General features: G+C 65.5%; 114 protein-coding genes, 1 tRNA gene, 1 other RNA gene and 1 other annotated feature (2 of these 117 cut by a window edge). Of the genes, 59 read left to right on the forward strand and 57 right to left on the reverse strand.

Going from position 1 to position 109,384, the window contains the following annotated elements; genetic code table 11:
- On the reverse strand, positions 1-475 hold the 5' portion of the coding sequence (locus tag ACT2BZ_RS22340) for a FadR/GntR family transcriptional regulator (RefSeq protein ID WP_457937858.1). It extends 203 nt beyond the left edge of the window; 475 of the gene's 678 nt are visible here — the first part of the coding sequence; it begins with the start codon at positions 473-475; its stop codon lies beyond the left edge, outside the window.
- A gap of 195 nt (positions 476-670) precedes the next feature.
- On the opposite strand from ACT2BZ_RS22340, the gene ACT2BZ_RS22345 reads away from it, so the two are divergent.
- The 12 genes from ACT2BZ_RS22345 (at position 671) to ACT2BZ_RS22400 (ending at position 12,749) form a co-directional block, all read left to right on the forward strand.
- On the forward strand, positions 671-2,308 hold the full coding sequence (locus ACT2BZ_RS22345) for a GMC family oxidoreductase (RefSeq protein ID WP_457937860.1): 1,638 nt from the start codon (positions 671-673) through the stop codon (positions 2,306-2,308).
- A gap of 271 nt (positions 2,309-2,579) precedes the next feature.
- Complete coding sequence (locus ACT2BZ_RS22350) at positions 2,580-3,731, forward strand: cupin domain-containing protein (RefSeq protein ID WP_457937861.1); 1,152 nt, start codon at positions 2,580-2,582, stop codon at positions 3,729-3,731.
- A 59-nt stretch (positions 3,732-3,790) separates the two neighbouring features.
- A complete protein-coding gene (locus ACT2BZ_RS22355) occupies positions 3,791-4,669 on the forward strand; it encodes an LVIVD repeat-containing protein (protein WP_457937862.1) in 879 nt (292 codons plus the stop codon).
- Positions 4,666-4,917, forward strand: a complete 252-nt coding sequence (locus ACT2BZ_RS22360; RefSeq protein WP_457937863.1) for a hypothetical protein — start codon at positions 4,666-4,668, stop codon at positions 4,915-4,917. The genes ACT2BZ_RS22355 and ACT2BZ_RS22360 overlap by 4 nt, the downstream gene beginning before the upstream one ends.
- A 97-nt stretch (positions 4,918-5,014) precedes the next feature.
- Entirely contained in the window at positions 5,015-5,962 is a 948-nt protein-coding gene (locus ACT2BZ_RS22365) for a TAXI family TRAP transporter solute-binding subunit (protein ID WP_457937865.1), read from the forward strand.
- Between the two features lie 30 nt (positions 5,963-5,992).
- The gene (locus ACT2BZ_RS22370; RefSeq protein ID WP_457937866.1) at positions 5,993-7,939 is read left to right on the forward strand and encodes a TRAP transporter permease; all 1,947 of its coding nucleotides are present in this window, start codon (positions 5,993-5,995) and stop codon (positions 7,937-7,939) included.
- Positions 7,936-8,343 (forward strand): RidA family protein, encoded by a 408-nt coding sequence (locus tag ACT2BZ_RS22375; RefSeq protein ID WP_457937868.1) that lies wholly within the window; start codon positions 7,936-7,938, stop codon positions 8,341-8,343. Before ACT2BZ_RS22370 ends, ACT2BZ_RS22375 begins: the two co-directional genes overlap by 4 nt.
- A gap of 28 nt (positions 8,344-8,371) precedes the next feature.
- Positions 8,372-8,977, forward strand: coding sequence for a glutathione S-transferase family protein (locus ACT2BZ_RS22380; protein ID WP_457937869.1), 606 nt, complete (start codon positions 8,372-8,374; stop codon positions 8,975-8,977).
- Positions 8,977-9,906, forward strand: a complete 930-nt coding sequence (fhmpcd1, locus tag ACT2BZ_RS22385) for a 5-formyl-3-hydroxy-2-methylpyridine 4-carboxylate 5-dehydrogenase (protein WP_457937871.1) — start codon at positions 8,977-8,979, stop codon at positions 9,904-9,906. Before ACT2BZ_RS22380 ends, fhmpcd1 begins: the two co-directional genes overlap by 1 nt.
- Positions 9,907-9,909: 3 nt before the next feature.
- Positions 9,910-10,455, forward strand: a complete 546-nt coding sequence (locus ACT2BZ_RS22390) for a TRAP transporter small permease (protein ID WP_457937873.1) — start codon at positions 9,910-9,912, stop codon at positions 10,453-10,455.
- Positions 10,456-10,460: 5 nt separating this feature from the next.
- Positions 10,461-11,723, forward strand: coding sequence for a TRAP transporter large permease (locus ACT2BZ_RS22395; protein ID WP_457937875.1), 1,263 nt, complete (start codon positions 10,461-10,463; stop codon positions 11,721-11,723).
- Positions 11,724-11,738: 15 nt separating this feature from the next.
- On the forward strand, positions 11,739-12,749 hold the full coding sequence (locus tag ACT2BZ_RS22400; RefSeq protein WP_457937877.1) for a TRAP transporter substrate-binding protein: 1,011 nt from the start codon (positions 11,739-11,741) through the stop codon (positions 12,747-12,749).
- Between the two features lie 16 nt (positions 12,750-12,765).
- Here the strand turns inward: ACT2BZ_RS22400 and ACT2BZ_RS22405 are convergent, their stop codons facing one another.
- Complete coding sequence (locus ACT2BZ_RS22405) at positions 12,766-13,185, reverse strand: hypothetical protein (protein ID WP_457937878.1); 420 nt, start codon at positions 13,183-13,185, stop codon at positions 12,766-12,768.
- 98 nt (positions 13,186-13,283) lie between these two features.
- Between ACT2BZ_RS22405 and ACT2BZ_RS22410 the strand changes: the two genes are divergently transcribed.
- The 9 genes from ACT2BZ_RS22410 (at position 13,284) to ACT2BZ_RS22450 (ending at position 23,379) form a co-directional block, all read left to right on the forward strand.
- Positions 13,284-14,312 (forward strand): putative B6 ABC transporter substrate-binding protein, encoded by a 1,029-nt coding sequence (locus ACT2BZ_RS22410; RefSeq protein ID WP_457937880.1) that lies wholly within the window; start codon positions 13,284-13,286, stop codon positions 14,310-14,312.
- A gap of 67 nt (positions 14,313-14,379) precedes the next feature.
- Complete coding sequence (locus ACT2BZ_RS22415) at positions 14,380-15,951, forward strand: putative B6 ABC transporter ATP-binding protein (protein ID WP_457937882.1); 1,572 nt, start codon at positions 14,380-14,382, stop codon at positions 15,949-15,951.
- Positions 15,948-17,042 carry a putative B6 ABC transporter permease subunit 2 gene (locus tag ACT2BZ_RS22420; RefSeq protein ID WP_457937884.1) on the forward strand — a complete coding sequence of 365 codons (1,095 nt, stop codon included), beginning with the start codon at positions 15,948-15,950 and terminating at the stop codon, positions 17,040-17,042. The genes ACT2BZ_RS22415 and ACT2BZ_RS22420 overlap by 4 nt, the downstream gene beginning before the upstream one ends.
- A 3-nt stretch (positions 17,043-17,045) precedes the next feature.
- Positions 17,046-17,981, forward strand: a complete 936-nt coding sequence (locus ACT2BZ_RS22425; RefSeq protein WP_457937886.1) for a putative B6 ABC transporter permease subunit 1 — start codon at positions 17,046-17,048, stop codon at positions 17,979-17,981.
- A 51-nt stretch (positions 17,982-18,032) separates the two neighbouring features.
- Positions 18,033-18,839 (forward strand): 4-pyridoxolactonase, encoded by an 807-nt coding sequence (gene pldA / locus ACT2BZ_RS22430; protein ID WP_457937887.1) that lies wholly within the window; start codon positions 18,033-18,035, stop codon positions 18,837-18,839.
- Positions 18,840-18,864: 25 nt separating this feature from the next.
- The gene (gene ppaT, locus ACT2BZ_RS22435) at positions 18,865-20,043 is read left to right on the forward strand and encodes a pyridoxamine--pyruvate transaminase (protein ID WP_457937889.1); all 1,179 of its coding nucleotides are present in this window, start codon (positions 18,865-18,867) and stop codon (positions 20,041-20,043) included.
- A 43-nt stretch (positions 20,044-20,086) separates the two neighbouring features.
- On the forward strand, positions 20,087-20,830 hold the full coding sequence (gene pldH, locus ACT2BZ_RS22440; protein ID WP_457937891.1) for a pyridoxal 4-dehydrogenase, SDR-type: 744 nt from the start codon (positions 20,087-20,089) through the stop codon (positions 20,828-20,830).
- 75 nt (positions 20,831-20,905) lie between these two features.
- Entirely contained in the window at positions 20,906-22,396 is a 1,491-nt protein-coding gene (locus ACT2BZ_RS22445; RefSeq protein WP_457941415.1) for an acyl--CoA ligase, read from the forward strand.
- Positions 22,396-23,379 carry a 2-dehydropantoate 2-reductase gene (locus ACT2BZ_RS22450; RefSeq protein ID WP_457937893.1) on the forward strand — a complete coding sequence of 328 codons (984 nt, stop codon included), beginning with the start codon at positions 22,396-22,398 and terminating at the stop codon, positions 23,377-23,379. Before ACT2BZ_RS22445 ends, ACT2BZ_RS22450 begins: the two co-directional genes overlap by 1 nt.
- A 36-nt stretch (positions 23,380-23,415) precedes the next feature.
- On the opposite strand, the gene ACT2BZ_RS22455 is transcribed toward ACT2BZ_RS22450, so the two are convergent.
- The 9 genes from ACT2BZ_RS22455 to ACT2BZ_RS22495 form a co-directional block, all read right to left on the reverse strand.
- Positions 23,416-24,546 (reverse strand): c-type cytochrome, encoded by a 1,131-nt coding sequence (locus tag ACT2BZ_RS22455; protein WP_457937895.1) that lies wholly within the window; start codon positions 24,544-24,546, stop codon positions 23,416-23,418.
- Positions 24,530-25,807 (reverse strand): sulfite dehydrogenase, encoded by a 1,278-nt coding sequence (gene soxC / locus ACT2BZ_RS22460; protein ID WP_457937896.1) that lies wholly within the window; start codon positions 25,805-25,807, stop codon positions 24,530-24,532. Before soxC ends, ACT2BZ_RS22455 begins: the two co-directional genes overlap by 17 nt.
- A gap of 94 nt (positions 25,808-25,901) precedes the next feature.
- Positions 25,902-27,593: a thiosulfohydrolase SoxB gene (gene soxB / locus ACT2BZ_RS22465; RefSeq protein WP_457937897.1), complete on the reverse strand. Its 1,692-nt coding sequence runs from the start codon at positions 27,591-27,593 to the stop codon at positions 25,902-25,904.
- Between the two features lie 100 nt (positions 27,594-27,693).
- Positions 27,694-28,548, reverse strand: coding sequence for a sulfur oxidation c-type cytochrome SoxA (soxA, locus tag ACT2BZ_RS22470; protein ID WP_457937899.1), 855 nt, complete (start codon positions 28,546-28,548; stop codon positions 27,694-27,696).
- Between the two features lie 62 nt (positions 28,549-28,610).
- Positions 28,611-28,937, reverse strand: coding sequence for a thiosulfate oxidation carrier complex protein SoxZ (gene soxZ / locus ACT2BZ_RS22475; protein ID WP_457937901.1), 327 nt, complete (start codon positions 28,935-28,937; stop codon positions 28,611-28,613).
- A 23-nt stretch (positions 28,938-28,960) separates the two neighbouring features.
- A complete protein-coding gene (gene soxY, locus ACT2BZ_RS22480) occupies positions 28,961-29,416 on the reverse strand; it encodes a thiosulfate oxidation carrier protein SoxY (protein ID WP_457937903.1) in 456 nt (151 codons plus the stop codon).
- 23 nt (positions 29,417-29,439) lie between these two features.
- Complete coding sequence (gene soxX / locus ACT2BZ_RS22485) at positions 29,440-29,901, reverse strand: sulfur oxidation c-type cytochrome SoxX (RefSeq protein WP_457937905.1); 462 nt, start codon at positions 29,899-29,901, stop codon at positions 29,440-29,442.
- Positions 29,902-30,043: 142 nt separating this feature from the next.
- Positions 30,044-30,628 (reverse strand): thioredoxin family protein, encoded by a 585-nt coding sequence (locus tag ACT2BZ_RS22490; RefSeq protein ID WP_457941416.1) that lies wholly within the window; start codon positions 30,626-30,628, stop codon positions 30,044-30,046.
- Positions 30,629-30,638: 10 nt separating this feature from the next.
- Positions 30,639-31,373 (reverse strand): cytochrome c biogenesis CcdA family protein, encoded by a 735-nt coding sequence (locus tag ACT2BZ_RS22495; protein ID WP_457937907.1) that lies wholly within the window; start codon positions 31,371-31,373, stop codon positions 30,639-30,641.
- 115 nt (positions 31,374-31,488) lie between these two features.
- Here ACT2BZ_RS22495 and ACT2BZ_RS22500 point away from each other — a divergent pair, with 115 nt between their 5' ends.
- From ACT2BZ_RS22500 to ACT2BZ_RS22510, 3 genes are all read left to right on the forward strand, one after another.
- Positions 31,489-31,863 carry a transcriptional regulator gene (locus ACT2BZ_RS22500; RefSeq protein ID WP_457937909.1) on the forward strand — a complete coding sequence of 125 codons (375 nt, stop codon included), beginning with the start codon at positions 31,489-31,491 and terminating at the stop codon, positions 31,861-31,863.
- 66 nt (positions 31,864-31,929) lie between these two features.
- Positions 31,930-32,277 carry an ArsR/SmtB family transcription factor gene (locus tag ACT2BZ_RS22505; RefSeq protein WP_457937911.1) on the forward strand — a complete coding sequence of 116 codons (348 nt, stop codon included), beginning with the start codon at positions 31,930-31,932 and terminating at the stop codon, positions 32,275-32,277.
- 57 nt (positions 32,278-32,334) lie between these two features.
- Positions 32,335-33,432: a YeeE/YedE family protein gene (locus tag ACT2BZ_RS22510; RefSeq protein ID WP_457937913.1), complete on the forward strand. Its 1,098-nt coding sequence runs from the start codon at positions 32,335-32,337 to the stop codon at positions 33,430-33,432.
- Between the two features lie 6 nt (positions 33,433-33,438).
- Here the strand turns inward: ACT2BZ_RS22510 and ACT2BZ_RS22515 are convergent, their stop codons facing one another.
- Complete coding sequence (locus tag ACT2BZ_RS22515) at positions 33,439-34,380, reverse strand: MBL fold metallo-hydrolase (RefSeq protein ID WP_457937915.1); 942 nt, start codon at positions 34,378-34,380, stop codon at positions 33,439-33,441.
- Positions 34,381-34,571: 191 nt separating this feature from the next.
- Here ACT2BZ_RS22515 and ACT2BZ_RS22520 point away from each other — a divergent pair, with 191 nt between their 5' ends.
- Positions 34,572-35,012, forward strand: a complete 441-nt coding sequence (locus ACT2BZ_RS22520) for a DsrE family protein (RefSeq protein WP_457937917.1) — start codon at positions 34,572-34,574, stop codon at positions 35,010-35,012.
- 69 nt (positions 35,013-35,081) lie between these two features.
- A complete protein-coding gene (locus tag ACT2BZ_RS22525; protein WP_457937918.1) occupies positions 35,082-35,540 on the forward strand; it encodes a DUF302 domain-containing protein in 459 nt (152 codons plus the stop codon).
- A 262-nt stretch (positions 35,541-35,802) separates the two neighbouring features.
- Here the strand turns inward: ACT2BZ_RS22525 and ACT2BZ_RS22530 are convergent, their stop codons facing one another.
- The 3 genes from ACT2BZ_RS22530 to ACT2BZ_RS22540 form a co-directional block, all read right to left on the reverse strand.
- Positions 35,803-35,982, reverse strand: a complete 180-nt coding sequence (locus ACT2BZ_RS22530; RefSeq protein WP_457937919.1) for an invasion associated locus B family protein — start codon at positions 35,980-35,982, stop codon at positions 35,803-35,805.
- Positions 35,983-36,022: 40 nt separating this feature from the next.
- Positions 36,023-36,098 (reverse strand) — tRNA-Lys (locus tag ACT2BZ_RS22535).
- Between the two features lie 177 nt (positions 36,099-36,275).
- Positions 36,276-37,187, reverse strand: a complete 912-nt coding sequence (locus ACT2BZ_RS22540) for a PhzF family phenazine biosynthesis protein (RefSeq protein WP_457937921.1) — start codon at positions 37,185-37,187, stop codon at positions 36,276-36,278.
- 130 nt (positions 37,188-37,317) lie between these two features.
- Here ACT2BZ_RS22540 and ACT2BZ_RS22545 point away from each other — a divergent pair, with 130 nt between their 5' ends.
- From ACT2BZ_RS22545 to ACT2BZ_RS22555, 3 genes are read left to right on the forward strand one after another with little or no spacing between them, the layout of a single operon-like run.
- Entirely contained in the window at positions 37,318-38,640 is a 1,323-nt protein-coding gene (locus tag ACT2BZ_RS22545; protein ID WP_457937923.1) for an efflux RND transporter periplasmic adaptor subunit, read from the forward strand.
- A 5-nt stretch (positions 38,641-38,645) separates the two neighbouring features.
- Positions 38,646-39,350, forward strand: coding sequence for an ABC transporter ATP-binding protein (locus ACT2BZ_RS22550; RefSeq protein WP_457937925.1), 705 nt, complete (start codon positions 38,646-38,648; stop codon positions 39,348-39,350).
- A complete protein-coding gene (locus tag ACT2BZ_RS22555) occupies positions 39,350-40,558 on the forward strand; it encodes an ABC transporter permease (RefSeq protein WP_457937926.1) in 1,209 nt (402 codons plus the stop codon). The genes ACT2BZ_RS22550 and ACT2BZ_RS22555 overlap by 1 nt, the downstream gene beginning before the upstream one ends.
- A gap of 5 nt (positions 40,559-40,563) precedes the next feature.
- Here the strand turns inward: ACT2BZ_RS22555 and ACT2BZ_RS22560 are convergent, their stop codons facing one another.
- Together ACT2BZ_RS22560 and ACT2BZ_RS22565 are read right to left on the reverse strand one after the other, a co-directional pair.
- On the reverse strand, positions 40,564-41,280 hold the full coding sequence (locus tag ACT2BZ_RS22560; RefSeq protein ID WP_457937927.1) for a hypothetical protein: 717 nt from the start codon (positions 41,278-41,280) through the stop codon (positions 40,564-40,566).
- 12 nt (positions 41,281-41,292) lie between these two features.
- A complete protein-coding gene (locus tag ACT2BZ_RS22565) occupies positions 41,293-42,405 on the reverse strand; it encodes an endonuclease/exonuclease/phosphatase family protein (RefSeq protein WP_457937929.1) in 1,113 nt (370 codons plus the stop codon).
- 165 nt (positions 42,406-42,570) lie between these two features.
- Between ACT2BZ_RS22565 and ACT2BZ_RS22570 the strand changes: the two genes are divergently transcribed.
- Both ACT2BZ_RS22570 and ACT2BZ_RS22575 read left to right on the forward strand, forming a co-directional pair.
- Complete coding sequence (locus tag ACT2BZ_RS22570; protein ID WP_457937931.1) at positions 42,571-43,026, forward strand: BA14K family protein; 456 nt, start codon at positions 42,571-42,573, stop codon at positions 43,024-43,026.
- Between the two features lie 159 nt (positions 43,027-43,185).
- Positions 43,186-43,470 (forward strand): PilZ domain-containing protein, encoded by a 285-nt coding sequence (locus ACT2BZ_RS22575; protein WP_457937933.1) that lies wholly within the window; start codon positions 43,186-43,188, stop codon positions 43,468-43,470.
- 90 nt (positions 43,471-43,560) lie between these two features.
- Here ACT2BZ_RS22575 and ilvC read toward each other — a convergent pair whose 3' ends face one another.
- From ilvC to ACT2BZ_RS22605, 6 genes are all read right to left on the reverse strand, one after another.
- Positions 43,561-44,580 (reverse strand): ketol-acid reductoisomerase, encoded by a 1,020-nt coding sequence (ilvC, locus tag ACT2BZ_RS22580; protein ID WP_457937935.1) that lies wholly within the window; start codon positions 44,578-44,580, stop codon positions 43,561-43,563.
- 25 nt (positions 44,581-44,605) lie between these two features.
- On the reverse strand, positions 44,606-45,259 hold the full coding sequence (locus tag ACT2BZ_RS22585; RefSeq protein WP_457941417.1) for a TetR/AcrR family transcriptional regulator: 654 nt from the start codon (positions 45,257-45,259) through the stop codon (positions 44,606-44,608).
- A gap of 96 nt (positions 45,260-45,355) precedes the next feature.
- Complete coding sequence (locus ACT2BZ_RS22590; RefSeq protein WP_457937937.1) at positions 45,356-46,594, reverse strand: FAD-dependent oxidoreductase; 1,239 nt, start codon at positions 46,592-46,594, stop codon at positions 45,356-45,358.
- Positions 46,595-46,612: 18 nt separating this feature from the next.
- Positions 46,613-48,541 carry a potassium transporter Kup gene (locus ACT2BZ_RS22595; RefSeq protein ID WP_457937939.1) on the reverse strand — a complete coding sequence of 643 codons (1,929 nt, stop codon included), beginning with the start codon at positions 48,539-48,541 and terminating at the stop codon, positions 46,613-46,615.
- Between the two features lie 138 nt (positions 48,542-48,679).
- Positions 48,680-50,512, reverse strand: a complete 1,833-nt coding sequence (locus ACT2BZ_RS22600) for a potassium transporter Kup (RefSeq protein ID WP_457941418.1) — start codon at positions 50,510-50,512, stop codon at positions 48,680-48,682.
- Between the two features lie 202 nt (positions 50,513-50,714).
- Positions 50,715-51,455: a pyridoxine 5'-phosphate synthase gene (locus ACT2BZ_RS22605; protein ID WP_457937940.1), complete on the reverse strand. Its 741-nt coding sequence runs from the start codon at positions 51,453-51,455 to the stop codon at positions 50,715-50,717.
- A gap of 116 nt (positions 51,456-51,571) precedes the next feature.
- Between ACT2BZ_RS22605 and ACT2BZ_RS22610 the strand changes: the two genes are divergently transcribed.
- Together ACT2BZ_RS22610 and ACT2BZ_RS22615 are read left to right on the forward strand one after the other, a co-directional pair.
- On the forward strand, positions 51,572-51,973 hold the full coding sequence (locus ACT2BZ_RS22610) for an STAS/SEC14 domain-containing protein (protein WP_457937941.1): 402 nt from the start codon (positions 51,572-51,574) through the stop codon (positions 51,971-51,973).
- 108 nt (positions 51,974-52,081) lie between these two features.
- Positions 52,082-52,963 (forward strand): hypothetical protein, encoded by an 882-nt coding sequence (locus tag ACT2BZ_RS22615; protein ID WP_457937943.1) that lies wholly within the window; start codon positions 52,082-52,084, stop codon positions 52,961-52,963.
- A gap of 15 nt (positions 52,964-52,978) precedes the next feature.
- Here ACT2BZ_RS22615 and ACT2BZ_RS22620 read toward each other — a convergent pair whose 3' ends face one another.
- A complete protein-coding gene (locus ACT2BZ_RS22620) occupies positions 52,979-54,106 on the reverse strand; it encodes an ATP-dependent DNA helicase (RefSeq protein ID WP_457937944.1) in 1,128 nt (375 codons plus the stop codon).
- Positions 54,107-54,313: 207 nt separating this feature from the next.
- Positions 54,314-54,369: a sequence feature (sul1 is cis-regulatory element that is thought to sense ions involved in sulfur or methionine metabolism; They are found in Alphaproteobacteria), on the forward strand.
- Between the two features lie 62 nt (positions 54,370-54,431).
- On the opposite strand from ACT2BZ_RS22620, the gene ACT2BZ_RS22625 reads away from it, so the two are divergent.
- From ACT2BZ_RS22625 to ACT2BZ_RS22640, 4 genes are all read left to right on the forward strand, one after another.
- Complete coding sequence (locus ACT2BZ_RS22625; RefSeq protein WP_457937946.1) at positions 54,432-55,916, forward strand: SulP family inorganic anion transporter; 1,485 nt, start codon at positions 54,432-54,434, stop codon at positions 55,914-55,916.
- A 107-nt stretch (positions 55,917-56,023) separates the two neighbouring features.
- Positions 56,024-56,878 carry a universal stress protein gene (locus tag ACT2BZ_RS22630; RefSeq protein ID WP_457937948.1) on the forward strand — a complete coding sequence of 285 codons (855 nt, stop codon included), beginning with the start codon at positions 56,024-56,026 and terminating at the stop codon, positions 56,876-56,878.
- Positions 56,879-56,971: 93 nt separating this feature from the next.
- Positions 56,972-57,583 carry a TetR/AcrR family transcriptional regulator gene (locus tag ACT2BZ_RS22635; RefSeq protein WP_457937950.1) on the forward strand — a complete coding sequence of 204 codons (612 nt, stop codon included), beginning with the start codon at positions 56,972-56,974 and terminating at the stop codon, positions 57,581-57,583.
- A gap of 19 nt (positions 57,584-57,602) precedes the next feature.
- A complete protein-coding gene (locus ACT2BZ_RS22640; RefSeq protein WP_457937952.1) occupies positions 57,603-58,079 on the forward strand; it encodes a cupin domain-containing protein in 477 nt (158 codons plus the stop codon).
- A 25-nt stretch (positions 58,080-58,104) separates the two neighbouring features.
- Here ACT2BZ_RS22640 and ACT2BZ_RS22645 read toward each other — a convergent pair whose 3' ends face one another.
- From ACT2BZ_RS22645 to ACT2BZ_RS22675, 7 genes are all read right to left on the reverse strand, one after another.
- Positions 58,105-58,443 (reverse strand): nitrile hydratase accessory protein, encoded by a 339-nt coding sequence (locus tag ACT2BZ_RS22645; RefSeq protein ID WP_457937954.1) that lies wholly within the window; start codon positions 58,441-58,443, stop codon positions 58,105-58,107.
- On the reverse strand, positions 58,430-59,089 hold the full coding sequence (nthB, locus tag ACT2BZ_RS22650) for a nitrile hydratase subunit beta (protein ID WP_457937956.1): 660 nt from the start codon (positions 59,087-59,089) through the stop codon (positions 58,430-58,432). The genes ACT2BZ_RS22645 and nthB overlap by 14 nt, the downstream gene beginning before the upstream one ends.
- Positions 59,086-59,709 (reverse strand): nitrile hydratase subunit alpha, encoded by a 624-nt coding sequence (nthA, locus tag ACT2BZ_RS22655; protein WP_457937958.1) that lies wholly within the window; start codon positions 59,707-59,709, stop codon positions 59,086-59,088. The genes nthB and nthA overlap by 4 nt, the downstream gene beginning before the upstream one ends.
- Before the next feature lie 46 nt (positions 59,710-59,755).
- The gene (locus ACT2BZ_RS22660) at positions 59,756-60,352 is read right to left on the reverse strand and encodes a LysE family translocator (RefSeq protein ID WP_457937960.1); all 597 of its coding nucleotides are present in this window, start codon (positions 60,350-60,352) and stop codon (positions 59,756-59,758) included.
- Between the two features lie 127 nt (positions 60,353-60,479).
- The gene (locus tag ACT2BZ_RS22665) at positions 60,480-60,893 is read right to left on the reverse strand and encodes a cupin domain-containing protein (protein WP_457937962.1); all 414 of its coding nucleotides are present in this window, start codon (positions 60,891-60,893) and stop codon (positions 60,480-60,482) included.
- Positions 60,894-61,026: 133 nt separating this feature from the next.
- Complete coding sequence (gene ilvN / locus ACT2BZ_RS22670) at positions 61,027-61,596, reverse strand: acetolactate synthase small subunit (protein ID WP_457937964.1); 570 nt, start codon at positions 61,594-61,596, stop codon at positions 61,027-61,029.
- A gap of 63 nt (positions 61,597-61,659) precedes the next feature.
- A complete protein-coding gene (locus tag ACT2BZ_RS22675) occupies positions 61,660-63,441 on the reverse strand; it encodes an acetolactate synthase 3 large subunit (protein ID WP_457937966.1) in 1,782 nt (593 codons plus the stop codon).
- A gap of 395 nt (positions 63,442-63,836) precedes the next feature.
- Here ACT2BZ_RS22675 and ACT2BZ_RS22680 point away from each other — a divergent pair, with 395 nt between their 5' ends.
- Positions 63,837-65,669 carry an ATP-binding protein gene (locus tag ACT2BZ_RS22680; RefSeq protein WP_457937968.1) on the forward strand — a complete coding sequence of 611 codons (1,833 nt, stop codon included), beginning with the start codon at positions 63,837-63,839 and terminating at the stop codon, positions 65,667-65,669.
- Between the two features lie 57 nt (positions 65,670-65,726).
- Here the strand turns inward: ACT2BZ_RS22680 and ACT2BZ_RS22685 are convergent, their stop codons facing one another.
- The 3 genes from ACT2BZ_RS22685 to miaA all read right to left on the reverse strand — a co-directional run bounded on the left by ACT2BZ_RS22685 (position 65,727) and on the right by miaA (position 68,022).
- Positions 65,727-65,990, reverse strand: a complete 264-nt coding sequence (locus ACT2BZ_RS22685; RefSeq protein ID WP_457937970.1) for a sunset domain-containing protein — start codon at positions 65,988-65,990, stop codon at positions 65,727-65,729.
- 182 nt (positions 65,991-66,172) lie between these two features.
- On the reverse strand, positions 66,173-66,964 hold the full coding sequence (locus ACT2BZ_RS22690; RefSeq protein ID WP_457937972.1) for a GGDEF domain-containing protein: 792 nt from the start codon (positions 66,962-66,964) through the stop codon (positions 66,173-66,175).
- 110 nt (positions 66,965-67,074) lie between these two features.
- Positions 67,075-68,022 (reverse strand): tRNA (adenosine(37)-N6)-dimethylallyltransferase MiaA, encoded by a 948-nt coding sequence (miaA, locus tag ACT2BZ_RS22695; protein WP_457941419.1) that lies wholly within the window; start codon positions 68,020-68,022, stop codon positions 67,075-67,077.
- Between miaA and serB the strand changes: the two genes are divergently transcribed.
- A complete protein-coding gene (gene serB / locus ACT2BZ_RS22700) occupies positions 68,021-68,908 on the forward strand; it encodes a phosphoserine phosphatase SerB (protein ID WP_457937974.1) in 888 nt (295 codons plus the stop codon). The genes miaA and serB overlap by 2 nt on opposite strands.
- A complete protein-coding gene (locus ACT2BZ_RS22705) occupies positions 68,905-69,474 on the forward strand; it encodes a GNAT family N-acetyltransferase (protein WP_457937976.1) in 570 nt (189 codons plus the stop codon). The genes serB and ACT2BZ_RS22705 overlap by 4 nt, the downstream gene beginning before the upstream one ends.
- Before the next feature lie 46 nt (positions 69,475-69,520).
- Here the strand turns inward: ACT2BZ_RS22705 and ACT2BZ_RS22710 are convergent, their stop codons facing one another.
- From ACT2BZ_RS22710 to ACT2BZ_RS22735, 6 genes are all read right to left on the reverse strand, one after another.
- Entirely contained in the window at positions 69,521-71,038 is a 1,518-nt protein-coding gene (locus ACT2BZ_RS22710) for a DegQ family serine endoprotease (RefSeq protein ID WP_457937978.1), read from the reverse strand.
- 116 nt (positions 71,039-71,154) lie between these two features.
- Complete coding sequence (locus ACT2BZ_RS22715) at positions 71,155-71,340, reverse strand: DUF2065 domain-containing protein (protein WP_457937980.1); 186 nt, start codon at positions 71,338-71,340, stop codon at positions 71,155-71,157.
- 10 nt (positions 71,341-71,350) lie between these two features.
- Positions 71,351-72,307 carry a protease modulator HflC gene (gene hflC, locus ACT2BZ_RS22720; RefSeq protein WP_457937982.1) on the reverse strand — a complete coding sequence of 319 codons (957 nt, stop codon included), beginning with the start codon at positions 72,305-72,307 and terminating at the stop codon, positions 71,351-71,353.
- Positions 72,307-73,398 (reverse strand): FtsH protease activity modulator HflK, encoded by a 1,092-nt coding sequence (hflK, locus tag ACT2BZ_RS22725; protein ID WP_457937984.1) that lies wholly within the window; start codon positions 73,396-73,398, stop codon positions 72,307-72,309. Before hflK ends, hflC begins: the two co-directional genes overlap by 1 nt.
- A gap of 152 nt (positions 73,399-73,550) precedes the next feature.
- The gene (locus ACT2BZ_RS22730; RefSeq protein WP_457937986.1) at positions 73,551-74,069 is read right to left on the reverse strand and encodes a dihydrofolate reductase; all 519 of its coding nucleotides are present in this window, start codon (positions 74,067-74,069) and stop codon (positions 73,551-73,553) included.
- 27 nt (positions 74,070-74,096) lie between these two features.
- Positions 74,097-74,894: a thymidylate synthase gene (locus tag ACT2BZ_RS22735; RefSeq protein WP_457937988.1), complete on the reverse strand. Its 798-nt coding sequence runs from the start codon at positions 74,892-74,894 to the stop codon at positions 74,097-74,099.
- Between the two features lie 113 nt (positions 74,895-75,007).
- Between ACT2BZ_RS22735 and ssrA the strand changes: the two genes are divergently transcribed.
- Positions 75,008-75,363: a transfer-messenger RNA gene (gene ssrA / locus ACT2BZ_RS22740) on the forward strand.
- A gap of 42 nt (positions 75,364-75,405) precedes the next feature.
- On the opposite strand, the gene ACT2BZ_RS22745 is transcribed toward ssrA, so the two are convergent.
- Positions 75,406-76,614, reverse strand: coding sequence for a multidrug effflux MFS transporter (locus ACT2BZ_RS22745; RefSeq protein ID WP_457937990.1), 1,209 nt, complete (start codon positions 76,612-76,614; stop codon positions 75,406-75,408).
- Positions 76,615-76,771: 157 nt separating this feature from the next.
- On the opposite strand from ACT2BZ_RS22745, the gene ACT2BZ_RS22750 reads away from it, so the two are divergent.
- The 4 genes from ACT2BZ_RS22750 to ACT2BZ_RS22765 all read left to right on the forward strand — a co-directional run bounded on the left by ACT2BZ_RS22750 (position 76,772) and on the right by ACT2BZ_RS22765 (position 78,518).
- On the forward strand, positions 76,772-77,407 hold the full coding sequence (locus ACT2BZ_RS22750) for a TetR/AcrR family transcriptional regulator (RefSeq protein WP_457937991.1): 636 nt from the start codon (positions 76,772-76,774) through the stop codon (positions 77,405-77,407).
- 135 nt (positions 77,408-77,542) lie between these two features.
- Positions 77,543-78,097 carry an SspB family protein gene (locus ACT2BZ_RS22755; protein WP_457937993.1) on the forward strand — a complete coding sequence of 185 codons (555 nt, stop codon included), beginning with the start codon at positions 77,543-77,545 and terminating at the stop codon, positions 78,095-78,097.
- 2 nt (positions 78,098-78,099) lie between these two features.
- Positions 78,100-78,297 (forward strand): DUF4169 family protein, encoded by a 198-nt coding sequence (locus ACT2BZ_RS22760; protein ID WP_457937995.1) that lies wholly within the window; start codon positions 78,100-78,102, stop codon positions 78,295-78,297.
- Positions 78,294-78,518 (forward strand): ribbon-helix-helix domain-containing protein, encoded by a 225-nt coding sequence (locus ACT2BZ_RS22765; protein WP_457937997.1) that lies wholly within the window; start codon positions 78,294-78,296, stop codon positions 78,516-78,518. The genes ACT2BZ_RS22760 and ACT2BZ_RS22765 overlap by 4 nt, the downstream gene beginning before the upstream one ends.
- Before the next feature lie 3 nt (positions 78,519-78,521).
- Here the strand turns inward: ACT2BZ_RS22765 and ACT2BZ_RS22770 are convergent, their stop codons facing one another.
- Both ACT2BZ_RS22770 and ACT2BZ_RS22775 read right to left on the reverse strand, forming a co-directional pair.
- Positions 78,522-82,295, reverse strand: a complete 3,774-nt coding sequence (locus ACT2BZ_RS22770; protein WP_457941420.1) for an AsmA family protein — start codon at positions 82,293-82,295, stop codon at positions 78,522-78,524.
- A 103-nt stretch (positions 82,296-82,398) separates the two neighbouring features.
- Positions 82,399-83,811 carry an FAD-binding oxidoreductase gene (locus ACT2BZ_RS22775; protein WP_457937999.1) on the reverse strand — a complete coding sequence of 471 codons (1,413 nt, stop codon included), beginning with the start codon at positions 83,809-83,811 and terminating at the stop codon, positions 82,399-82,401.
- 151 nt (positions 83,812-83,962) lie between these two features.
- Between ACT2BZ_RS22775 and ACT2BZ_RS22780 the strand changes: the two genes are divergently transcribed.
- From ACT2BZ_RS22780 to ACT2BZ_RS22790, 3 genes are all read left to right on the forward strand, one after another.
- Positions 83,963-84,445, forward strand: coding sequence for a thioesterase family protein (locus tag ACT2BZ_RS22780; protein WP_457938001.1), 483 nt, complete (start codon positions 83,963-83,965; stop codon positions 84,443-84,445).
- 167 nt (positions 84,446-84,612) lie between these two features.
- Positions 84,613-84,810: a hypothetical protein gene (locus ACT2BZ_RS22785; RefSeq protein ID WP_457938002.1), complete on the forward strand. Its 198-nt coding sequence runs from the start codon at positions 84,613-84,615 to the stop codon at positions 84,808-84,810.
- Positions 84,811-84,898: 88 nt separating this feature from the next.
- A complete protein-coding gene (locus ACT2BZ_RS22790) occupies positions 84,899-85,702 on the forward strand; it encodes a class I SAM-dependent methyltransferase (protein ID WP_457938004.1) in 804 nt (267 codons plus the stop codon).
- A gap of 15 nt (positions 85,703-85,717) precedes the next feature.
- Here the strand turns inward: ACT2BZ_RS22790 and ACT2BZ_RS22795 are convergent, their stop codons facing one another.
- Both ACT2BZ_RS22795 and ACT2BZ_RS22800 read right to left on the reverse strand, forming a co-directional pair.
- Positions 85,718-86,179 carry a GFA family protein gene (locus tag ACT2BZ_RS22795; protein WP_457938005.1) on the reverse strand — a complete coding sequence of 154 codons (462 nt, stop codon included), beginning with the start codon at positions 86,177-86,179 and terminating at the stop codon, positions 85,718-85,720.
- Between the two features lie 96 nt (positions 86,180-86,275).
- Positions 86,276-87,151: a dienelactone hydrolase family protein gene (locus ACT2BZ_RS22800; RefSeq protein ID WP_457938007.1), complete on the reverse strand. Its 876-nt coding sequence runs from the start codon at positions 87,149-87,151 to the stop codon at positions 86,276-86,278.
- A gap of 200 nt (positions 87,152-87,351) precedes the next feature.
- On the opposite strand from ACT2BZ_RS22800, the gene ACT2BZ_RS22805 reads away from it, so the two are divergent.
- The 5 genes from ACT2BZ_RS22805 (at position 87,352) to ACT2BZ_RS22825 (ending at position 93,265) form a co-directional block, all read left to right on the forward strand.
- Positions 87,352-87,993: a L,D-transpeptidase gene (locus ACT2BZ_RS22805; protein WP_457938009.1), complete on the forward strand. Its 642-nt coding sequence runs from the start codon at positions 87,352-87,354 to the stop codon at positions 87,991-87,993.
- Positions 87,990-88,532 (forward strand): OmpA family protein, encoded by a 543-nt coding sequence (locus ACT2BZ_RS22810; protein ID WP_457938011.1) that lies wholly within the window; start codon positions 87,990-87,992, stop codon positions 88,530-88,532. The genes ACT2BZ_RS22805 and ACT2BZ_RS22810 overlap by 4 nt, the downstream gene beginning before the upstream one ends.
- A 152-nt stretch (positions 88,533-88,684) precedes the next feature.
- On the forward strand, positions 88,685-91,333 hold the full coding sequence (locus tag ACT2BZ_RS22815; RefSeq protein WP_457938013.1) for an ATP-dependent helicase: 2,649 nt from the start codon (positions 88,685-88,687) through the stop codon (positions 91,331-91,333).
- 317 nt (positions 91,334-91,650) lie between these two features.
- On the forward strand, positions 91,651-92,991 hold the full coding sequence (locus ACT2BZ_RS22820; protein ID WP_457938015.1) for a tlde1 domain-containing protein: 1,341 nt from the start codon (positions 91,651-91,653) through the stop codon (positions 92,989-92,991).
- Positions 92,992-93,052: 61 nt separating this feature from the next.
- A complete protein-coding gene (locus ACT2BZ_RS22825; RefSeq protein ID WP_457938016.1) occupies positions 93,053-93,265 on the forward strand; it encodes an alkylphosphonate utilization protein in 213 nt (70 codons plus the stop codon).
- A 129-nt stretch (positions 93,266-93,394) separates the two neighbouring features.
- Here the strand turns inward: ACT2BZ_RS22825 and ACT2BZ_RS22830 are convergent, their stop codons facing one another.
- Positions 93,395-94,630: a bifunctional alpha/beta hydrolase/OsmC family protein gene (locus ACT2BZ_RS22830; RefSeq protein WP_457938017.1), complete on the reverse strand. Its 1,236-nt coding sequence runs from the start codon at positions 94,628-94,630 to the stop codon at positions 93,395-93,397.
- A gap of 108 nt (positions 94,631-94,738) precedes the next feature.
- The gene (locus ACT2BZ_RS22835; protein ID WP_457938019.1) at positions 94,739-95,020 is read right to left on the reverse strand and encodes a hypothetical protein; all 282 of its coding nucleotides are present in this window, start codon (positions 95,018-95,020) and stop codon (positions 94,739-94,741) included.
- 662 nt (positions 95,021-95,682) lie between these two features.
- Between ACT2BZ_RS22835 and ACT2BZ_RS22840 the strand changes: the two genes are divergently transcribed.
- Positions 95,683-96,546 carry an SDR family NAD(P)-dependent oxidoreductase gene (locus ACT2BZ_RS22840; RefSeq protein ID WP_457938020.1) on the forward strand — a complete coding sequence of 288 codons (864 nt, stop codon included), beginning with the start codon at positions 95,683-95,685 and terminating at the stop codon, positions 96,544-96,546.
- A gap of 4 nt (positions 96,547-96,550) precedes the next feature.
- On the opposite strand, the gene ACT2BZ_RS22845 is transcribed toward ACT2BZ_RS22840, so the two are convergent.
- The 3 genes from ACT2BZ_RS22845 to ACT2BZ_RS22855 form a co-directional block, all read right to left on the reverse strand.
- Positions 96,551-97,111, reverse strand: coding sequence for a DUF421 domain-containing protein (locus tag ACT2BZ_RS22845; protein ID WP_457938022.1), 561 nt, complete (start codon positions 97,109-97,111; stop codon positions 96,551-96,553).
- Between the two features lie 84 nt (positions 97,112-97,195).
- A complete protein-coding gene (locus tag ACT2BZ_RS22850) occupies positions 97,196-97,825 on the reverse strand; it encodes a DapH/DapD/GlmU-related protein (RefSeq protein WP_457938024.1) in 630 nt (209 codons plus the stop codon).
- Between the two features lie 42 nt (positions 97,826-97,867).
- Complete coding sequence (locus ACT2BZ_RS22855; RefSeq protein ID WP_457938026.1) at positions 97,868-98,356, reverse strand: CreA family protein; 489 nt, start codon at positions 98,354-98,356, stop codon at positions 97,868-97,870.
- A gap of 112 nt (positions 98,357-98,468) precedes the next feature.
- Here ACT2BZ_RS22855 and ACT2BZ_RS22860 point away from each other — a divergent pair, with 112 nt between their 5' ends.
- The 3 genes from ACT2BZ_RS22860 to ACT2BZ_RS22870 are packed head-to-tail and all read left to right on the forward strand — an operon-like array spanning position 98,469 to position 100,149.
- A complete protein-coding gene (locus ACT2BZ_RS22860) occupies positions 98,469-98,630 on the forward strand; it encodes a hypothetical protein (protein ID WP_457938028.1) in 162 nt (53 codons plus the stop codon).
- A gap of 39 nt (positions 98,631-98,669) precedes the next feature.
- Entirely contained in the window at positions 98,670-99,248 is a 579-nt protein-coding gene (locus tag ACT2BZ_RS22865; protein ID WP_457938030.1) for an SCO family protein, read from the forward strand.
- 28 nt (positions 99,249-99,276) lie between these two features.
- The gene (locus tag ACT2BZ_RS22870; RefSeq protein ID WP_457938032.1) at positions 99,277-100,149 is read left to right on the forward strand and encodes a 50S ribosomal protein L11 methyltransferase; all 873 of its coding nucleotides are present in this window, start codon (positions 99,277-99,279) and stop codon (positions 100,147-100,149) included.
- A 15-nt stretch (positions 100,150-100,164) separates the two neighbouring features.
- On the opposite strand, the gene ACT2BZ_RS22875 is transcribed toward ACT2BZ_RS22870, so the two are convergent.
- On the reverse strand, positions 100,165-100,347 hold the full coding sequence (locus ACT2BZ_RS22875) for a hypothetical protein (protein ID WP_457938033.1): 183 nt from the start codon (positions 100,345-100,347) through the stop codon (positions 100,165-100,167).
- Positions 100,348-100,583: 236 nt separating this feature from the next.
- Here ACT2BZ_RS22875 and ACT2BZ_RS22880 point away from each other — a divergent pair, with 236 nt between their 5' ends.
- Entirely contained in the window at positions 100,584-102,428 is a 1,845-nt protein-coding gene (locus ACT2BZ_RS22880) for an aminopeptidase P family protein (RefSeq protein ID WP_457938035.1), read from the forward strand.
- Positions 102,429-102,461: 33 nt separating this feature from the next.
- Here ACT2BZ_RS22880 and ACT2BZ_RS22885 read toward each other — a convergent pair whose 3' ends face one another.
- Positions 102,462-102,758 carry an AzlD family protein gene (locus ACT2BZ_RS22885; RefSeq protein WP_457938037.1) on the reverse strand — a complete coding sequence of 99 codons (297 nt, stop codon included), beginning with the start codon at positions 102,756-102,758 and terminating at the stop codon, positions 102,462-102,464.
- Positions 102,755-103,480, reverse strand: coding sequence for an AzlC family ABC transporter permease (locus ACT2BZ_RS22890; RefSeq protein WP_457938039.1), 726 nt, complete (start codon positions 103,478-103,480; stop codon positions 102,755-102,757). The genes ACT2BZ_RS22885 and ACT2BZ_RS22890 overlap by 4 nt, the downstream gene beginning before the upstream one ends.
- Positions 103,481-103,686: 206 nt before the next feature.
- On the opposite strand from ACT2BZ_RS22890, the gene ACT2BZ_RS22895 reads away from it, so the two are divergent.
- The gene (locus ACT2BZ_RS22895; RefSeq protein WP_457938041.1) at positions 103,687-104,532 is read left to right on the forward strand and encodes a VOC family protein; all 846 of its coding nucleotides are present in this window, start codon (positions 103,687-103,689) and stop codon (positions 104,530-104,532) included.
- Here ACT2BZ_RS22895 and ligA read toward each other — a convergent pair.
- The 4 genes from ligA to ACT2BZ_RS22915 form a co-directional block, all read right to left on the reverse strand.
- Positions 104,529-106,709 carry an NAD-dependent DNA ligase LigA gene (gene ligA / locus ACT2BZ_RS22900; RefSeq protein ID WP_457938043.1) on the reverse strand — a complete coding sequence of 727 codons (2,181 nt, stop codon included), beginning with the start codon at positions 106,707-106,709 and terminating at the stop codon, positions 104,529-104,531. The genes ACT2BZ_RS22895 and ligA overlap by 4 nt on opposite strands.
- A gap of 200 nt (positions 106,710-106,909) precedes the next feature.
- Positions 106,910-107,812, reverse strand: coding sequence for a UTP--glucose-1-phosphate uridylyltransferase GalU (gene galU / locus ACT2BZ_RS22905; protein WP_457938045.1), 903 nt, complete (start codon positions 107,810-107,812; stop codon positions 106,910-106,912).
- A 133-nt stretch (positions 107,813-107,945) separates the two neighbouring features.
- Positions 107,946-109,301 (reverse strand): UDP-glucose dehydrogenase family protein, encoded by a 1,356-nt coding sequence (locus ACT2BZ_RS22910; protein WP_457938047.1) that lies wholly within the window; start codon positions 109,299-109,301, stop codon positions 107,946-107,948.
- A gap of 82 nt (positions 109,302-109,383) precedes the next feature.
- Position 109,384 carries a 1-nt sliver of a metallophosphoesterase gene (locus ACT2BZ_RS22915; RefSeq protein WP_457938049.1) on the reverse strand. 830 nt of this gene lie beyond the right edge of the window, so a 1-nt sliver of its 831-nt coding sequence is all that appears in the window; the start codon falls outside the window, past its right edge; its stop codon straddles the right edge of the window (only 1 of its three bases is visible, at position 109,384).

The raw sequence follows: 109,384 nt of genomic DNA on the forward strand, positions 1-109,384 counted from the left end.
CGCCGACCTGGCGCAGCATGCGATAGATTTCGGCAGCGAGATGGTTGCGCGCAGCCCCTGCGATGGCCAGGTGGAAGGCCAGGTCGGCCTCCCCGGACTCGGCATTTTCCGGCGTGGTCGCGGCCTCGAGGATGCGCGCCGTCTCGAAGGACGAGGCGCGCAGCGAGGCCAGGCGCGCCAGGCCGGGCTCGATCAGCAGGCGCAGTTCCAGCACTTCGATCGGATTGGTCACCCGCACCAGCTCTTCGCCGTAGCGCGGCCAGGCCGTTGGTGCGCGTCGCGTGCGCGCCGGCTTCAGGTCGCCGGCACGGCGCATCGCCTCGAGCGCCTTGCGCAACTGGTGCCGCTTGACGTTGAGCTGCTCGGCAAGGTCGCGCTCCGAAGGCAGCGGCCTGCCCTCCTTCTGGATCTGGCGGATGGAGCCGATGATGTCGTCGACGTCCGACAATACGAGTTTGGGTTCGAATGCAGCCAATGCAATGTCTCCTGCCGATCCTGCGCTGAGGCGCATGACGCCTGCCGGGGGCGCCGATTCTGTCGCAAACTCACACAACCAACTCAACCATCTGTACAGTTAAGCGCATTGGTTGACAATATCAGTTGAGCGGTGGTTGAGTGGTTTACCGGTCGAGCCGCCGTCATGGCGTTGGCCCCATCTTGAGGAAACTAGATGCCAGTTGGCGAAACCTTCGACTATGTCATCGTCGGCGCGGGCTCCGCGGGTTGCGTCATGGCAAACCGCCTGAGCGCGGATCCGGGCGTCAGGGTCCTGCTGCTCGAGGCCGGCGACTGGGACCGCGACCCGATGATCCACATCCCGCTGGGCTGGGGCAAGATTCTCACCGAGCGTCGTCACGACTGGATGTATTTCTGCGAGCCGGAAGCCAATGTCGGTGGCCGCAAGGTGGAGTGCGCCCGTGGCAAGGTGATCGGCGGCTCGTCCTCGACAAACGCCATGGCCTATGTGCGCGGCAACCGCGGCGACTACGACCGCTGGGCGGCAAGCGGCCTGACCGAGTGGTCCTACGAGAAGGTTCTGCCCTACTTCAAACGCCAGGAGCGCTGGGAGAAGGGCGAGAGCGAGTATCGCGGCGGGAGCGGCCCGCTCAACACGCAGTTCTGCCGCTACAAGGACGAACTGATCGAGGCCTATGCGGAGGCTAGCCGCAGCGCCGGCTATCCGCAGACCGACGACTACAACGGCGCCGTCCAGGAAGGCTTCGGCCGCCTGCAGATGACGATCGACAAGGGGCGCCGCTCCTCGGCGGCGACTGCCTATCTGCGACCGGCCATGCGTCGCAGCAACCTGAAGGTCGTCACCGGCGCAATGGCGACCAGGATCCTGCTCGCCGACGGCAGGGCCACCAGTATCGCCTACCGCCATGGCGGCGTTGACAGCCGGGCCTTCGCCCGTCGCGAGGTGGTGCTGTCGGGCGGCGTCATCAACACGCCGCAACTCCTTATGCTGTCTGGCATTGGCGGCCACGATGAGCTCTCCGCACACGGCATCGAGACGGCGCTCGACCTGCCCGGAGTCGGCAAGAACCTGCAGGACCACGTCTCGGTGATCCTGATGTACCGCCGCAAGACGCCTGGGCCTTTCCACCGGATGATGCGGGCCGACCGGATCGGCCTCGATTTCGCAAAGACCTACCTGACCGGCTCCGGCTTTTCTGGTGACGTGCCCGGCGGTGTCGTGGCCTTCCTGAAGAGCGACGAGACGCGCGCCCTGCCCGACGTGCAACTGCTGTTCACAGCCGCCCCGCTTGCCGCCTGGCCCTACATGCCGCCCTTCAAGGCCCCCTTCGCCGACGGTTTCGCCAGCCGCATTGTCGCGGTTCAGCCGGAGAGCCGCGGCCACGTCGCGCTGGCATCCGCCGATCCGCTGGCCGCCCCGCTGATCCACCAGAACTTTCTGTCCGCCGACCGTGACTGGCAGTCGCTGCGCGCCGGCTTCCGCGTCGCCCGCAACCTCGCGGCGCAGCCCTCGATGGCGCCCTTCGTCGCCGCCGAATTCTTTCCGGGCCCGCAATGCGAGAGCGATGAGGAGATCGACGAGCACATCCGCAAGACGTCGATCACCGTCCACCACCCCGCCGGCACCTGCCGCATGGGCGTTGACGAAGGTTCGGTGGTAGATCCAGAGTTGCGCCTGCGCGGCCTCGCCGGTCTGCGCATCGTCGACGCCTCGGTGATGCCGGACCTGCCCTGCGGCAACATCAATGCGGCTGTCATCATGATTGCCGAGAAGGCCGCCGACCTCATCCGCGCCGATGCATCGGAAGGCCTCCAGCCCGCTGCCGCCTGACAGCGGCGGCAGCTTCAACCATTTTTTGGTTGGTTGAGTTCTCATTTGCATGCGTCAGCATCGCTACGGGTTCGCCTTCCGGCCGCTTGTGGCCGCTTTTAGCGAATGATTTCATTAGGATAGTATCGAAGAAAGCGCGCTGTCCGCCCATTATGAATGCCCGGTCAAAAACTTTTCGAATTCGCCAATTTTGCCATTGTCGGTCATAACCAATGCGGATACGGTTGAGTTGGTTAAACGCATTTGCCTTTGAACCTGAAAGGTGGCCCCCATGTCCGCGTCGCAAGCAGCAAACGACGTCATCAGCAACAAGAAGGCGGCCCTCAAGGGGCTCTATGACGATCTCTACGGGAAAAACATGTTCCCCTTCTGGGCGACGTCCGAAGGCGTCGACCATGACGAGATCAAGCAGCTCATGGCGACCAACAAGGCGGTCCCCTTCGTCTGGTCCTATTCCGACATCGAGCCGCTGCTGCAGCGCGCCGCCCAGCTGGTGACGATGGACGACAGCGAGCGACGCTCGCTGATCCTCGTCAACCCGGGCCTGGCGCCCAAGCGCGCTTCGGTCAGCACCATGTACACCGCATACCGGCTGAACGATCCCGACGAGATCATGCCGCCGCACAAGCATTCGCCGAGCGCGATCCGCTTCGGCCTGACGGGCGAAGGCAACTTCACCGGCGTCGAGGGCGAGGATGTCGTCTTCGGTCCCGGCGACATGGTGCTTACCCCGAATGATGCCTGGCACAACCACGGCACGGTCGGCGGCGAGCAGGCGGTCAACCTTTCGGTCCTCGACCTGCCGCTGGTCGAGACTCTCCACGCCGTCCATTTCGACCACAAGTACACCGAGATGGTCGACGGCAAGGAAGTCGAGAAGAAGGTTCAGACCGCACGCTTCCCGAGCGACTACTCGCAGCGCATCTATGGCGAAGGCGGCATGATGCCCCGCTTCGTCGACCACAAGCGCGGCGGCGGCCTGTCCTCCCCCATGTATGTCTACCGCTGGGAAAAGATGGAAGCGCTGCTCGACGCCCACAAGGACTGGGACGGAGACCCGCATGAGGGCATCGTCATCGACTATGTCGACCCCACGACCGGCGGCCCGGTGTTCCACACCATCAACTTCTATGTCCAGATGCTGCGCCCGGGCGAAAAGACCCTGCCGCAGCGCGAGACCGCAAGCCTGCTGCTCGCGCCCTTCCGCGGCAGCGGCCATTCGATCATCGACGGCAAGCGCTACGACTGGAACCAGTTCGACACGATCGCCATTCCGGGCGGCTCCTGGGTCGAGCATGTCAACGGCTCGTCGACCGAGCCGGTGATCTTCTTCGGCGCCACCGACGCACCGACCCAGAAGGCGCTGCTTCTTTACAAGCGCTGGGGCCGCAACCAGGCGGGCGACCTGCTTCGCATCGTCTGATCATTCAACGCTGCGCCCGCCAGGTGGCGCCGCGACCGTACGTGTAGGGGGCGTCAGTTTTGGTTTCAGCGTTCAACACCAAGCAGATCGGCCACGTCGACTGCCCCGGCGGCGGCCAGGTCTGGGTCGACGGCAACATCCTCTACATCGGCCACATGCGTCCGCCGAGCGGCACCACGCTGGTCGACATTTCCGACCCCCGCAATCCTAAGAAGATCGCCACCATCGACGTTCCGCCCGGCTGGCACTCTCACAAGGTGCGCGCCCAGGACGGGCTGATGATCATCAACCATGAGCGTTTCGGCAGCGAAGGGCCTGCCGATTTCGGCGGCGGGCTGGCGATCTACGACACCACGCGACCGGCCGAGCCGAAGCTGATCTCCAAGTGGATGACCGGCGGCAAGGGCGTTCACCGCTACGACTATGACGGCCGCTACGCCTACATCTCGCCGACCGCCGACGGCTATGTCGGCAACATCGTCATGATCCTCGACCTGATCGACCCAGCCAACCCGGTCGAGGTCGGGCGCTGGTGGATTCCTGGCCAGCACACCGGCGGCGGCGAGGAATATCCGTGGCACGACTATGTCACGCCGCGCTGTCACCACCCGCTGCGCATGGGCGACCGCCTCTATGTCAGCTACTGGCACCACGGCCTTTTCATTCTCGACATCTCCGACATAACCAGGCCGCGCGCCATCGCGCATATGAATTCGAGCCCGAGCTTCCCGCACCCGACGCATACCTGCCTGCCGATCCCGCAGGACCTCAAGGGCCGCCGCATCATGGTGGTTGCCGACGAGGACGTCGCGAAACTGCACCCCTCCCCCCCGCTTTCGCCTGGATCTACGACATTACCGACGAGACCAACCCGCTGCCAATCTCGACCTTCCAGGTTCCCGGCATCGACCTCGACGGCGCGCCGCAGCCGCCCATGACCGGCTGCCACCAGCCGTCCGAGCGGTTCAAGGGCTCGATCATCCCCTTCGCCTGGTTCGCGCAGGGCCTGCGTCTCGTCGACATCGCCGACCCCTTCGCGCCCAAGGAAGTCGGGCATTACGTGCCCGATGCCCCGGCCGGCGCCGAGCGGTCTTCGTCCAACGACGTCACCATCGACGATCGCGGCATCGTCTACCTGATCGACCGCGTGCGCGGCGTCGACATCATCGAAACATCGGTTCTCTAGGAGGCCCGCAGCCCGGCGAAGATCGGGGCAAGATCGACCAATAGCAACAATTCCTCACCCGGCACCAAAAAGTCGGGACATGATAATGGAGCGGAACATGCGTATTCACACGGTGACGGTCGGTCTTGCGATCGGACTAATGGCACTGACGTTTTCGGCTCATGCCGATACAATCCGCTTCGGCGCAGGACAGCAAGGCTCACAGAATTATGGCGTCAATGCTGCCCTGGCACAGGCGATAGGCTCATCGACGGACGCCGAAGTGTCTGTCCAGTCTTACGGTGGACCGACCGCTTATCTGCCGCTCTTGGATAACGGCGAGCTAGATATGGCGGCTGTGGTGATGCCCGATCTTGGCGATGCCGTGCGCGGGGCCGGCCCATTCAAGGACATGCCGCTCAAGTCGTTGCGTCTTGTAGTGGCGCTGATGCCAAGTCCTGTCGGTCTGATGGTGCGCGCCGATGCCGGGATCAACACCATTGCCGACCTCAAGGGCAAGCGAATTGCCTGGGGTATGCCTGCCCAGGCTAGTCTCCAGCCCTATGTTGAGGGCGCGCTCGCCAATGGCGGACTTTCTGCCGCCGACATCACGCCGGTGCCAGTGGCAAGCGTTGCAAACGGAGTCGCGGCCTTGATCAGTGGCAACGTCGATGCTGCCTTGTTCGCGCTTCGAGGCGGCAAGGTGGTGGAAGCTGATGCGGCAGTCGGCGGCATCAAATGGCTCCCCTTTGACAGCAGTTCGGAGGCCGTCGCCCGCATGCAGGCTGTCGCCCCCGAAGCTTATGTTCTGAATATCGCGGCCGATGCGGGCGTTACCGGTGTGACGGAGCCTCTTGAGACCATGGCCTATGATTACGCATTGGTGACGCGAGAGGGCTTCAATCCCGAAACTGTGGCTGCCGTCGCCAAATTGCTGATCGACAAGCACGCCGATGTCGCGGCTTCGAACTCGATCCTTGGGGCGCTCTCGGATGAAGCGATCAAGCGCACCTATTCGGGAATTCCGTATCATCCTGCGGCGGCGAACGCCCTAGGACAGAATTGAGCGCGGCAAGGACGTAACCAAAGAGCAACGATGAGCGCTTCTCCCGCCCTGAACAGCGCCGGCTCGGCAAAGCCGGACGCTTCCAGCCAGGATTTTCTGAGCACGACTCTAGCCGTGTTGCTGGTGGGTGTTTCCATAGGCTGGATCCTCGATCTGGCGGGATATGCGGGCGTGGCGCTGTTCGACGAGCAGCCGTTGGCGCTTGCATTGGGGCTGGCGCTTGCTTTGACGGCAATCGTGCTCACCGGGCATGCTGGCCGTTTTGGGAGGTATGTCGGTGTTGCTGCCGCATGTGTCCTTCTCGCGCTGCTTGTGATGATCGCGTGGCGCTATCCCAACCTGGTCGTAACGGCAATGATGCGCCCGGCCTGGCTGATCGCAACAAGTGTCGTTGTGATAGGCGGTCTCCTCTTGCTGGTCTGGCGCACCACGGGCTTGCCAATCGCGCTGATTGTTGTTGCTCTGATGGCCACGGCCGTGTTCGGATCAGTTTTTCATATGCCCGAAACCGGACCGGACCGTCTGGCGATCTATCTGCTTGTTGACCCGAACAGTGTATTGGGCCTGCCGCTTCGCGTTGCAGTCGATATCGTGATCCCGTTCGTGCTCTTCGGCGAGTTGCTGCGACAGTCAGGCGGAAGCGAATATCTCACCCGTCTGTCGCTTGCAGCCTTTGGCCGCTACCGCGGCGGAAGTGCCAAGGCTGCCTGTGCGGCGTCGGCGGCATTTGGTTCGATCTCGGGCAACGCAGTCTCGAATGTCGTCGGCACAGGCATCGTCACGATCCCTTTGATGAAGAGGACCGGCCTGACGAGCGAGGAGGCGGCAGCTGTCGAGGCCGCAGCGTCCACCGGGGGCCAGTTGTTGCCGCCAGTGATGGGCGCAGCCGCCTTCGTCATGGCGGACTATCTGCAGGTGCCATATACGGATGTCGCCATTGCCGCAGCGTTGCCAGCAGCGCTCTATTTCACCGCAATCTTCCTCCAGATTGATCGCGCTGCTGCGCGCAAGGGCCTCAAGGGCATGGCGGAACAGGAACGCATCAGCTTCCGCGGGACGTTCCTGTCGGGCGCCCATCTCCTGATTCCGTTTTTTGTCTTGTTCTACGTGCTTTTCATGGACCAGACGCGGCCGGGCCTGGCTGCGCTGTCAGCCGCAGGAAGCCTGATCGTTGTTTCGCTGCTGCGGCCCTTCGAAGGCAACAGGCTGACACCGTCGCGAATTGGTCGAGCCGTCATCAACGCCGGTCTGACAGTTGCGCCACTCATCCTGGTGACAGCGGCAGCCGGCGCCATCGTCGGGCTGATCAGCTTAACTGGATTGGGGTTCTCGATCGCGTCAGACGTCGTCGCCCTCAGCGGCGGGAATGCCGTTCTTCTTCTGGTATTGGTCGCAGTGATCGCCATTGTTTTTGGCATGGGCATGCCCACCGTCGCCGTCTACGTGGTGCTGGCAACAGTACTTGCTCCGGCACTGACAGATGTCGGACTAGGACGTATGCAGGCGCACCTGTTCATCCTCTATTTCGGGATGATGTCGATGCTGACACCGCCGGTCGCACTGGCCTCGATCGCGGCTGCCAAGATAGGTAACGCGGACATGTGGCGGACAAGTTTCGCAGCCGTGAAACTAGCTTGGGTAGCATATATTATCCCGTTCCTGTTCGTATTCTCGCCGGAGTTGCTGCTGGGAGGCACGCCGTTCGGAGCCGTTCTGGCCACCGTTACCGCATTTCTTGGCATTGCCGCGATCTCCTTCGCGGCAGCGGGCTTTGCCCGCGGCCCGCTCTCTGAAACCAGGCGACTCGTCTATGTGGTCGTCGGACTGGCATTGCTGTTTCCGCCAACACTTGGCTTATCGAGCATGATTGCCAATGCTGCAGGCGCGATTGTCTTTCTCGGCCTGTTTGTGCGGCCCCAGGCGGATCGCGCCGATAGCGGACTCCTGAACCCTCTTTCCCCTCGGAGCAAAAATTGAGCGACAGCACGCGAAAATCAGCCACCCACTATGCCATCGGCAACAAGAACCCCAACCTGCCCTTTCATCCGGCGGTCCGGGCCGGTGACTTCATCTTCGTCTCCGGCCAAGTGCCCAAGGACGAGAACAACAACATGATCAGCGGCACCATCGAGGAAGAGACGCTGGCCACGCTGAAGACCATCGAGCGCGTCATCGCGCACGAGGGCGCGACACTGTCGGACGTGGTACGCATCACCACCTACCTGGAGGACACGCGCGACTTCGGCCGCTACAACCGGGCCTTCCTCGAAGGCATCGGCGACGCCGTCCTGGCGCGCACGACCGTGGAGGCCAAGGCCGTCATCAACACCAAGATCGAGATGGACGCCATCGTCTACAAACCGCTGCCGGCTGTGAAATAGCCGGCGCAATCGAGATGAGGATTTAGAAATGTACAGACTGTTGGGACGCCAGACATCGGGCAACGTCCAGAAGGTTCTCTTCATGCTGGAAGAGATCGGCGCCAAGTATGAGCGCGAGGACTACGGCCGCCTGTTCGAGAACACGCAGACGGCGGAATACAAGGCGATGAACCCGACCTCGAAAGTGCCGACGCTGATCGATGGCGATACCGTCATCTGGGAATCCAACACCATCCTGCGCTATCTCTCGGCCTCCAACGGCAACGCGCTGAACGGCTCGACGCCAGCCGAGAAGACCGAGATCGAGCGCTGGATGGACTTCCTGCTCGCAGCCGTCAATCCCGGCTACATGACCGCCTTCAAAGGCGCCAAGCTGACGCCTGAGGAGCAGACGCCCGAGTACAAGGATGGCGTCAAGGATCTCGCCGCGCAGCTGCAGATCATCGATATCCATCTCGCCGGCAAGGACTACCTGGCGCTCGGCAAGCTCACCATCGCCGACATTGCCTGCGCACCGATCCTCAAGCGCTGCGTCGACTTCAAGATCGGCCGTCCGGCCATGCCCAACCTCGAGCGCTGGGTTGCCGCGATGGCTGCACGTCCGGCCTTTCAGGCAGCCACGAAAGCCGCCTGATGATCAAGCGGGTCGCCCTCATCGGACTTGGGACGATGGGTCCCGGCATCGCAGCGCGCCTGGCGCGCGGCGGGCTGGACGTTGCGGCCCATGATGTTGCGCCCGCCGCGGTCGAGAAGGCCAAGGCCATGCTCGGCATCGCCGGCGGCGTGCTCGACCGGCTGGGCATCGAAGCGCCTTCGGACGGCGCCGGCAGCGTACGCTTCGCGGAATCGCTCGCCGAGGCGGTCGAGGGCGCCGACCTCGTCATCGAGAATGTGCCCGAAAACATCGACATCAAGGCCGAGACCTACCGCGCCATCGACAGACTGGTCGGCGCATCCGTGATCGTGGCCTCGGACACCTCGGGCATTCCGATCACCAAGTTGCAGGCGCATATCTCGCATCCCGAACGCATGGTCGGCATGCACTGGTCGAACCCGCCGCACATCGTGCCGATGATCGAGGTGATCGCGGGCGAAAAGACCGCACCCGAGACGGTGGCGACCATTCGCGACCTGATCCGCTCGATCGGCCTGCTGCCCGTCGTCGTCAAGAAGGACGTGCCGGGCTTCGTCGAGAACCGCGTCCTCTACGCCCTGCTGCGCGAGGCGGTCGACCTCGTCGAGCGCGGCGTCATCGAACCCGAGGACCTCGACACCTGCGTTTCCTGGGGCATCGGCTACAAGATTGCCGTCATCGGACCGATGGCGCTGCTCGATATGGCCGGTCTCGACATCTACAAGTCCGTCTCCTCCTTCCTCAACGCCGACCTCGCCAACCGCTCGGACGTCGCGCCGATGGTGGAAGAGATGACGGCTGCCTCGCGCCTCGGCATCAAGTCGGGCGGCGGCATCTATTCCTACACGCCCGAAGAGGCCGGAGCCCTGCAGGCCGAGCGCGCCCGCAAGCTCGTTGCCATCCGCCGCATTCTCGAAGACCGGGAGTGAGCGATGCACGGTTCGGCTGAGCAGGTTCGGGACCGGGGCAATCTGATGCAAGGCCTGCTCGCCGCCGCGAACGCCGTCGCCGGTGCCGTCCACTGGGTGCTCGGCCTCGCCATGCTGACCATCGTCGCGATCAATGTCGCCAATGCCACCGGGCGCTATTTGCTCGGCGTCTCGATGACCGGCGCCGACGAGGTCATGGTCTACACCATGGTCTGGATGGTGATGGCCGGCGCCGTCCTGTCGCTCGCCTCGCGCGACCATATCAGCATCAATCTCGTTCCCTCCTACGCGACGGGCCGCACCCGTCATCTGCTCAACGGCATCCACGACCTCGCGGCTTTATTCTCCTGCGCGCTGGCCACCTATGCCTCCTGGGGCTTCGTCACCCGCATCGCCGCCATCGGCCCGCGCAGCATGGGCCTCGGCCTGCCGATGGTCATTCCGCACGCCGCCCTCCTCGTCGGCTTCGCCGCCCTGACGCTGACCGCGCTGGCCCTGCTTCTGCGCGATGCCGATGCCTGGTCGCGCAACGCGGGGGCGGACCGGTGAGCGCCGTGCTGACCGCCCTCCCCGTCGGCCTGCTCGTGCTCGGCACGCCGATCTTCGTCGTCTTCCTGGCCGCGGTCGCCTTCGCGGTCTTCTTCGTGCTGCCGACGCCGCCGATCGCGCTACACCAGGTGCTGTTCGGCGGCCTCGACAACTATGCGCTGCTCGCCATTCCCTTCTTCATCTTCGCCGGCGAACTGATGGGTACGAGCGGCATCGCCGCGCGCCTGATCGCCTGGGTGCTGGCGTTGGTCGGACGGGTGCCGGGCAGCCTCGGCGTCGCCACCGTCGGCGCCTCGACCGTCATGGGCGCCATCTCGGGCTCCAGCGTTGCCGCCGTCGCAGCCCTCAGCAAGACGCTCTACCCCGACCTCGAGCGATCGGGTTACGGCAGGGAGCGCTCGGCAGGGCTGCTGGCCTCGAGCGGCGCCATCGATATCGTCGTGCCGCCCAGCATCGCCATGATCCTCTACGGGCTGGCCGCCGAGCAATCGATCCCCCGCCTTTTCATGGCGGGCGTCCTGCCCGGCCTGCTGATCGCCCTCATGATGTGCGCCTTCGTCGTCGCCGTCGCGATCGTCCTGCGCATCCCGGTCGTCGGCCATTTCGACGCTGCCGTGGCGCTGCGCGCCACGCGCCATGCGGCCGCGGCACTGTTCATGCCCGTCTTCGTTCTCGGCGGCATCTACAATGGCTGGTTCTCTCCCACCGAGGCGGGCGGCTTTGCCTGCCTCTACGCCATCATCGTCGCCCGCTTCGTCTACCGCACCATGGGCTGGGCCGACATTATCCGCGCCGCCGGCAATGCCGCCATGCTGTCGGCCCGCATACTGATCATCGTCGCCGTTGCCGGCGTCGTCACCTGGCTGTTGACCACGCAGGGCGTGCCGCAGGCGGCGGTCGGCTGGATCCAGTCGATGCAGCTCGACGCCTTCGCCTTCCTGCTCTCGGTCAACCTGCTGCTGCTCGTCGTCGGCTGCTTCCTCGATCCCACATCGGCGATCCTGGTGCTTGCGCCGCTGCTGGTGCCGATCGCCGTCTCGGTCGGCGTCGACCCGATCCACTTCGGCATCGTCATGACCGTCAACCTGGCCATCGGCATGTTTACGCCGCCCTTCGGGCTCAACCTCTTCGTCGTCCAGTCGGCGACCGGACTGCCCGCGCACACCATCTACAAGGGCGTGCTGCCTTTCGTCGGCGTGCAGATCGCGGCCCTGCTGATCATCACCTACGTGCCGGCGCTGTCGCTGGCGCTCGGGCAATCGCTCTAAGGAAAAGGGAACACGATGATTTCAAAGATCCTCAAGGCCGCCGCACTCTCGACCGCTCTGGCAATGCTGCCGATGTCGGTCCTTCCCGCTGCCGCCCAGTCGACCATGAAGCTCGCTACGGCGACCATCAACGACGTGCAGCACGAATGGCAGAAAGTGTTTGCCGAGGAGCTGAAGAACCGCGTCGGCGATGCCGTGACCACCGAAATCTACCCGGCAAGCCAGCTCGGTGCCATTCCGCGCATGGCGGAGGGCGTGCTGCTCGGCACCATCGAGGCCTTCACCACGCCGACCTCCTTCATGACCAATGTCGATCCGCGCTTCCAGGCCTTTGACGTACCGGGCCTCTTCAAGTCGCCGCAGGATGTCGACAACGTCATCCACGACCCCGAATACCGCGACCACATGGAGGAGATGTTCCTCGACAAGGGCCTGCGCATCATCGGCGCCATCTACAACAGCCCGACCGTCGTCTTCACCATGAAGCCGGTGACCACTTTGGACGAACTGAAGGGCATGAAGATCCGCACCTTCGCCTCGCCGATGCAGGTCAAGCCGATGGAACTCGTCGGCGCCTCGCCGCTGCCGCTCGCTCTCTCCGAGGTCGTGCCGGCGTTGGAATCGGGCGGCCTCGACGGCATGCTGGTCGGCATGCCCATCCTCACCGCGTTCAAGTACTATGACGTCGGCAAGAACATCACCGATCTGCGCTTCGCCGAGATCGTCTCGGTCACCGTGGTCAACGAGATGTGGTTCCAGTCGCAGACCGACGAGGTCAGGAAGGCGATCATCGAGGCCGGCCGCGCCGCCGAACAGTCGGTGTTCCCCTGGGGCGTCGAGAACGTCGCCAGGACTTACAAGATCTGGACCGACAATGGCGGCGTCATCAACACGCTGTCGGATGCCGACCAGCAGAAGATGGACAGCGAGTTCCAGGCGCTTGCCGCCGAGCTGGTCGACGCCGATCCGGCCGTCAAGGAAGAGTATGAGCGCATGAAGGCGCTCGTGGCTGCCAAGGCAAAGTAATGGAAGCGCGCGCCGCCTATCCGCAGTTCAGGCGATCGGCCGTGCCGGCACAGCTGACCGGCCGTTCGGCCGGCAGCGCCGCGCGCTCGAGCACGATCTGCGCGCGGGTGGCGTATGCGCGGCCTTCGAAGCCGCACCACAGCCGCTCGACCGGCAGGTTCTCGCGCTTGTCGTTGAGCACGGAGTACGTCCCTGTCTCCGGGTCGAACCAGAGCTCGATGCGGATGTCGGCCCCGGGTGCTGCCGTTGCCAGTTCGACGGAGTACCAGTGGGCAATGTCGGCGCTGCAGGCAATCGCCTCGCCGGCGGCATTGTTCAGCGCCAGCGACACCGGCGAAAGGCCGTCGGTTCCGGTGCGCACCTCGACATGGTGCAACTCGACCGCATGCACCGTCGACGCGGAGAGAACCAGAGCAGAAACCAGATATCGGAGCATTTGTGTAAGCCTCTTTTCTTATGGCTTACAATATACCTCGCGTAATGCGCAATAATAAAAAGAAGAATAAATCAATTCAAAACAATGGAGAGGCTTCTATGTTGAAACATCTTAAAAGCAGTGTCAGCGCCGTGCTGCTCGGCACCTTCGTCCTGGGCAGCGCCTATGCCGCCGAGGTGAAGTCCATCGCCATCCTGACGCCCGAAGAAGGCACCGACTACGGCTGGAACCAGCAGGGCGTCGATGCCGCCAAGGCTGCTGCAGAGGCAGCCGGCGTCGAGGTCATCATCGCCCAGGGCCTCGGCTACGGCGACGTTCGCCCGACGCTGCGCGAACTGGCCGGCGACGGCGCCAGCCTGATGATCGCCCACGCTTCCGGCTACAACACCGCGGCGCCGGAAATCGCCAAGGAAATGAAGGTCCCGGTCGCCATCGTCGATACCCCTGCCGGTCTCGAGAAGGGTCTCGTTGCCGACTACACGCTGAGCGGCCATGAGGGCGCCTATCTTGCCGGCCGTCTAGCTGCCAAGATGTCGCGTTCCGGGCAGGTCGGCATCGTCGTCTCGGGTGAGCCGCCCTCGTGGAACTCGCAGTCGGCTGCCTTCGCCGAAGGCGTCAAGGCCGAAAACCCGGAGGTGAAGGTCACCTACGCCGTGATCGGACCCGCAGCCTACAGCGACGCGGCCGGCGGCAAGCGCGTCACCGAAAGCCTGATCGCTTCCGGCGCCGACATCATCTTCGGCCAGGGCAACGGTTCGAGCTTCGGCATGCTGCAGGCGGTCGAGACGACCAAGGCCGGCGACGGCGGCAAGGTCTATTTCATCGACGTGATCGGCGACAAGACGCCGATCGACAAGGGCTTCCTGCTCTCATCGGTGGTGTGGAACATCACCCCCGTCTACTCGGCGATGATCGCCGACCTGAAGGCCGACACCTTCGGCTCGCACGGCTATTCGATCGGCCTCAAGGACGATTCCGTCAAGCTCTTGAAGACCGACGCCATCCCGGCCGAGACCTGGACCGAGATCATGGCCCTGCGCGACGACGTCATCTCCGGCAAGATCAAGGTCGAGCCGATCTATGATGCCGCCGCTGTGCGCGCGCTGATGACCAGCGTCAGCGAATAGTCCATCAAGACGGACCGGCGCGGCTTGCCCGCGCCGGTCCGAACGATTGCGCTTACCCGGATATTGCATGACCAGACCTTCTCAATCGTCGACGACCGAGCCACACGACATCGTGGTGCTCGAAGGCGTGACCAAACGCTTTCCCGGCGTCGTCGCCAATGACAGCGTCGACCTGAGAATCCGCTCCGGCGAGGTCCATGTCCTGCTCGGCGAGAACGGCGCCGGAAAATCGACGCTGATCGGCATGCTGTCGGGGCTGCAGCAGCCCGACGAGGGCCGCATCCTGGTCGACGGCAAGCCCACCCCCATCACCTCGCCGCGCCACGCCCTGTCGCTCGGCATCGGCACGGTGTTCCAGCACATGATGCTGGTGCCGACCCTGACGGTCGCGGAAAACCTGCTGCTTGGCGGTCCGTGGTGGCAGCGCCCCCGCATCGGCCAGCTCGAGGCGCGCGTCGCCGAGATCACCAAATCGCTCAACATCACGGTCCGCCTGCATGCCAAGGTTTCCGAGCTGTCGCTCGGCGAGCAGCAGCAGGTCGAGATCCTGCGCGCCATGGTGCGCAACAGCCGCCTGCTTATCCTCGACGAATCCACCTCCATGCTGACCCCGCAGGGCATCGAGGAACTCGGCGCACTGATGCGCCGCCTCGTCGAGCAGGGGCTGGCCATCGTCTTCATTACCCACAAGCTCAAGGAGGCAGCCGCCTTCGGCGACCGCATCTCGGTGCTGAAGCTCGGCCGCAAGGTCGGCGAGATCACCCCGCCGCGGCTGAAATTCCTCGGCGAGAAGGCCGCCATCACAGAGATCGTCGAGATGATGTTCGGCAAGCAGACCGACGACCCGGAAGCCGAACGCCATGCCGGCTCCTTTGCAAAGCTGGACGCCGCGCCGCTGCTCCAGGTACGCGACCTCTCGGTTGCGCCCATGGCGGACTCGCCCGGCCTGTCCTCGGTTTCCTTCGACATCCGGCCGGGCGAAATCCTCGGCATCGCCGGCATCGACGGCAACGGCCAGAAGCAGCTGGCCGAGGCGCTGTCTGGGCAGCTTGCAACCACGGGCGGCTCGGTCGAACTCGACGGGCGCTCCATGGATGCCATGGATGTCGGCCAGCGCCGCGCGGCGGGACTGCGCTACCTGACCGATGACCGGCTGGGCGAAGGCACCGTCGGCACCTTCCCCGTCTCGATCAACTTCTTCCTCAAGCAGGTCGGCGAGGAACCGTTCTGGCGCCGCGGCTTCGAACAGCGCGGCGAGATTGACAGCCGTGCCGGCGAGCTGGTGCGCGAATACGACGTGCGCACGCCCAGCCTGAAGACGCCGGTCGGCCGCCTGTCGGGTGGCAACATCCAGAAGGTGCTGCTGGCGCGCGAACTGGCCGACGGCGCAAGGGTGGTGATCTTCAACAAGCCGACCTACGGCCTCGACCTGGCCAACACGCTGGCCTCGCGCCAGCGCATCCGCGACACCGCGGCGCGCGGCCTGGCGATCCTGCTGATCTCGACCGACCTCGAGGAACTCTTGAGCATGTGCGACCGCATTGCGGTGATTGCCAATGGCCGTCTGGTCGGCGATGTGCAGAACGAAGACGATGTCCGCACCACGGTCGGCCGCATGATGGTCGGGGTGGCGGCATGAGCGTCGAAGCCACCGGACCCGCCGAGGCGACGGCCGTCGATTCCACCCCTGCACCCGCCGGCGGCGGCTTCGTGCATCGCCTGATGATGGCGATCGGTCCGATCCTCGCCGCCCTCGTGCTAGCTGGCGCCATCCTGCTTGCCGTCGGCGTCGATCCCCTCACCTATTACGGCACCGTGCTGCAGCGCGGCCTGCTGTCGCCGCTCGGGATTCAGCAGACGCTGACGCGCATGGCGCCGCTGCTCTTCGTCGCGGCCGGGCTGATCGTCGCCTTTCGCGCCGGCATGTGGAATCTCGGCGGCGACGGCCAGTTCCTGCTCGGCGCGGTCACCGCAGCGGCCAGCGCTCCCCTGCTGGTAGAGGTGTTGCCGGGCTGGATGGCGCTCCCCATAGCCTTCGTCCTGGCTACGGCGGTCGCCATGATCTGGTCCCTCGTGCCGGCACTGCTGCGCGCCTACCAGGGCGTCAACGAGATCATCACCACGCTGATGATGACCTTTCTCGGCACCTCGCTTGCCAATGTGCTGGTCAAGCTCGTCTTCCTCGACCCGGCGACGACCGTGCCGCAGACCCGCACGCTGCCCGTCGAGGACCGGCTGCCGCGGCTCTTCGATACCACCATCACCAGCGGGCTTATCTTCGGTCTCGTCGCCATCATCGCCGTCCACCTGATGATGACCCGCACCGCCTTTGGCCTGAAGCTGCGCATCGTCGGCGCCAATCCGCGCGCCGCCATCCATGCCGGCCTCGGCGTGCCGAAGCTGACCGTCGCGGTCTTCGCGCTCTCGGCCGGCCTCGTCGGCCTCGGCGGCGCCGTCGACATTGTCGGCGTTCAGGGAAATGTGCGCGCCGACTGGAACCCTGCTTACGGCATGGCGGTCATTCCGGCCGTCTTCCTGGCACGCATGAACGGCTTTGCCGCGATCGGCTTCGTCTTCCTGCTGTCGGTGCTGTCCATCGGCGGCGAGAGCGCCGCGCGCCGCGTCGGCGTGCCCAACACCTTCACGCTGGTATTGGTCGCCATCGTCCTCGTCATGCTGGCGCTGGCCGAATATTTCGACCACCGCCACAACCAGTCGCGAAAGGCCTGAGCGATGGCCAGCCTGTTCAGCGAAGTCTTCCTCGGCGCGCTTCTCTTCGGTGCTGTCACGGCCGCGATCCCGCTGCTGCTTGCCGGCCTCGGCGAGCAGATGTCGGAGAAGGCCGGCGTCCTCAACATCGGCATCGAGGGCATGATGATCTGCGGCGCCTATTGCGGCTTCGTCGGCGCCTTCTACTCCAGCTCGCTGTGGCTCGGCTTCCTGACCGGCGCGCTCGGCGGCATGGCCGTGGCGCTCGTCATGGCGCTGCTCTGCGTACGGCTCGGCCTCAACCAGATCGTCATCGGCATCGCTCTGACGCTCGGCCTCGAAGGGCTGACGGCGCTGCTGCATCACTTCCAGTTCTCGCGCAGCTATCCGCGCCTGCCCGCCGCCGACGCGACCGTCATTCCCGTGCTGTCCGACATCCCGGTGCTCGGCCCGGCGCTGTTCAAGCACCATCTTCTGGTCTACCTCGCCGTCGCGCTGGTCGTCGTGATGAGCATCATCTACCGGCGCACCCAGCTCGGGCTGAACCTGCAGGCGGCAGGCGACAAGCCGGCGGCGCTCGACGTTGCCGGCGTCGATGTCATGCGTACGCGCACCATCGCGGTGCTGACCACCGGCGGCATGGCCGGCCTCGGCGGCGCCTATCTCGCCAATGTCGGCGCCGGCCTGTTCATTCCCTTCATCACCAACGGCGCCGGCTTCCTCGGCATCGTGCTCGCCATGCTGGCGCGCGGACGGCCGATCTGGGTGCTGTTTGGCGCGCTGCTGTTCGGCATCTGCCTGTCGCTGACCACCGCCATGCAGGTCGCCGGCATCAACATTCCGACCGACGTCATCCAGATGCTGCCTTTCCTGGCGGTGATGATCATGCTGGTGTTGTTCGGCAGGCGCGCCAGCCTGCCGGCGGCACTCGGCATTCCCTACGAGCGCGGGGCGCGCTGACGACAACCAACGGACGCGGCGGACATCCGCGCACAGAAGGAGGGTGAACAAATGACGGATACCAAGGTCTATTTTCTCGACGGCGGCTCGCTCGTTCTCGACGGCTATCACATCTTCTGGAACCGCGGCCCCGGCGGCGAAGTGCGCTTCCCGAGCTATTCCGTCCTGATCGACCACCCCGAGGGCCGGTTCATGATCGACACCGGCTACGACTACGACCACGTCATGAAGGTGCTGCCCTTCGAAAAGCCGATCCAGAGCAAGGATCAGACCATGCCCGGCGCCCTCAAGCTGATCGGGCTGGAACCCAAGGACGTCGATGTCGTCTTCAACTCGCACTTCCATTTCGACCATTGCGGCGGCAACAAGTATTTTCCGGATGCGCGCAAGATCTGCCACAAGCTGGAAGTGCCGCAGGCCTGCAACCCGGCCCCCTTCGAGCATCTCGGCTATTCCGATCTGAGCTTCTCGGTCGAGGCGGCCGAAGCCCGCGGCGTGACCGACCAGCTGCTGCCGAACGCAACGCGCGCCAACACCACCTTCGAAGGCGTCGAGGGCGACTTCGAGCTCGCCAAGGGCGTGCACATGATCTACGCGCCCGGCCACGCCGTCGGCAACTACGCGGTGATGATCGAGCTCGCCAACCGGCGGCCGATGATGCTGGTGCTCGATGCCGCCTATACGCGCAAGAGCCTGGAGACGCTCTGCCAGGCCTCCTTCCACATCGACCCGGTCAAGGGCATCGAATCGATGCACAAGATCCGGAAATATGCCGAGGACAACGACGCGGAGCTGTTCTTCTCGCACGACATGGAAAGCTTCGAGACCTATCAGACCGGCACGCGCTTCTACAGCTGAGCGGGCAAACGCGGAGAACAGACCCATGCGCTATTCCGACCACGCAAAGCCGGTGATCACGCTGACCGCCGGGCCGGTGAACGCCTACCCAGAAGTGCTCTCGGCGCTCGGCCGCACAGTGCTTTACGACTACGACCCGGCCTTCCAGCTGTTTTACGAGAACGTCGTGCTGAAGGCGAAAAAGGCGCTCAGGCTGTCCAACATGCCGCTGATCCTGCATGGCGAGCCAGTGCTCGGGCTGGAGGCCGCGGCGGCGTCTCTCATCACGCCCGACGACGTCGTGCTCAATCTTGCCTCAGGCGTCTACGGCAAGGGTTTCGGCTACTGGGCCAAGCGCTATTCGCCGAACCTGCTCGAGATCGAGGTGCCCTATAACGAGGCGATCGATCCGCAGTCGGTCGCCGACATGCTCGAGGCGCATCCCGAGATCACCGTCGTCTCGGTCTGTCATCACGACACGCCGTCGGGCACCATCAACCCGATCAACGAGATCGGCGCGCTGGTCTCGGCGCATGGCGGCTATCTGATCGTCGACGCGGTCTCGTCCTTTGCCGGCATGGACACCCACCCCGACGACTGCAAGGCAGACATCTACGTCACCGGCCCGGGAAAATGCCTCGGCGCGCCACCTGCCCTTACCGTCATGGGCGTCAGCGACCGCGCCTGGGCAAAGATGAAGGCCAACCCGCTCGCACCGCGCGCCTCCATGCTGTCGATCGTCGACTGGGAGAACGCCTGGTCGAAGGACCAGCCCTTTCCGTTCACGCCGTCGGTCGCCGAGGTGAACGGGCTCGACGCCGCGCTTGACCTCTATCTCGACGAGGGTCCGGAGGCCGTCTGGGCCCGCCACGCGCTGACCGCAAAGGCAATGCGCGCCGGCGTCGAGGCGATGGGGCTGTCGGTTTGGGCCGCCACGGACGCCATCGCTTCGCCGACGACGACTTCGGTGCGCACGCCCGACGGGGTCGACGAGAAGAAGCTCCGCCAGTCGGCGCGCGAGCGCTACGGCGTCGTGCTGTCGTCTGGCCGCGGCGAGACGATGGGCAAGCTGACGCGCATCGGCCACATGGGACCGACGGCGCAGCCGATCTACGCCATCGCCGCGCTCACCGCACTTGGCGGCGCGCTCAATGCCGGCGGCGGCAACTATCAGGTCGGCAAGGGCATCGAGGCGGCGCTCGCCGTCATCGACGCCGATGCCTGACCGGCACATCCAACAGAACACTCAGGGGACACAGGAGCATTTCATGACTGACCGGCTGGCAGGAAAGACCGCCCTCGTTACGGGCGCGGCACAGGGCATCGGCAAGGCCATCGCGGCGCGGCTCGCCGCCGACGGCGCGACAGTCTACGTCGCCGACATTAACGGCGAAGGCGCCAAGGCGGCTGCGGCAGCCATCGGCGGCAAGGCCAAGGCCGTCACCGTCGACATATCCGATCCGAAATCCGTCACCGCCATGTTCGACGAGATCAAGAAGGTCGGCGGCATCGACATCCTGGTCAACAATGCCTCGATCGTGCCTTTCGTCGCCTGGGACGACGTAAACCTCGACCATTGGCGCAAGATCATCGACGTCAACCTGACCGGCACCTTCATCGTCACCCGCGCCGCGACCGACCAGATGCGCGCCGCCGCCAAGCCCGGCCGCGTCATCAACATTTCGTCCAACACCTTCTTTGCCGGCACGCCCAACATGGCCGCCTATGTCGCCGCCAAGGGTGGTGTCATCGGCTTCACCCGGGCGCTCGCCACCGAGCTCGGCCAGTACAACATCACCGCCAACGCGGTGACGCCGGGCCTGATCGAGAGCGATGGCGTCAAGGCCAGCCCGCACAACGGCGCCTTCGAGTTCGTCGAGATGCTGCAGGCGGTCAAGGGCAAGGGCCAGCCCGAGCACATCGCCGACGTCGTCAGCTTCCTTGCCTCCGAGGATGCGCGCTGGATCACCGGCCAGACATTGAATGTCGACGCCGGCATGGTCCGCCATTAGGCTGGCAGCCGCAACCACCGGGAGGAATATGTGAGCAGCACCGACAAGGCGCGCGCGGCGTCGATCATCGAAATCATGGCGGCCGGGCGCGCGGATGCACCGGCCATCGCGGCGCCCGACAGGGCGCCCCTCAGCCATGGCGGCCTGCGTGAGCAGATCGCCCGCACCGCCAGCGAACTCAACGCGCTCGGCATCGGCCGCGGCGACCGCGTCGCCATCGTGCTGCCGAACGGCCCGGAAATGGCGGCGTCTTTCATCGCGCTGGCCGCCACCGTTGCGACGGCGCCGCTCAACCCCGCCTACCGGGCCGACGAGCTGGACTTCTACCTGAGCGACATCGACCCCAAGGCGATTCTGGTCGGCGAGGACGATGACGGACCGGCAGTTGACGTTGCGAAGCGGCTTGGCATCGGCGTGTTGCGCCTGCATTTTGCTCCGGACCAGCCCGCCGGCAGCTTCAGCATCAAGGGCGATGCGGTCGGCACGCCTACCGCTCCCGGCCATGCCGGGGCGGAAGACATTGCCCTCCTGCTGCACACCTCGGGCACCACCTCGCGTCCGAAGCTGGTGCCGCTCAGCCAGGCCAACCTGGCGGCCTCGGCCCGTCATATCGGCGCGACGCTCGGCCTCGGGCCCAACGACGTCTGCCTCAACATCATGCCGCTGTTCCACATACACGGGCTGATTGCCGCCGTGCTTTCCTCGCTCGCCGCCGGCGGCAGCGTCGTCTGCACGCCGGGCTTCAACGCGCTCCGCTTCTTCCAGTGGCTCGGCGATGCCAGGCCGAGCTGGTACACGGCGGTGCCGACCATGCACCAGGCGATCCTGTCGCGCGCCGCGCGCAATCCCGAGATCGTCGCTGCCGCAAAACTCCGCTTCATCCGCTCCTCCTCCGCCTCGCTGCCGGCGCAGGTCATGGCCGAGCTTGAATCGACCTTCGGCTGCCCGGTAATCGAATCCTACGGCATGACGGAAGCCGCCCACCAGATGACCTCGAACCAGCTGCCGCCCGGCCAGCGCAAGCCGGGCAGCGTCGGCGCCGCAGCCGGCCCCGAGGTGGCCATCATGTCGCCCGACGGTCTGCTGATGCAGACCGGCCATGGCGGCGAGATCGTCATCCGCGGCCCCAACGTGACGGCCGGCTATGAAAAGAACCCCGAGGCCAACGCCAGCGCTTTCGCGCATGGCTGGTTCCACACCGGCGACCAGGGCGTGCTCGACGAGGACGGCTATTTGCGCGTGACAGGCCGGCTGAAGGAAATCATCAACCGCGGCGGCGAAAAGATCTCGCCGCTCGAGGTGGACGACGTGCTGATGGACCATCCGGCCGTCGCCCAGGTCGTCACCTTCGCCATGCCGCATCCGAAGCTCGGCGAGGATGTCGCCGCGGCCGTCGTGCTGCGCGAAGGGCTTGTAGTCACCGAGATCGAGATCCGCGACTTCTGCTCGGAGCGGCTCGCCGACTTCAAGGTGCCGCGCCGCGTCCTCATCCTCGAGGAAATTCCCAAGGGCGCCACTGGCAAGCTGCAGCGCATTGGCTTGGCAGCCAAGCTCGGTCTCGCCTGATGCGGGTCACGGTCTTCGGCGCCGGCGCCATCGGCGGTTATCTCGCGGCCAAGATGGCGGCCACGGGCCGCGTCGACCTGTCGGTCGTGGCACGCGGCGCGCATCTCCAGGCAATCGAGAAGGACGGCCTGCGCCTCGTCGAGGACGGCAAGGAGACGGCGGTCCCCGTGCGCGCAGCCGAGCGGGCAGCCGACCTCGGCGTACAGGACTACGTCGTGCTGGCGCTCAAGGCCCACTCGGTCGGTCCGGCGCTCGCCCAGATCGCACCGCTCGTCGGCCCCGACACCGCCGTGGTGACCATGCAGAACGGCGTGCCCTGGTGGTATTTCTACAAGCTCGGCGGAGAACTCGACGGCACGCGCCTCGAAGCCGTCGATCCGGGCGGCTTGATCTGGAGCGGGCTCGGGCCTGAACGCGTCATCGGCTCGGTCGTCTACCCCGCCGTCGAGGTCGACGCACCCGGCCTGATCCGCCATGTCGAGGGACGGCGCTTCTCGCTCGGCGAACCGTCCGGCGCAAAGAGCGAACGCGTCACCCGGCTTGCCGACGAAATGATCGCGGCCGGCCTGCAGGCGCCGGTGCGCGACGACATCCGCAGCGAGATCTGGGTCAAGCTGTGGGGCAACCTCTGCTTCAACCCGATCTCCGCGCTGACCGGCAGCACGCTCGAGGCAATCGTCGCCGACGACGGCACGCGCGCGCTCGCCAGGGCGATGATGCTGGAGGCGCAGGCCATCGGCGAGGCGCTCGGCGTCCGCTTCACCATCGACGTCGACCGCCGCATCAAGGGTGCCGGCGCCGTCGGCGCGCACAAGACCTCGATGCTGCAGGACCTCGAACGCGGCCGGCCGATGGAAATCGACGCGCTGGTCACCGTCGTGCAGGAACTTGGCCGCCTGACAGACCGACCGACGCCCACCATAGACGCCGTACTCGCCCTCGTGCGCCGGCTGGCCATCGAGCGCGGCTGCTACCAGGCCTGACCGGCCGGCGTACCGTCGATTGTCGGTCGCAGACCCCTATTCGATGCCGGCTGCCGGCGCCTCGTCGCCGTCTGCGGCTTCCGGGGTCACGTCCAGCACGGCCGCGTGCATGATGATCTTTGCCGCGCCCTCGGCGCAGTCCTTCATGCAGGGCTCCGTCTTGTCGGCGTATTGCGGTTCCGCCTTGCGGTCGTCGTCGACGAAGTTGGCCTCGTTGGGCAACCTGACGCTTTCGAAATTCGACTTCGACAGCTCGAACTCCTCGTCGGTGACGATGTCGTTCAGATAGAGCAGGTAGGCGGTCAGCGCATAGACGTCGTCGTCCGACAGCGAGCGGGCGTTGCCGAAAGGCATCGCGCGCCGCGTGTAGTCGAACACGGTCGACAAATAGGGCCAGTAGGAGCCGATCGTCTTGACCGGCCGGTCGTCGCTCAGCGTGCCCTGCCCGCCCGCAAGCACCGGCCAGCGGCCGACAGCCTCGCCGAAATCGCCGTGGCAGGAGGCGCAGTTCTCGTCGAACAGGACCTCGCCTTCCGCCACCGTGCCGTGGCCGTCCGGAAGGCCAAGTCCGTCGGCGCGCACGTCGATGTCCCAGGCCGCGATCTCTTCCTCCGTGGCGGGGCGTCCGAGCTTCAAATGGGCACCGGCGCCTTCGGCGGCGGGCTCGGCAACGGCCGCGGCTTCCGCTGCTGCCTCGGGCGCTTCGGGCACGTCGGCCGCAGCAGCCTCTTCAGGCGCCGCGGCTTCTTCCGCGGCGGGCTCGACGGCACTCTCCGTCGCGGTGGAGAAGGTCGACAGGTAGGCGATCATGTTGGCGAGATCTTCCTCGTCCTTCAGGCCGGAAAAGGCCATCTTGGTGCCCTTCACCATCGCCTTGGGGCTTGTGAGATAGGTCTTGAGCGTTTCGTCGTTCCACACCAGCCCTTCCTCGCCGGCCTTCGCCATGGCCTTGGAGTAGCGATAGGATTCGACGGTACCGGCGGTACGGCCCATCAGCTCGTTGAGATGCGGCCCGACTCGGTTCTTGGCGCCCTCGCCCACGGCATGGCATGCCTTGCACTTCGCAAACAGCTTTTCGCCGGCGGCCGCGTCCTGCGCGCCAGCAGACTGGACGGCGATCAGCAGCGTCGCCGCGGCGGCGATGCCGATTTCAAGAAATTTCGACATTCTCGACCACTCCGTCCTTGCTGACATGCCAGGTTTGAATCCCGTTATTGTGGTAGATGGAATTTTCGCCGCGCGCGGCGCGCAGCGCGTTCTTGGTCGGCTGCACGAAACCCTGTTCATCGATGGCGCGCGACTGCAGGAACAGCTCGGAGCCGTCCCAGTCGAACTCGTAATAGAAGCGGTGCAGCGCCAGCGAAAGGCTCGGCCCGTCGATGCGGGCGGTTTGCCAGTTGCGGCCGCCGTCCACCGAGACGTCGACGCGCTTGATGGTGCCGTTGCCCGACCAGGCAAGCCCGCTGAGCACGGTCCGGCCGCGGCCATGGGTGATCGGCGCCTGCGGGCTCGGGCTGGTAATGACGGACTTGACGTCCATCGCCCAAGTGAAGCGCCTGGCCTTTCCGTTGGCGAGCAGGTCGGTGTATTTCGACGTTTCCTCGCGCTGCTGCCAGGGCTGGTCGCCCACCTCGAGGCGGCGCAGCCACTTGACCCACATGTTGCCTTCCCAACCCGGCACCACGAGGCGCAGCGGGTAGCCCTGCTCGGGACGCAGCGCCTCGCCGTTCATGGCAAACGCAACCATGCAGTCGTCGAGCGCCTTCTCGAGCGGGATCGAGCGCGTCATCGCCGAGGCATCCGCGCCTTCGGCCAGCACCCACTTGCCCGCTGTCGTGACGCCGGCCTCGGCCAGAATGTCCTTCAGCAGCACGCCGGTATACATCACGCAGTGGATCATGCCGTGCGTGAACTGGCAGCCGTTGAGCTGGGCGCCGCGCCATTCCATGCCGCTGTTGGCCGCGCATTCGAGGAAATAGACCTTGTTGTGGCGCGGGAAGCGCTTGAGGTCGGCCATGGTGAAGACGAGCGGCTTGTCGACCAGGCCGTTGATCATCAGGCGGTGGCTCGCCGGGTCGATCTCGGCAATGCCCGCATGGTGGCGCTCGAAGCAGAGCCCGCTCGGCGTGATGATGCCATCGAGTTCGTGCAGGGGCGTGAAATTCACCGAGGAGATCGGGTCGGCCGTCAGCCACGCCACGTTCTTGCGCACCACGCCGGCCTCGAACTGCGACGGCGTGCCATAGGGACGCGCATCGACGCCATCGCCCGGGTAGCGGTTCCAGTCCTGAACCTCTGTAATCAGCGGGTCGCCGGCAGCGACCGCCCTGCCCGCCGCCGCCGCGCCGGCAAGCGCGACGCCGCCTGTCAGACCGGCCTTCAGAAAGCCGCGGCGCGTCGCCGTTCCTTTACTGGGTGTATCCGTCATGCGCATGTCCCGATACTGCAAGAAGTGAACACATATTGATTTTCATATGTATCAAACCGTACCGCCCCTGTCCAACGGCATGGCGGCCGGATGACTAGGCCGCGACCGTGACCGAGCGGTTTTCCTCGAGCGTCACGACAGGGTTCTTCGCGAGATAGTCCTCGACGACCTCCCAGATCGGCGGGCCCTCGGTCGCCTCGTTGATCGAGGCCCAGCCGGCGACGACATACTCCTTGGCGGGCTCGATCGCCTCGCCGCTCTTCAGCAGCGTCATGCCCGAGATGCGCCCGCCCATGCTGCCATTGGGGTCGATCGTGTAGCCCATGCCGCCGACGCGGACCATGTCGCCGCCTTGCTGGTAATAGGGATCCTTGTTGAACAGATTGTCGGCAACGTCTTCCAGAATGTCCTTCAGCGTCGAGCCGGTCATCGTCGAGCGGTAGGCCGCCGGATAGGTCATGGCGCAGGCGTTGTGGAGGTCCTCGACCGTGATCTTCTGCCCGGGCAGGACGGACGTCCCCCAGCGGAATCCCGGCGACAGGGCAATGTCGGCCTCGCGCACGTCGATCAGCGCCTGGCAGATCAGGTCGTCGAAAGTGCCGTTGAAGTTGCCGCGCCGGTAGAGCAGCGATTCCGTCGTCGCCAGTTCGCGCTTCAGCTCGGCCTCGTAGGGTGCGCGCAGGTCGGTCACCAGCGCCGTCATATCCGCGTCCGGCGCGATCACGTCGGAAAAGACCGGGATCAGGCGATGCCTGAAGCCCTTCATCTCGCCGCCCTGCACGGCGACGTCGAGCCGTGTCACGAACTTGCCGTGCGAGCCCGAGGCGATGAGCAGCGTCTTGCCGACCAGCACCGGTTCGGGCAGCGCGTCATGGGTGTGCCCCGTCAGGATGACGTCGATGCCGCTCACCCGCGACGCCAGCGCCCGGTCGACGTCGAAGCCGTTATGCGACAAGAGCACGATCAGCTCGGCGCCGTCGGCGCGCGCCGCCTCGACATTCTTGACGACGTCCTCCTCGCGGATGCCGAACGACCAGTTGGGGAACATCCAGCGCGGGTTGGCGATCGGCGTATAGGGAAACGCCTGGCCGAGCACCGCCACCTTGACGCCGCCCTTGTCAAACATCTTGTAGGCTTCGAAGGCCGGCTCGTTCCACTCGGCGTCGTAGATGTTGCCGCCGAGAAAGGCGAAGGGAAGACCGTCGATGATCTCCTGCACGCGCTCCGCCCCGTAGGTGAACTCCCAGTGGCCGGTCATCGCGTCGGGCGCCAGCGCATTGAACGCCTCGACCATGTCCTGGCCCTTGGTCTGCAGCGAGGTGTAGCTGCCCTGCCAGGTGTCGCCGCCATCGAGCAGCAGCATGTTGTCGCCGCGCTCGGCGCGGATGCGCTTGACGATCGTGGCGATGCGGTCGATGCCGCCCATCTTGCCGTAGGTCTTGGCAAGGGCGGAAAAATCCTCCGACGTAAGCGCGTAGGCGTGCGGCGAGCCGGGTTCGATGTTGTAGAGCTTGAGCAGGTCGGCGCCCGTCACGTGCGGCGGCAGGCCGGCCACTTCGCCGACGCCGAGATTGACCGACGGCTCGCGGAAATAGACCGGCATCAGCTGGGCGTGAATGTCGGTGATGTGCACAAGCGTGACATTGCCGAAGGCGTCGAAGTCGAGCAGGCCGTCTTCCGTCAGGCTCTGCTGCGCGGCGGCCTGTGACCAGCGGCCGACCAGCCCCGGTCCGGCGATTGCCGAAAGAGCGGCCGTCGCCATGAGGAACTCGCGCCGTGAAAACATCTGAATCTCCTCGCGTCAACGCAACCGCCCCGGCGTGCGGCCGGGACGATCCGTTTATGCCTGTCTGGTTGCGGCGGCCCCTGCCGGACCGCCGTAATCGCTACTGCCGCACAGCCGGCGTTTCCACCGACAGGCCCGTGCCGCGCCAGGTCACGTAGACCTCGAGCGCCAGAAGTTCATCCGAGAAGGCCTTCGGCATCTCGGCCCGCGTGTCGCGGATGCAGCCGCGGAACCGGTTCTGGATCGATACCAGGCCGCCGGTGTTGAAGCGGTAGGTCGGAAAGCCGTTCACCTGGCCCTGGCTCAGATGGTCGGCACGGATGTACTTGCCCATGCTGGCCTCGTGGCACGATGCGCAGGACAGGTTGAGCTGGCCGGTGCGGGTGTAATAGACGTCCTTGCCCTTGTCCCACCAGCTCTGCATCTCGCCCTCGCTGAGGTCGAGCTTGACCGGCATGCCGAGCGACTGGTGCTTGATATAGGCCGTCAGCGCCTTCTGTTCGTCTGCGTCGAACTTGTAGGCTTCCGCTCCCATGTTATCGACGCGGCACTTGTCGATCTGCAGCTCGATGTCGATCGGCCGCTTGGCATCGGCATCCCATTTCGGGAAGCGCGCGCCGACGCCCTTCATGGTTTCTGCCGCGTCGTTGTGGCAGGAGGCGCAGGACTTCCCGGCCGATCCCTCGACCGTGGCCCAGATCTCCTCGCCGCGTTCGACGTCGAGCATGCCCGGGTTGGCGAAGGAATCGGCTTCCGCAGCGCGGGTCTCGGCCTCGCGGAACAGCCATCCCGACAGCACCTCGTCGAACGGGTGCCCTTCCGGTGCCGGCGCCCGACTGATCATTTCCTGGCCGTCGATGAACAGCTGTTCGTCGACCGGCTCGGCCGATGCGTGGAAGGCAAGTCCGGAAACCGCCGTCGCGGCAATCGCAATCGCCAAAGAGATTTTCTTCAAGACTCGGTTCCTCCCAAAAAGCGCGTCCGGCACTCGATCCCCTGCTGCGGGGATTTTCATTCTTACTTCACGTCGATCTTTTGCTCGTCGCTGTAGGTCGAACCGTTGTCGTCCACCCAGGTGAACTTGAACGTTCCGCTCTCGGTCACCTTGGCGGTGAACTCGAAATAGGGGTTCGCCGAGATCGCCGGATCGAGGTCGCATGAGAACACCGGCTGGCCGTTGAACTCGCAGCTGAACTTGTTGATGATCTGCCGCGGGATCACCTTGCCTTCCTTGTCCTTGCGCTGGCCGGATTCCATGTCGTGGCTGATCAGCGTCTTCAGCACGATGACCTCGCCGGCCGAGGCGGTCTTCGGAACTTTGACGCGTGGTTTCGGTGTTGCCATTTTCTACAGTCCTTCCCGTTCCATCAGCCGCCGCAGCCGCCGATGGTGACCTTGACTTCCTTCTTGTCCATGAACACCGATCCGTCGGCCATCTTGGCGACGGCGATGACGTTTTGGGTCTTGGCGAGCCGCATGCGCGTGGTGGCCGCGGCCGACCCGCTCATCGCGGTGAAATTGAAGGTCGCGACCTCGGGGTTCGGGTTGCCCTCGGCGAGGATGATCACCGATTCGACCATGTCGTCGCCCGTCATCGCGCTCTCGACATTGACCGAGATCGGAACGGTGTTGCCGTTCTCCGCGATCTCGGGCGCCGTCAGCGTCAGCTTGCCGCTCTCCGGCGTCTTGCCGCCGGTGAATTCCATGATGCGCTTCTCGGTGTCTTCCGCCGAGGCGTAGGCCGGGACCGTACGGATGCCCGCAACCACCGCAAACGCGGCGCCTGCCGACAGGGTCAGGGCCTGTCTTCTGTTGAGTTTCATCGTTATCTTCTGCATGGCCGCGCCTATTCCTTGAGTGTTGCGAGATATGCCACGACATCCTCGACCTGCTGCGCCGTCAGGATCGTCTTGCCGACGAGATCCTCGCGGACGTTGACGCCGACATTGAGAGAGTAGAAGCCGGGCATCACCGTCTCGCTGCCGAACACCTGCTTTGAATCGGTGACGATGGCGCGCAGTTCTTCGGGCTTCCAGCGGTCGGCGGCGCCATCAACTGTCGGCGCAACGTCGCCGTGGAACAGCTCGCTCTTCATCGACGAGTTGGCGTGGCAGGCAAGGCAATTGCCGAGCTTGCGGTCCTTGAAAACGCTGGCGCCCTCTTCCGGATTGCCGGGGACGCCTGTCAGTGAGGTGGTGACCGCGAGATCTTGAAACTTGACGTCGCCAGGCGCGACATCGGCTGCGAACGAGGCCCCGCTGCTGAAAAGCACCGCCAACGCCACTTGCGAAACCTTGCTCAGGTTCATGTCCGCACTTCCTCCACTTGTCGGGGACCGGTCTTTCGGCCAGTCCCCTTCTTCTCCCTTTGCACAGGATAGCCGCACTGCTTTCCGGCATCAATGCAAAAATATAATTTTCTGCATATGTCGTCGAACAAGGCGCCCGGCATCACTCCGCGTCGAGCTTTCCCGCAGCCCGCAACTCGTTGATCTTGCGGGCGTGATAGATTTGGAAGTGCTCGTCCTTTTCGTATCCCTTCTCGGCGACCCACCGGAACATGTCGAGGAAGGTCCATTTGCCGAATGCGCCGGGCATGGTTGCCACGGCGGCGTCGCGAACCGAGATATTCTCGGGCGCCGATTCGGGCAGGAACACGATTGTCGGCGTGAAGACGTAGCCCCATTTGCGAGCCGCCGTCTTCTCGGTCAGCACCTCGCCGTCGAGGTCGGTCACCTCCTCGTCGCCGAACATGTTGTACTGCACGACGTGGAAATTGGCCTTGATGAAGTCGCGCACCTCCGGGTCGCTCAGCAGCTCCTCGTGCATCTTGGCACAGTAGATGCAGCCGCGCTGTTCGAAGATCACGGCCAGCCGCTTGCCGTCGGCCTTTGCCGCCTCGATGTCCTCGGCCATGTCGCGGAAGGTGATCGTGAACCAGTCTTCCTTGTGCAGCCCGTCGTCGCCAAGTTCGGCCGCGGCCGGCAGCACACCGGCAGCGATCAGCAGGAATGCGCCGAATGCCATCTTCAACATCATCTGTCTCCTACCCAATGGTCTGGAAAATCGGGAACGTCTCGAGCAGCCAGTACGAGATCGTCGCCATCTGGCCGGTGACGAAGAGGATGCCGGTTAGCACCAGCAGCGCGCCCATCGCCATCTCGACCTTGTGCATGTGCTGCTTGAAGCGCGCGGCCCAGCCGAGGAACCGGCTGGCAAACAGCGCGGCAAGCACGAAGGGAAGTCCGATGCCGAGAGAATAGACGGCAAGCAGCATGGCGCCGCGTGCCGCCGACCCTTCCGAGCCCGCCACGAACAGGATCGCCGCCAGCACCGGGCCGACACAGGGCGTCCAGCCGAAGGCGAAGGCCAGCCCCATCACATAGGCGCCGGCGAAACCGGCGGGCTTCCTGGCCACCTGCACGCGCGCCTCGCGGTAAAGCATCGCGATCCTGAAGACGCCGAGGAAATGCAGCCCCATCGCGATGATGACTACGCCCGCTATCACCGAGAGGATGTCGAAATACTGAGCTATGGTCTTGCCGATGACGCTCGCCGTGGCGCCGAGCGCCACGAACACGGTGGCAAAGCCCAGCACGAAGGCGATCGCCGACAGCACCACGCGGCGGCGCTGGGCGGCCGTCGGCACTTCCGACCTCAAATCCTCGAAACTGACCCCGGCGAGCCAGGCGAGATAGGGCGGAACGATCGGCAGCACGCATGGCGATACGAAGGACAGGAGTCCGGCCAGGAAGGCTCCCCCGATACTGATGTCGAGCATTTCAGATCCTGCTTTCGGCGACACGCTGGAAAGCGCGCTCTTCCCGCCAGTGCTTTAGGCTGTGGAAGATATTCGAAAAATCATATATGTTGCAAACCCTAATTGGACACCGCCGATGAAGCTTTTCCGGATTCCGGTTCTGGCCCTGCTTTGGACGGCCCTCGCCGCCGTGCAGCCGGCAGTCGCGGCCGAACTCCTGATGCTGGAGCAGCCCGGCTGCGTCTGGTGCACCCGTTTCAACGCCGAGATTGCACCCGCCTGGCCCAACACCGAGGAAGGCAGGCTGGCGCCGCTTCGCCGGGTCGACATCACCGAGCCCTGGCCCGAGGACCTCGCGGGCATCCGCAAGGAGCGCTTCACGCCGACCTTCGTGCTGGTCGAGGACGGCAACGAGATCGGCCGGCTGCGAGGTTATGTCGGCGACGAATTCTTCTGGTATCGTATCGGCGAATTGCTGGCCGGGCTGAAGTCGGGTCCTGGCAAAGGTTGACTTTGCGTCCACTGATGCAACAAGACGTCGCGTGCAATCGACGATGCAACTGAAATGGAACGATAAATGGGCCTGCCGAAGATAGGTGACAGCCAGTCCCCGGAAGATTTCGACGCCCTGCTGGCGCAGGCACGCAAGGCGAGCGACTTTCTCAAGGCCTTGTCGCATGAGAGTCGCCTGCTGATCCTGTGCCTGCTGGCGGAGGGCGAGAAGTCCGTTTCCGAACTCGAGGACATCATGAAGATGCCGCAGGCTGCGGTGTCGCAACAGCTGGCGCGCCTGCGTTTCGACCGCCTGGTCAACACACGCCGCGACGGCCGCGTCGTCTATTATTCGATCGCCAGCGCCGAGGTATCGTCGGTGATCGGAACGCTGTATGATCTGTTTTGCGCCCCGGTCAGGAAGCCTGGTTGAGCGGCTGCATCGCCGGTTCGGCCAGTTGACCGTGCCGACAGGGAAGAGTGGGAGGAAATGACCGGTCTGGGCGAATCGCCTTGGTTCCTGGCCTTCGCTGGATTGGCCACGGGCTTCGTCATGGGCTACGCGGCCCGTCGGCAGCATTTCTGCACCATGTCTGCGCTAGAGCGCCACTGGTACGCCGGTGACAGCACCGGCTTGCGCACCTGGGTCCTCGCCGCGGCCGTCGCCCTCCTGCTGACGCAGGCGCTCGCCTTCGCCGGGCTGATCGAACTGCAGCAGAGTTTTTATCTGACACCGGATTTCGGCTGGACCGGCGCCATCATCGGCGGCCTGGCCTTCGGCTTCGGCATGGCGCTGGTCGGCACCTGCGGCTTCGGCGCGCTGGTCCGCACAGGCGGCGGCAGCCTGCGCTCGGTGGTCGTGCTTGTCATGCTCGGCCTGTCGGCCATGGCCGCGCAGCGAGGACTGGTCGCGCAATTGCGCGTGCGCCTCGTCGACGATCTGGCGCTCGACCTGTCCTTTGCCGGCGACCAGTCGATCGGATCGATCCTTTCCGCGGTGAGTGGCGCCGACCTACGGCTGGCTGTTGCGGTGCTCGCCGCGCTCGCGTTGCTGTGGTGGGTCTTTCGCGATCCCGCCTACCGGCGCCAGACCGGCGGCATCGTCACCGGCACGGTCATCGGCGCGGCAATCGCCGTCGGCTGGCTCGCCACCAGCTTCGCCTACCGTCACGCCTTCGAGCCGGTGCAGATCGAGGCGGGTTCATTCGTCGTCCCGGTAGCGGACGCCATCCTGCAGTTCGTCACCTATACCGGCGTGCTGCCCGACTATGGCGTCGGCCTGGTCCTCGGCGTCGTCATCGGCGCCGCCGCCTGCGCGCTGCGCAGGCGTGACATTCGCTGGGAGGCCTGTGACGACGCCCGCGAACTGGGCCGGCATCTCGCCGGCGGCTTCCTGATGGGCACCGGCGGTGTCTTCGCCTTGGGCTGCACCATCGGCCAGGGCGTCACTGCCGTTTCCGCACTGGCCATTTCCGCGCCGATCGTCATGGTATCGATCTGGATCGGCGCGCGGCTCGGTCTGTCCTACCTCATAGAGGGCTCGGCCTTCGCGGCGTTCCGCTCCAGTCTCACCCACCCGGCCGAGTAAGGGCCCTCAAAGCGGCACGAAGCGGTAGGCGGAGCCCTGCCGCTCGACCGTGCCGCCGCCCGGATGCGGGAAATGGAAGCCGATCACGCGCACCTTGTCGCCGGCCGCGCGGTCGAGGAGCGCCGCCCGCGTCTTGGCCCCCAGCGCCGGATCCTGGTCGCTGCCCGTCGGCCAGTCCGGCTTCTCGAAGGAGATTACGGAGTTGGTGACGGCGTCTCCGACGATCAGCACCGGCTCGCCGCCGCCCTCCACCATGAAGGAAATGTGGCCCGGCGTGTGGCCGTAGGTCGCCACCGCCTCGACGCCGGGCACCACCTCGTCGCCCGGCTTGAAGAAGGCCACGCTGTCCTCGATCGCAGCGAAGCGGTTCTGCGCCCCCACCACGAAGGTCTTGCGCTCCTCCGGCATCGCGGCAAGCGTGTCGGGCGACGACCAGAAATCCCATTCGGCCTGGTTGATGCGGTGCTGGGCGTTGGGAAACACCAGTTCGTCGAAATCGTCCGTCAGGCCCCACAGATGGTCGGGATGCGCATGGGTGAAGATCACGTCGGTGACGTCCCCTGGATCGACCCCGGCCTCGGCCAGGCTGTCGAGCAGCTTGCCCGCCGTCGGCATGAAGTTGGCGCCCGACCCGACGTCGAAGATCGCCAGCCGGTCGCCGCGCCTGAGCAGCGTGACGTTGCAGTCGGGCCTCAGCGCATCGGTTGCCATACCGTTCGCCGACAGCATGGCTTCGAGCTCGACCTGGTCGACGTCCGGGAAGACGAAGCTCATCGGCAGCGTCAGCGAGCCGTCGCTCAGCGTCGTCAGTTCCGCGTCGCCGGCGCTCAGGCGACCTATCGCCAGCACAGGCCGCGGCACGCACGCTAGCGTCAGCGCGCCCGCCGCGCCCCCGATCAGGCTCCGGCGCGTGAATCCCCGCCCTGCCCCCGGCATCGACATCTTCATGGCGCCTGCTCCTCCGATTGACACATTCGATTTTTTGCATCTTTATAGATCGCACCAAGGGCGTCAATCGAAACGCAGCCGCGTCCGGCGCGGCAGGCTGGCAGGACCCGCCGACGGGTCCGCAATCCTCAGCCCACCGCGCCTCACCGGAAGCCGTTGCAAGCGACGCCCGAAGCACCGGGAGGAATGCAATGCACGTCTTGAAAACCGTGGCCATGGCCGCGGCAATGTCGCTCTTCAGCATCGTGGCCCAGGCGCAGGAGGCGGTGCACAAGCTTGCCATCCACGTCGACGAGAACGATCCGGCGGTGATGAGCCTGGCGCTCAACAACGCCCAGAACGTCCGCAGTTACTACGAAGCCAAGGGCGAGAAGGTGGCGATCGAGATCGTCGCCTACGGGCCCGGTCTCAACATGTTTGTCGCCGGCACCAGCCCGGTGAAGGATCGGATCTCGGCCATGTCGCTCGAAAGCCCCGAGATCACCTTCGCCGCCTGCGGCAACACGCATCAGAAGATGGTCGAGAAGGCCGGCAAGGACGTGCCGCTGCTCGAGGAGGCGAAGATGGTGCCATCCGGCGTCGTGCGCCTGATGGAACTTCAGGGCGAAGGCTACGCCTATATCCGGCCCTGAGCCGCAGGCTCACTGGAGCAGCCGGCCGCCCGGCCCGGCGACCACAAGAACGACAAAAGGGAGAATCGCATGAACAGGCTCGCTTCCATCATCATGGTCGCCTTCGCAATGGCTCTCGCCGCCGGCCAGGCCCGCGCGCAGGAGGATGTCACGACGTATGCGCTTGAGGCGCCCTTCGTCGATGTCGCCGGCGACCTGTCGGATGCCATCATCAACCGCGGCTACGTCATCGATTATCATGGCTTCGTCGGCGAGATGCTGCAGCGGACCGCCGGCGATGTCGGCGCCAGCAAGCCGCTCTACAAGGATGCGGAACTGTTCCAGTTCTGCTCGGCGGTGATTTCCCGCTCGGCGATGGAAGAGGACATCCGGAACATCGCCTACTGCCCCTACGTGCTGTTCGCCTACGAAACCGAGGAGACGCCGGGCACCGTGACTGTCGGATTCCGCCGCCTGCCCGACGGCGGCGGCCGCGACCAGGTCAACGCGCTGCTCGACGAGATCGCCCGGGAAGCCGCCGGCCAGTAATCGCTGGTGCGGGGGAGATGCCGGCGCCCCGGATCGGGAGCGCCGGCGGCCCCGCATATCCACTCCCCATCGCCTGTCAGTGATATCCGCGGCGGCAGGTTGTCCTCACCTTTTCTCCCTGCCTCTGCCGCGCGCGCCGACCCTGAAGAGCTAGCCTTGTCGCGAGGTCGGGAGCGGAGGTACGCCTGGTCGCACCCCGCAAGTGCCCGGAGTCCGGTCCGGCAATGCCGCAGCAGCCCGACCGGGCAGTTATCCGGTCAGGTCAGTTGATCGCGTCATAGGCTGCCGTGAAGCCCGTCAGCGCGAACTTCAGGTCGATCGGCCGCTTGGCGGAATCCTCGAAATGAAGCGCCAGTTCCTTGCCCGCCCTCAAGGCGGCGAGCACCGGGGTGCTGAGCTGCTCTGCGGCGTAGCAGCCGGCGCCGTCGGTAGCCAGACACAAATACGGCAGTTCCCAGAAGCGCAAACGTTGTTGAAACCAATGGTGGGTGCGACAGGGATCGAACCTGTGACCCGCTGATTAAGAGTCAGCTGCTCTACCAACTGAGCTACGCACCCGTGCGGCCGGCGAACCGGCGGTCGCGGCGGATATAGCCATAGCGCCCCGCCCTGTCCACCCCTTATGCGAAGATCGTCGAAAAGGCTTCGCGATACCGGGCCCGTGGCGCATGCGGGGCGCCGCAAATGCCCGGACTGCCGGGAAAGCCGGCAACGGTCCGGCCGCGGGCGCCAGGCTCAGGCAAAGAGCAGGCCCTCGGCGACCTTGACCGCGTGGCCGCCGATGCGGGCGCCTGCCATCCTTGCGTTCTCGACGTCGATCTCCAGCCTGATTCGCGACGGCCGCCCCATCTCGATGCCCTGTTCGATCCAGAAGCGCGCCAGCCCGTCGACGGGGCGGTCGAACTGCAGCACCGTGCCGGCGAAGGCCGCCGCCGCCGAGCCGGTTGCAGGATCCTCGTAGGAGGGCGCGCCGGGCACGAACATGCGGGCATGAAACGCGCTGTCGTGCTGCACGGTCTCGCGGCAATAGGCATAGGCCGAGGCGACGATGCCCTCGCCCTTGGCCGGCGCCAGTTCCATCCAGGCATGGTTGTTGAAGTCGATCCTGGCCGCCGCGTCCAGGTTCGCAATCGGGATCGTCACATAGGGCACGCCGGCCGACCACAGGCTTGGCCGGTGGTTCTCGAAGCCGATCTCGTGCGCGTCGAGGCCAAGGGCGGCCCCAAGTGCCGCGGCATCGGCCGAGAGCGGCATCTGCTCCGGCAGCTTCGGCAGGTCGAACTCGGCGAAGGCAGCGCCCCCGCCCGTCGTCACGGCGCAGCGCACCGGCCCGACGTTTTCCTCCAGCACGAACATGCCGGCCGTGCCGTTGGCGGCCACCTGCTCGGCCAGCGCGATCGCCGAACCCACCGTCGGGTGGCCGGCAAAGGGCATCTCGTAGTCCGGCGTGAAGATGCGCACCCGCGCGCGGTGACGCGGGTTTTCGGGCGGCAGGATGAACACCGATTCGGACAGGTTGAACTCGCGCGCGATGGCCTGCATGGCGGCCGTGTCGAGCCCCTCGCAGTCCAGGACAATGCCGAGCGGATTGCCGGCGAGTGTCTTGTCCGTGAACACGTCGTAGACGAGATATTTGCGTGATTTCATGGGGTTCTCGCTGTTTCCCGACTCAACATGAGCGAAATTTAACTTGTAATGGCGGCCGTTCGGGCCGACCTGTCAGCGTAGGGATATGCGTGTTGGCGCGTAGGGATATGCCGAAGCACGAGGACGCGCAATGGACCAGATCGTCGACAGGGACAGCAACAGCCAGCACGCCGTGCCTCCCAAGATGGCGCCGGGCGGCGAGCCGGACTCCGCGCGTGAGGCGCTCGGCCTGGGCATGGAACGGGCCGGCCGCCGGCGCGGCAGGACCTGGCTTTATGCGGCTGCCGCATTGGTGCTTGCCGTGGCCGCGCTCGCCTACTGGCAATTCGGCACCGCGACACCGCAGCTTGCCTATGCCACCCAGCCGGCCGCAAAGGGTGACATCACCGTCGAGGTCTCGGCCACCGGAACGCTGCAGCCGCTGATCCAGGTCGACATATCGAGCGAATTGTCGGGCGTGGTGCGCTCGGTCGCCGTGGAGGAAAACCAGCTTGTGAAGAAGGGCGACGTGCTGGCGGAACTCGACACGGTCCGCCTTGCCGCCCAGATCGAGCGTGCCGAGGCCTCCACCGCCGCCGCCCGGGCCAAGGTCACCGAGGCCAGGACGACGTTGCAGGAGACGGAACAGGCCCAGGGCCGTTCGGCGGCCCTGTCGAAGCGCGGCATGGTCACCGATCAGGCGCTCGAGGCGGCCACCGCCGCACGCGACCGCGCCGCCGCCAATGTCGAGCTCGCCGAGGCCAATCTCGCCATCGCCGAGGCCGATCTCAAGCTGCAGCAGGCCGACCTGCAGAAGAGCACGATCTACGCTCCCATCGACGGCATCGTGCTCACCCGCTCGGTCAATCCCGGCCAGACGGTCGCGTCCTCGATGCAGGCGCCGGTGCTGTTCGTGCTGGCCGCCAACCTCGAAAACATGGAACTGAAGGCGGCGGTCGACGAGGCCGACATTGGCGGTGTGGAGCACGGCCAGACTGCGCGCTTTACCGTCGATGCCTTCCCGGAAAGAAAATTCGACGCCGAGATCCGCGAGGTCTCCTTCGCCTCCGTCGCCACCGAAGGCGTCGTCACCTACGATGCCCGCCTCGACGTCGACAACCAGTCCCTGCTGCTGCGCCCCGGCATGACCGCCACCGTCGCCATCGTGACGCGCGAGGCGAAGGACGTGGTCACCGTCCCGGCCGCCGCCTTCCGGTTCGGTCCGCAGGCGACCGGCCAGCGCTCCACGAGCCTGCGCGACCTGTTCATGCCGCGCATGGGTCGCCGCGGCGGACAGCGCCAGGAGCAGCGCTCGGCCGAACCCGGCACGCGCACGCTCTACGTCCTGAAGGACGGCGCGCCGGAGGCCGTTCAGGTGAAAACCGGCGCCAGCGATGGCGAGAACATCGAGATCCTGTCGGGCGTGGCCGAAGGCGACCCGGTCGTCACCGGCGTGCGCCAGCCGCGCGGCTGACCGCCATGGCGCAAAACCCGCTCATCAGTTTCGACAAGGTCTGGAAGACCTATGGCCGCGGCGAGGCCAGGGTCCACGCACTTGCCGGCGTCGACCTGTCCATCGCGCGCGGCGAGTTCGTCGCCATCATGGGCCCGTCGGGCTCCGGCAAGTCGACCGCCATGAACATCATCGGCTGCCTCGATACGCCCACCTCCGGACGCTACGGCTTTCTCGACGTCGATGCCGGCGGGCTCGACCGCGGCAGCCGCGCCACGCTCCGCAACCTCTATGTCGGCTTCGTCTTCCAGGGCTACAACCTCCTGCCGCGCACCACGGCGGCCGAAAATGTCGAACTGCCGTTGATCTATCGCGGCGTGCCGGGGCGCGAGCGACGCGAGCTCGCCATGCGCGCGCTCGCCGAAGTCGGGCTTGAGGGCCGCGAGAGCCACACGCCCGCAGAACTCTCCGGCGGCCAGCAGCAGCGCGTGGCGATTGCCCGCGCCATCGTCACGCGCCCTACCCTTCTCGTCGCCGACGAACCGACCGGCAATCTCGATACCGCGCGCAGCCACGAGATCATGGACCTGATGACCCGTCTCAACGAGGATCTCGGTCTCACCATCGTCATGGTCACGCACGAGGCCGACATCGCCGCCTATGCCGGGCGCACCATCGGCTTTCTCGACGGCAACGTTGCCTCCGACACCCGAAAGCTGGAGGCGGCCTGATGCTCTGGGAAACCGTCCGCCTCGCTCTGCTCTCGGTGCGCCGCAACGTGCTGCGCTCCTTCCTGACCCTGCTCGGCATCGTCATCGGGGTTGCCGCCGTTATCGCCATGATCACCATCGGCTCCGGCACCACGGCGAAAGTGCGCAATGACATCGCCAAGCTCGGCAGCAACCTCCTCGTCGTGCGCGCAGCAAGGCCGGACCGCTCCGGCTCGACCTCCTTCACCCCCAAACGGCTCGACGAGCGCGATTTCACGGCACTGGCCAAGGGCCTCGACAATGCCAAGGCGGTGTCGGCCGCGGCGCAGAAGCAGGTGCGCGTAGTCTATGGCGCCGAGAACGTCGCCGCCGAGGTCACCGGCACCGACCCCGCCTATTTCGTCGCGCGCGACTGGGACATCGCTCTTGGCCGCCTGTTCACCGAATCCGAGGCGCGCGGCGGCACCGGGGTCTGCGTCATCGGCGAGACCGTGCGCAGCCAGTTCTTCGGCGCTGGCGACCCGCAGGGCCAGGCCATCCGCGTCAACCGCATGAGCTGCAAGGTGGTCGGGGTGCTGGCGGCCAAGGGCACGTCGGGCTTCGGCCAGGACCAGGACAATGTCGTGCTGATGCCGCTGTCGGCCTTCCAGCGCCGCATTGCCGGCGACCGCGACATCGATTCGATCTATGTCGCGGCCCTCGACGGCGTCGCTACATCGTCGGTCCAGTCCGACATCGAGACGATTTTGCGCGAAACCCGCCGCATCGCGCCCGGCGCCGACGACAATTTCGACGTCCGCGACATGACGCAGATCGCCGACGCCATGACCAGCGCCACCACCACCATGACCGGCATGCTGGGCGCGGTCGCCGGCGTCAGCCTGCTGGTCGGCGGCATCGGCATCATGAACATCATGCTGGTCTCGGTCACCGAACGCACCCGCGAGATCGGCATCAGGCTGGCCATCGGCGCGCATGAGAAGCACATCCTGATCCAGTTCCTCGTCGAGGCGACGGTACTGTCGCTGCTCGGCGGGCTGATCGGCATTGCGCTGGGGCTCGCGCTCGCCGGCGCGGCGGCGGCTGCGCTGTCGATTCCCTTCGCGCCGAGCCTTGCCATCATTGCGCTGGCGGTCGGCTTCTCGGCGCTGATCGGGATGGTCTTCGGCTTCTTCCCCGCCCTGCGCGGCGCCCGCCTCGACCCGATCGACGCGCTCAGGCACGAATAGCCCGCCTAGCCGCCCTCGCCGCCGAAATGCCAGTCGATCAGCGGCTTCATGTGCGGCATCAGCCCGTCCGGCAGGTCGCCGGCGTGGCGGATGATCACCGGCCCGTCGATTTCCGGCTCGCTCTCTTCGGCCACGAAGCCTTTGATCCGCGCCGCGATCTCGTCGGCCTTCATGTCGAGATGGTAGCGGCGGAAGATCACCGTGACCTTTTCGGTCGAAAGCGCGTGGCACAGCGCGCCGCGCCGCGCCTGCCCGATGTCGAGCCCGGTCTCCTCCAGCACCTCGCGCGCCATGTTGTGGTGCAGATCGACCCGGCCGTCCGGAAAATCCTCGGGCTCGAAGGATCCGGCCGCGAAATAGACTTTTCCCGCATTGACCGTATGCGCCGCCATACGGATCGCGACCAGCGCATTGTCGCTCGCCACCAGCACGGGATGGGCAAAGGCGTGCGCCGCGGTGCCGGCCCGCTCGCGCCGCCAGTACATGAAGGTGGCGTAGCGCACCGCGTGGCAGCGGCCGACGAGGCGCCGGTCGGCGTAACCGAAGGCAGACAGCAGCACCACGGTGCCATCGAAGATTGCCGGCCTGGCCTGCAACTCGGTGTGCCAGTTCTGCCTGATGGCATCGGCGTTGGCGAGTTCGAACGGATGCGGCGCCGGGTCGAGAACCACATCGACCGCATCAACCGGCAGGATCACGTCGCAGGGGATGTCAAAGCTCAAGGCCGAACTCCGTCAGGCGATGTCGAGCGTCACGGCGACGGGGCAATGATCCGAGGCCTTCGGCCGGTCCCAGCCGGTGCGCGGGTAGCGCTCGACCTCCTGGCCGCGCGGAAAGATGGTCCTGAAGGGCTGGCCGCCGCGCACGATGTCGGGCACCGCCCTTGCATTGCGCCGCGCCAGTGCCGGCGACAGCAAGATGTAGTCGAGCTGGCACAGGTGCCGCTCCTGCGGCCCGCGGGTATGGTAGAGCGTCCAGCGATCGAGTTCGGGCCGCCGCTCCACGACGTTCTCGCAGAAGCCGTCGGCCAGCAGGATGTCGACGCTCGACACTGCCTCGTCGACCACCTCCAGCCGGTAGCCGCCATCTACCGCGTCGTCGATCACCACGCGCTGGCGGTAGTCGTTGAGGTCGCCGCAGATCACCCAGCGCTTGTTGGCTGCATGGTCCTTGCCGAAGCGGTCCTCGATGATGCGCTTCACCGCCCTTGCCTCGGCGATGCGCACCGGCATGGTCGCGTCGCGGCCGTTCATGCCGTTGCGCGCGCCGCCCATCGACTTGAAGTGCACCGAATAGATGGTCATCGGACGTCCGCCGATCTTGATGTCGATCTCCAGGCAGTCGCGTCGGAAAATGCGCTCATTGGGATCGTTGCCGAGCTCGGCGAGTTCGGGCGTATGCAGTCCGAATTGCTCGTAGGTGACATGCGCATGGCTGGTCAGGCGAACGAACTCGATCGGCTGGCCGTGCGCGGTTTCGTCCCGCATCATCACGGCGACGTCTATGCCGCGCATGTCGTTGCCGGTGGCAATGTATTTCTGCATGTAGCCGTGCCCGACCATCTTGAACAGATAGCCGTACTCGAAGGCCTTCAGCGCCTCCAGATTGTCGACTTCCTGCAGGCAGATGATGTCCGCCCTGGTCGCCGCGATGGCAAGCGCCGTCAGTTGCCTGGTGTCATCGGCATGGGCGATGGTGTGCGCCTGTTCGAGCTGCTTGTATTCGGCCTCGTTCTTGATCTCGAACAAGGCGAGCGTCCGGTCCTGGTGCAATTGATTGCGAAACCCGGAATAGTCGAACCTGTACATCAGGTTCTCGACGTTGAAGGTGGCAAGGCGCAGCGACATGGCTCGACCTTTGCAGTCTGTCGCTGCCAAAGACAAGGCCGGCCTGCCGTTTCATGCCGATGGCGCCGGATTGCCGTTCATCCTGGGTTCATGCGGCGGTGGGGATAGTGGCCCCTCTCCTCCGAATGGTGTGGTGTGGGGCCTGTGCATTTCATGGAGAACGCTATGAACCTGCAGATTTTTTCGCAATGGCGGCCGCTGGCATTGATGCTTGGCCTGCTGGCAGGCATGTCGCTCCCGGCGGCGGCCAGTCCGCTTGCCGCGATCCCCGACCGGGGAACGCTCCTGCCCACGGTTTCCGAGGGCCGGACCGACGTGACGCCCGTCCACTCCACCAATCCCCGCTACTGGAAGAAGAAGCGCAACTATCGTCGCGACCGGCGCTATGACCGACGCTATGACAGGCGCCACGACAGGCGCTACCACCGCCGCATCTATCCTCGGCTCTATCTGCCACCGGTTTACCCGAACTACCGCTATGTCGAACCGCGCCGTTACAACCACGGCTCGCGCCACGTGCGCTGGTGCTACAACCGCTACCGCTCGTATCGCGCCTGGGACAACACGTTCCAGCCCTATCACGGCCCGCGCCGGCAGTGCCGCTCGCCCTATTGGCCGTAACGCAGGCCACTACGGCCGTCCCGGCCGGCGCCTCGCATGGGGCGCCGGACATGCTTTTGACTTGACGTTGCGGGAACGGATTCCCGCCGATTCTGTTAGGAAAGCGTCAAGCAGCCACCTCTTACACGGAGGTGGGGGAGAGTAATTGGGAACTGAGTAATGAGTAAGCCGACCAGCGACCGGCGGCACAGAAATCGCGTGATCAAGGGCGGCGCGATCCTTTCGGGGATCACCAATTCGGCAATCAACTGCACGATTCGCAACATGCATTCAGAAGGTGCCGAGCTTCGGGTCGACCCCGAGGCGCGTATCCCCTCGGAATTCCTGCTCTATGTCGCGCTGGACGGCGTCGCCTATCGCGCGCATCTGCGCTGGCGCACCCTTGACCGTTGCGGCGTCGAATTCACCGGCACCGAACCAAAGCCGAGCTGGCACTACGGCTGACCGTCAGGCCGCTCGCACCGTTTGGATATCCCAAAAGTCAAAAGGCCGGCGGGTTGCCCCGCCGGCTTTTCTTCGAGCACCTGTCGCGGCTCAGTTCTTGGCCTTGTCGACCAGCTGGTTCTTGGCGATCCACGGCATCATGGCGCGCAGCTTGGAACCGACCTCCTCGATCTGGTGGCTGTCGTTCATGCGGCGGATGCCCTTGAAGCGCGCCGAACCCGAACGGTACTCCTGCATCCACTCCGAGGTGAACTTGCCGGTCTGGATGTCCTTCAGCACGCGCTTCATCTCGGCCTTGGTCTCGGCGGTGATGATGCGCGGGCCCGAGACGTACTCGCCCCACTCGGCAGTGTTCGAAATCGAGTAGTTCATGTTGGCGATGCCGCCCTCGTAGATCAGGTCGACGATCAGCTTCACTTCGTGCAGGCACTCGAAATAGGCCATCTCGGGCGCGTAGCCGCCCTCGACCAGCGTCTCGAAGCCGGCGCGGATCAGCTCGACCAGGCCGCCGCACAGCACCACCTGCTCGCCGAACAGGTCGGTCTCGCACTCTTCCTTGAAGTTGGTCTCGATGATGCCCGAGCGGCCGCCGCCGACGCCGCACGCATAGGACAGGCCGAGATCGAGCGCGTTGCCCGATGCGTCCTGGTGGACAGCGACCAGGCACGGCACGCCGCCGCCCTTCTGGTATTCGCCGCGCACCGTGTGGCCGGGGCCCTTCGGCGCCACCATCAGGACGTCGACCGTCGCCTTCGGCTCGATCAGGCCGAAATGCACGTTGAGGCCGTGGGCGAAGGCAATGGCTGCGCCGTCGCGGATGTTCGGCGCGATCTCGTCGCGGTAGATATCGGCCTGCAGCTCGTCAGGCGTCGCCATCATCATCAGGTCGGCCCACTTGGCGGCCTCGGCAACGGTCATCACCTTGAGGCCGTCGGCCTCCACCTTCTTGGCCGTCGCGGAGCCCTGCTTGAGGCCGACCGCCAGTTCCTTGGCGCCCGAATCCTTGAGGTTCAGCGCATGTGCCCGGCCCTGCGAGCCGTAGCCGATGATGGCGACCTTCTTGCCCTTGATGAGATTGAGATCGGCATCGCGATCGTAATAGACACGCATTGTACGTTTCCTTCCTGGTTGAATTTTATAGTGAGCGGATTTTCGGGCGGTTTGCCGCCCCGAAAAGGGTGAAGAACTGGTCGACGGCGCGCTTGGCGTCGCGTTCGATGGCGGCCGCCGATAGCTTCAGCGTATCGCCGAGCAGAAGCCTGATCTGTACGTCGCGCCCGACCAGCCCGAAGAAGGTGCGGAACGTCTCCTCCGCGTCGTCGAAGGCCAGCAGTCCGGCGGCCCTGCCCGCGTCGAGCAGCGGTTTCAGCCGTTCGCCGATGGCAAAGCGCCCATTGGCCAGCACGATGGAGCCGAGATTGCTCTTGCCCGAACCGGCATGCGAGACCGCCACGCGGTTCAGCGCGATCGAGGTTGCGCTCGAAATGACGCTCAGCCAGTTGACCGCGAAACCCTCGAGACTGTCGCGCAGGGCGGCGGCGTCGAGGTGCTGCCGGTCGTAATTGCCAGCCCTCACCTTCGAGGCCTGCCACTGCACGGTCGCCGTCAGCAGCCCGTCGCGGTCGCCAAACCATTTGTAGAGCGTTTCCTTGGAGCAGCTGGCCCGCCGCGCCACCGCCGTCATGGTAAGGGAATCGCCCTCCTCGACCAGCAGCCGCAGTGCCACGTCGAGCACCTCCGCCTGCCGCGCCGTCAGCGCCTCGCCATTGTCGATGGTGGTCTGCAAAATCTATCCTGCAAGCTGTTACCGTCGGCAGACCGTTCTGCCGTACCGTACGTTACGGTTCGGACGCTCAATGCCCGAATGAGACGGGGATTGCAAGCCTCATTTCCGCGACCAGTCGCATTCTGCAAGGCCCGTCGCCCCGAACGGGTCGACCAGCGTTCCCGCCACGAGGGACGCCAGCACCTGCGGCCCGGGCGGGATTTTTGCGACGGTCGCCACCAGTCGGTCGCGAATGAAGGGCAGCACCGTCGAGTCCGACTGGTAGAAAGGCGTGAAGGCCCGCGACAGGGCCTGGAAGACCCGCACATGGCGGCGGCGCGACCGCGCATAGGCGTCGAGCGCGTCGTCGACGCTGGCGGCGCGCTCGAGCGCGAATGCCAAGGCTGCGGCATCGAGCAGCGCCATGTTGGCACCCTGCCCCAGCTGCGGGCTGGTCGAATGCGCCGCGTCGCCGATCACCGCCAGCCGCCGCCCCGCCGGGATCGCCAGCGTGTGATGCCCGTACTGCGCAAGAGAAAGCTGCTCGAAGCTGCTGATCTGACTCGTGAAAGCCTCGCAGTCCGGCCACAGCGAAAGCACCCTGTCCTTCCAGGCATCGAGCCCTTCTGCCCGCACCCTGTCGGCGTCGCGCGGCTTGATGCTCCAGAAGAACGCCGCCATCGGCTCGGCTTCGGCATCCGGCCGGCCGATCGGCAGCACCCCTATCATCACGCTCGCCTTGTCGTAGCGCTGCAGCAGGGCGTTGGCGTCGAACCCCTTGCCCCGCCAGCCGAGCGAGGCCCAGAAGGCGCCGTAAGCGAGCGGCATTGGCTCTGCGGCCCGCCTCGCATGGCGTTTTAGCCTCGACCGTGTGCCCGTTGCATCGACCACAAGGTCGAAAGCGCCGAGTTTGCGGCCGTTTGCGCCTTCGAGCACCGCCCTTGCGCCGCTGGCGTCGACGTCCTCGACCTCGGTGCCGGTCGTGATCGGTATGCCCTCGGCGACGGCAGCGGCGTGGAGCACGCCAAACAGCGCGGCGCGGTGGACGGCCAGGCCGAAGCGGCCGCCGCGCTGCGCCCCATAGCGCACGTCTAGCACGGTGCGCCCGCTGCGGGCGTCCGCGCCATGCAGCCTGTCAATCCGGCTGCCAAGCGCCTTGATCCCGTCAAGCAGCCCTAGCGCGTCGAGCACGGTCAGGCCGGTCGGCTGCAGGATCAGGCCGGAGCCGACCGGCGCCAGCTGTTCGAAGCGCTCGAAAAGGACGACCCTGTGCCCCGCCCTCTTGAGGAACAGTGCGGCCGCAAGCCCTGCCGGCCCGGCGCCCGCGATCGCGATGTCGAGCTTTTGTGGCGGCGCCATTTCGGAACCCGGTCGCGCCTAGATCGCGACCTGCGTGCCGATCTCGACGACGCGGCCTGTCGGAATCTGGAAATACTCCGTCGCGTCGGACGCGGTTCTCGCCAGCCCGATGAACAGCCGGTCCTGCCACATCGGCATGCCCGAACTGGCGGACGCCTTCAGCGAGCGCCGCGACAGGAAGAAAGACGTCGTCATGATGTCGAACTTCCAGCCCTGCTTGCGGCAGATGGACATGGCCTTCGGGATGTTGGGCTGCTCCATGTAGCCGAAGGTCAGCGTCACCCGCATGAACAGGTCGTTGATCGGCTCGAGATTGGCGCGGTCGCCCTCAGGCACCGTCGGCGTCTGCGCCGTCACCACGCTCAGAATCACGTTCTGCTCATGCAGCACCTTGTAGTGCTTCAGGCTGTGCATCAGCGCGGTCGGCGCGCTGTGCGGATCGCTGGTCAGGAAGACTGCGGTTCCCGGCACCACCATGGGCGGCTTCTTGGCCAGGTTGTCGGCCAGGAAGTCGAGCGGGATTTCGTTCTTGCGGGTCTTCTCGAACAGGAAGCGCGAGCCGCGCACCCAGCTCCACATGACGATGCCCATCATGAGGGCCACGCAGATCGAGACCCAGCCGCCATCGGCGATCTTGGCCGCGTTGGCGAGGAAGAAGCCGGTATCGACCGTGGCGAAGATGATGGTGAGCGGCAGCGCCAGGCCGAGCGCCCATTTCCAGCGGTGCCGCATGACGACGAACAGCAGGATCGTCGTGACCAGCATCTCGCCGGTCACCGAGATGCCGTAGGCGGAGGCCAGCGCGCTCGACTCGCCGAAGCCGACCACCAGGAACATCACGCCGACGGCCAGCAGCGTGTTGACCCTCGGCATGTAGATCTGGCCCGACTGCATCTCGGAGGTGTGCTGGATCGCAAAACGCGGCAGCAGGCTCAGCTGTACGGCCTGGCGGGTCAGCGAATAGGCACCTGAGATCACCGCCTGGCTGGCGATGACGGTCGCCGCGGTGGCAAGCCCCACCATCGGCAGCAATCCCCACTCCGGCAGCATTTCGAAGAACGGGTTCCGCGGCGCGCCGCCATGCGCAAGGACGTAGGCGCCCTGGCCGAAATAATTGAGCAGCAGGCACGGGAAGACGATGGCGACCCAGGCCGCGACGATCGGCTTGCGGCCGAAATGGCCGAGGTCGACATAAAGCGCCTCGGCGCCGGTGACGGCCAGGAACACCGCGCCGATGGTCACGAAGGCGACCTCCGGCTGGCCGAACAGGTAGATCACGCCGTAGTAGGGATTGACCGCGAAGACCACGGTCGGATCGTCGGCGATGTGGGTGATGCCGGCCAGTCCGATGGCGATGAACCAGATGGCGGTGATCGGCCCGAACACCTTTGCCACGCTGCCCGTGCCGAAGCGCTGCACGGCAAACAGCACCGCCAGGATCACCAGCGTGATCGGAACGATGTACTCGTCGAAGGCCGGTGTTGCGACGCTCAGGCCCTCGACGGCCGAAAGCACCGAGATCGCCGGCGTGATGATGGCGTCACCGAAAAACAGCGCCGCGCCGCACACGCCGATGGTCAGGATGGCTGCGCTGGCGCGCGGATAGGCCCGCCGGGCGAGCGCCATCAGCGACAGCGTGCCGCCCTCACCGCCATTGTCGGCGCGCAGAACGAAGATCACGTATTTGATCGTCACGATGACGGTCAGCGCCCAGACGATCAGCGACAGCACGCCCAGAACCTCGATGCGCGTGGCCGCCTCGTCATGCGAGGCCGCGTGCAGCGCCTCGCGAAAGGCGTAGATCGGGCTCGTGCCGATATCGCCATAGACGACGCCGAGCGCGCCGAGCGACAGCGCCGCTGTGCTTTGCTTGCGGTAGGTAGTGTGAGCGTCGGCAAGTGTGTTGGTGGGTGTATCGTCGGCGCCGACCGAACCGGAATCTTGCATGGTATGCCCTCCTTGGGGAGCGGCGCGCTTCTACTCCTGCTGCAGCGCAGCAACAACTGCTCCTTTGGACTACCTCGCGGGGTGAGCTATGCACCTGTTGCGGGTCTCGCGTACCGGGCGTACCACCTGCAAGCGAGCCTAGATCGCAACCTGCGTGCCGATTTCGACGACTCGCCCGGTCGGAATCTGGAAATACTCTGTGGCGTCCGAGGCCGTGCGAGCAAGCCCGATATAGAGCTTGTCCTGCCACAGCGGCATGCCCGAACTGGTTGACGTCTTGAGCGATCGCCGTGACAGGAAGAATGACGTCGTCATGATATCGAATTTCCAGCCCTGCTTGCGGCAGATCGACATGGCTTTGGGGATGTTGGGCTGCTCCATGTAGCCGAAGGTCAGTGTCACCCGCATGAACAGGTCGTTTATGGGCTCGAGCGTCGCGCGGTCGGCTTCCGGCACGGTAGGCTGCTGCGCGGTAACCACGCTCAGGATGACGTTCTGCTCATGCAGCACCTTGTAGTGTTTCAGGCTATGCATCAGGGCGGTCGGCGCACTGTATGGATCGCTGGTCAGGAACACCGCGGTTCCCGGCACCACCATGGGCGGCTTCTTGGCCAGGTTGTCGGCCAAGAACTGCAGCGGGATTTCGTTCTTGCGTGTTTTCTCGAACAGCAGCCCGGAACCCCTCACCCAGGTCCACATGATGAGCACGACCGTGAACGCCACCGCGATCGATGCCCAGCCGCCGTCGAAGAACTTGAGAATGTTGGACGAGAAGAACCCCAGGTCGATGATGCCGAACAGCGCCGTGACGGCCACGGCGACACCGAGTCGCCATTTCCAGATCCGCGTCATGACGAAGAACAGCAGGATGGTCGTCATGATCATCGTGCCGGTCGCGGAAATGCCGTAGGCCGCGCCGAGCGAACTAGACTCGCGGAAGCCGACGACGAGCAGCATCACGATGATGGCGAGCAGCATGTTGACCCGGGGGACATAGATCTGCCCGGACTGGGTCTCCGAGGTGTGGCGGATGACGAAGCGCGGCAACAGGTTCAACTGCACGGCCTGACGGGTCAACGAATAGGCGCCGGTGATGACGGCCTGGCAGGCGATCACCGTCGCTGCGGTGGCCAGCGCAACCATCGGTATCAGCATCCAGCCTTGGTTCATCTCGAAGAACGGGTGCCCGATCTCGCCGCCGCGGGCCAGCACGAAGGCGCCCTGGCCGACATAGTTGAGCAGCAGGCAGGGAAACACGATCCAGAACCACGCCAGCATGATCGGGCGCCGGCCGAAATGACCGAGGTCCGCGTAGAGCGCCTCGGCGCCCGTCACGGCAAGGAACACCGCTCCGACGGTTATGAAGGCGACTTCCGGTGCATTGTGGAGAAAATAGAAGATGTAGATCGGGTTCACCGCGCTGAGGATGTGCGGATCGTCGGCGATATGTATCAGCCCCGACGCGCCGATGCTGAGGAACCAGATGGCAGTAACAGGCCCGAACACCGAGGCCACGCCCGCCGTGCCGAAGCGCTGCACGCCAAACACGACGGCAAGAATCAGCAGGGTCAGCGGGACGACATAGGGTTCAAAGGCGGGTGTCACGACCTTGATGCCTTCGATCGCCGACAGCACCGAGATGGCGGGGGTGATGACCGCGTCGCCGTAAAACAGCGCGGCTCCAAGGATGCCGACCGCCAGGATTGCCCTGGATCGCTTCGGAAAGCTGCTCTGCACGTAGGCCATCAGCGACAGGGTGCCGCCCTCGCCGCGATTGTCGGCCCTGAGCACGAAGGTGATGTATTTCACCGTGACGATGATGGTCAGCGACCAGATGATCAGGGAAAGCACCCCGAGAATATCGCCGGGCTGCGCGAATCCGTTCCCCGACGTTGCGAGCAACGCACCGCGCATTGCATAGATCGGACTGGTCCCGATATCCCCATAGCAAACGCCCAGGGCGCCCAGCATCAGGATCTTGGTGCTTTGCTTCGGAGCCGCGGAATGTCCCGTCTCGCCGGTAGTCGGTTCTTCGCTACCGGGGTCTTTCTGGTCCATTAACACTGCCACTCCGATGAAGCGGGGGGCTTTACGCCGGCAGGCCCGCCAAAGCAAATTCCGTCGCTCAACGCTTGGGCCGCGGCCCATGCTCCGACAGCATTGCGCGCGCCTTTTACCATCCGCAGGCGAAAAGGAAACGTTTGATCGTCCCGACCATGCCGAACTCCAGCGCGTCAGCGGTCAGCCCGTGGCCGATGGAGACCTCGGCAAGGCCGGGAATGCGCTGCATCAGCGGCGGCAGATTGGCGACGGTGAGATCGTGGCCTGCATTGACGCCCATGCCGAGAGCCATTGCCGCCTTCGCCGCTTTGTCGAGCAATTCCAGTTCCTTGCCGGCAGCAGGTGAATCGGAATGGCAGCCGCCATAGGGGCCGGTATAGAGCTCGATCCTGTCGGCACCGGTCTCGCCAGCCAGTTGGGCCATGCCGGGATCCGGATCGCAGAATACCGACACCCGCATGCCCCCTTTCTTGAGCCTTCTGGCAACCGGCACCAGCAACGCGGCATCGGCGGCGAAGTTCCAGCCGTGGTCGGAAGTCGCCTGCGCCGGATCGTCCGGCACCAGCGTCACCTGATTCGGCTGGATCTCCTCGACGAGGTCGAGAAAGGCTTCTGTTGGATAGCCCTCTATGTTGAATTCGGCGGCCGGAAACTCGTCGTCGATCAGCGCGCGAAGCTCCGGCAGGTCGCTGAAGCGGATATGCCGCTCGTCCGGCCGCGGATGGACGGTCAGGCCGTGCGCGCCGGCGGCAAGCGCGATGCGGCCGAGCCCTGTGACGCTTGGCCATGGCAGGTCGCGGCGGTTGCGCAGCATGGCGATGGCGTTCAGATTTACCGAGAGCTTGGCGGGCATGCTATGACCTTGACGCGAACGTATGCCCTTGACCTAACACGCCGGGACACGGAACAGACAGGGCCAGTTCGCATTTGCACCGGTAACCACGCCGGTACCGACCTAGGGAGGCCGACATGATCTACGAAAACCCGCCAAGCATCCGACGCGTCGAGACCGACCGCCCGGACGCCTGCGCTTTCGAAATCACGGGCCACATCACCGCCGCCGACGTCGAAAACCTCTACGGCCTGCTTGAGGCCGAATATGCCCTGCATGAGAAGCTGGACCTGCTCGTGCTGATCCACGACTACGAGGGTTTCGATTGGAGCGCGGCCTTCACCGAGGGCGCGCTCGTCGGCAAGACCCATGCGCTCAAGCACATCCGCAAATACGCCGTGGTCGGCGGGCCGGAATGGATGCGCGGCGTGATGGGCTTCTTCAAGCCCTTCTTCTCCATCGAGATGAAGCATTTCGACCTCGACAAGGCCGGGGATGCCTGGGCATGGCTCGGTGCCAATCCGGTGGAAACCGCCTGACGAAGGGCTCGCGCCGGGGCAACCTGCGTCCACCACCTGTCCACTTTGCGGTCACATGGCCGACACAGGACGTGTCCACAAGGCGCCCATGCCTGCTAGAATCGATTCATGACCCCTCGCCTGACCCTTCGCATCACCGACATTCTCTCCGACGCTGGCGACGCCGCGCGCGTCAACGAGGACGCCGCTGGCGGTAACCGGTGCTCGGCCTTTGTCATCGATGGCGCCACCGGTCTCGGCGAAAAGAGCATCGTCGGGCTCGAGGGTTCCGACGCGGCGTGGCTGGCGCGCCTGGCCAAAACCTTCTTCGAACAGCAGGTCACGCCGGGCCGCGACATGGCCGACATCGTGCGCACGCTGAACAAGCAGGCCGCCACCGTCGTTCACGATTCCTCCGGCGGCCTGCCCATTGCGCCCTGGAGCCTGCCGGTTGCGGGTTTCCAGCTTGTCCGGGTCGAGGGCGGGTCCCTGGTCGCCTACGGGCTCGGCGACTGCCGGCTGTTTCTCACCGGCTCCGATGGCGTCACTGTCGATGCCACCGCGCTGCCCGGCAGCCATGTGAACGAGCGGGAAGGCGCACGCCGCGCCATTGCGCATGCCGGCGGCCTGGCGGCGGTCCGCGCCCTTTCGGACGAGCCGACAGTTCGCGACGAATTGCGCCGGCACCGCGCCACCTATAACCGCGACGACTCGTCCGTCTGGACGCTCGGCACCGAGCCGGCAGCGGCAAAGCACTTGGTGGTCGAGAGGCTGGTGGCCGAGCTGCCGGCCACCGGCCTGCTTTGCACCGACGGCTTTGCTGCGCTGAGCGACCAGTATGGCCGCTACAGCCCGGCCGAACTGGTCGCCACGGCGAAATCGGCGGGTCTCAAGGCGATGCTTGCCGAACTCAGGCGCATCGAGCGCGCCGAGGACCCCGATGGCAGGCTCTATCCGCGCTTCAAGGTATCCGACGACGCCACGGCACTGCTGTTCGAGGTTGTCGTCTGACGCCGGGCCGAAGCCTCAGCGCACGATCGTCAGCCGTTCCGCCGCGCGCGTGATCGCCGTGTAGAGCCAGCGCTGGCGCGTCTCCTTGAACGCATAGCTCTCGTCGAACAGCACGATGTCGTTCCACTGCGAGCCCTGCGCCTTGTGCACGGTCAGCGCATAGCCGTAGTCGAAATCGTCGAAGCGCTTCTTCTGCTGCCACGGAACATCGGCATCCGGGTCGTCGAAGGCCGACTTCAGCAGCTTGATCTTGGCGACGCCGCGGTCCGGATCGTCCTCTTCCGGCGACACCAAAAGGTTGATGCCGGGCTTCACCGTCTCGCGCGACGAGGTCATCACCTTCCACAGCGAGCCGTTGAGCAGCCCCTTGGCCGGGTCGTTGCGCAGGCAGACCAGCTTGTCGCCGGCCTGCGGATAGTTGGCGCTAAACCCCTTCAGCTCGCGCAGCCGCTGGTTGTAGCGCTTTCGCGTCCGGTTGGTGCCGACGAGAACCTGGTCGGCCTTCAGCACCAGTTCCTGCGTCACGTCTTCCTTGCCGATCACTTGCGCCGTGCCGTAGTCGCCGCGCATGAATTCGCGGCCCTCGCGCACGTCGAGCGCCAGCCTCAGGATCGGGTTGTCGCGCGCCTGCCGGTGGATTTCGGTCAGGAGGATGTCGGGCTCGTGCTCGGTGAAGAACCCACCGCCCGAAATGGGCGGCAGCTGCGCCGGGTCACCCAGCACCAGGATCGGCGTGCCGAAGGTGAGCAGGTCGCGGCCGAGCTGCTCGTCCACCATCGAGCATTCGTCGACGATGATCAGCTTGGCCCGCGACACCGGGCTTTGCCGGTTGAGCGAGAAGGTCGGCGACATCGACGTCTTGCCGGTCACCTCGTCGGAAATCGATTCCTCGCCCTTCGGCCGGTAGATCAGCGAGTGGATGGTGCGCGCATTGGTTGCGCCCTTGGAGCGCAGCACCTGTGCTGCCTTGCCTGTGAAGGCTGCGAACTGCACCTGGCCGTCGACATGCTCGGCGAAATAGCGCGCCAGCGTCGTCTTGCCGGTGCCGGCATAGCCGAACAGGCGGAAGATCTGCGGACGGCCGTCCTTCAGCCACCGCGCCACCGCCTTCAGCGCGTCGTCCTGCTGCGGAGAAAATTCCATCGGCCTGACTGACAGGATTCGGGGGCGCGGGGCAAGGCCTTCGCGGCGGCCCCACGCTCGGCATGCGCATTCGCCCGTCCATGGCTTTCGAAGTGCCCCGGCAGCGGCCTGTCCGAAAGCTGGTCGAGGCGTGCGGCCCAGGCCGGCGCACTTGTCGCGCCGCCCATGTTGCAATGCAATATCAAACCATCCTATAGAGGCTCTTCGACTGGACCCGGGAACATGCCGGGTGGCTCTTCCGGCCGCCGATCCGCCGGACAACTCATCGCAGCTGCGCCCCGAGCGGATCCACCGATCCGACGGGCCTGCATGGAATCCGGACGTCATGATCTCCCTAAACGCTTACCGAAACCAGTGGTTCGGCAACGTCCGCGCCGACGTTCTCGCCGGCCTCGTCGTCGCTCTGGCACTTATCCCCGAGGCGATCGCCTTCTCGATCATCGCCGGCGTCGACCCCAAGGTCGGCCTCTACGCGTCGTTCTCCATCGCCGTCATCCTCGCCTTCACCGGCGGGCGTCCCGGCATGATCTCGGCCGCGACCGCGGCCACGGCGGTTCTGATGGTCACGCTGGTCAAGGAGCACGGGCTGCAATACCTGCTCGCCGCAACCGTGCTTGCCGGCCTGCTGCAGATCGGCGCCGGCCTGCTGAAGCTCGGCTATGTCATGCGCTTCGTCTCGCGCTCGGTGATGACCGGCTTCGTCAACGCGCTCGCCATCCTGATCTTCATGGCGCAGCTGCCCGAGCTCATCGGTGTGCCCTGGCTGACCTATGTCATGGTCGCCGCCGGTCTTGGCATCATCTACCTCTTCCCGCTGATAACGAAGACAATCCCCTCGCCGCTGATCTGCATCCTCGTGCTGACCGCCATTGCGATGTGGTTCGGCTTCGACGTCCGCACGGTCGGCGACATGGGCGAACTGCCCTCCACCCTGCCGATCTTCCTCATTCCGCAGATCCCGCTGACGCTTGAGACGCTGATGATCATCCTGCCCTATTCGGCCGCGGTGGCGGCGGTCGGCCTGCTGGAATCGCTGATGACCGCATCCATCGTCGACGAACTGACCGACACGACCAGCGACAAGAACCAGGAATGCGTCGGCCAGGGCATCGCCAACACGGCGACCGGCTTCATCGGCGGCATGGCCGGCTGCGCCATGATCGGCCAGTCGATCATCAACGTGAAGTCCGGCGGCCGCGGCCGTCTGTCGACCTTCTGCGCCGGCATCCTGCTGCTCTTCATGATCGTCGTCCTCGGCGACTGGGTGAAGCAGATCCCGATGGCAGCCCTTGTCGCCATCATGATCATGGTCTCGATCGGCACCTTCTCGTGGTCGTCGATCGTCAACCTGCGCCACCACCCGCGCTCCTCCTCGATCGTCATGCTGGCGACCGTCATCTGCGTCGTCTTCACCCACAATCTGGCGATCGGCGTCTTCGTCGGCGTGCTTCTGTCCGGCATCTTCTTCGCCTGGAAGATCGCCCAGATCTTCCGCGTCACCTCTACCCTCTCGGACGACGGCAAGGCGCGCACCTATGTCGTTGAAGGCCAGGTCTTCTTCGCCTCGGCCGACGACTTCACTGCCGCCTTCGACTTCAAGGAGGCGCTGGAAAGGGTCGTCATCGACGTCAGCCGCGCGCATATCTGGGATATTTCCAGCGTCGCCGCCCTCGACACGATCGTGCTGAAGTTCCGCCGCGACGGTGCCGAGGTCGAGATCGTCGGTCTCAACAAGGCCAGCGAGACCATCGTCGACAGGCTTGCCGTGCACGACAAGCCGGGCGCGCTCGAAACCCTGATGGGTCACTAGCGGTCAATTTCCAAACTGCCGCCCGCGAGACTGGCGGCAGGTCACCGCAACGGGTTATGGTCAAAGAAAAGCACAACCGGCGCTGGCCGGACGCAGGGAGGACACCCATGTCGAAACTCATCGCCCTCGTCGACGGCTCGGTCTATGCGCGCAGCGTCTGCGACCACGCCGCGTGGATTGCCGGCCGTACCGGCCAGCCGGTCGAGCTGCTGCACGTGCTCGGCCGGCGCGAAACCGCCAGCGTCCCCGCCGACCTCAGCGGCTCGATAGCGCTCGGCGCGCGCACCGCGCTGCTCTCGGAACTCGCGACGCTCGACGAGCAGCGCGCCAAGCTGGCCCAGAAGCGCGGCCGCGCCATTCTCGACGACGCAAAGGCCGCCGTTGAAGAAGACGGCGTCGGCGACGTGACGACCAGGCTTCGCATCGGCGATCTCGTCGAGACTGTCGCCGAGATGGAAAAGGACGCCGCGATGCTGGTCATCGGCAAGCGCGGCGAAGGCGCCGATTTCGCAAAACTGCATCTCGGATCCAACCTGGAGCGCGTTGTCAGGGCAATGCACAAGCCGGTTTTCGTGGCCTCGCGCGCGTTCAAGCCGGTCGAACGCTTCGTCATCGCCTATGACGGCGGCGCCAGCGCCAACCGCGCCGTCGATTGCGTCGCCAACAGTGCGATGCTCAAGGGCCTCCCCTGCACGCTGCTGTCGGTCGGCGCCGACACCGCGGAAAACCGTTCGCGCCTCGACGCTCCCGCAAGAATCCTGCGCGATGCCGGCTATACGGTCGAAGCGCTGCTGCTGCAGGGCGACCCCGACGAGGTCATCGGCGCGCGGGTCGAATCCGAGCATGAGGGCCTGCTGGTCATGGGCGCCTACGGCCATTCGCGCATCCGCAGCCTGGTCATCGGCAGCACCACCAGCGCCATGGTCCGCCGCTGCAAGATCCCGGTCCTGCTCATCCGCTGATCGCGGAACGCCAGCGCCAGCCTGCCAGCCGGTCGCTTGTAACGACAATTAATTGGATGTATAATTCATCCAATTAATTGGTGATCGTCCGCCATGTCGCCTCGCCGTTATTCGATGAAGAAGCGCAGCAGCAATGCCGCCGAAACCCGGCAGCGCATCGTCGAGTCGACTCTGGAGCTTCATTCGCGAAAGGGCGTCCTCGGCACGTCCTGGAAGGACATCGCCGCCCATGCCGATGTCTCGATCGGCACCGTCTACAAGCATTTCCCCGACCTCGACGCCCTACTGCCGGCCTGTGGCGCGCTGATGATGGAGCGTTTTCGCCCACCCTCCCCCGAGGATGCCGAGGACTTGCTCGACGGCCTTGCCAACCCTGTAGACCGGCTCGGACGCGTCGTCGCCGAGGTCTTCGCCTTTTACGACCGGGCCGGTTCGGCGGCCGAGGTCGACCCGCGCGAACGCAGGCTGCCCCAGATCCAGGAATGGGAAGTCTATTGGGCCGGGACGGTGGCCACCTTCGTGCGCGCCGCCTTGGCGCCGCTCCGACCAGCCGAAGCACAGCTGGCTTTCATCGCCGCCCTGCTCGACCAGCGCAGCTTTGCCGCCTTGCGGGCGCGCGGCATCGCGGCCGACAGGGCCGCGACCGAAATCACCCGCATGGCCATGGCGTGGCTTGCCCTCGATCAGGAGAATTCCACCCGCTAGTCAGCAACAGGAGGTTTGCATGAACATGACGCTCGAGAATGCCGGCGCCCTTGCGCTTGCCCCCGATGAGGGAGAGCGACTCTTCTGGCTGGGCGAGCCCGCCATCCTCAAGGTCACAGGCGCCGAAACCGGCGGCCACTACGCCGTGGCCGAGGTCGTCTCGACGCCGGAGGGCTTCGTGCCGCTCCACGTGCACGACAATGAGGACGAGGCTTTCCTGATCATGGATGGCGAGGTCGACTTCACCGTTGGCGGCAAGACCCTGCCGGCCGGTCCGGGCGCCTTCGTCTTCGGCCCGCGCGGCGTTCCGCATTCCTACCGCGTGAAGTCGGCAAGCGCCCGCATCATGATGATCTTCTCGCCTGCCGGCTTTGAGAATTTCATCCGCGAGACCAGCGTACCGCTCGACAAGGCGCATGAGGCCGGCGGCGAGCCTGACATGGAACAGTTGATGCAGACCGCCGCCCGCTATGGCGCGCGCATCCTCGATGAGTGAACGCTACACGTTCCGATGGCCGCGCCTAGGCCTGCGGATCGTTTTCCAGCAGGATCGGCTTGCCGTGCGGCGTGGCATGCGCGGCGCGTTGCCATGCGGCGGCGAGCGCGTCGATGTCTCCCGTGTCGGTGACGCCCTTGGCGCCCAGCATGCGCTCCAGCGCGCGCAGCCAGCACTGGTAATAGTCGCTGCCGTCGGCGGCGACGCCGGGGCGCTTCACTTCTGCCGACAGCATCTCGGCCCATTCCGGCCAGGCGAACAGACCGCGCTGGTGCAGCGCCACCACCATGGCGAAGGCCTCCGCCTGCCAGGGCGCGTCGAACACCGGCGGATCGATCTCCGCGCGGGGATCAGGCCGGCTCAAGATAGCTCTCCCAGGCGTCGATCGACACTGTCAGCGTCGGATCGGCGTCCTCGCCCCAGATCTCTTTGCCCGTGAACACCACCGTATAGACCCGCTGCGGGTTCTCGCCGTCGCCATGCGCATTGCTGTCGGGAAAGACAAAACCCTCATGCACGGTCTCCACCACGCCATTCTTCCCCCGCGCATAGCGCGGCAGCCTCGTATGTCCGGTCGGGCTGAAGTTGCGGGTCACGACGCGGTCACCCGCCTTGAACAGCGGCGGCGTCTCGACCGGGCGGTCGCAGGGCCCGCCGCGCGCCAGTGTCGCCGGCACGTCCGCTGCCTTCAGCACCCGCCTTGGCGTCGCCGCACCGTCCACCGCCCTGCCCTCTGCGAGGTCGCGTTCGCTGACGAAGCTGTGCCGCTTCAGCAGCCGCTCCAGCCCCTTGATCCAGATCTCGTAATAGCTCGATGACAGGTAATCGACCGGATGCCGGTTCTCGCGCGCATGGCGGCTCTCGTCGATGTTCCAGGCACCGAGCGCACCCGAGGCAAGCGTCAGGCCGAGCGCGCGTTTCTCCCATTCGGCATGGAAAACCGGCTCGTCGATCTCCGGCGCGACAGGCCCAAGCCCCATCTGGCCGCCAAGGTCATGCGGCCCGTTCATGCCGCCACCGGCGCCAGCGCCAGCCCGGTGCCGATCATCGAATCGCGCGTCACCAGGCCGGCCAGCTTTTCCTCGCTAAAACCCTCGGTGCCCGCCGGCCGCTCGGGCACGACGAGGTAGCGCAGTTCGGCGGTCGAATCCCAGACCCGGATCTTCGTGTCGGCAGGCAGCGTCAGCCCGAACTCTTCCAGCACCCCACGCGGGTCGATCACTGCCCGGCTGCGGTAGGGCGGCGCCTTGTACCAGACCGGCGGCAGCCCGAGCACCGCCCACGGGTAGCAGGAGCACAGCGTGCAGACGACGAGGTTGTGCGTGTCGGGCGTGTTGAAGGCCGCCTGCATGTGCTCGCCCTGCCGGCCGGTGAAGCCAAGCGAGGCGATCGCCGCCGTCGCATCCTTGCGCAGCCAGTCGGCATAGGCCGGATCGCTCCAGGCCTTCGCCACCACCCTTGCGCCATTGCGCGGCCCGACCTTGGTCTCGTAGGTGTCGACGATGACGTCGATCGCCGCAGGATCGACCAGCCCCTTCCGGGTCAGGATCGTCTCCAGCGCGCGCACCCGCGCCGCCATCGGGTCCAGTTCATTGTCGTGGTCGTGGTCGTGGTCGTGATCATGCGTCATGAGCCGAAATTATGCCGGCGCGCCTTCCGCCGCAAGAAGGCAGGCCTCAGCGCAGCATCGGCCAGAGCGTCGCCGCCAGCAGCACGCCCATCGCGATGTTGAACCACTTCAGCCGCACCGGATCGGCGAGAAATCCGCGCAGCGCCATGCCGAAGCCGGCCCAGATCGACACCGACGGCAGGTTGATCAGCGGAAACACGATGGCCACCAGCAGAATCGAGAGGAAGGGCTGGCTTGGGTTTGTGTAGACGGCCATTGCCGTCACCGCCATCACCCAGGCCTTCGGGTTTACCCACTGGAACGCCGCCGCCTGCAGGAAGGTCAGAGGCTCCGCATTGGCCGTCGCCCTGGCCGCCATCGACCGCGACATGGCGATCCTCCAGGCGAGGTAGAGCAGATAACCGCCGCCCGCGAGTTTCAGAGCGATGTCCAGCGCCGGAAACGTCTGCAGCCCCGCGCCAAGACCCAGTCCGACGCCGAGCAGCAGCGAGCAGAAACCGCAGGAAATGCCCAGCATGTGCGGAACCGTGCGCCAAAAGCCGAAATTCACGCCCGACGCCAGCAGCATGAAATTGTTGGGCCCAGGCGTCACCGACGTGACGAGGGCAAAGACGGAAAGGGCAAGGAAGATTTCTGCGGACATGCGCGGGCGGCTTTCCCGTTCCGATAGCATTGGCGATAGACCCGCCTACGCCACAAGTGCGCCGGGGTCGACCGTCCATGATTGCCGAACGGTTGTGTCAGCCCGCCCGCGGGCCGTTGGCGCCGCCTCAGGCAGGCTCCGGCGAGGCGCCCGCTGCGTGCGAGAACTTGTAGGTAATGTCGGCGAAGGAGTTTGTCGGGAAGACGTAGAAGAAGCGCAGCATGCCGATATCGAGGTTGCGAACGCCGTGTTCTGCCATCGGCGGCACGTAAACGCAGTCGCCGGGTTTCACCAGGTGGTCGACGCCGTCCAGCGTGACGATGCCCGTGCCCTCGAGGATGAAGTAGACCTCGGCCGGCTCGTGCCGGTGCAGCGCCAGGAAACCGCCCGGCTCGAAGATGGCGATGCCCGCGGTCAGTTGTTCGGAGGGCGTCAGGTCGCCGGTGATCAGCGTCTGCCAGCCGAGAACGCCGCGGCCGCCGGGCTCGGCCCAGCCATCCGATGCCGCGCCGGCATCATGTGTAACGAAAGGCACCGACATCGCTCTTGGGCTCCAGCTGGATCTGCCGCGATCCTAGCCGGCGCAACACCAGCCGCTGCATCAAAAACGGCTGGTCGTGTCGCGAAACTGAAACCCTGTGCGGGTGCGCGCAGGCGCCGCCACCCGCGCGGGATCACATCCCCTGCGGGCCGCGATTCATCGCCGCCACGCCGGTGCGGCAGACCTCGACCAGGCCAAGCGGCTTCATGATGGCGATGAACTGCTCGACCTTCGATACCTTGCCGGTGATCTCGAAGATGAAGTGCTCGGTATTGGCGTCGATGACGCTCGCCCGGAACGCATCGGCAAGCCGCAGCGCCTCGACGCGGTCGTCGCCGGTCCCCGCCACCTTGACCAGCGCCAGTTCGCGCGCCAGCGCCGGCTGGCCAAGCTCCTCGGCCATCACCGACAGATCGACGACGCGGTGCACCGGCACGATGCGTTCCAGCTGGTGCTTGATCTGCTCGAGCACATGCGGCGTGCCGCGCGTCACGATGGTGATGCGCGACAGGTGCTTCTCGTGCTCGGTTTCCGAAACGGTCAGGCTTTCGATGTTGTAGCCGCGTCCCGAAAACAGCCCGATGACCCGCGCCAGCACGCCCGGCTCGTTGTCGACCAGCACGGAAAGCGTGTGGTTTTCCGGCTTTTCCGTTTCCTTGGCGATGAAATAGGCTGATCCGGTCGGCTGAAGCTGTGCGTTCATGGCATGAATCTCGTTCTCAGAAGTCTGTGCTAAGCCGCTGCTTTGGCGGCACTGTTTGTTCGCCTAGACGAGTTCCCTGCCCTTGGCGTCGATGGCATTGGCAACGGCTTCGTCGGTCGCCTCGTCGGGCAGCAGCATTTCGTTATGCGCCTTGCCGGACGGGATCATCGGGAAGCAGTTTGCGAGCGAAACCACGCGGCAATCGAAGATCACCGGCTTCTTCACCTCGATCATCTCCTTAATCGCGGCGTCGAGATCGCCCGGCTTCTCGCAGCGTATGCCGTGGCCGCCATAGGCCTCCGCCAGCTTGACGAAGTCCGGCATCGCCTCCGTGTAGGAATGCGACAGCCGGTTGCCGTGCAGCAGCTGCTGCCACTGGCGCACCATGCCCATGTACTGGTTGTTGAGGATGAAGATCTTGATCGGCGCATTGTACTGCACCGCGCAGCTCATCTCCTGGATCGTCATCTGCACCGAGGCGTCGCCGGCGATGTCGATGACCAGTGCGTCGGGATGCGCGATCTGCACGCCCAGCGCCGCCGGCAGGCCGTAGCCCATCGTGCCGAGCCCGCCCGACGTCATCCAGCGATTCGGCTCGTCGAAATGAAAGTGCTGCGCCGCCCACATCTGATGCTGGCCGACCTCGGTGGTGATGTAGGTGTCCCTGCCCTTCGTCGCCTCGTAGAGGCGCTGCACGGCATATTGCGGCATGATGACGTCGTTGTTCGGCGTGAAGGCCAGCGAATCGCGCGCCCGCCACTTGGCGATCTGTTCCCACCAGGGATGCAGCGCCTTCTTGTCCGTCTTGACGGTCGCCCGCCACAGCCGGACCATGTCTTCCAGCACGCGGCCGACATCGCCGATGATCGGCACGTCGGCGCGCACGTTCTTGTTGATCGACGACGGGTCGATGTCGATGTGGATCTTCTTCGAGTTCGGCGAAAACGCGTCCAGCCGGCCGGTTATGCGGTCGTCGAAGCGCGCGCCGATGCACACCATGACGTCGCAGTCATGCATCGCCATGTTGGCTTCGTAGGTGCCGTGCATGCCGAGCATGCCCATCCAGCTCTTGCCGCTCGCCGGATAGGCGCCAAGCCCCATCAGCGTCGAGGTGATCGGGAAACCCGTCAGTTCGACCAGCTCGCGCAGCAGCTGGCTGGCTTCAGGCCCGGAATTGATGACGCCGCCGCCCGAATAGATGATCGGCCGCTTTGCCGTGGCCATCAGCTCGACCGCCGCCTTGACCTGGTTGAGGTCGCCCTGGATCGTTGGCTGGTAACTGGTGCGCGGCGCGGTCTGCGGTGGCGTGTAGATGCCCTTGGCAAACTGGACATCCTTCGGGATGTCGACAACCACCGGCCCCGGACGGCCGGTCGTGGCGACGTGGAACGCCTCGTGGATGGTGGCGGCGAGCTTGTTGACGTCCTTGACCAGCCAGTTGTGCTTGGTGCAGGGCCGCGTGATGCCGACCGTATCGCATTCCTGGAACGCGTCCGAGCCGATCAGCGAGGTCGGCACCTGCCCGGTCAGGCAGACCAGCGGGATGGAATCCATCAGCGCGTCCTGCAATGGCGTCACGGCGTTGGTTGCGCCGGGGCCCGAGGTGACCAGCATGACGCCCGGCTTGCCGGTCGAGCGCGCATAGCCTTCGGCGGCGTGGCCGGCACCCTGCTCGTGGCGCACCAATATGTGCTCGATGTCTTCCTGCTGGAACAGCTCGTCATAGATCGGCAGCACGGCGCCGCCCGGATAGCCGAAAAGGTGGAGGACGCCATTGTCCCTCAGCGCCTGCACCACGATCTCCGCGCCCGTCATTTCGCGCTGTTCGTTCTGTCCGTTGCTCATCGGTCCGCTTCCGTTCTGGCTTTGCCGTCTGGCGGCTGTAGTTTCTAAGTCTGTCTCGGGCAATAAAAAAGGCCCCCGAGGGAGCCTGTGTCTTGCGCATGGGAGGATTTCGCCCGGCGGTTACACCGCCTTGCCCACGCGCTTTCCTACTACGAGAATGCTTATCTTTTTCATCGCGGCGAACAATAAGGTCGGATCGCTGCGGAAGTCAATTGCGTTCTTTCCGGGCGTCGCGCCAGCTTGCCAGGGAGCCGGCGAAAGCCTGCAATCGCGGTGCAGGGAGCCCGATCGCTGCAATTGTAGGCTCCGGCTTAACATTGGTTCAACCATCCCTGCACACCCTGCCTTAACCGCGCATTGCTAGGGTCTCCGGAGTGGACAGGGGAACATCCGAAATGTTTGCATCCGACACCTCGACCGGCGAGGCGACGTCGCAGGAGCGCCGCGACGACAGGCAGAACCAGGACCGCACGCTGGGCAATGTCGTGCGATGCGACGGCGCGCGTGCAACGATCGCGGCCTACGCCGACAGCGACGTCGGCTCGCCCGACAGCCTGTGGACCGTCGGCCGCATGATCTCCATCAATCTCGGCGTGGCGCGCACCGTCGGCCTGGTCTATGCCATCGGCAAGGCCGATCTGTCGTGGACCCACGGCGAACTGAACGCCATCGAAGTCAGCGTCGAGCTGATCGGCGAAGTGCGCGACCGCGACGGCTCCGGCGTCCCGGTCTTCGACCGCGGCATTACCGTCTATCCGCATATCGGCGCCGTCGCCCACCGCATCCGCACCGGCGACCTGCAGGCCGTCTACGATCTCGCCGGCCGGCCATCCGTCTCCATCGGCGAGCTGTCGCAGGATGAGAGCATCGACGCCCGCATCGCCATCGACGACACGCTGGCCCGCCACTTCGCGGTCGTCGGCACCACCGGTGTCGGCAAGTCCACCGCCGTGTCGCTCCTGATGCGCAAGGCCATCGAGGCGCGGCCCGACCTGCGCATCCTGATCCTCGACCCGCACAATGAATTTGCCGCCACCATGCCCGAGAAATGCGTGCGCTTGGATTCCAGCTCGCTCGACCTGCCCTTCTGGATGTTCCGCCTCGAGGAATTCGCCGAGGTGCTGTTCCGCGGCCGCGAAACCGTGCCGGAGGAGATCGACGCCCTGCGCGATCTCATCCCTGCCGCCAAGAATCTCTACCGCAATCCTGCTGCCGGCGCTTTCCTGCGCCGCGGCGTCGACGCGCTCACCGCCGACACACCGGTGCCATACCGCATGGCCGACCTTATCAAGCAGATCGACGAGCGCATGGGCCTGCTCGACAGCAAGGTGGACCGGCCGACGCTGAAATCGCTGCGTACCCGCATCGAATCCGCCGTCAACGATCCCCGCTACCGCTTCATGTTCAATTCGCGGCTGATCGAGGACACGATCCACGAGACCATCGGCAAGATCTTCCGCGTTCCGCATGAAGGACGTCCGGTAACCTGCTTCGAAATGGCCGGCATGCCGTCTGAGGTTGTGAATTCGGTCTGCTCGGTCCTGGCGCGGCTCGCCTTCGACCTTGCGCTGTGGAGCGAGGGCAAGCTCAAGCTGCTCGTGCTCTGCGAGGAAGCGCACCGCTACATGCCGGCCGATTCCCGGCTCGGCTTCGCGCCGACCCGCCACGCGCTGTCGCGCATCGCCAAGGAAGGCCGCAAGTATGGCTGCTATCTCGGCGTCGTGACACAGCGTCCCGGCGAGCTCGACCCGACCATCCTGTCGCAGTGCTCGACCTTCTTCGCCATGCGGCTTGCCAATGAGCAGGACCAGGCGATCATTCGCTCGGCCATCGCCGATTCCTCGGCCTCGAGCCTCGCCTTCCTCTCTTCGATGGGACAGCGCGAAGCGATTGCCTTCGGCGAGGGCGTCGCGACGACCATGCGGCTGAGGTTCGAGCGCATCGAACCGAAGCTGATCCCCGGGGCCGGCCACCGCGACGAGGACGCCATAAGGTCCGACGGCACCGACGTCGATCTGCTGACGATCGTGGAACGCCTGCGCAACGTGCCGAAGGCGCAGACCAATCTCGGCTTCTCGGAGCCGGTCAATCCTCAACTGCAGCCCGGCGACCCGGGCTACCGCAAGCCGGACACGGCAGCGCCCTCTCCCAAGCCGGTGGCATACCAGGACGATCTCGATTTCGGCTACGGCCTGAAGCCCGGCAAGTTCGGCTCGCGCGCCGTCTGATCGACCACGGCTGAAGGACAGGCTTTTCGAACCCGGGGCCCTGGCTCCGGGTTTTTGCTATCGCTTGGACTTGCGCCAACCGGCTCGCCGCGCGTCGGCCTCCGAGCAGAACCAGCGCTCGCCCCATTCCGGCGAGATCCGCGTCTGCGCGTAATGGTCCTGCCCCGGCACATGGTAGATGCGCTCGCCTGTGATGATGCTGACATTGCCCTTGATGGCGCAGCCGGACCCGGGCAGCGCCGCCGCCAGGCCTCCCAAAGACACGTCGCCGAAGGCGTAGATCGTGCCGGCCAGGCCGATGGCCAACATCGCGGCAGGCATGGTTAGCGGGTGAGGTCCGTTGCGGCGGTGCGCAAGGCCCCGATACCGGGCGTTACGTCGCGGGAATTTCTCCGGCTTCGGATTCCATGTCATGGCGGCATGGTCGCTCGCCCGCATTGACATCAGGCGAAGGTCAAAACTGCAATTTTGCTAAAATGCCGCCATGCCGTACGGCAGTCGGTTCAGGCACTGACGCGATTGCGCCCGCCCTTCTTGGCTTCGTAGAGATGCTGGTCGGCGCGCCGGAACAGGCTCTCGGCGCTTTCCTTGCAATCCCACACGGCGATGCCGACGCTGGTCGTGACCCTCAGCGTGACATTGCCCGACATGATCGACAGGCCCGATATCGCCTTCCGGATGCGCTCGGCGAAGCGCCGCATCATCTCGTCATCCATGTTGGGCGCCACGACGGCAAACTCCTCGCCGCCCAGACGCGCCACGATGTCGTGATAGCGCGTCAGGTCCTTGAGGCAGTCGGCCACCGCCCGCAGCACCTCGTCGCCGACGTCGTGCCCGTGCGTGTCGTTGACCTGCTTGAAGTGGTCAAGGTCGAGGATCATCAGCCCGACTGGCCGCTCGATACGCCGGAACTCGTCGAGATACTCCTTCAGCGCATCGTCGAAATAGCGCCGGTTCTGCATCCCGGTCAGGCCATCGGTGAGTGCCGCCTTTTCCATGGTCTGCGACCGGGCGCTCAGCGACGCGGCCATGGCGCGCAGCTTGCTTTCCTCGTTCACGTGGATGCGGATCAGCGGGTAGATGAAGAAGATGCCGAAGAACAGCGCCGTAGCCAGCAGCACGCCCGTGGCAAAGAGCACCTTCGAGAGATAGGCGACATCGCCGAACCGGCCAGCATCCGAAGTCACGTCGGCAAGGGTGAACAACACGCCATAGGCGTGCAGCGTCAGGACGCCCGCAGCAAGAATGACCGCGATGAACACGAAGAACGCGGTTTCGGACTTGTGGAAGCGCATCAACCCCTCGCAGGCGGAACGGGCTCAGATAGTGCCACGACGAGCCTTAAAGAGCGTTAAGCGCGACCACCGAAACCTGCATGCGCGGTAACGTTCGGTTGACCCTGTCCTCAGCTAACCGGGGATACCGTGCCCACTGACGTGAATGGACCCTTGCCATCCAGCCGCTGCCATTCGGGCCCGAACTGGTTGCGGAACCAGGTCGACTGGCGCTTGGCATATTGCCTGGTCGCGATCTTGGCCTGCTCGATGGCCGTCTCGACGCTGGTTTCCCCGGCCGCCGCCGCCAGCAGCTCGCGCACCCCGATCGCCTTCAGGGCCGGCAGCGCCGGGTCGAGTTTTAGCGCGCCCATGGCCTTGGCCTCGTCCATCGCGCCCTCCGCCACCATCGTATCGAACCGCGCGTCGATGCGGGCGACCAGTTCGGCCCGCACCGGCTCGATCACCAGCAGCCGTGCGCTTTCGGCGTCCACCAGCGGCGTGCCGCTTTCGCCCTGCCAGTCGAGGATCGACCGGCCGGACGCCTGCAAGACCTCGAGCGCCCGCACGATGCGCTGGCCGTCGCCCGGTTTCAGCGTCGCTGCCGCCGCCGGATCATCCCGCATCAGGATCTCGTGCAGCCTGTCGGGCCCCTGCCGCTCGAGCTCGTCGCGCCAGTGCGCGCGCACGTCGGCGGGAATGTCGGGCATCTGCGACATGCCGCCGAGCAGCGCCCGGAAATAGAGCCCGGTGCCGCCGACGAAGATCGGCCTTGCCTTGTCGAGTTCGCCGCTTTCGGCAAGCGCGGTGACGTCACGCAGCCAGGCACCGGTGGAATAGGCGATGCTCGGGTGAACATGGCCGTAGAGCAGATGCGGCGCACGGGCGAGATCGGCCGCGCCGGGCCGCGCGGTCAGCACGCGCAGCACGGAATAGACCTGCATGGAATCGGTGTTGACGATGACGCCGCCAAGCTTCTCTGCGAGATCCAGCGCCAGGCCCGACTTGCCGCTGGCGGTTGGCCCGGCTATCAGGATCGCGTTCCTGATTGGCCCCTCGCCCCCGCCGGATTTTTTCATGCCGCTCGTAGCCACGCTGATTTCCCATCCTGCCGCGCGCCTGCTCACGCCGCCGCTCGCGACTATCGCTTCGGCAGCCGTCGGCGCAAGCGCCATCGACTGGCTGGCCGACCGCATCGCCTGCGATCTGGCGCTGCCCGCCAGCCTTGGCAAGGCCGCGGCCATGGCCGCTCTCGCCGACAGTCTCGCCGGTACAGACATCGACTTCGTCGTCCACGACGCGGCCACGCGACGCAAGAAGATCCTCATCGCCGACATGGATTCCACCATGATCGACCAGGAATGCATAGACGAACTTGCCGACGAAGTCGGCCTCAAGGACCGCGTTGCGGCCATCACCGCGCGCTCGATGAACGGCGAGATCGCCTTCGAGCCGGCGCTGCGCGCGCGCGTTGCGCTGCTGAAGGACCTCGACTCTTCGGTCATCGACCGCATCATCGACAACCGGCTGACGCTCGCCTCCGGCGGGCAGGCGCTCGTCCGCACCATGCGCCGCAACGGCGCCTGGACCGCCCTCGTTTCGGGCGGCTTCGACGTCTTCACCCGGCGCATCGCCGAACAGCTCGGCTTTCAGGAAAACCGCGCCAACCGGCTGATCGAGGCCGGCGGCAGGCTTGCCGGCGAGGTCGCAGAACCCATTCTCGGCCGCGCCGCCAAGGCCGACGCGCTGAACGAGATCGCGGCGCGCCTGGGGCTCACCCCTGCGGACGCCATTGCCGTCGGCGACGGCGCCAACGATCTCGACATGCTGCGGCTTGCCGGCATGGGCGTGGCGCTGCACGCCAAGCCCGCGGTAGCCGCGGAGGCCGGCGTCCGTATCGATCACGGCGACCTCACCGCCCTTCTCTACCTGCAGGGCTATCGCGAAGCCGAGATCGTCGCATGACGCTGCTGCGCACCGAACGGCTGATCCTGCGCAACTGGCAGGAGCGCGACCGCGAGCTCTTCCACCGCATCAATTCCGACGACCGCGTCATGGAGTTCTTTCCGTTTCGCCGCAGCCGTGCCCAGGCCGACGCGGTGATGGACGAGATGCGCGACGCCATCGCTGTGGACGGTTACGGCTGGACGGCCGCCGAAATCGCCGAGACCGGCCAATGCATCGGCTTCGTCGGCCTCAACGCCGCCGAGATTGTGCCCATCGTGCCGGCAGGCACGCTGGAGATCGGCTGGCGGCTGGCGGCGGAGTACTGGGGCAAGGGTTATGTCACCGAGGCCGCCCGCGCCCTCCTCGACCACGCCTTCGGGCCGCTCGGCCGCGACGAGGTAATCTCCTTCGCGGTCTGGAACAACCACCGCTCCACTGCCGTGATGAAGCGTCTCGGCATGCGCGCCGACCCCGGCGAGTTCCTGCATCCGGAAGTCCCGGACAACCAGCCTGAACTGAAGCGCTTTGTCCTTTACAGACTGTCCCGCACGCATTGGGAAAAACAAAAAAGCCCGGCATCATAGCCGGGCTTTTGTGTTTCAACCCAACGGGTTGAGCGAAACAACGGAATCAATCCATCCGGATCGTGACGAAGCGCAGCTCGCCGGTCTTCGACGCCAGCATCAGGAGCGCGTTCTTGCGTCCCTGCTCCTTCAACGCGGCGATGCGGTCGAGCACGTCCTTGGGCATCGCGACGGTCTCCTGCGCGATCTCGGTGATCACCTCGCCGGCCACGACGCCACGTTCGGCGGCAGCCGAATTCTCGGCCACCTCGGTAACGATGACGCCGGAGACGTCCGGTGCGATGCCGAACTTGCTGCGCGCCTCGTCGGTCAGTTCGCCGATCGTCATGCCGAGCACCGAGGCTGTGGCAACCGGACCGCCCTCGTCGCTGCCGGACGAGCCGTCGGCCTCGGCGAGCTTTTCGCCTTCCTCGAGCCGACCGAGCGTCACCTTGACGGTGACTTCCTTGCCCTTGCGCAGCACCACCACGTCGACTTCCTTGCCGACCGGGCTCTCGGCCACCGCCAGCGGCAGTTCGCGGCTGTGGCCGATATCCTTGCCGTCGAAGGTGATGATGACGTCGCCGAGTTCGATCGAACCGTTGTCGACCGGCCCGCCCTTGATGATGCCGGACACCAGCGCGCCCTTGGCGTCTGCCAGGCCGAGGCTCTCGGCGATCTCGTCGGTTACCGGCTGGATGCGCACGCCGAGCCAGCCGCGCCTCGTCTCGCCGAACTCGACGAGCTGCGCCACAACGCCGGTGGCGAGTTCGGAGGGGATCGAGAAACCGATGCCGATCGAGCCGCCCGAGGGCGAGATGATCGCGGTGTTGATGCCCACCACCTCGCCGAACATGTTGAACAGCGGGCCGCCGGAATTGCCGCGGTTGATCGCCGCGTCGGTCTGGATGAAGTCGTCATAGGGGCCCGAATCGATGTCGCGGTTACGCGCCGAGATGATGCCTACCGTCACCGTGCCGCCGAGGCCGAACGGATTGCCGATCGCCATGACCCAGTCGCCGATCCGCATCTTGTCGGAATCGCCGAACTTGACTGCCTTCAGCTTCTTCCTGCTCGCATCGACCTTGAGGACGGCAATGTCGGTCTTGGTGTCGGTGCCGACCAGTTCGGCTGTCAGCTTCGAGCCATCGGAAAAATTCACCTCGATCTCGTCCGCGTCGGCGATCACGTGGTTGTTGGTCACCACGATGCCCTTCTCGGCATCCAGCACGAAGCCGGAGCCCAGCGACTGCACCTTCTGCTGCGGGCCGCTGTTCTCGCCCTGGCGGTCCTTGAAGAACTCGTCGAAGAAATCCTGGAACGGCGAGCCGTCCGGCGCCTTCGGCATCGGCACCGTGTTCTGCCCCTCGGTGCCCTTGACGTTCTGCGAGGTCGAGATGTTGACGACCGCCTCGAGCAGGCCCTCGGCGAGATCGGCGACCGAGGCCGGTCCGTTGCTCTGCGGCACCGCCTGCGCATGCGCGGCAGGCACCGGCGCAAGGCCGAGCGTCGCGGCGGGCAGGAAAGCGATGGTTGCGCCGAGGAGCGCCTTCCGCACGGCGGGCAGAAAACGGTTGGAAATCATGCGGAAGCTCCCGGTGCGTCGTGAAGAGTCATGGCCTGCGGACGGCCAAGCGTCATGTTGGCAAGAAATACGGCGTGTTTGCGACTTTGGCTATCGGGGCAAGGATAAATCCTGCGTTATCCGCGCACCATCCAGACAATGCCGACGCCAGCGGCAATGGCCACCAGCCCGGCGATGCGCAGCACGTTTTCGGGGGTTGCGAGCACTTCGGCGGCGAGCCGCTTGGCAAGGCCCGGAAAGCCGCCATAGACCAGGCCCTCGACAACGAGGACCAGGCCGATGGCGGCCAGGAAGTCCGTCACCGGACTTCCTCTATTGGCTGGTGCCGGTCGCAGGCGCCGTCGTGGCAGCGCCCGACTGCGGTGCCGGAGCGGCCGGTCCCGGCGTGCCCAATCCGCTGGAATTGCGGAAGAAGCGGAAGAACTCCGAGCTCGGCGACAGCACCATGGTCGTGCCGGTGCCCTGCAGGGCGGCCCCGTAGGCGTTCATCGAACGATAGAATTCGAAGAAGCCCGGGTCACGCTGGAAGGCGTCGGCAAACACGGCGTTGCGCTGCGCTTCGCCTTCACCGCGCAGGATTTCCGATTCCTTGCGCGCTTCGGCGATGATCTCGACCACTTCGCGGTCGGCGCGGGCGCGGATGCGCTGCGCCGCCTCGCGGCCACGCGCCCTCAGCCTTTCGGCCTCGGCGAGACGCTCGGCCTTCATGCGGTCGAAGGTCTGCTGCGACACTTCCTGCGTCAGGTCGGTACGGCGGATGCGAACGTCCTCGACCTGCAGGCCGAGCGAGGTGGCGTCGGGCCGCAGCTGGTCGGCGACCTCGCGCATCATCGCGGCGCGCTCTTCTGAGAGCGCCGACTCGAAGCCGCGCACGCCGTAGACGCGGCGCAGGGCTGCGTCGAGACGGGTGCGAAGCCGCTGTTCGGCGAGCTGCACGCTACCCGACACGGCCTGCCTGAAGGTCCGTGCGTCCGAGATGCGGTAGGCGACGAAGGCGTCGACCTCGTAGAACTTGCCGCCCGAGACCTGGACGCGGATGTCGTCGAGGTCGAAGCGCAGGATACGGTCGTCGATGATCTGCACATTGTCGGCCTCGAAGAAGCCGAAGGGCAGCTTGAAGTAGAGACCCGGGTCCTTCTTCACGTCGACGATCTCGCCGAAGCGCAACACGATAGCCTGCTGGCGCTCGTTGACGACGAAGATCGACGAGAAGACGAGGAACACGATGGCCGCCAGGACGATGGCGATGAATGGAAGACGGTTTGCCATCAGTTTGCTCCTTCAGCCGGCGCGCGCTTGGCCAGTTCCGGCAGCGGCAGGTAGGGCACGACGCCCTGTCCGCTGCCCTGCTCGATGATGACCTTGTTGGAATCCTTGAGCACCTTTTCCATCGTCTCGATGAACAGGCGCTCGCGCGTCACTTCCGGGGCCTTGGCATATTCGTCATAGACCGAGATGAAGCGCTGCGCCTCACCTTCGGCTTCCTGCACGACCCGGTTCTTGTAGGCGGCCGCTTCTTCGCGGATCTGCGCGGATTCACCGCGTGCCTGGCCGAGCTTCTGGTTGGAGTACTGGTTCGATTCCTCGACGAAGCGATCCTCGTCCTGCTCGGCGCGCTGCACCTCGTCGAACGCGTCGGCGACTTCGCGCGGCGGTGCCGCGTCCTCGATCGAGATCGCGTTGATGCTCAGCCCCGTGCCGTACTGGTCGAGTGTCGTCTGGATGATCTGCCGCACCGTGTCGGCAATACCCTGGCGGTCGTCGCGGAAAATGTCCTGCGCAGGACGCTTGCCGACGGCCTCGCGCATGGCACTCTCGCCGATCTGGCGCACCATGTCGTCGGGATTGGCGACGTTGAAGAGATAGGCTTCCGGGTTGGAGACCTGGTAGGCGATGGAGAACTTCACGTCGACGATGTTCTGGTCGCCCGACAGCATCAGGCCCGAAGACGTGTTGCCGCGCACTTCACCCAGGTCGACGAGTTTTTCGGCCGTGTTGGCATACTCGACCGTCTCGATCGGCCACCAATGGAAGTGCAGGCCGGGCTGCGACAGCTCTTCCTTGGGCTTGCCGAAGCGCAGTTCGACAGCCAGCTGGTCCGGCTGCACCGTGTAGATCGCCTGGAACAGCCACAGCGCCACGAGGCCGAGCGCGATCAGGCCGAACAGTGCCGGCGTCGCGCGGCCACCGCCGGGCAGCGCCTGCTTCAGCCGGTCCTGGCCGCGGCGGATGATGTCTTCGAGATCAGGGGGAGACCCCTGCGGGCCGCTGGGACGTGGTCCCTGCCCCCACGGTCCGCCGCCATTGCCGTTGCCGCCGCCCCATGGGCCGCCGCCGCCGCTCTTGTCGTTCCAGGGCATGAAAGTCCTTTCGGTGTTCTTAAAACCCATGCGCGCCGAAACGTTGCGGCGCGCGCTCCCGTGATGTCTTCTATAGGGATGCGCGGCTTCGCTTTCAACGCAACCAAGCCGGTCCGTGTCGAATAGCCGCCGGAATCCCGGTCTTCAGTCAGTCAATGCACTGCCGGGCGTCTTTCGTAAACCGTATAGCGTGTCGCATGGCTGTCCTTTTCGCCTGCCGGGAAGTTCCGGCTGCTGACCCGGCGCCACGTTTTCAGGTCGATTGGCGGGAAGTGCGTGTCGCCCTCCACCTCGGCCAGGACATGCGTGACATGGAGCCTGTTGGCGAGCGGCATCGCCTGCTCGTAGATCTGGCCGCCGCCGATGATGCAGATCTCATCGACGCCGGTCACGCAATGCGCGCGCGCCCGCGCCAGCGTTATCGCGTCCTGCAGCGAGATCACCGTGTCCGCGCCCTCGGCGCGAAAATCAGGGTCGCGCGAAACCACGATGTTGTGCCGGCCGGGCAACGGCCGGCCGATGCCCTGCCAGGTCTTGCGGCCCATGATGATCGGCTTTCCCATCGTGTCCGCCTTGAAGCGCTTGAGATCGCTCGAAAGCCGCCATGGCAGCCCGCCCTCGCGGCCGATCACCCCGTTGCGGGCGATCGCGACATAGATCGCGATATCCATTCTCCACGCACTCTCCGGTTGGCGGGGCTAGACCGCAATCGGCGCCCTGATCGTCGCGTCGGCGACATAGTTCTCAAGCAAAAAATCCTCGAAACGGAAGGCGAACAGGTCCTTGACCTCCGGGTTCAGCCGCATCGTGGGCAATTGTTTCGGCTGCCGCGACAGCTGTTCGCGCGCCTGCTCGAAATGGTTTGAATAAAGATGCGCGTCGCCGAGCGTCAGGATGAAATCGCCGGGCTCGAGCCCGCTCACCTGCGCCACCATCATGGTCAGCAGCGCATAGGAGGCGATGTTGAACGGGATGCCGAGGAAGATGTCGCCCGAGCGCTGGTAGAGCTGGCACGACAGCTTTCCATCGGCCACATAGAACTGGAACAGGCAGTGGCAGGGCGGCAGTGCCATGGCATCGACTTCGGCGGGGTTCCATGCCGACACGATCAGACGTCGCGAGTGAGGATTTTTCTGCAACTGATTCAAAAGATTCCGGATCTGGTCGATAGGCTTGCCGTCATGACCGCCCGGCCAGGAGCGCCACTGCTTGCCGTAGACGGGCCCTAGATCGCCGTTCTCGTCGGCCCATTCGTCCCAGATGGTGACCCCGTGATCGTTGAGATATTTGATGTTTGTATCGCCGTTCAGGAACCACAAAAGCTCGTAGATGATGGACTTGAGGTGCAATTTTTTGGTCGTCGTCACCGGAAAGCCGTCGGCGAGGTCGAAACGCATCTGGTAGCCGAACACCGAGCGGGTGCCCGTGCCGGTCCGGTCGCTGCGGTCCGAGCCGTTTTCGAGCACATGTTTGAGAAGGTCGAGATACTGGCGCATGATTCGGGCTCGTTGGGGATTTCCGCGATCCTACAGGATGGCGTCCGGCGCGAACATAGTCATTCCCGCTGCCCACAGATCTCCCGGCGGCCTGCGCAGGAAACCCTGCCGCGGCCCTTTTCATCCGCCGCACCGTTCCCTATATTAGCCGTGTCAGCTTGTCTGACTATGGTGATAAACAGGCGATGTAATAAGCCGTTCGGACCCGGGGGCGGTACCCGGCGCCTCCACCACAAGCTGCCCTGCTGGGCAGCTTCTGATGGGGGCGAAATAGGATCGACGAAGGTGTAAAGATCGTACTTTTGCCCGGCATGGTACCACCGTTATCGGACTAAACTTGTAGTTGCAAATGACAACTTTGCGGAAGCACGTCTCGCAGCGTAAGCTGTGCGATAGCTTCAAATTCAAGCCCTAGCGGTTCGCACTGCTAGGCGGGGTTCGGAGGTACCTGGCAACAGAAACCTCCACTTTCCCTCCCCCTTGTTTCCAAGAAATTGCGGCCTGCGAAGCTTCACTCGGCGGCGGCCGTGGCTGCGCCTGTCCCTGCCCGCCGGATCGTCACCAGCGTCAGGACGAGCGCCAGGGCCGCGCACGCGGCAATGCCTGTCACCATCGGCATCGGCAGCCCGTTGGCGAAGAAGCTCGTCACCGTCATGGCGGCCACGCCGGTCACCATATGCAGCGTGCCCATAAGCGCCGATGCCGTACCGGCTATCTCGCCATGATCCTCCATCGCCAGCACCGAGGTCGTTGGAATGACCAGGCCCAGAAAGCCGTAGGCGACGAAAAGTGCCGCGGACATGAAGGCGAGCGATTCGAAGCCGGCCGCCATCGTTGCCCACATGGCGACCATCACCCCGGAGAACCCGAAGACGGCGATCCGGACCACGCGGTGCAGGCCGAACTTGCCGGTCAGCCAGCCGCTCATCTGCGAGACGCTGAAAAACGACACCGCGTTGACCGAGAAGAACAGGCTGTAGACCGACGGCGACATGCCGTAGTGGTCGATGATCACGAAGGAAGAATTCGCCAGGTAGACGAAGAAGCTGGCAATCCCGAATCCGCCGATCAGCGACAGGCCGATAAAGTTGCGGTCGGCCGCCAGCACCTTGTAGCCGCGCCCTGCCGAGGCGAAGGAACTGGCCCGGCGCCGTTCTGCCGTGCGCGTCTCGGCAAACCCGAATGTCAGCAGCACCATCGACAGCACTGCTGCCAGTGTCACTGCCCAGAACACGGCGCGCCATCCGAAGGCTGCGATGATGAAGCTGCCGGTCAGCGGCGCAAGGATCGGCGAGATGCTGAACACCAGCATCAGCAGCGACATCAGCCGGGTCGCCTCGGCGCCGGTGTGCAGGTCCCGCACCACGGCGCGCGGCACGACCATGCCGGTCGAGGCGCCCAGCCCCTGCAGCAACCTGAAGAAGATCAGCCATTCGACGCCCGGCGCCAGTGCCGCGCCGATGCTGGCGGCTGAAAACAGCGCGAGGCCGCCATACATCACCGGCTTGCGGCCATGGATGTCGGCCAGCGGACCGACGACGAGAGGCCCGACCGCGAAGGACAGGAACACCACGACTAGGCTCATCTGCACGGCCATGGCGCTGGCCTGCAGTTCGGCGCCGATCGTCGGCAGCGCCGGCAGGTACATGTCGATGGCGAAGGGGCCGATGGCCGAAATCAGGCCGAGCACAATCGCGATGCGCAGAAATCCAACGTTCATCTTTAGGGGTCCTGGATGCCGGCCGGGCCGGGGGTGGAGGAGTGATACATCATAAGGACGTTTCAGGAGCGTGTCGCCCGACAATGAAGCCGACTGGCTTTACTGCTTCCCCTGGGAAAGCTTGTGCCCTGCGTCTGTCACGACTAGCATAGTCGCAATGAAAGCTTACGCATCGGCCCTCCGCAGCCACGAAGCGAAAAGACTCTCCATCATCGAAGCAGCCAGTGCGGTTTTCGGTCGCGAGGGTTTCTCGGGCGCCAATCTCGACGTCATCGCCCAGGAAGCGGGCGTCTCGCGCCAGACCCTCTACAATCGACACGGCGACAAGGAAAAGCTGTTCGTGGCGGTGGTCAGCGAACTCACGACGCGAATGGCCGCCATCTGCGTCGAGGCCATGACCACCTTCCCCGACGAACCCAGCCACCTGGAGGACGACCTCACGGCTTTCGCCCTGCGGGTCAACCGGGACTGCATCTGCAGTCGCGACGGCTATCTGTTGCGTCGGCTGGTTCAGGGCGAAAGCGCGCGTTACCCACACCTCTTCACAGGATGGGAGGAACAGGGAGCCGCCAAGGCGTGGGCTGCCCTTGCCACCGGCCTTCAAGGGCTTGCCCGGTCCGGCTGGCTCGACATCGAGGATGCCCACCTGGCTGCGCGCCAGTTTCTGGCCCTGATCCGCTCCGATCTGCAGGTCTACATCCTGCTCGGCGAGACGCCTGGCGACGAAACACTCGAAAAGGCGTCGCGAAGCGCGGTCAGGACCTTCCTCAGGGCGTTCGTGCCGCGCGGTTGAGGCCAGCCTGCGGCTTTTTCGCCGCACCATGGGCCACGCGCACGATCCGGTGCATCGTGCTCGCTATCTCCGGTTTACGGCGGCCCCAAGCTTGATTACAGCTATTCTCAAGATTCAACGGAAACTGCCTGCCACATGGCCGAAGACCACATCCGCTACGATATTCTCGCCCAGGAGGCCTTGCGCGGCGTCATGCGCAAGGTGCTTGCCGAGGTTGCGCGGACAGGCCTGCCGGGCAACCACCATTTCTTCATCACCTTCGTCACCGGGGCGCCTGGCGTTCGGATCTCGCCGCGCCTGCGCGAGCGCTATCCCGAGCAGATGACCATTGTGGTGCAGTTTCAGTACTGGGACCTCAAGGTAACCGACAGCGGCTTCGAGATCGGCCTTTCCTTCTCCGACGTGCCCGAGCGCCTCGAAATCCCCTTCGCTGCAGTCCGCGGCTTCTATGATCCTTCGGTCAATTTCGAGCTCGAGTTCGACGTGAAGACCGACACTGCCGATGTCGGCGAGGCCGACGAAGCCGTCGAGGAAGCGCCCAAGAAGGCAAAGGGCGAGGCTGCCGCCAAGCCGGCTGCCGTCAAGAAGGGCGACGCCAAGAAGAAGGCTGCCGAGGCAGCCAAGGAAGAGCCCGCCGAGGGTGCAAAGGGCGCCGAGGTCGTGTCGCTCGACGCCTTCCGCAAGAAGTAGCCATGTCCTCGGTCGTCAACCTCCGACTCGCCCGCAAGCGCAAGGCGCGCGCCGAGAAGGAGCGTATGGCCGAAGAGAACCGCGCCCTGCATGGCCGCACAAGGGCCGAAAAGCTCAGTGAGCGCAGGCAGTCGGAAAGGTCGGCCGCCTTCGTCGACGGCCACCGGCTCGAACCCAAGGGTCGCGACGGCGCTTCATGAGCCCGGTCCGCAAGCGCTCGGTGACCATTCGCGGCCACCGCACCAGCTTCTCGCTGGAACAACCTTTTCTCGAAGACCTGCGCGCCATCGCCGAAACGCGCGGCGTCGCCCTCGCCGCGCTGATAGCGGAGATCGACGCGGCCAGGCCGCGCAGCGACAACCTGTCTTCTGCGCTCCGTGTCTTCGTGCTCGAACAGGCAAAGCTGCCGCGCACGCCCTGAAACCTACTGGTTGCCGTTCAACATCTGCATGAAGCCGTCGTCGAGGTTGAGCTTCGGCAATTCCTCCTGCCGCGGCTGGACAGGTGCCGGCAACGGCGCCCGCTCGACAGCCGCCTCCCCGCTGGCCGGCGGCTGTTCCGCCCTGGCTTCCGCCTCGCGGCGGCGTTCCTCGGCCTTCAGCCGCGCGTCTTCCTCGGCCTGGCGCTCGGCCTCCTGTTTCAGGCGCGCCTCCTGCTCGGCCTTCTTCTGCGCTTCGGCTTCGGCCTCGGCCTTCTGTCTGGCCTCTTCTTCCTGCTGGCGCAGCACGTCGAGCGCGGCGTCATGCTCGCGCTGCAGGGCCGCATAGTAGCGAACCTCGCGGCGCAGGCGCTGTTTCTCGAGCAGGGATGCCTGCATGCCTTCGACTCGCGCCTGCTCGGCCTCCAGCGCGCGCTGGGTCAGGAATTGCGCCAGCGGCTCGCTGTCGAAGACCAGCCCGGCCGAGTCCAGCGGACCGTCCAGGCTAAAGCGCAGCGCCGGCTCCGAGCCGACCAGCGCCTCGATTCCGGGCCGGTAGCTGATCGTGCCGTCGGCCGAAACGGTTTCCGCGTTGAGGTCGGCCTGCACGTCGACCTCGACGGTCGCCGCAGCGTTATTGAGCGTCAGCGGCGGCGCGCGCATCACCCCGCCTGCGACGGTGAAGGCAGCCTCGGCGGGCTCCGCCGCAAAACGGCCGGCCGCCGCAATCGCCGGCGCAAAGGCCGCCGTTCGCTCGGCGTCGATATCCTTGCCGGCAAGGTCGGCCCGCGCGATGAACTGGGCCAGCGCATCGGGGTTCAGCCCGTCGATGACCAGCGAGCGCAAGGCTGCCGTTCCCGAGCCGCCAAGCGTCGCGACGAGCCCGCCGACCGACTTGCCGCTCGCAGACAGCGCCGCCGACAGGTCGGCCCGTCCGTGCAGCCCGGCAGCATCGATTGTGGCCGCCAGATCGGCGTCCGCAAACTGCATCTGGGTCGAGAACAGGCCCGTCCCGGCATTGTTCTTGATCTCGAGGCGGCCGCTCACCTCGCCGCCGAATAGCTTGGCCTTGAGATCTGCGATCCGCAGCCCGTCCCCGTCGAGCTTCAGCGACAGGCCGGCATCATAGGCGGTGACGCTTGGCCCGGCGATCAGCGTGCCGGCGGCAATCTCGACATCGGCGCTGAACGGAGCCGTCACCGCCGGCTGGAACGGCGTCTGCGACCATTGCCCCTCGCCGCCGTCCAGCGCCGCTTCGCCGAGCACCATGGCCGCGATCGGGTCGAGCACGAGCTCGTCGACCGTCAGCTGGCCCGAAACATGCGGCTTGCCGTCCTTGACCACGGCGTTGACGTCGCCGGCGACCGCCCCTTCGCCCAGCGTGCCGGAAAGCCCGGTGAGCACGGTCAGCCCGTCGGCGTAGTCGGTCTCTGCTTCGAGATCGATCGGCGTGCCGAGCCCCATGCCGGGCAGGCCCATGCCGGTCGTCATCAGCCAGGGCTCGATATCGGCGGCGTGCAGCCTGGCCCTGCCCTTGAGCCCTATGCCGCCGCCCGCCAGCCGCGTCGATCCGTCGAAGAATGCCGACAGGTCGCCCGCCGTCAGGCTGGCCACCGTGGCGAGTTCTCCCGACAGCGGTCCCCTGACCGTCACGTCGGTTTCTCCGGCGTCGGTCATCAGGTCGAGGCCAAGCACCGGCACGCCGTAGAGGGCCAGGAGCTTCGTCGCGTCCTCATTGCGTCCCGACAGCACCAGCGACACTTCGCCCTCGCCGGCATCCTCGGGCTTGCCGCTGCCAGACAGCGTCGCCGACAGCGCCGTGCCGCCGACATTGCCCTGCGCGCTGACCGCAAAGCCCGTGCTGCCGTCGCCGTTTTCCGCCGAGGTTGCCACCACGTCGAGCCGCGCGTCGGCAAAGAGGTCCGGGTAGCGCCTGGCGCGCTCGGCTAGGCCCTTAACCACCGCATTGTCGCCATGGCGTACCAGGAGCGCGTCGATCAGCGGCACCAGGTCGACGGACACCAGCGAGGCATCGATATTGCCGGCCAGATTGTCGGGAAAGTCGCGCAAGGTCCCGGTCGCGCTGACGGTCGCGCCGGCCAGCCCGCCGATCGAGAGGCGATCGATCTCGAGCAGCCCCTCGCGCAGCCTGAGCGCCGTGTCCACCGTGTCGGCGGTCAGCCCGGCGGCGCTCACCGGTCCGGCCTTCACCTGGAGGTCGAGGTCGCGGTCGGAGAAGCGGATCGCCCCGACATCGCTGACGAAGAGCGAGGCGAGTGCGGCAAGCCCGTCGACGTCGAGCGCGCCGCCTTCCAGCGCCAGCGACACGGCGGGCTTGGCGCCTTGCGGCTGGCTGCTCTCGGCATGGCCGCGGAATGTCGCATTTCCGAGCCCGAGTTCGAGGTTGTCGAAGCGCTGCCGTTCCCTGCCGAGGTCGACGTCGGCGCGAAAGCCTGCCGCCGGCAGGCGGCGGATCGCGTCGTCGACATCCTGCGCCACCCAGGCCGCGAAGCCGGACGGCTGGCCGATGGCAAGCAGCAGCGAGCCCTTGAAGCCAAGCTCGCCGTCCGTTCGCAGCAGCCCGTCCGCCTCGAGCTTGGTTCGCCCGGGCAGCGTCGCGGCCAGCGATTTCACCATCCAGCCTTCGCGTGCCGGCGCGGCCGACAGGCGCACCTCGCGGATCGTCGTGTCACCGGCGACCACGGCCGGCAGGTTGACCTCCAGCGTGCCGGGTATGGTCGGGCGCGGCATATCGGCCAGCGCCTCCTGCGTCACCGCAAGGCGCTGCGCCAGCGTCTGGCTGCCGGCAGAGTCGCCGGCGCCGATCGCCTCGTCGAAGCGCACCTGCGCGCCGTCCACCGTCACCTCGAAGCGCGCCTCTTCGCCAAGCTCGATGAAGCCATTGCCGTCGGCCGAATAGGGGTTGGACAGCGGGCCCGTCTCGAACAGGAATTCGTCGAAGGACAGCCTCTCGTGGTCGAAGGAGAACTTGCCGTTGATCCGGTAGCCCGGTCCCCGGCTGGCGTCGACAGGTTGCGCCTTGTCGCGCCGCGCAGCGACCTTGAAGAGGCCCGAATAGTTGGCCGCCCCCTGGTCGAAACGCACATTGCCGTCCGATTCGACCGACACGGCATAAACTTCAGGCTCGGCCTGGATCCTGAGACGCATCGCGCCCGAGGCGTCCACCTTGCCGGTGTTGACGGTCACATCGGTCAGCATGCCGTCGAGCCGCATCGACCCGGTGACACGCCACGGACCTTCGAGCGACTTGGCCGACATCTGCGTGTTGATCTCGGTCAGCCTGTGCGTGCGCCCGCTCGCGGCATGGCGCAGCGCGATCTGTCCCTCGGTCACCGTCAGCTTCTCGATCGAGATCTGGCTGGCGTCCACCGGTCCCGACGGGCGCACCGCCCAGTCGACCGTGCCATCCTCGGCAATGTCGATCGTCGCCTTGGGCCGCACCAGCCGCATGTCGAAGATGAGGATGTCGCCGCGCAGGAACGGCGCCAGTTCGGCATCCATCGAGAAGGTCTCGACGGTCATTGCCGGCTCGCCCGAGGGGCCGCCGCCCACCGACACATCGGAAAACGTCACCGAGGGAAACGGCAAGAGCCGCGCCGTGGCGTCGCCATTCACCGTAACCTTGCGGCCGAGCACGACGCTCGCCTCCCGCTCGAACTCCGCCCGGTAGCTCGACCAGTCGACGAAATAGGGCATCACCAGCGCCGCCGTCAGCGCCAGTACGATCAGTCCACCGATGATTACGAAGAGCCGGGCCAGCTTGCTACCTTGCGTCCTGAATGAAACGGACGCCTAGTCTAGCTGCATCCGCGTGTCGATAAAATGGTCTTTGTCATCAGCAGTTTCCCGCCCTGCCCTGCGCCTAGGACAGCGGGAATATCTTGCCGGGGTTCAGGATGTTCTGCGGGTCGAGCGCCTTCTTGATCGCCCGCATCACATCGACGCCGTGGCCGAGTTCCTGGTCGAGGAAGCCCATCTTGCCCTGGCCGATGCCATGCTCTCCCGTGCAGGTGCCGTCCATGCGCACGGCGCGGCTGTTCAGCCGTGCGACGAATTTCTCCGACAGCGCGATTTCGGCCGGGTCCTCGACGTCCATCAGCACCAGGACGTGGAAGTTTCCGTCGCCGACATGCCCGACGATCGGCGCGATAAGCCCCATTTCGGCAATGTCGGCCTCGGTTTCGGCGATGCATTCGGCAAGCCGCGAGATCGGCACGCAGACGTCCGTCGACAGGCCGCGCGCGCCCGGCCTCAGCGTCAGCGACGACCAGTAGGCGTCGTGGCGCGCCTTCCACAGCTTGGCCCGTTCCTCGGCGACCGTCGTCCACTGGAACGCGCCGCCGCCATATTCGGCGGTGATCTCGCCGAAAGTCTCGGCCTGCTCGGCCACGCCCGCCTCGCTGCCATGGAACTCGACGAACAGGCACGGGCTCTCCGGATAGTCGAGGTGCGAATAGGTCTTCATCGCCCGCATCTGCAGCGCGTTGACCAGTTCGATGCGCGCCACCGGGATGCCCATCTGGATCGTCGCGATGACCGCCTCGCAGGCCTGTTCGACGGTCGGGAACGGGCACACGCCACCCGACACCGCCTGCGGGATGCCGGCGAGCTTCAGCGTGATCGATGTGATGATGCCGAGCGTGCCCTCCGAGCCGACCAGCAGCCGCGTCAGGTCGTAGCCGGCCGAGCTCTTCTTCGCCCGGCGCCCCGTCGTGACGACGCTGCCGTCGGCCATCACCGCCGTCAGCGACAGCACGTTGTCGCGCATCGTGCCGTAGCGCACTGCATTGGTGCCCGAGGCGCGCGTCGCCGCCATGCCGCCGAGGCTGGCATTGGCGCCCGGATCGATCGGGAAGAACAGGCCCGTGTCGCGCAGATATTCGTTGAGCTCGACGCGTGTAACCCCGGGTTCGACCGTGCAGTCGAGGTCCTGCGCATTGACCTCCTTAACCCGGTTCATCCGCGACGTGTCGACCGAGATGCCGCCGCCCGGCGCATTCACGTGGCCTTCCAGCGACGAACCGACACCGAAGGCGATGACCGGCACGCGATGCTCGGCGCAGGCGCGCACGATCTCCTGCACTTCCTCCGTCGTTTCGGGAAAGGCCACGCCGTCCGGCGCCTGCACGGGAATGTAGGTCGTCGTGTGCGCATGCTGCTCGCGCAGCGACTGGCCGGTCTGGAAGCGTTCCCCGAAGCGCTGCTTCAGGATGCCGAGCACGGCGGCAATACCCGTTTCGTTGCGTTCGACGGTCTGGAGGTCGCTGAGTGCCATGGTTTCCTGCGCGATTGGGCCATCGACGGCCGCTTCGTGACGTCTATGATCGATTCAATCGCCGACCGTAAAGGCTAAATGCGATTCCCGGAAACGAATGTCGGCGGCAGCGCGCTGTCCGGGCAAACCACGCAACACAGGCAGGCACATCATGGCAATACCCGCGCCCTTCGTTTCCCGCGTCATGGAAATCAAACCCGACTGGATCGACTACAACGGCCACCTCAACATGGCCTATTACAACGTCCTGTTCGACACCTGCTCCGATGACGCCTTCGAGACCATGGGGCTCGGGCCGGCCTACGCAAAGGACCGCCGCCTCACCATCTACACGGCCGAGGTCCACCTCTGCTACGTGCGCGAACTTCATCTCGGCGACAAGGTGACTGTCACCTACCAGCTGATCGACCACGACACCAAGCGCCTGCGCGCCTACCAGGAAATCCGCCACGCCGACGGCTGGCTCGCCGCCACCTCGGAGAACCTGTCGCTGCACATCGACATGACGGGGCCGAAGGTCGCCCCCTTCCCGCAAGACGTCATGGTGCAGGTCGAGGCGATGGCCGCCGCACATGCTGCCCTGCCAATGCCCGAGCGCGCCGGCCGCTCCATCGGCATCGCCCGCAAGGCATGATTGCCACACCTGCCTGAAATCAGCCGCCGCTCACGATTTCCTGTCTTGTCGTTAACCTTACTCAAAGATTAACGTGGAGCCCGAAACCTGGACGTTGATCGGAGCGAGCGACTCGCCCGAGAAGCGCCGGGGCGGGAACAGGGCGACGACCAGGCTCGAGTGCAGGCATGATACAGGACATCGGAACGGCGGCGAACAAGCTCGCCGAAAACCCGCGCATCACCGACTATGACTTCTGGCGAACCATGAAGAATCTCGAGAACGAGATCTTCCGCAAGTCGACCGACCGGCAGCCGATTCCCATCGAGATGCTGCGCTGGCGGGCCATCATCCGGCAGGCGCGCTCGCGCCGCGGCATGGCCTGACCGTCTCATTGCCATTCCCTAGGGGCAGGCGTAGCCTGTTTGCCGGCTGATATCCGCCGATGGCCGCCTGCGCGGCCCGGGAGGAGGAATGGCTGACACGTCCCGACACGATGCCTGGCAAGCAGGCGACAGCTACGACGCCTATATGGGCCGCTGGAGCCGGCAGGTCGCGCCGCGCTTCCTCGACTGGCTCGACGCAGGCGACGGCCTGGAATGGCTCGAAGTCGGCTGCGGCACCGGAGCGCTGTCGGCAGCCATCGTCGCGCAGTGCGACCCCGCCGGTCTGGTCGCAATCGACCCCTCGGAGGGCTTTGTCACCCGGGCCAGGGCCAACGTGCCGGACGAGCGTGTCAGCTTCCGGGTCGGCGACGCACAGGCACTCGACCTGCCCGACCGCAGCCGCGACGTGATCGCCTCCGCGCTCGTGCTGAACTTCGTTCCCGACAGGATACGGGCGCTCAAGGAGATGAGGCGCGTCGCGCGCGAGGGCAGCCGCATCGGCTTCTACGTGTGGGATTATCCCGGCGGCGGCATCGAGTTCATGCGCGCTTTCTGGAACGCCGCCATCGACCTCGATCCCAAGGCAATCGAACTCACGGAAGGCAGGCGCTTCCCCTTCTGCACGCCGGACGGACTGGCGACGCTCGCAGCGCATGGCGGATTGCAGGACGTCGAGGTCATTGCCATCGAAGTGCCGACGCTGTTTGCCGACTTCGACGACTACTGGCGGCCCTTCACGCTGGGCGCCGGCCCGGCGCCGGGCTATTGCATGAGCCTCGATCCGGCCGCCCGCGAGGCGCTGCGGCAGCGCCTGGGCGACAGCCTGCCGCGTCGCGGCGACGGCGCGATCTCGCTTTCGGCCAGGGCTTGGGCAGTCCGGGCGACGGCCTGAAGAACGCTGTCCGTCTCAGGCCGCCGGGTGCGCAGCGGCAAACGCGCCGATCAGCCGCTGGTAGTCCTCGGGCGCCGGAAACCCCTCGAAACTGTGGCGCGCCGGTGTCCGGGCCCAGGCCAGCTTCTCGGCCGTCATCGTCTCGATGAAGGGCTCCGTCCACCGCGGATCGTCGAGCATCGTCGGCCGCACGTTGACGAAGTCTTGGCCGGCGATGCGGGTGAACATCCACGTCTTGCAGTCCGGGCAGAAATAGTGGTCGAGCCGCGGCCCCTGGATGCCGCCCTTGACCGGCTCTCCGGCGGTGACGCGAAACGCCGCCGCCGGAACCATCGCCGTCAGCGAAAAGGCGCTGGAGCTCATCTTCTGGCAGCCGCTGCAATGGCAGGCGGATGTCATGAAGGGCGGCGCGCTGATCTCGATGCGGGTGTTCCCGCAGCGGCAGGAACCCGCAATTTCCTCAGTCTCGGCAGTCATGGTCGTAGACTCCGTCCGCCGGCGCGGGACCGCGCCGGTCTTGACCCAAGTCTGGACCGATTCCCGGCGCGGCAGAAGTAGGGACCGCCTGCCCTGCTAGCCGAGATGCTCCTTGAAGAAGGCGACCGTTCTCTCCCAGGCAAGCTCGGCCGCGGCTTTGTCGTAGCGCGCCGCCGACGTGTCGTTGTTGAAGGCGTGCTGTACGCCGTCATAGATGTGGATGGTGAAGTCCTTGCCTTCGGCCTCGAGCGCCGCCTTGTAGGCGTCGATGCCGGCATTGATGCGCTCGTCGAGCCCGGCATAATGCAGGAGCAGCGCCGCCTCGATCTTCGGCACGTCGGCGGCATCCGCCTGCCGGCCGTAATAGGCAACACCCGCGTCGAGGTCCGGCGATGCGACCGCGATCGCGTTCACCGTGCCGCCGCCCCAGCAGAAGCCGACTGCGCCGACCTTGCCATTGCTGAGCTCGTGCCCTTTGAGGAAGCTCACCGTGGCCGCGCCGTTGGCCGCCGTCTGCGCCGCGTCGAGTTCGCCGAACATCGCGCGCGCCTTGTCCTCATCGTCCGGCGTGCCGCCGAGCGGTGACAGGAAGTCCGGCGCCAGCGCCACGAAGCCTTCGAGCGCCAGGCGGCGCGCGACGTCGCGTATATGCGCGTTCAGCCCGCGATTCTCGTGGATGACGATGACCGTCGGCAGCTTGCCGTCCTGGTCTGCCGGGCGGACGAGATAGCCTTTCATCTCGCCTTCGGCGCCGGGCCAGGTCACGTCCTCGCCAGTCACTCGCTCGTCATTGGGGGCCACCATCTCGGCTGCCGCGGGATTGGCCGCCAGAAGCGGCACGATGGCGGCCGCGGCCGCCCCCGAACCTGCCAGCCTGGTCAGTTTGTCCATGAAACCGCGGCGGTCGAGCGTCATATGGGTGTATTCGTCATAGGCGTCGATCATCGCCTGGGTGATTGCCGGATTCGTCATGTCTTGCTCCCTTGGATGCCCCGCGCTTCCTGTCTTGGGAAACCTAGGAGGCTGGCGGGTCAGGTCCAATCAAACATGGGTGAAGCGAGGCGCCGCCTGCCCCTACGGCAGTTCGGCGGCAGCCCTTGAAATGATTGTGTTTTGTATCGCAACAAATCTGATCTATTGTTCCGCAATTCGACTTCGCAAGGAGGGTGCGTATGGAACTGAACCGCAGGGAAATCGTGCTGGGAGGCCTTGCCGCGGTGGCGACGGGGGTCGGCGGGTTACCCGCCGAGGCAGCCACGTCCTACTTCGCGGGCACCGCTGTAGACAACGGCGTCACCTACAAGAAGACCAACTTCGCCAAGATCGACAAGAAGTGGCACAAGCAGATCGTCAAGTACAAGAGCAGCGAGCCTGCCGGCACCATCGTCGTCGATACGATCCATCACTTCCTCTATCTGGTCATCGAGAACCAGACCGCCATCCGCTACGGCGTCGGCGTCGGCCGCGAGGGCTTCCAGTGGTTCGGCCGCGCCAATGTCGACCGCAAGGCGCTATGGCCGAAATGGACGCCGCCTCCCGAAATGATCGAGCGGCATCCCGAGCTTCCGGCTTTCGTCGAAGGCGGCTCTCCCCGGAACCCGCTCGGCCCGCGCGCGCTCTACCTCTTCCGCGACGGCGTCGACACGGGCTACCGGCTGCACGGCACCTTAGAGCCCTGGAGCATCGGCACCGATGCCTCGAGCGGCTGCATCCGCATGTTCAACGAGAGCGTGATCGACCTCTACCAGAGGTGCCCGGTCGGAACCGCCGCACAGGTTCTGCCGCATATCGCCGACCAGGCGCCGAAGGGATGAGCGCAGCGCCAATGACCCTCTTCATGCAGCTTGCCCGTGCTGGCCTCATGGCCGGCACTTTGGCGCTCGTCGCCTCCTGCACCACCACGAAGCTGGAAACGCCGGGGCTGCCGCCCAATGCCGGCGGCCAGACCAACGACCCGGCCGCGGGCTTCGCCAATGTCCAGCCAGGCAGCGAGGAGGATTTCATCCTCAATGTCGGCCGGCGAACCTATTTCGCCAAGGGCTCGGCGGTGATCGACGAGACCGCGCGCGTGACGCTGGACAACCAGATCGCGTTCTTGACCAAGTACCCGAACTGGTACGCCAAGATTCAGGGCTTTGCCGACGATCCGGGCGGCGACGCCAAGATGGTGGCGCTGTCGGCCAAGCGCGCCGAGAACGTCATGAACTACCTCGCCGCCGGCGGCGTCGATCCGCGCCGCATGTGGTCCAAGGGCTACGGCAAGGAACGCATCGTGCGGGACTGCACGGAGCGCGCCTGTCAGGTGCAGAACCGCCGCGTCATCACCAACCTTCGCGAGTCCCGCGAAGAGTAGGATCGAGGCCGGGCCGCGGCCTCGACCGGAATCCCGCGACATGAACGCGCCTTCGGGCGCGTTTTTCGTCAGGCCCTGCCCTTGCCTGTGCAACTGGCGGCAGCGGCGCGGCCATTGCTGGTCTTTCGGCCCCGAATCACTACATTGGGGCGATGCCGGATTTTCCCGACGATATGCCGTTCTTCGACGAAGAGCCCCAGCGCCGCACGCCCTCCCCGCAGCCGGACGACGCCTCTCGTGCGCCTTCCGGCATCGCCGCGCGCGCCATGGCCGCGCGCCAGGGCCACAACGCCCCGCCCGATTACCTGAAGGGCCTCAACGCCGAACAGCGTCTCGCGGTCGAAACCACCGAGGGCCCTGTGCTCGTTCTTGCCGGCGCCGGCACTGGCAAGACGCGCGTGCTGACCACCCGCATCGCCCACATTCTCAGCCTCGGCCTTGCCTGGCCCAGCCAGATTCTCGCCGTCACCTTCACCAACAAGGCGGCGCGCGAGATGAAGCACCGCATCGGCATGCTGGTCGGCGAGGCCGTCGAGGGCATGCCCTGGCTCGGCACCTTCCACTCGATCGGCGTGAAGATCCTGCGCCGCCACGCCGAGCTTGCCGGCCTGCGCTCCGACTTCACCATCCTCGACACCGACGACGTCATCCGCCTCATCAAGCAGCTGATCCAGGCCGAAGGCCTCGACGACAAGCGCTGGCCGGCCCGCCAGTTCGCCATGATGATCGACGGCTGGAAGAACAAGGGCCTCGGCCCCTCGGAAATTCCGGAAGGCGACGCCCGCGCCTTCGCCAACGGCAAGGGCCGCGAGCTCTTCGCCGCCTACCAGGAGCGCCTGAAGACGCTCAACGCCTGCGATTTCGGCGACCTGCTCTGCCACCCGATCCGCATCCTGCGCGCCAACCCCGACGTGCTGGCCGACTACCACAAGCGCTTCAAGTACATCCTCGTCGACGAGTACCAGGACACCAACACCGCGCAGTACATGTGGCTGCGCCTGCTGTCGCAGCGGCCGAAAGCCTCACGCACCGGCGACCTCCAACCGGCCGAAGGCCGCAAGCCCGACCGGGCGTCGGCCGGTCAGGCCGCCCCCGCGGAGGCCAGCGAGCGAAGCGAGCGCGCGGCCGTGAGCGAAGGCAAGGTCAACATCTGCTGCGTCGGCGACGACGACCAGTCGATCTATGGCTGGCGCGGCGCCGAGGTCGACAACATCCTGCGCTTCGACAAGGATTTTCCGGGCGCCACCATCATCCGGCTGGAATGCAACTACCGCTCCACCGCCCATATCCTCGGCGCCGCCTCGCACCTCATCGCCCACAATGAGGGCCGCTTCGGCAAGACGCTGTTCACCGACCGCGACGATCCCGACGACGGCAAGGTCAACGTCCACGCCGCCTGGGATTCCGACGAGGAGGCGCGCGCCGTCGGCGAGGAGATCGAGCAGGCGCAACGCAAGGGCCACAATCTCAACGACATGGCGATCCTGGTGCGCGCCTCGTTCCAGACCCGCGCCTTCGAGGACCGCTTCATCGAGATCGGCCTCAACTACCGCGTCATCGGCGGCCCGCGCTTCTACGAGCGGCTGGAAATCCGCGACGCCATGGCCTTCTTCCGCGTCGTCGCGCAGGGCGCCGACGACCTCGCCTTCGAGCGCATCGTCAACGTCCCCAAGCGCGGTCTCGGCGAAGCCGCCATCCGTCAGATCCACGACACTGCCCGCGCGTTGCGCATCCCGATGCTCGAAGCCGCGGCAAAACTTGCCGAAAGCGACGAACTGAAACCCAAGCCACGCGCGGCACTGCGCGAAGTCACCGCGAACTTCGCCCGCTGGCAGGCCGCAATCGAGACCACGCCGCACAACGAACTGGCCAAGACCATCCTGGAGGAGTCCGGCTATACCGACATGTGGAAGAACGACCGCTCGGCCGAGGCGCCGGGCCGGCTCGAGAACCTCAAGGAGCTGATCCGCTCGATGGAGGAATACGAGAGCCTGCGCTCCTTCCTCGAGCATGTCGCGCTGGTCATGGATGCCGAGCAGAACGCCGAACTCGACGCCGTCAACATCATGACGCTGCATTCGGCCAAGGGCCTGGAGTTCGAGACCGTCTTCCTGCCCGGCTGGGAGGAAGGCCTGTTCCCGCACCAGCGCGCGCTCGACGAGGGCGGCCGCTCGGGCCTCGAGGAAGAACGCCGCCTCGCCTATGTCGGCCTGACTCGCGCCAAGAAGAACCTGCACATCTGGTTCGTTTCCAACCGCCGCATCCACGGCCTGTGGCAGTCGACCATCCCGTCGCGCTTCCTCGACGAACTCCCCGAAGCCCATGTCGAGGTCGCCGACGCCGGCAATTCCTACGGCGGCTACGGCGGCTCGTCCTTTGCCTCGGGCCGGGGCGGCCGGCAGAACCCCTATGGTGCCTCGCGCTTCGACGATGTCGGCGGCGGCTCCTTTTCGAACACCTACGCCACGCCCGGCTGGCAGCGCGCGCAACAGAACCGCAGCGAGGCGACCGACCGCAACTGGGGCACCCGCTCCGGCCACCAGGTCGAGCGCATCGGCTACGGCGAGACCGATTCAGGCTTCGGCGCCGGCCGCACCTCGGTCAAGTCGCGCACCATCGACGGCGAGCTGGTCGCCAAGTCGGTGTCGAACGAGCCCTCCCCCTTCTCCGTCGGCGACCGGGTGTTCCACCAGAAATTCGGCAACGGCAACGTCTCGGCAATCGACGGCAACAAGCTCACAATCGACTTCGACAAGGCCGGCCAGAAGCGCGTTCTCGACGGCTTCGTGACCGGCGTTTGAGCCCCCAGCGCGCTTAACCCTCGCCGCGCAAATCTGCCCGCAACGATTGACTCTCGGGCCAATCGTCTCAAAAACTCCACTTTTCACTGACAGTCCGCCTTGGGAACGGCGGGAACTTTGGGGGATTGACCGGGGGACAGCACGACATCGACATTGCGTCGATAAGAAAAACACAATCGGGCAAAGGGTTGATTAACCATCTTTGTCCATCCTTCAGATCAATCGGCAACGAAAACGGTTCGGCCATCGGCCGGCCTTCAGTTGAAAGACACCGCGCCGCGTATCGGTTGCGGGTTCGCTTGTGAGAAGTTGTGTGTATGGCGTTCGTGCGTAGCAATCCCCGGGGCAGGCGTCCCCGTTCCACCTTCGGCATCATCATGGCCGGCTTCGGCCGTCTGCTCCGCTGGCTGACGATCCCCGCCATCGGTCTGGCGCTCGCCTGCTGGTGCGTGATGACCTTCGCCAGCCTCTATTCGGCATCGTCGCTGACCTCGAAGCCAAGCTTCGTCGCGCAGGCCATGCCAGTCTCGCCGGCCAAGATCGGTCCTGGCGATCCGCGCAAATACGTTGCCGCCAGCGCCCCGTCCCTCACTCCGGTCCAGCCTGCCGCGCCGTCCCGGGTCGAGGCAAAGGCCGAGCGCGTCGCCATGGTGGCGCCTGCCAAGCCGGCCCCGGCCGTCGAACCCGCCGCCGCGGCCGTTGCCGCGGACCCCTTCGCCGAAATCGCTGCCAAGGTCTCGCGCGACAAGGTGCTCGCCGCGCTGGCGCAGGCCGGCATGACGATCAATTACCCGATAGAAGAAGCAGCCGGCGCGCAGGAAATCGTCGTCGCCGCACTTTCCGACGATCAGGCAGCCGAAACGGCGCTCGCCATGGCACTGCCCCTGCCCGACCGGTTCGGCCCGGCGGCTGTCGCCGCCGTATCGAAGCCCGTTGCGCCCGACGCGCCGCTTGTCATCGCTCCTGCCGGTGCCACGCAGCCCACCTTCCGCATGGCCTCCGCGGCCACCGCCGAAGCGGCCTGGGGCAGCCTTGCCCGCCTGCTGGTCGAGGAACCGGCCGCCGAAGAGACGGCTGTCGAGGAGCCCGTCCGGGTGGCGATGGTCCCGCTGCCGGAAGCCGCCGCCAAGCCGGCGCGGCGTCCGAAGGCCGAGCAGCCCGAACCCGAGGCCCTTGCCTTTGCCAAGCCCGACCGGCCGGTCGATCCGAAGCCCTTCAACAAGCTGTTCAAGCGCCAGGACAAGGTCGCGGTCTACGACATTGCCGCCGCCACGGTCTACATGCCCGACGGCAGCAAGCTCGAGGCGCATTCGGGCATCGGCAAGATGGCCGACAACCCGAAATACGTTCACGTCAGGAACAGCGGCCCGACGCCGCCCAACACCTACCGGCTGACGATGCGCGAATCCCGGTTCTACGGCGTCGAGGCGATCCGCATGACGCCGCTGACCAAGCAGCCGATGCACGGCCGCGACGGCTTCCTCACCCATTCCTACCTGCTGCGCAGCCGCCGGCCGGAATCGCATGGCTGCGTCGCCTTCGCCAACTACCCGCAGTTCCTTAAGGCCTTCAAGCAGGGCAAGGTCACGCATCTCGTCGTGGTTCCGAGCCTGAAGGACGCGACCGTTCCGAAGGTCCGCACCCAGCGCGGCGCCTGACCCTCTGGCCAGCCCGGCGGCGGCGGCCTATAAGCCGCCATCGCCGCAGCCGGAGACCAACATGGACGTCAGGGATTCGAACGGGACCGCCCTCGCCGACGGCGACACGGTTCACATCATCAAGGATCTGAAGCTCCGGGGCTCCTCCACCGTGCTGAAGCGCGGCACGGTCATCCGCAGCATCCGCCTCACCGGCAACGAGGGCGAAATCGAGGGTCGCACCGACAAGATCAAGGGCCTGGTGCTCAAGACCGAGTTCCTCAAGAAGGCCTGATCGCCCTCACCGATCAAGATACTTGTGCAGGATTGAGTTGATCGGCGTTGGGATGTTTGCGTTCATCCGGCAACGCACCGTCCGCCAGAGCCACCAGAACCCTCTCGAAGCCGAAACCATGCCGTTGCTTCAATTCGGCATTCTGCCCTCGCCTGCCAGCTCCGTGTCGATCTCTGCGCTGCCCTCCAGCGTCTTGTGCACCGGGCAGAGGTCGGCGATTCGCAGCAGCCCGGCGCGCTGGTCCTCGTCGAGGTCACCCTCCAGCCGGATGATCCGCACGAAGCGGTCGATCTTGCGCGGCTTCTCCAGGTCCTCGCTGTCGTCGGCATGCGATTTCGAATGGCTGACATCGACCGTCAGGCCGGTCAGCGGGATGTTCTTGCGCTTGGCATACATGCGCAGCGTGATCGAGGTGCAGGCACCCAATGCCGCCGACAGATACTGGTAGGGCGTCGGCCCCATGTCGCTGCCGCCGACGGAAACGGGCTCGTCTGCCAGCAGGTGGAATTTCCCGTCGACCGACACGCGCTGCAGCATGCCCGACGCCTCGGCTTCGGCCACCCGCACCACGCCTTCCGGATGCTCCGGATCTTTGGTCTTTTCCTGCTGGTCGAGATAGCGCGACACCCAGGCGCCGATGACGCTCGCCGCATATTCGGCGTCGGCGCGGCGCGTCAGCAGGTGGTCGGCGTCGTCGAGCGACACGAAGCTCTTCGGGTGCTTCGCGGCCACGAAGATCGCCGAGGCATTGTCGATCCCCACCGTCTGGTCGCGCGGCGCGTGCAGCACCAGCAGCGCCTTGCGCAGGCTGCCGATCGCCTCCTGCAGCTTCGTCTCGGAAATGTCCTCGACGAAGCCGCGCTTGATGACGAAGGGCCGGCCGCCGAGCGTCACCTCCGACTGGCCCGTCTCGCGGATCGCCTCGACCGAAGCGCCCAGGGCATGCAGCACGTGTGAGGGCTCGGCCGGCGCGCCGATGGTGACGACCGCGCGGCTGTCGGGAATTCGCGAAGCCGCGGCCAGCACCGCCGCGCCGCCCAGCGAATGGCCGATCAGTATGGCCGGCGGCGCGATCTCGCGGCTGAGACACGCGGCGGCAGCCACCAGGTCCTCGACATTGGAGGAAAAATTCGTGTTGGCGAATTCGCCCTGCGAATGGCCGAGCCCGGTGAAGTCGAAGCGCAGCACGGCAATCCCGAGGTCGGCCAGCGTGGCGGCAATGGCGCGCGCCGCGGCAATGTCCTTGGAACAGGTGAAGCAATGCGCAAACAGCGCCGTCGCGCGCGGCTTGCCGCGTGGCATGTCGAGACGGGCTGCGAGCATCGCACCGCTATGGCCGGGGAATTCGATCTTTCGTTCTGGCATGGAATCCCTCCCTCGACAGGAAAGGATGGCCGATGCAGGCATCGCGTGCAAATCACGCGCCCGGCATGCCGGTCCGGGCATCCACCGGCAGGCTGGTCCGGGCCTCCCCTAGCCCCGCATTTCCTTGACCTTCTCGGCCGCCGTCGCCGCGAGATCCGCGTAGCGCGACTCCAGCGCACGCGCCTTGTCCACGACGGGGAAATCATGGCCCATCGATTCCAGCGCCGCCTTCAGCTTTTCGACGAACTGCGCCTGCTGCTCCAGCGCGGCAAACAGCGCCTTTACCTGGTCGATCGTGATCTCGGGATCCGACAGCATCTTCGGCACCTGCTTGCGCATCTTGTCGCCGGCCTTGATTTCGTCGTCGAGTATTTTCAGCCAATCTGCCACAAGCAGTCTCTCCGCGTTTCAACTATGCCCGCGCTCCCCGAGGGCTGCACGCGTTGGAGCGCGACTGTAGCCGTCCGGATGTGCTGTCGGCAAAGAATCTTTGCCGCAGCGGAAACGCGCTCCGCGCCAACCCGCAAACCCGAGCGTGAATCAAGACATCAGCCCATGCGGGCCAAGCGATTGATATCGATATGTTTTTCGAATAATCGCGGCCCCGCTTGTCCACGCTTTCGCGGCTGCACGCATAATGGCGTCATCTCCTGTACGGGAACGCGGGGTCGCGAACCGGGCGAGCGTGGCAGGAGACGGCGCCGGGTGGCTGCGCGAAACGGTGGCGCGGTTGGACATTGTCATCCTCACACCCGGGCCCTGGCCGAGGCATGTGCGTGAAACTCGTTGCTCCCTGCGGCAGGGCAAGAACGTCGGCGGGGCGCAGAAGCTGCGCCACGTACTAATATCTGAGAGGCTCGGCCCTGCGCCCCGCTTCCCGACTGCATGCAATGGCCAGACGGCGTTTGCCGGGCGTGGCAACGAAGAAGTGCGTCCCGATGCCGGATTTGATATTCAGTGCTGGACCGGCAGGCCATCCCTCCCCATTTTCGGGCTCAAGCGCCATGCCAAATTCTGGCAACCCCAGGCCGCCCAGACAGACGGAGACTTTCATGACCACTGACATCCAGACCGCCCTTCCCGCCCTGGCCGCCGGCCGCGTCGCCGTCATCACCGGCGGTGCCAGCGGCATCGGGCTGGCAACCGCGCATCGCCTTGCCGGACTCGGCATGAAAATCGTTCTCGCTGACCGTGCTGGCGCGGCCCTCGGTGCCGCCGCGGCCGAAGTCGCAGGCACCGCTGGCGACGCCGGCAAGGTTCTGGCCGTCGCCTGCGATGTCGCTAAGCCCGATGATCTCGCCAGCCTCGCGGACGCCGCCTATGCGCGTTTCGGCGGCGTTTCCTTCCTGATGAACAATGCCGGCGTCGGCAACAACCCCGGAAAGCCCTGGGAGAATCTCGACGCCTGGAAGGCGCTCGTCGACATCAATTTCTGGGGTGTCGTGCACGGAGTCCAGGCATTCGGCGCCAGGATGCTGGCACAGGACACGCCGGCGATGATCGTCAATACGGGTTCCAAGCAGGGCATCACCACGCCCCCCGGCAACCTCGCCTACAACGTCTCGAAATCGGCGCTCAAGACCTACACCGAGGGACTCTCGCATGCGCTGCGCAATGAACCCGGCGCAAAGGTCAGCGCCCATCTGCTCATTCCGGGCTTCACCTACACCGGCATCACCGAGGGCGCGACCTCCAAGCCCGCCGGCGCCTGGACCGGAGAACAGGTCGCCGATTTCATGCTGGAAAGCCTTGTGCGTGGCGACTTCTACATATTGTGCCCCGACAACGACACGCCGCGCGCAACCGACGAGCGCCGCATGGCCTGGTCGATCGGCGATATCATCGAGAACCGCCCCGCCTTGTCGCGCTGGCATCCCGACTATGCCGATGCCTTTGCGAAGTACGTCGGCAGCTAGGGGTTCACTCCTCTTCCGAGCCCGGCATGGTCGTGCGCACCTTGCGGCGCTTGGCAGCCGGGCGGCGGAAGATGCTGAGCCGCCCGTTGGTCTCGAAGAAGGCGACCTCGACCTCACCGATATCGCGCACGCCCTCCTGGCGCAGCAGCGTGAAGAGCTCCCGCTCCGTCAGCGAGCCGGAGCCGAGCTTGTGCTCCAGCACGGCGCCCTGCTCGATGACGCAGAGCGGCCCACCCTCGATCCTGGTTTCGAGCGCCTTGTTCCGCTGCAGCACGAAACCGGTCGCCCGGTGCAGCACGATCACCACGGTAATGACGAGAATGCCTTGCAGCAGGCCCACTTCGGGATAGAACATCGGATCGCCGGCTGCCGAGCCGATGGCCACGACGAGAACGAACTCGAACGGCCCGATCTGCCCGATGGCGCCCTGCCCGACCATCCGCGCCAGGAAGATCGTGTAGAGATACATCACCAGCGTGCGCAGCACGACCTCGAGATAGAAAGCCCAATGAGCCGTCTCGGCTTCACCGATGAGAATTCGGGACAGTTCGAACTGATATTCCATGAAACCCCTCGGCCTTGGCGCGCTGAAAACGCACCGTCACCAATCGAGTTCCCTGCAGCCGGTCTGACGAAAGGTCGGAGAGCGTCAGCGGCGCTCCCAGCGATCGAGAAATTCCTCGATCGCCAGCGCCTGCATGTCGGGCACGGCGTCGGCCAGCCGCTCGACCGGCCAGTCCCACCAGGCAAGCGCCTCGATGCGTGCGGCGATCCCGGCGCTGAAGCGCGGCCGCAACACCTTGCCCGGCACGCCGGCGACGATCGAATATGGCGCCACGTCTCGCGTCACCACCGCATTGGCGCCGATAACTGCGCCGTTGCCGATCGACACCCCCGGCAGCACCACCGCGCCGTGACCAATCCAGACATCGTGGCCGATCCGTACCGTCTTCGCCTGACGTCGCGCCTTGAAGCCGGCGTCGACTCCCAGCCAGCGAAAATACTCGTTCGGCCGGTAGCTCACCTTGTGCTGCGTGATCCGTTCGATCGGGTGTTCCAGCGCGTTGATGCGGCTGTTGGCGGCAATCGAGCAGAACTTCCCGATCTCGGTATAGATCGCCTCGGCATGCCGCTCGAAATAGGAAAAGTCTCCGACCACGACCTCGCGCAGCACGACGCGCTCGCCGATCGCGGCATAGCGGCCGAGCCGGCAGGCCTTCAACTCCGCCGTCGGATGAATGCGTGGTTCGGAATCCTTGAAGCGGAGCGATGGGTCCATGCCGGCGGATTTACGCCGCCCGGTGCCGCCTCGCAAGCCGGCCTATTCGGGCTTGCCATTCGTCCACACCACGTCCTGCCCGTAGAGCGGCACTGTCGTCAGCGACATCTTGGCCGAACCGTCCTGCACCTGCCGCGAATGCGCGAGGTACATCAGCGTGTTGTTGGCCTTGTCGTAGATGCGGTTCACCACCTGCTGCTTCCAGATCAGGCTGATGCCCTGGTTGAAGATCTCCTCGCCATCCTCGCTCATGTCGATGTCGCCGATCCTGATCGGCCCTGTCTGCCTGCACGAGATCGAGGAGTCCGACGGGTTCTCGAACCAGTTGCCCTTCTGCAGCCGGTCGACGACGCCGCGGTCGAAATAGGAGACGTGGCAGGTAACGCCCTCGACTTCGGGGTCTTTCACCGCCTCGATGATGATGTCGTTGCCGAGCCAGTCGACGCCGACCTCGCCGACCTGCTGGGCGATCGCCGGCAGTGCCGCGAAGAGGACGGCGCCCGCAATGGCGCCCGGTACAACGTGCCGCATCAGAAATTCTCCCGAAGATTCAACTCGACCCGAAAATGGGTCCCCGTGCTGGCCGATGCAAGCGCGGCATCATGGCCCTTTGAGCCAAACGGCCGTCGCGCTATAAGGATGCATGAAACAGATCGCGTCGATGCCGGTCTCCACACTTGCAAGGATTTCCTTGGGCGTCGCGCTTTTTGCCGGCGTCACCGGGCTCGCCTTTGCGGCCTGGATGGACAAGGGCGCCGGCATCTTCATGGCGATGATCGAAAGCGGTCTCGCCTGGTGCTTCTAGCCCCGACCTCTGCTGCAAATTGAACGGAAGTTGCCCACCATGATGCGCTCGATCCTTATCGGCATTCTCGTCCTGATGGCTGCCGGCGTCGGCTTCATGACCTTCGAGTGGTACAGGCAGCAGAATTCGGCCGAACCCTACGGCGCGGCGTTCACGCTCACCGACCAGAAGGGCCAGCCCATCACCGAAGCCGCCTTTCGCGGCCATCCGAGTGCGGTGTTTTTCGGCTTCACCCACTGCCCCGAAGTCTGCCCGACCACGCTGTTCGAAATGGATGGCTGGCTGAAGAAGCTGGGCGACGAGGGCAAGGACGTTAAGGCCTATTTCGTCTCGGTCGACCCCGAGCGCGACACGCCTGGGGTGATGGACGCCTATGTCGGCAACGTGTCGGACCGTATCACCGGCATCACCGGCGACCCGGAAAAGGTCGCCGCCATGGCCAAGGCCTTCGGCATCTATTCGCGCAAGGTCGATACCGGCGACGGCGACTACACCATGGATCACACTGCCTCGGTCATCCTGCTCGACAGCGCGGGCGCCTTCGCCGGCACGATTGCCTATGGCGAAAATCCCGAAGCCGCCTATACAAAGCTGCGCCGCCTGGCGGCCGAAGGCTGATCTCGCCGCTCCAGCGAACCGGATACCGATGACCCAGACCCGCTTCCACGTAACGTCGGATCGCGCCAGCGCAGAGCGCCTGTTTTCCGCGCTCGAAGTCGCCTTCGAGGAAGAGGGCTATCCGCTCGCGGCCTTCGACACCGACGAGGTCAAGGGTATTCGCGAGGTCTCGCTCTACACCGACGACGAGCCCGCAAGCATCCGGCAGCGCATCGAGGCGCTGCTTGGGGAACTGGCGATCGAGGCCGACATCGGCGCCGAGCTGCTGCCCGACATCGATTGGGTGGCGTTGTCGCTCGAAGGCCTGCAGCCGGTCCGCGCGGGCCGCTTCCTCGTGCACGGCTCGCACGACCGCGACCGCCGCCGCATCGGCGATCTCGCCATCGAGATCGAGGCCGGGCTGGCTTTCGGCACCGGCCATCACGGCACCACGTCGGGCTGTCTGGAGATGATTGAGATCGTCGGGCGCCGGGAGAGGCCGCGCAATGCGCTGGATCTCGGCACCGGCAGCGCCGTGCTCGCCATCGCGCTGGCCAAGATGCTGCACATCCCGGTTCTGGCGACCGACATCGACCCGGTCGCAACCAGGGTGGCAGGCGTCAATGCGAGGCTGAATGAGGTGGCGTCATGGGTCGAGACGCGCACGGCGCCGGGTTTTCACGACGCCATCTTCCGCGCCCGCGCACCCTTCGACCTGATCGTCGCCAACATTCTCGCGCGGCCGCTGATGAGCCTGGCGCCCGAGATGGCACGCTTCGTCACGCCGGGCGGCTCGGTCATCCTGTCGGGCATTCTGGAGCGCCAGCGCAATGCCGTTCTGGCCGCCTATGGCGGCCAGAAGTTCCGGCATGTCCAGACGCTCTGGCGCGACGGCTGGGTAACGCTTCACCTGAAGCGCTGAGCCGTCCTCGGACGCCTAGATGTAGGAGCTGATATGCGGCTGCTTGCGCAGTTCGGCGCGGTCGTAGCCATGCGCCCTCAGCGTCTCGTCGTCGAGCATCAGCAATGCGCCGTTGACGTAGCTGTTGGCCTGGCGGGCACGTGCCGCGATCACGGCATTATAGGCGTTGCGGAAAAATCCGGTTCTCTTGGTAGCCACGGTCGTTCTCCTTTTCGAGACGATGTCGTAACTCCTCCACGACGAGGAAGGTAAGCGTGACTGACCTTTTCTAAAAGTGACGATTGCGCATGCCTGCCATCGGATTATGCACAGGTCACTGGCTGCCGGATTTTTGAGCTTTGCCGGGAGGGGTTGGACCAAGGCCTGCGCGTTGCAAGCGCGAGGGCGTCCGGCTAGGTTCGGCCCGCTTTCGAGATGTGAAAGGCAAGATGTGAATGTTCCAGACCTTTGACACCGAAGGCGACCGCACCCAGGGCAAGAGCCGTGTTGCGCAGCTCCGCGCATGGATGGCAGACAACGACGTCGACGGCTTCATCGTGCCTCGTGCCGACGAGCACCAGGGCGAATACGTGCCTCCCTGCTCCGAGCGGCTGAAATGGCTGACCGGCTTTTCCGGATCGGCCGGCGTGGCCATCGTTCTCGCCGACCGCGCCGTCATCTTCGTCGACGGCCGCTACACGCTTCAGGTGCGCGACCAGGTCGACCTCGACGTGTTCACCCCCGACAGCCTCATCGACAATCCCCCTTCCGAATGGATCGGCAGCAATCTCCGCAAGGGTTTTCGGCTTGCCTTTGACCCCTGGCTACACACCGTCGGCGACGTCAAGACGCTGTCGGATGCCGCCAGCAAGGCCGGTGTCACGCTGGTGCCCCTCGATGCCAACCCGATCGACCGCATCTGGGCCGACCGGCCGGCGCCGCCGCTGGCACCCGTCGAGATCCATCCCATCTCCTATGCCGGCGAACTGGCCAAGGACAAGCTGGCGCGGCTGGCGGCCGCCATCGCTGCCGAGGGTGCCACCCACACGGTGCTGACCGATCCCTCCTCCATCGCCTGGGCCTTCAACATTCGCGGCGGCGACGTGCCGCACACGCCGCTGGCGCTCGGCTTCGCCGTGCTCGCCGCCGAGGGGCCGCACCTGCTGTTCATGGACAAACGCAAGCTGCCGATGGTTGCCGAAGCCTACCTGACGCAGCTCGCCGACCTGCGCGCGCCCTCCACGCTTGATGACGAGATCGCCGCCCTCGCGAAGACAGGTGCGAAGATCGCCCTCGACCCCGCGCTCGCCGCCGAGCGGCTGAAGACGCTGGTGATCGGCAATGGCGGCAGCGTCGTTCCCGCCGCCGACCCGGCCCGCATCCCGCGCGCCACCAAGAACCGCGCCGAGATCGAGGGCAGCCGCGCCGCCCACCGCCGCGACGGCGCCGCCCTTGCCCATCTGCTTTGCTGGCTGGACGGCCAGAAGCCCGACACGCTCGACGAGATCACCGTCGTCACCCGGCTCGAGGAAGCGCGCCGGCTGATCGGCGAGGAAACCGAGATGCCGCTGCGCGACGTCTCCTTCTCGACGATCGCCGGTGCCGGCCCCAACGGCGCGATCATGCACTACCGCGTGTCACGCGATACAAACCGGTCATTGCGCGACGGCGAGCTTTTCCTGCTCGACTCGGGCGCCCAGTATCAGGACGGCACCACTGACGTCACCCGGACCGTGCCCGTCGGTCGACCGACCGACGAGATGCGCGAGCGCTACACGCTGGTGCTGAAGGGCATGATCGGCATCTCGCTCTTGCGCTTTCCTGCCGGAACCCGCGGCGCCGACATCGACGCGGTGGCGCGTCTGGCGCTTTGGAAGGCGGGGCTCGACTTCGCGCATGGCACCGGCCACGGCGTCGGCTCCTATCTCGCCGTCCATGAGGGTCCTCAGCGCATCGCCCGCACCGGCACGCAGAAGCTGCTCGAAGGCATGATGCTGTCCAACGAGCCCGGTTACTACAAGCCGGGCGGATACGGCATCCGGCTGGAAAACCTCGTCCTCGTCACGCCGCCGGCCGAAATTCCCGGCGGCGACATCGCCATGCACGGTTTCGAGACGCTGACGCTCGTCCCCTTCGACCGCCGCATGCTCGACACCGAACTGCTCAACCGCGAGGAACTGCAGTGGCTGGACGCCTATCACGCCAGGGTGCTGGCCGAGATCGGCCCGATGGTCGGCGGCGAAACGCTCGCCTGGCTGACCGAGGCCACCGCGCCGCTGCCGCACGACGACAAGCGCTGATCCACGCGGCAGGAAGCAGTCGCGACCGCGCCGTCAGGCGATGAACTGCCTCAGTCCGATCAGCACGGCGGCGCCGATAAGAAACATGGTCATCAGGCTGACACGCAGCGAGGCGAGCCCGGCCACCACCAGCGCGATCATCTCGGCGGGGCCGGCCGAGATCGCAGCCGGCGCCACCAGCGTCGTCAGCACGGCTGCGGGAACGGCGTTCAGCCCGGCCTCGACGCGCGGATGGACATGCACGAAGCGCGACAGCACCAGGTGGCCGCCGACCCGCGCCGCGTAGGTCATCACCGCGCCCCACAGGATGATCCAGCCGATCGTGCTCACGACGGGTTGCTCCCGTCCTTGTCGAGCGGCATCGATGCGGCCAAGATGATGCCCGCTGCCGCACCGATGGTGACGTGCCAGGGCGAACCCACGGTCTTGTAGGCGATCACCGAGGCGATGGCGCTGCTCACCACCACCGGCAGCCAGAAGGGCCGGCGGCGGAAGTCCATCACCAGCCCCAGAAAATAGATCGGCAGCAGGAAGTCGAGCCCGAGCGCCCGCGGGTTCGGGATGAGGTTGCCGAAGGTGCCGCCGATCCCGGCCTCTATGACCCAGCAGACATAGATCGGCAGTGCCATGCCTATGTACCAGGCGAAGGTGATCTCCTCGCCCCGCCCGCCCTTGATTTCGGATTCGGCATATTGCGGATCGACGAGGAAGAAGAAGCCGACCGCCCGTTGCAGCGGCGGCCAATGCCGGATGCGCCGTCCAACGGCGCCCGAATAGAGCACGTGGCGAAAATTGACCGCGAAGATCGACAGCACGATCAGCCACGGTGCGATCCTGGCCCCGAAGAGGTCGAGTCCGACCATCTGGCTGGCGCCGCCATAGATGCTGGCGCTCATCAGAACCGCCTCGGTAACCGAAAATCCGTTGTCGACCGCGAGCGCCCCGAACAGCAGTCCGAACGGCGCGGAGGCAACGACCACTGGCAGGCCAACCTTAACGCCGCGCCAGAAATCGCCCGTCCAATCCTGTTCTGATAGTGTTTCTGCAGACATGCCGGCTCCAAATTCGCTGCGACATATAGGCAGGGAGCTCAAGGAAGTCAGGTGAATTCGATTGACCCAGCGGTCAGCGGAAGTGATGCACATTGCCAGCCATGCATTGCGGTCGGATGCTGCCTTTCCCAGCAATGGCCAATCCCGCGGCCCGCCTGTAGCCTCCCGACCCGCAGCCGCCGATCGACCCTTCACCCGGAGCACCCATGAAAGGCATCAACCACCTCGTCCTCGCCGGCCACGACCTCGATGCGCTGGGCGCCACCTGGGCCGCACTCGGCTTCACGTTGACCCCACAGGCCCAGCACCCCTTCGGTACCGGCAACCGCGTCATCCAGTTGCATGGCGGCTATCTTGAACTGCTTGCCGTCACCCGCCCGGCAGACGTGGTGGAACACCAGCCCGGCATCTTCTCCTTCCCGGCCTTCAACCGAGACTACCTCGCCCGCCACGAGGGCTTTTCCATGCTGGTCCTCGACACGGCCGACGCCACCGCCGACATAGAGGCATGGCGGGCAGCGGGTCTCGAGACCTACGCGCCTTTCGATTTCTCCCGCATGGCGAAGCTGCCCACCGGCGAGGAACTGCGCGTCGGCTTTTCGCTTGCCTTCGTCACCAGCCCCGCCGCGCCGTGGCTCGGCCATTTCGCCTGCCAGCACCTTGCGCCCGCCTATTTCGAGCAGCCGCAATACCTTCGCCACGCCAACACGGCGAAGAGGATCGCCGACGTCTGGATCTCCGGTGACGGTGCGCTCGACCTTGCCGGTCATCTCGCCATCGTCATCGGCACGACAGGCGTCGCGGAGGAAGCGGGCCGCATCGTCTTTCGCACGCCGCGCGGCACCGTCGTGCTGGCAACGCCCGTGATCTTCGAGCAGAACTTCGGCATGGCGCCGCCGCACATGCAGGACGGCCCTCACCTCGCCGGGCTGACGATTGCCTGCGACAGCCTCGCGTCATTCGCAGGCATGGGCCTTGATCGCGTCGGCGATCGCCTCGTGCTGCCGCCCCAAAGGGCCTTTGGCACTGCGGTCGGTTTCGTCGAAGCCTAGTCCGTGCGGCCGATCCGCTGGAACCACTGGTCCTCGTCGATCACCTCGATGCCGAGCTCGCTGGCAAGTTTCAGCTTCGAGCCGGCGCCCGGGCCTGCCACCACCAGGTCGGTCTTCTTCGACACCGAACCGGCCACCTTGGCGCCGAGCTTCTCGGCCATCGCCTTGGCCTCGTCGCGCGACATCTTTTCGAGCGACCCGGTGAACACCACCGTCTTGCCGGCGACCGGCGAGGACACCGTGCCGACCGGCTCTTCGTCGAGCGGCGTCACCTCGGCCAGCAGGTCGTCCACCGCCTGGCGGTTGTGCTCCTCGGCGAAGAAGTCGACCAGCGCTTCGGCGACAATCGAACCGATGCCGTTGATGCCGACGATTTCCTGCCACTCGGCATTGCCGGCGTCGCCCTTGCCCTCCGGCATCCTGGCCGCCTCCGCCGCCGCGCGCATCGCCTCGAAGCTGGTGAAGTGGCGGGCCAGCCGCTTGGCGTTGGTTTCGCCGATATGGCGAATGCCGAGCCCGAACAGGAAGCGCGAGAACGCTACCTGCCGCCGGTCGTCGATCGCTGCAAACAGCTTCTTGACTGAAATCTCGCCAAAGCCCTCGACCTTGTCGAGACGCTGCATCGAGCCCTCGAGCGTCGCAGGCAAAGCCTCCTGCCGCTTCTTGAGCGTAAAGATATCGGCCGGGTTGCGGATGCGCAGCGCTTCCTGCTCGGCATTGAAAAAGAACTCGATCTGCTTTTCGCCGAGCCCCTCGATGTCGAGCGCATTGCGCGACACGATGTGGCGGATGCGCTCGGTCGCCTGCGCCGGGCAGATCAGCCCGCCGGTGCAGCGTCTCACCGCCTCGCCCTCCTCGCGCACGGCATGGCTGTCGCAGAACGGGCAGCGGTCGGGGAAGACATAGGGTTTCGCATCGGCCGGCCGCTTTTCCGGCACGATGTCGAGCACCTGCGGGATGACGTCGCCGGCGCGCTGGATGATCACCGTGTCGCCGATGCGGATGTCGTGCCCCTCCTCGCGGATCGGCTCGCCCTTAGTGCCGTTGCCCTTTATGTAGTCCTCGTTGTGCAGCGTGGCATTGGTCACCACCACGCCGCCGACCGTCACCGGCTCCAGCCGTGCCACCGGCGTCAGCGCGCCGGTGCGGCCGACCTGGATGTCGATGTCGTTGACCACCGTCATCGCCTTCTCGGCGGCGAACTTGTGCGCCGTCGCCCAGCGCGGGCTGCGCGAGCGGAAGCCGAGCCGCTCCTGCAGGTCGAGCCGGTCGACCTTGTAGACGACGCCGTCGATGTCATAAGGCAGTTCGGCGCGCTCCGCCTCGATGGCGTGATAATGCGCCAGGATCGCCTCGGTCGTGTCGAAGCGCTCCATTCTGTCGTTGACCTGAAAACCCCAGTCGGCAAAGCGTCGCACAACGTCGTACTGCGTCTTGCCCATCGGCTCGCTGGTCTCGCCCCAGGCATAGGCGAAGAATTTCAGCGGCCGCGATTTCGTCACCTCGGGGTTCTTCTGGCGCAGGCTGCCGGCAGCCGAATTGCGCGGGTTGGCGAAGGTCTGGCCGCTCTCGGCCATCCGCTTCTGCAGCGCAAAGAAATCGTCGCGCCGCATATAGACCTCGCCGCGTATGTCGACGATGTCGGGTGCGTCCTTGGGCAGGGTCTGCGGGATCTCATCTATGGTGCGGATATTGGCGGTCACGTTCTCGCCGGTCGTGCCGTCGCCACGCGTTGCCGCCGTCACCAGTTTCCGGTTCTCGTAGCGCAGCGACATCGACAAGCCGTCGATCTTCGGCTCGGCGGTGAACACCAGCTCGTCGTCCGGCGACAGGCTGAGAAAGCGCCGGACGCTTGCCACGAAGTCGGCGACGTCTTCGTCGGAAAACACGTTGTCGAGCGACAGCATCGGGACCGAGTGCACGACCTGCCCGAACGCTCCCGAAGGCGCCGCACCGACCCGGCGCGACGGCGAATCCGCCCGCACCAGTTCGGGAAAGCGAAGCTCTATCGCCGCATTGCGCAGCCGCAGTTCGTCGTATTCGGCATCCGAGATCGTCGGCGCGTCCTCGGCATGGTAGCGCCGGTCGTGGCCGGCGATCTCCTCGGCAAGCCGCGCCAGTTCGGCTGCCGCCTCTTCCTGGGTCAGCGTCTCGACGGGTTTTAGCGGCGTGGCCATGGCAGGAATCCGGTGCTGTTCAGCCGCGGACTATTGCTGGAGCCGGGCCGCCGGTTCAAGTGCCTGCGCGAAAGCCTCTTGCCAATGTGCCCGCCTTTGACACGGGCTCTGCCCTCACCGCCCGATCCGGTGTGAACGGCGGCCGGTCCATCGAAATGGACCGCCGCGTCATGTCAGGAGCCGGGGCCGACCCGCATCGACTAACCGGCGCGTCGGCGCAGGGCCGGATGCATTTCCTCGAGCAGCCCGTCGATCACGCTCGACATATTGCCCGACATGTCCGGCCGCCACAGGGCGAAGGCGACATTGGCCTCGACGAAGCCTTCCGGCGAGCCGCAGTCGAAGGTGCGCCCACGGTAGTGGTAGCCGTGGAATTTCTGCTCCTTCTCGAGCTTCAGCATGGCATCGGTCAGCTGGATCTCGTTGCCGGCGCCGCGTTCCTGGTTCTCCAGCACCTTGAAGATTTCCGGCTGCAATATGTAGCGACCGTTGATGTAGAGGTTGGACGGCGCCGTGCCCTGCTTGGGCTTTTCCACCATGCCGGTGATCTCGAAGCCGGTATGCACGCTGCGGCCCTTGCCGACGATGCCGTATTTGTGCGTCTCGGCCGGGTCGCATTCCTGCACCGCCACGATATTGCCGCCGGTCTCGTCGTAGAGCTCGACCATCTCGCGCATGCAGCTCTTTTCCGACTGCATGATCATGTCGGGCAGAAGCAGCGCGAAGGGTTCGTCGCCGACCAGTTCGCGCGCGCACCAGACAGCGTGGCCGAGGCCCAGCGGCTCCTGCTGGCGGGTGAACGAGGTTTGCCCGGCCATCGGCTGCAGCCGCTGCAGATGCGCCAGCTGGTCGTCCTTGCCGCGCTCGGCCAGCGTATGGTTGAGCTCGAACTGGATGTCGAAATGGTCCTCGATGACGCCCTTGTTGCGGCCGGTCACGAAGATGAAGTGCTCGATGCCCGCCTCGCGCGCCTCGTCGACGACATACTGGATGACCGGCCGGTCGACGACCGTCAGCATCTCCTTGGGGATCGCCTTGGTGGCCGGCAGGAAGCGCGTGCCGAGACCGGCAACCGGGAAAACTGCTTTGCGGACTTTTTTCATGCGGGCATCAACCTCGTCATCACATGCACCCATCCGCCAAAATCAGGCTATGTTGCAGCGCAGTATAGGTCAAGCAGAGTCTGGTGAAAACGCCTTTTGGACAAATAATTTCCTTCAACCGATTGAATATTCATCACGCACCGGCAGTCTTAAGGCCTATATGCAGCGGGCTAAGATAGTCTTCGGCGGGTCGACCGACCCCGACATAGGCAAAACCCTCGCCGCGAACCTCTTCCTTGCGATAGATATTGCGCAGGTCGACCAGAAGCGGCGTCCGCATCACTTGCTTCAGCCGCCTGAAATCCATCGCCCGGAAGGCGTTCCACTCGGTAACGATCACCAGCGCGTCGGCGTCGCGCGCCACGTCGTAGGCGTCAATGCCGAATTCGACGCCCTGAAGCATCGTGCGGGCATTCTCCATGCCCTCCGGATCGTAGGCGGCGATCGTGGCGCCGGCGTCCTGCAGAGCCTGGATGATGGCGAGCGAGGGCGCCTCGCGCATGTCGTCGGTGTTGGGCTTGAAGGTCAGGCCGAGCACGGCGATGCGTCGCTCACTGACGTCGCCGCCGCAGGCCGCGATGATCTTGCGCGCGATCGAGCGCTTGCGCGCTGTGTTGATCGCCTCGGTCGTCTCGATAAGCCGCATCGGGCTGCCGAAATCCTGCGCCGTCTTGATCAGCGCCACCGTGTCCTTGGGAAAGCACGAGCCACCATAGCCCGGTCCCGCATTGAGGAATTTCGGGCCGATCCGCTTGTCGAGACCGATGCCGCGCGCCACCTCCTGCACGTTGGCGCCGGTCCGCTCGCAGAGTTCCGCGATCTCGTTGATGAAGGTGATCTTCATCGCCAGGAAGGCGTTGCCGGCATACTTGATCAGCTCGGACGTGCGCCGGTCGGTGAACACCATCGGCGCCTGGTTGAGATAGAGCGGCCGGTAGACCTCGGTCATCACCGCCCTCGCCCGCTCGTCCGAGAGGCCGACGACGATGCGGTCGGGGTGCCTGAAGTCGTCGATCGCCGCGCCCTCGCGCAGGAATTCCGGGTTCGATACGACGGCAACGTCGGCGGCTGGATTGGCCTTGCGGATGATCTTCTCGATCTCGTCGCCGGTGCCCACCGGCACGGTCGATTTCGTCACGACGACGGTGAAGCCTTTCAGGCGCGGTGCGATCGAGCGCGCCGCCTCATGCACATAGGAGAGGTCTGCGTGGCCGTCCCCGCGCCGCGACGGCGTGCCGACGGCGATGAAGATCACCTCGGCCTCCTCGACGGCCGGCGACAGGTCGGTCGAGAAGGACAGCCTGCCGATCCGCGCATTGCTCGAGACCAGCTCGTCGAGGCCTGGCTCGAAGATCGGTATCTTGCCCTCTTTCAGAGCCGCGATTTTGGTCTCGTCCGTATCGACGCACACCACCTGGTGGCCGAAATCCGCCAGGCACGCGCCGGATACCAGCCCGACATAGCCACTGCCGATCATTGTCAAACGCATCCTGGCATCCAATCCCTGTTCGATGATGCGAGCGGCACGCAAGCGTTCCCGCCGCAGTTGAAAACGCTTGAGCCGGCGGGCCT

The sequence above is a fragment of the Mesorhizobium sp. 10J20-29 genome (assembly GCF_054130485.1).

What these genes read in the sequence shown, in the direction of transcription:
- ACT2BZ_RS22490 (WP_457941416.1), bottom strand. Translation starts at nt 30,628, where the DNA reads ATGTTGAAGATGGCATTCGGCGCATTCCTGCTGATCGCTGCCGGTGTG.
- ACT2BZ_RS22390 (WP_457937873.1), top strand. Translation starts at nt 9,910, where the DNA reads ATGCACGGTTCGGCTGAGCAGGTTCGGGACCGGGGCAATCTGATGCAA.
- ACT2BZ_RS22620 (WP_457937944.1), bottom strand. Translation starts at nt 54,106, where the DNA reads ATGGAATTTTCTCCGCAGCAGGACGACGCGCTGAAGGCGGTGGCGCGG.
- pldA (WP_457937887.1), top strand. Translation starts at nt 18,033, where the DNA reads ATGACGGATACCAAGGTCTATTTTCTCGACGGCGGCTCGCTCGTTCTC.
- ACT2BZ_RS22685 (WP_457937970.1), bottom strand. Translation starts at nt 65,990, where the DNA reads ATGCCTGCCGCGATGTTGGCCATCGGCCTGGCCGGCACGATCTACGCC.
- ACT2BZ_RS22745 (WP_457937990.1), bottom strand. Translation starts at nt 76,614, where the DNA reads ATGAACGTTGGATTTCTGCGCATCGCGATTGTGCTCGGCCTGATTTCG.
- ACT2BZ_RS22600 (WP_457941418.1), bottom strand. Translation starts at nt 50,512, where the DNA reads ATGCTGGGCGCCCTGGGCGTTTGCTATGGGGATATCGGGACCAGTCCG.
- ACT2BZ_RS22785 (WP_457938002.1), top strand. Translation starts at nt 84,613, where the DNA reads ATGATACAGGACATCGGAACGGCGGCGAACAAGCTCGCCGAAAACCCG.
- ACT2BZ_RS22775 (WP_457937999.1), bottom strand. Translation starts at nt 83,811, where the DNA reads ATGGCACTCAGCGACCTCCAGACCGTCGAACGCAACGAAACGGGTATT.
- ACT2BZ_RS22865 (WP_457938030.1), top strand. Translation starts at nt 98,670, where the DNA reads ATGATGCGCTCGATCCTTATCGGCATTCTCGTCCTGATGGCTGCCGGC.
- ACT2BZ_RS22615 (WP_457937943.1), top strand. Translation starts at nt 52,082, where the DNA reads ATGACCCCTCGCCTGACCCTTCGCATCACCGACATTCTCTCCGACGCT.
- ACT2BZ_RS22660 (WP_457937960.1), bottom strand. Translation starts at nt 60,352, where the DNA reads ATGTCCGCAGAAATCTTCCTTGCCCTTTCCGTCTTTGCCCTCGTCACG.
- fhmpcd1 (WP_457937871.1), top strand. Translation starts at nt 8,977, where the DNA reads ATGATCAAGCGGGTCGCCCTCATCGGACTTGGGACGATGGGTCCCGGC.
- miaA (WP_457941419.1), bottom strand. Translation starts at nt 68,022, where the DNA reads ATGAAAAAATCCGGCGGGGGCGAGGGGCCAATCAGGAACGCGATCCTG.
- ACT2BZ_RS22895 (WP_457938041.1), top strand. Translation starts at nt 103,687, where the DNA reads ATGAAAGGCATCAACCACCTCGTCCTCGCCGGCCACGACCTCGATGCG.
- ACT2BZ_RS22815 (WP_457938013.1), top strand. Translation starts at nt 88,685, where the DNA reads ATGCCGGATTTTCCCGACGATATGCCGTTCTTCGACGAAGAGCCCCAG.
- ACT2BZ_RS22360 (WP_457937863.1), top strand. Translation starts at nt 4,666, where the DNA reads ATGACCGGCTGCCACCAGCCGTCCGAGCGGTTCAAGGGCTCGATCATC.
- ACT2BZ_RS22825 (WP_457938016.1), top strand. Translation starts at nt 93,053, where the DNA reads ATGGACGTCAGGGATTCGAACGGGACCGCCCTCGCCGACGGCGACACG.
- ACT2BZ_RS22550 (WP_457937925.1), top strand. Translation starts at nt 38,646, where the DNA reads ATGGCGCAAAACCCGCTCATCAGTTTCGACAAGGTCTGGAAGACCTAT.
- ACT2BZ_RS22755 (WP_457937993.1), top strand. Translation starts at nt 77,543, where the DNA reads ATGGCCGAAGACCACATCCGCTACGATATTCTCGCCCAGGAGGCCTTG.
- ACT2BZ_RS22405 (WP_457937878.1), bottom strand. Translation starts at nt 13,185, where the DNA reads ATGCTCCGATATCTGGTTTCTGCTCTGGTTCTCTCCGCGTCGACGGTG.
- ACT2BZ_RS22380 (WP_457937869.1), top strand. Translation starts at nt 8,372, where the DNA reads ATGTACAGACTGTTGGGACGCCAGACATCGGGCAACGTCCAGAAGGTT.
- ACT2BZ_RS22525 (WP_457937918.1), top strand. Translation starts at nt 35,082, where the DNA reads ATGAACAGGCTCGCTTCCATCATCATGGTCGCCTTCGCAATGGCTCTC.
- ACT2BZ_RS22575 (WP_457937933.1), top strand. Translation starts at nt 43,186, where the DNA reads ATGAGTAAGCCGACCAGCGACCGGCGGCACAGAAATCGCGTGATCAAG.
- ilvN (WP_457937964.1), bottom strand. Translation starts at nt 61,596, where the DNA reads ATGAACGCACAGCTTCAGCCGACCGGATCAGCCTATTTCATCGCCAAG.
- ACT2BZ_RS22840 (WP_457938020.1), top strand. Translation starts at nt 95,683, where the DNA reads ATGACCACTGACATCCAGACCGCCCTTCCCGCCCTGGCCGCCGGCCGC.
- ACT2BZ_RS22570 (WP_457937931.1), top strand. Translation starts at nt 42,571, where the DNA reads ATGAACCTGCAGATTTTTTCGCAATGGCGGCCGCTGGCATTGATGCTT.
- ACT2BZ_RS22635 (WP_457937950.1), top strand. Translation starts at nt 56,972, where the DNA reads ATGTCGCCTCGCCGTTATTCGATGAAGAAGCGCAGCAGCAATGCCGCC.
- ACT2BZ_RS22625 (WP_457937946.1), top strand. Translation starts at nt 54,432, where the DNA reads ATGATCTCCCTAAACGCTTACCGAAACCAGTGGTTCGGCAACGTCCGC.
- nthA (WP_457937958.1), bottom strand. Translation starts at nt 59,709, where the DNA reads ATGACGCATGATCACGACCACGACCACGACCACGACAATGAACTGGAC.
- ACT2BZ_RS22690 (WP_457937972.1), bottom strand. Translation starts at nt 66,964, where the DNA reads ATGCGCTTCCACAAGTCCGAAACCGCGTTCTTCGTGTTCATCGCGGTC.
- ACT2BZ_RS22605 (WP_457937940.1), bottom strand. Translation starts at nt 51,455, where the DNA reads ATGCCCGCCAAGCTCTCGGTAAATCTGAACGCCATCGCCATGCTGCGC.
- soxX (WP_457937905.1), bottom strand. Translation starts at nt 29,901, where the DNA reads ATGAACCTGAGCAAGGTTTCGCAAGTGGCGTTGGCGGTGCTTTTCAGC.
- ppaT (WP_457937889.1), top strand. Translation starts at nt 18,865, where the DNA reads ATGCGCTATTCCGACCACGCAAAGCCGGTGATCACGCTGACCGCCGGG.
- ACT2BZ_RS22820 (WP_457938015.1), top strand. Translation starts at nt 91,651, where the DNA reads ATGGCGTTCGTGCGTAGCAATCCCCGGGGCAGGCGTCCCCGTTCCACC.
- ACT2BZ_RS22450 (WP_457937893.1), top strand. Translation starts at nt 22,396, where the DNA reads ATGCGGGTCACGGTCTTCGGCGCCGGCGCCATCGGCGGTTATCTCGCG.
- ACT2BZ_RS22540 (WP_457937921.1), bottom strand. Translation starts at nt 37,187, where the DNA reads ATGAAATCACGCAAATATCTCGTCTACGACGTGTTCACGGACAAGACA.
- ACT2BZ_RS22845 (WP_457938022.1), bottom strand. Translation starts at nt 97,111, where the DNA reads ATGGAATATCAGTTCGAACTGTCCCGAATTCTCATCGGTGAAGCCGAG.
- ACT2BZ_RS22630 (WP_457937948.1), top strand. Translation starts at nt 56,024, where the DNA reads ATGTCGAAACTCATCGCCCTCGTCGACGGCTCGGTCTATGCGCGCAGC.
- ACT2BZ_RS22415 (WP_457937882.1), top strand. Translation starts at nt 14,380, where the DNA reads ATGACCAGACCTTCTCAATCGTCGACGACCGAGCCACACGACATCGTG.
- ACT2BZ_RS22780 (WP_457938001.1), top strand. Translation starts at nt 83,963, where the DNA reads ATGGCAATACCCGCGCCCTTCGTTTCCCGCGTCATGGAAATCAAACCC.
- ACT2BZ_RS22665 (WP_457937962.1), bottom strand. Translation starts at nt 60,893, where the DNA reads ATGTCGGTGCCTTTCGTTACACATGATGCCGGCGCGGCATCGGATGGC.
- ACT2BZ_RS22810 (WP_457938011.1), top strand. Translation starts at nt 87,990, where the DNA reads ATGAGCGCAGCGCCAATGACCCTCTTCATGCAGCTTGCCCGTGCTGGC.
- ACT2BZ_RS22855 (WP_457938026.1), bottom strand. Translation starts at nt 98,356, where the DNA reads ATGCGGCACGTTGTACCGGGCGCCATTGCGGGCGCCGTCCTCTTCGCG.
- pldH (WP_457937891.1), top strand. Translation starts at nt 20,087, where the DNA reads ATGACTGACCGGCTGGCAGGAAAGACCGCCCTCGTTACGGGCGCGGCA.
- soxZ (WP_457937901.1), bottom strand. Translation starts at nt 28,937, where the DNA reads ATGGCAACACCGAAACCACGCGTCAAAGTTCCGAAGACCGCCTCGGCC.
- ACT2BZ_RS22850 (WP_457938024.1), bottom strand. Translation starts at nt 97,825, where the DNA reads ATGGACCCATCGCTCCGCTTCAAGGATTCCGAACCACGCATTCATCCG.
- ACT2BZ_RS22505 (WP_457937911.1), top strand. Translation starts at nt 31,930, where the DNA reads ATGGGCCTGCCGAAGATAGGTGACAGCCAGTCCCCGGAAGATTTCGAC.
- ACT2BZ_RS22500 (WP_457937909.1), top strand. Translation starts at nt 31,489, where the DNA reads ATGAAGCTTTTCCGGATTCCGGTTCTGGCCCTGCTTTGGACGGCCCTC.
- ACT2BZ_RS22545 (WP_457937923.1), top strand. Translation starts at nt 37,318, where the DNA reads ATGGACCAGATCGTCGACAGGGACAGCAACAGCCAGCACGCCGTGCCT.
- ACT2BZ_RS22410 (WP_457937880.1), top strand. Translation starts at nt 13,284, where the DNA reads ATGTTGAAACATCTTAAAAGCAGTGTCAGCGCCGTGCTGCTCGGCACC.
- ACT2BZ_RS22870 (WP_457938032.1), top strand. Translation starts at nt 99,277, where the DNA reads ATGACCCAGACCCGCTTCCACGTAACGTCGGATCGCGCCAGCGCAGAG.
- ACT2BZ_RS22680 (WP_457937968.1), top strand. Translation starts at nt 63,837, where the DNA reads ATGTTTGCATCCGACACCTCGACCGGCGAGGCGACGTCGCAGGAGCGC.
- ACT2BZ_RS22445 (WP_457941415.1), top strand. Translation starts at nt 20,906, where the DNA reads ATGGCGGCCGGGCGCGCGGATGCACCGGCCATCGCGGCGCCCGACAGG.
- serB (WP_457937974.1), top strand. Translation starts at nt 68,021, where the DNA reads ATGCCGCTCGTAGCCACGCTGATTTCCCATCCTGCCGCGCGCCTGCTC.
- ACT2BZ_RS22860 (WP_457938028.1), top strand. Translation starts at nt 98,469, where the DNA reads ATGAAACAGATCGCGTCGATGCCGGTCTCCACACTTGCAAGGATTTCC.
- ACT2BZ_RS22370 (WP_457937866.1), top strand. Translation starts at nt 5,993, where the DNA reads ATGAGCGCTTCTCCCGCCCTGAACAGCGCCGGCTCGGCAAAGCCGGAC.
- soxB (WP_457937897.1), bottom strand. Translation starts at nt 27,593, where the DNA reads ATGTTTTCACGGCGCGAGTTCCTCATGGCGACGGCCGCTCTTTCGGCA.
- ACT2BZ_RS22555 (WP_457937926.1), top strand. Translation starts at nt 39,350, where the DNA reads ATGCTCTGGGAAACCGTCCGCCTCGCTCTGCTCTCGGTGCGCCGCAAC.
- ACT2BZ_RS22400 (WP_457937877.1), top strand. Translation starts at nt 11,739, where the DNA reads ATGATTTCAAAGATCCTCAAGGCCGCCGCACTCTCGACCGCTCTGGCA.
- ligA (WP_457938043.1), bottom strand. Translation starts at nt 106,709, where the DNA reads ATGGCCACGCCGCTAAAACCCGTCGAGACGCTGACCCAGGAAGAGGCG.
- ACT2BZ_RS22890 (WP_457938039.1), bottom strand. Translation starts at nt 103,480, where the DNA reads ATGTCTGCAGAAACACTATCAGAACAGGATTGGACGGGCGATTTCTGG.
- ACT2BZ_RS22610 (WP_457937941.1), top strand. Translation starts at nt 51,572, where the DNA reads ATGATCTACGAAAACCCGCCAAGCATCCGACGCGTCGAGACCGACCGC.
- ACT2BZ_RS22795 (WP_457938005.1), bottom strand. Translation starts at nt 86,179, where the DNA reads ATGACTGCCGAGACTGAGGAAATTGCGGGTTCCTGCCGCTGCGGGAAC.
- ACT2BZ_RS22515 (WP_457937915.1), bottom strand. Translation starts at nt 34,380, where the DNA reads ATGAAGATGTCGATGCCGGGGGCAGGGCGGGGATTCACGCGCCGGAGC.
- ACT2BZ_RS22350 (WP_457937861.1), top strand. Translation starts at nt 2,580, where the DNA reads ATGTCCGCGTCGCAAGCAGCAAACGACGTCATCAGCAACAAGAAGGCG.
- hflC (WP_457937982.1), bottom strand. Translation starts at nt 72,307, where the DNA reads ATGGCAAACCGTCTTCCATTCATCGCCATCGTCCTGGCGGCCATCGTG.
- soxY (WP_457937903.1), bottom strand. Translation starts at nt 29,416, where the DNA reads ATGAAACTCAACAGAAGACAGGCCCTGACCCTGTCGGCAGGCGCCGCG.
- ACT2BZ_RS22495 (WP_457937907.1), bottom strand. Translation starts at nt 31,373, where the DNA reads ATGCTCGACATCAGTATCGGGGGAGCCTTCCTGGCCGGACTCCTGTCC.
- ACT2BZ_RS22765 (WP_457937997.1), top strand. Translation starts at nt 78,294, where the DNA reads ATGAGCCCGGTCCGCAAGCGCTCGGTGACCATTCGCGGCCACCGCACC.
- ACT2BZ_RS22830 (WP_457938017.1), bottom strand. Translation starts at nt 94,630, where the DNA reads ATGCCAGAACGAAAGATCGAATTCCCCGGCCATAGCGGTGCGATGCTC.
- ACT2BZ_RS22565 (WP_457937929.1), bottom strand. Translation starts at nt 42,405, where the DNA reads ATGTCGCTGCGCCTTGCCACCTTCAACGTCGAGAACCTGATGTACAGG.
- ACT2BZ_RS22750 (WP_457937991.1), top strand. Translation starts at nt 76,772, where the DNA reads ATGAAAGCTTACGCATCGGCCCTCCGCAGCCACGAAGCGAAAAGACTC.
- ACT2BZ_RS22345 (WP_457937860.1), top strand. Translation starts at nt 671, where the DNA reads ATGCCAGTTGGCGAAACCTTCGACTATGTCATCGTCGGCGCGGGCTCC.
- ACT2BZ_RS22710 (WP_457937978.1), bottom strand. Translation starts at nt 71,038, where the DNA reads ATGATTTCCAACCGTTTTCTGCCCGCCGTGCGGAAGGCGCTCCTCGGC.
- ACT2BZ_RS22590 (WP_457937937.1), bottom strand. Translation starts at nt 46,594, where the DNA reads ATGGCGCCGCCACAAAAGCTCGACATCGCGATCGCGGGCGCCGGGCCG.
- ACT2BZ_RS22510 (WP_457937913.1), top strand. Translation starts at nt 32,335, where the DNA reads ATGACCGGTCTGGGCGAATCGCCTTGGTTCCTGGCCTTCGCTGGATTG.
- ACT2BZ_RS22735 (WP_457937988.1), bottom strand. Translation starts at nt 74,894, where the DNA reads ATGCGCCAGTATCTCGACCTTCTCAAACATGTGCTCGAAAACGGCTCG.
- ACT2BZ_RS22705 (WP_457937976.1), top strand. Translation starts at nt 68,905, where the DNA reads ATGACGCTGCTGCGCACCGAACGGCTGATCCTGCGCAACTGGCAGGAG.
- galU (WP_457938045.1), bottom strand. Translation starts at nt 107,812, where the DNA reads ATGAAAAAAGTCCGCAAAGCAGTTTTCCCGGTTGCCGGTCTCGGCACG.
- soxC (WP_457937896.1), bottom strand. Translation starts at nt 25,807, where the DNA reads ATGACGGATACACCCAGTAAAGGAACGGCGACGCGCCGCGGCTTTCTG.
- ACT2BZ_RS22640 (WP_457937952.1), top strand. Translation starts at nt 57,603, where the DNA reads ATGAACATGACGCTCGAGAATGCCGGCGCCCTTGCGCTTGCCCCCGAT.
- ilvC (WP_457937935.1), bottom strand. Translation starts at nt 44,580, where the DNA reads ATGCGTGTCTATTACGATCGCGATGCCGATCTCAATCTCATCAAGGGC.
- ACT2BZ_RS22790 (WP_457938004.1), top strand. Translation starts at nt 84,899, where the DNA reads ATGGCTGACACGTCCCGACACGATGCCTGGCAAGCAGGCGACAGCTAC.
- ACT2BZ_RS22455 (WP_457937895.1), bottom strand. Translation starts at nt 24,546, where the DNA reads ATGTCGAAATTTCTTGAAATCGGCATCGCCGCCGCGGCGACGCTGCTG.
- nthB (WP_457937956.1), bottom strand. Translation starts at nt 59,089, where the DNA reads ATGAACGGGCCGCATGACCTTGGCGGCCAGATGGGGCTTGGGCCTGTC.
- ACT2BZ_RS22880 (WP_457938035.1), top strand. Translation starts at nt 100,584, where the DNA reads ATGTTCCAGACCTTTGACACCGAAGGCGACCGCACCCAGGGCAAGAGC.
- ACT2BZ_RS22675 (WP_457937966.1), bottom strand. Translation starts at nt 63,441, where the DNA reads ATGAGCAACGGACAGAACGAACAGCGCGAAATGACGGGCGCGGAGATC.
- ACT2BZ_RS22760 (WP_457937995.1), top strand. Translation starts at nt 78,100, where the DNA reads ATGTCCTCGGTCGTCAACCTCCGACTCGCCCGCAAGCGCAAGGCGCGC.
- ACT2BZ_RS22910 (WP_457938047.1), bottom strand. Translation starts at nt 109,301, where the DNA reads ATGCGTTTGACAATGATCGGCAGTGGCTATGTCGGGCTGGTATCCGGC.
- ACT2BZ_RS22365 (WP_457937865.1), top strand. Translation starts at nt 5,015, where the DNA reads ATGCGTATTCACACGGTGACGGTCGGTCTTGCGATCGGACTAATGGCA.
- ACT2BZ_RS22420 (WP_457937884.1), top strand. Translation starts at nt 15,948, where the DNA reads ATGAGCGTCGAAGCCACCGGACCCGCCGAGGCGACGGCCGTCGATTCC.
- hflK (WP_457937984.1), bottom strand. Translation starts at nt 73,398, where the DNA reads ATGCCCTGGAACGACAAGAGCGGCGGCGGCGGCCCATGGGGCGGCGGC.
- ACT2BZ_RS22520 (WP_457937917.1), top strand. Translation starts at nt 34,572, where the DNA reads ATGCACGTCTTGAAAACCGTGGCCATGGCCGCGGCAATGTCGCTCTTC.
- ACT2BZ_RS22800 (WP_457938007.1), bottom strand. Translation starts at nt 87,151, where the DNA reads ATGACGAATCCGGCAATCACCCAGGCGATGATCGACGCCTATGACGAA.
- ACT2BZ_RS22805 (WP_457938009.1), top strand. Translation starts at nt 87,352, where the DNA reads ATGGAACTGAACCGCAGGGAAATCGTGCTGGGAGGCCTTGCCGCGGTG.
- ACT2BZ_RS22425 (WP_457937886.1), top strand. Translation starts at nt 17,046, where the DNA reads ATGGCCAGCCTGTTCAGCGAAGTCTTCCTCGGCGCGCTTCTCTTCGGT.
- ACT2BZ_RS22730 (WP_457937986.1), bottom strand. Translation starts at nt 74,069, where the DNA reads ATGGATATCGCGATCTATGTCGCGATCGCCCGCAACGGGGTGATCGGC.
- ACT2BZ_RS22595 (WP_457937939.1), bottom strand. Translation starts at nt 48,541, where the DNA reads ATGCAAGATTCCGGTTCGGTCGGCGCCGACGATACACCCACCAACACA.